This window comes from Burkholderia sp. Bp8984, assembly GCF_003853755.1.
Classification (GTDB): Bacteria; Pseudomonadota; Gammaproteobacteria; order Burkholderiales; family Burkholderiaceae; genus Burkholderia.
The window spans coordinates 168,839-283,312 of the sequence record NZ_QTQN01000003.1 but is presented as its reverse complement, the minus strand read 5'-3'; the positions used below and the strand labels follow the sequence as shown (position 1 = coordinate 283,312).

At 68.6% G+C, this 114,474-nt stretch carries 105 protein-coding genes and 2 pseudogenes (1 of these 107 running past the window's edge); 39 read left to right on the top strand and 68 right to left on the bottom strand.

Annotation, left to right across the window (positions count from 1 at the left end):
* Positions 1-348, top strand: the 3' portion of a protein-coding gene (locus DID98_RS05540) for a (2Fe-2S)-binding protein (protein ID WP_044848690.1). It extends 111 nt beyond the left edge of the window; the window shows 348 of its 459 coding nt (coding positions 112-459); its start codon lies beyond the left edge, outside the window; it ends in the stop codon at positions 346-348.
* A gap of 17 nt (positions 349-365) precedes the next feature.
* Here DID98_RS05540 and DID98_RS05535 read toward each other — a convergent pair whose 3' ends face one another.
* A complete protein-coding gene (locus DID98_RS05535; protein WP_124570412.1) occupies positions 366-2,480 on the bottom strand; it encodes a serine/threonine protein kinase in 2,115 nt (704 codons plus the stop codon).
* A 447-nt stretch (positions 2,481-2,927) separates the two neighbouring features.
* On the opposite strand from DID98_RS05535, the gene DID98_RS05530 reads away from it, so the two are divergent.
* Positions 2,928-3,146, top strand: coding sequence for a hypothetical protein (locus DID98_RS05530; RefSeq protein ID WP_124485927.1), 219 nt, complete (start codon positions 2,928-2,930; stop codon positions 3,144-3,146).
* A gap of 29 nt (positions 3,147-3,175) precedes the next feature.
* On the opposite strand, the gene DID98_RS05525 is transcribed toward DID98_RS05530, so the two are convergent.
* Together DID98_RS05525 and DID98_RS05520 are read right to left on the bottom strand one after the other, a co-directional pair.
* Positions 3,176-3,418: a hypothetical protein gene (locus tag DID98_RS05525; RefSeq protein ID WP_044846567.1), complete on the bottom strand. Its 243-nt coding sequence runs from the start codon at positions 3,416-3,418 to the stop codon at positions 3,176-3,178.
* Between the two features lie 42 nt (positions 3,419-3,460).
* Positions 3,461-3,982 (bottom strand): lecithin retinol acyltransferase family protein, encoded by a 522-nt coding sequence (locus DID98_RS05520; protein WP_124519830.1) that lies wholly within the window; start codon positions 3,980-3,982, stop codon positions 3,461-3,463.
* Between the two features lie 482 nt (positions 3,983-4,464).
* Here DID98_RS05520 and DID98_RS05515 point away from each other — a divergent pair, with 482 nt between their 5' ends.
* A complete protein-coding gene (locus DID98_RS05515) occupies positions 4,465-4,749 on the top strand; it encodes a hypothetical protein (protein ID WP_044846565.1) in 285 nt (94 codons plus the stop codon).
* An 84-nt stretch (positions 4,750-4,833) separates the two neighbouring features.
* Complete coding sequence (locus DID98_RS05510; protein WP_124570411.1) at positions 4,834-5,604, top strand: PP2C family serine/threonine-protein phosphatase; 771 nt, start codon at positions 4,834-4,836, stop codon at positions 5,602-5,604.
* A gap of 15 nt (positions 5,605-5,619) precedes the next feature.
* Here the strand turns inward: DID98_RS05510 and DID98_RS05505 are convergent, their stop codons facing one another.
* From DID98_RS05505 to DID98_RS05470, 8 genes are all read right to left on the bottom strand, one after another.
* Positions 5,620-6,948, bottom strand: a complete 1,329-nt coding sequence (locus DID98_RS05505; RefSeq protein ID WP_124570410.1) for a sigma-54-dependent Fis family transcriptional regulator — start codon at positions 6,946-6,948, stop codon at positions 5,620-5,622.
* Positions 6,945-10,016 (bottom strand): peptidase domain-containing ABC transporter, encoded by a 3,072-nt coding sequence (locus tag DID98_RS05500; protein WP_124570409.1) that lies wholly within the window; start codon positions 10,014-10,016, stop codon positions 6,945-6,947. Before DID98_RS05500 ends, DID98_RS05505 begins: the two co-directional genes overlap by 4 nt.
* A gap of 18 nt (positions 10,017-10,034) precedes the next feature.
* The gene (locus tag DID98_RS05495) at positions 10,035-10,787 is read right to left on the bottom strand and encodes a peptidylprolyl isomerase (RefSeq protein ID WP_044846561.1); all 753 of its coding nucleotides are present in this window, start codon (positions 10,785-10,787) and stop codon (positions 10,035-10,037) included.
* A gap of 101 nt (positions 10,788-10,888) precedes the next feature.
* Positions 10,889-12,298: an HlyD family efflux transporter periplasmic adaptor subunit gene (locus tag DID98_RS05490; protein WP_124485922.1), complete on the bottom strand. Its 1,410-nt coding sequence runs from the start codon at positions 12,296-12,298 to the stop codon at positions 10,889-10,891.
* Entirely contained in the window at positions 12,285-14,144 is a 1,860-nt protein-coding gene (locus tag DID98_RS05485) for an FHA domain-containing protein (protein ID WP_124570408.1), read from the bottom strand. The genes DID98_RS05490 and DID98_RS05485 overlap by 14 nt, the downstream gene beginning before the upstream one ends.
* A 191-nt stretch (positions 14,145-14,335) precedes the next feature.
* A complete protein-coding gene (locus tag DID98_RS05480; protein WP_124570437.1) occupies positions 14,336-15,763 on the bottom strand; it encodes an efflux transporter outer membrane subunit in 1,428 nt (475 codons plus the stop codon).
* A gap of 423 nt (positions 15,764-16,186) precedes the next feature.
* Entirely contained in the window at positions 16,187-16,612 is a 426-nt protein-coding gene (locus DID98_RS05475) for a DUF4399 domain-containing protein (protein WP_124485920.1), read from the bottom strand.
* A 42-nt stretch (positions 16,613-16,654) separates the two neighbouring features.
* Positions 16,655-17,083 carry a DUF4399 domain-containing protein gene (locus DID98_RS05470; protein WP_124485919.1) on the bottom strand — a complete coding sequence of 143 codons (429 nt, stop codon included), beginning with the start codon at positions 17,081-17,083 and terminating at the stop codon, positions 16,655-16,657.
* Between the two features lie 325 nt (positions 17,084-17,408).
* On the opposite strand from DID98_RS05470, the pseudogene DID98_RS36600 reads away from it, so the two are divergent.
* Both DID98_RS36600 and DID98_RS36595 read left to right on the top strand, forming a co-directional pair.
* Positions 17,409-18,107 (top strand): annotated as a pseudogene (locus DID98_RS36600) (caspase domain-containing protein); the annotation flags it as partial.
* Between the two features lie 3 nt (positions 18,108-18,110).
* Positions 18,111-19,370 carry a formylglycine-generating enzyme family protein gene (locus DID98_RS36595; protein WP_409362333.1) on the top strand — a complete coding sequence of 420 codons (1,260 nt, stop codon included), beginning with the start codon at positions 18,111-18,113 and terminating at the stop codon, positions 19,368-19,370.
* A 68-nt stretch (positions 19,371-19,438) separates the two neighbouring features.
* Here the strand turns inward: DID98_RS36595 and DID98_RS05460 are convergent, their stop codons facing one another.
* The 6 genes from DID98_RS05460 to DID98_RS05430 form a co-directional block, all read right to left on the bottom strand.
* Positions 19,439-21,004: a methyl-accepting chemotaxis protein gene (locus DID98_RS05460; protein ID WP_124570407.1), complete on the bottom strand. Its 1,566-nt coding sequence runs from the start codon at positions 21,002-21,004 to the stop codon at positions 19,439-19,441.
* A 421-nt stretch (positions 21,005-21,425) separates the two neighbouring features.
* The gene (locus tag DID98_RS05450) at positions 21,426-21,983 is read right to left on the bottom strand and encodes a GNAT family N-acetyltransferase (RefSeq protein WP_260428045.1); all 558 of its coding nucleotides are present in this window, start codon (positions 21,981-21,983) and stop codon (positions 21,426-21,428) included.
* Positions 21,984-22,048: 65 nt separating this feature from the next.
* On the bottom strand, positions 22,049-22,798 hold the full coding sequence (locus DID98_RS05445) for an amino acid ABC transporter ATP-binding protein (RefSeq protein WP_044846549.1): 750 nt from the start codon (positions 22,796-22,798) through the stop codon (positions 22,049-22,051).
* Entirely contained in the window at positions 22,785-23,435 is a 651-nt protein-coding gene (locus tag DID98_RS05440; protein ID WP_124519822.1) for an amino acid ABC transporter permease, read from the bottom strand. Before DID98_RS05440 ends, DID98_RS05445 begins: the two co-directional genes overlap by 14 nt.
* The gene (locus tag DID98_RS05435; RefSeq protein WP_044846547.1) at positions 23,432-24,118 is read right to left on the bottom strand and encodes an amino acid ABC transporter permease; all 687 of its coding nucleotides are present in this window, start codon (positions 24,116-24,118) and stop codon (positions 23,432-23,434) included. The genes DID98_RS05440 and DID98_RS05435 overlap by 4 nt, the downstream gene beginning before the upstream one ends.
* Positions 24,119-24,207: 89 nt before the next feature.
* Positions 24,208-25,014: a transporter substrate-binding domain-containing protein gene (locus DID98_RS05430; protein WP_124570406.1), complete on the bottom strand. Its 807-nt coding sequence runs from the start codon at positions 25,012-25,014 to the stop codon at positions 24,208-24,210.
* Positions 25,015-25,539: 525 nt separating this feature from the next.
* On the opposite strand from DID98_RS05430, the gene DID98_RS05420 reads away from it, so the two are divergent.
* Entirely contained in the window at positions 25,540-26,493 is a 954-nt protein-coding gene (locus DID98_RS05420; protein WP_124570404.1) for a universal stress protein, read from the top strand.
* 12 nt (positions 26,494-26,505) lie between these two features.
* Here the strand turns inward: DID98_RS05420 and DID98_RS05415 are convergent, their stop codons facing one another.
* Positions 26,506-28,797: a heavy metal translocating P-type ATPase gene (locus DID98_RS05415; protein ID WP_124570403.1), complete on the bottom strand. Its 2,292-nt coding sequence runs from the start codon at positions 28,795-28,797 to the stop codon at positions 26,506-26,508.
* A gap of 234 nt (positions 28,798-29,031) precedes the next feature.
* Between DID98_RS05415 and DID98_RS05410 the strand changes: the two genes are divergently transcribed.
* The gene (locus tag DID98_RS05410) at positions 29,032-29,649 is read left to right on the top strand and encodes a VTT domain-containing protein (RefSeq protein WP_124570402.1); all 618 of its coding nucleotides are present in this window, start codon (positions 29,032-29,034) and stop codon (positions 29,647-29,649) included.
* Positions 29,650-29,701: 52 nt separating this feature from the next.
* On the opposite strand, the gene DID98_RS05405 is transcribed toward DID98_RS05410, so the two are convergent.
* Complete coding sequence (locus DID98_RS05405) at positions 29,702-30,655, bottom strand: cation diffusion facilitator family transporter (protein ID WP_124570401.1); 954 nt, start codon at positions 30,653-30,655, stop codon at positions 29,702-29,704.
* 271 nt (positions 30,656-30,926) lie between these two features.
* Here DID98_RS05405 and DID98_RS05400 point away from each other — a divergent pair, with 271 nt between their 5' ends.
* Entirely contained in the window at positions 30,927-31,313 is a 387-nt protein-coding gene (locus tag DID98_RS05400) for a hypothetical protein (protein ID WP_124519809.1), read from the top strand.
* 117 nt (positions 31,314-31,430) lie between these two features.
* Here the strand turns inward: DID98_RS05400 and DID98_RS05395 are convergent, their stop codons facing one another.
* From DID98_RS05395 to DID98_RS05365, 8 genes are all read right to left on the bottom strand, one after another.
* On the bottom strand, positions 31,431-32,819 hold the full coding sequence (locus DID98_RS05395; protein ID WP_124570400.1) for an ATP-binding protein: 1,389 nt from the start codon (positions 32,817-32,819) through the stop codon (positions 31,431-31,433).
* Positions 32,816-33,481: a response regulator gene (locus tag DID98_RS05390; RefSeq protein WP_124570399.1), complete on the bottom strand. Its 666-nt coding sequence runs from the start codon at positions 33,479-33,481 to the stop codon at positions 32,816-32,818. Before DID98_RS05390 ends, DID98_RS05395 begins: the two co-directional genes overlap by 4 nt.
* A gap of 24 nt (positions 33,482-33,505) precedes the next feature.
* Positions 33,506-34,243: a cytochrome b/b6 domain-containing protein gene (locus DID98_RS05385; protein WP_124570398.1), complete on the bottom strand. Its 738-nt coding sequence runs from the start codon at positions 34,241-34,243 to the stop codon at positions 33,506-33,508.
* Positions 34,209-34,730: a diheme cytochrome c gene (locus tag DID98_RS05380; protein WP_124519805.1), complete on the bottom strand. Its 522-nt coding sequence runs from the start codon at positions 34,728-34,730 to the stop codon at positions 34,209-34,211. Before DID98_RS05380 ends, DID98_RS05385 begins: the two co-directional genes overlap by 35 nt.
* 12 nt (positions 34,731-34,742) lie before the next feature.
* Complete coding sequence (locus DID98_RS05375) at positions 34,743-35,105, bottom strand: DUF1924 domain-containing protein (RefSeq protein WP_260426165.1); 363 nt, start codon at positions 35,103-35,105, stop codon at positions 34,743-34,745.
* Between the two features lie 327 nt (positions 35,106-35,432).
* Entirely contained in the window at positions 35,433-37,811 is a 2,379-nt protein-coding gene (locus tag DID98_RS05370) for an exo-beta-N-acetylmuramidase NamZ domain-containing protein (protein ID WP_124570397.1), read from the bottom strand.
* On the bottom strand, positions 37,808-37,954 hold the full coding sequence (locus DID98_RS35735) for a hypothetical protein (protein ID WP_185640827.1): 147 nt from the start codon (positions 37,952-37,954) through the stop codon (positions 37,808-37,810). The genes DID98_RS05370 and DID98_RS35735 overlap by 4 nt, the downstream gene beginning before the upstream one ends.
* Positions 37,933-38,397 (bottom strand): carboxypeptidase regulatory-like domain-containing protein, encoded by a 465-nt coding sequence (locus DID98_RS05365; protein WP_124570435.1) that lies wholly within the window; start codon positions 38,395-38,397, stop codon positions 37,933-37,935. The genes DID98_RS35735 and DID98_RS05365 overlap by 22 nt, the downstream gene beginning before the upstream one ends.
* 469 nt (positions 38,398-38,866) lie before the next feature.
* On the opposite strand from DID98_RS05365, the gene DID98_RS05360 reads away from it, so the two are divergent.
* A complete protein-coding gene (locus DID98_RS05360) occupies positions 38,867-39,364 on the top strand; it encodes a lecithin retinol acyltransferase family protein (protein WP_124570434.1) in 498 nt (165 codons plus the stop codon).
* A gap of 44 nt (positions 39,365-39,408) precedes the next feature.
* On the opposite strand, the gene DID98_RS05355 is transcribed toward DID98_RS05360, so the two are convergent.
* The 4 genes from DID98_RS05355 to DID98_RS05340 form a co-directional block, all read right to left on the bottom strand.
* The gene (locus DID98_RS05355; RefSeq protein ID WP_124570396.1) at positions 39,409-39,597 is read right to left on the bottom strand and encodes a hypothetical protein; all 189 of its coding nucleotides are present in this window, start codon (positions 39,595-39,597) and stop codon (positions 39,409-39,411) included.
* A gap of 45 nt (positions 39,598-39,642) precedes the next feature.
* Complete coding sequence (locus tag DID98_RS05350) at positions 39,643-40,899, bottom strand: putative glycoside hydrolase (protein WP_124570395.1); 1,257 nt, start codon at positions 40,897-40,899, stop codon at positions 39,643-39,645.
* Entirely contained in the window at positions 40,896-41,696 is an 801-nt protein-coding gene (locus tag DID98_RS05345; protein WP_124570433.1) for a polysaccharide deacetylase family protein, read from the bottom strand. Before DID98_RS05345 ends, DID98_RS05350 begins: the two co-directional genes overlap by 4 nt.
* A gap of 118 nt (positions 41,697-41,814) precedes the next feature.
* A complete protein-coding gene (locus tag DID98_RS05340; RefSeq protein WP_124570394.1) occupies positions 41,815-42,750 on the bottom strand; it encodes a 1-phosphofructokinase family hexose kinase in 936 nt (311 codons plus the stop codon).
* 216 nt (positions 42,751-42,966) lie between these two features.
* Here DID98_RS05340 and DID98_RS05335 point away from each other — a divergent pair, with 216 nt between their 5' ends.
* The gene (locus tag DID98_RS05335) at positions 42,967-44,763 is read left to right on the top strand and encodes an adenosylcobalamin-dependent ribonucleoside-diphosphate reductase (RefSeq protein WP_124570432.1); all 1,797 of its coding nucleotides are present in this window, start codon (positions 42,967-42,969) and stop codon (positions 44,761-44,763) included.
* 68 nt (positions 44,764-44,831) lie between these two features.
* Here DID98_RS05335 and ftsH read toward each other — a convergent pair whose 3' ends face one another.
* The 3 genes from ftsH to DID98_RS05320 are packed head-to-tail and all read right to left on the bottom strand — an operon-like array spanning position 44,832 to position 47,969.
* On the bottom strand, positions 44,832-46,739 hold the full coding sequence (ftsH, locus tag DID98_RS05330; RefSeq protein WP_124570393.1) for an ATP-dependent zinc metalloprotease FtsH: 1,908 nt from the start codon (positions 46,737-46,739) through the stop codon (positions 44,832-44,834).
* Between the two features lie 33 nt (positions 46,740-46,772).
* Positions 46,773-47,282: a BCAM0308 family protein gene (locus tag DID98_RS05325; RefSeq protein ID WP_124570392.1), complete on the bottom strand. Its 510-nt coding sequence runs from the start codon at positions 47,280-47,282 to the stop codon at positions 46,773-46,775.
* A gap of 39 nt (positions 47,283-47,321) precedes the next feature.
* Positions 47,322-47,969, bottom strand: a complete 648-nt coding sequence (locus DID98_RS05320; protein ID WP_124528548.1) for a BON domain-containing protein — start codon at positions 47,967-47,969, stop codon at positions 47,322-47,324.
* 378 nt (positions 47,970-48,347) lie between these two features.
* On the opposite strand from DID98_RS05320, the gene DID98_RS05315 reads away from it, so the two are divergent.
* The 6 genes from DID98_RS05315 to DID98_RS05290 all read left to right on the top strand — a co-directional run bounded on the left by DID98_RS05315 (position 48,348) and on the right by DID98_RS05290 (position 56,760).
* Positions 48,348-49,841, top strand: a complete 1,494-nt coding sequence (locus DID98_RS05315) for an efflux transporter outer membrane subunit (protein WP_124570391.1) — start codon at positions 48,348-48,350, stop codon at positions 49,839-49,841.
* Positions 49,838-50,911 carry an HlyD family secretion protein gene (locus DID98_RS05310; RefSeq protein ID WP_124570390.1) on the top strand — a complete coding sequence of 358 codons (1,074 nt, stop codon included), beginning with the start codon at positions 49,838-49,840 and terminating at the stop codon, positions 50,909-50,911. Before DID98_RS05315 ends, DID98_RS05310 begins: the two co-directional genes overlap by 4 nt.
* Entirely contained in the window at positions 50,908-53,721 is a 2,814-nt protein-coding gene (gene rbbA, locus DID98_RS05305) for a ribosome-associated ATPase/putative transporter RbbA (protein ID WP_124570389.1), read from the top strand. The genes DID98_RS05310 and rbbA overlap by 4 nt, the downstream gene beginning before the upstream one ends.
* 2 nt (positions 53,722-53,723) lie before the next feature.
* Positions 53,724-54,848, top strand: coding sequence for an ABC transporter permease (locus DID98_RS05300; protein ID WP_124570388.1), 1,125 nt, complete (start codon positions 53,724-53,726; stop codon positions 54,846-54,848).
* A gap of 153 nt (positions 54,849-55,001) precedes the next feature.
* Positions 55,002-55,187, top strand: a complete 186-nt coding sequence (locus DID98_RS05295; protein WP_044846572.1) for a DUF2964 family protein — start codon at positions 55,002-55,004, stop codon at positions 55,185-55,187.
* Between the two features lie 169 nt (positions 55,188-55,356).
* A complete protein-coding gene (locus DID98_RS05290) occupies positions 55,357-56,760 on the top strand; it encodes an MBL fold metallo-hydrolase RNA specificity domain-containing protein (protein ID WP_124570387.1) in 1,404 nt (467 codons plus the stop codon).
* 72 nt (positions 56,761-56,832) lie between these two features.
* On the opposite strand, the gene DID98_RS05285 is transcribed toward DID98_RS05290, so the two are convergent.
* The 5 genes from DID98_RS05285 to DID98_RS05265 are packed head-to-tail and all read right to left on the bottom strand — an operon-like array spanning position 56,833 to position 62,002.
* On the bottom strand, positions 56,833-57,873 hold the full coding sequence (locus tag DID98_RS05285; protein ID WP_124519784.1) for a zinc-dependent alcohol dehydrogenase family protein: 1,041 nt from the start codon (positions 57,871-57,873) through the stop codon (positions 56,833-56,835).
* Positions 57,870-58,901 carry a bifunctional enoyl-CoA hydratase/phosphate acetyltransferase gene (locus DID98_RS05280; protein WP_124570431.1) on the bottom strand — a complete coding sequence of 344 codons (1,032 nt, stop codon included), beginning with the start codon at positions 58,899-58,901 and terminating at the stop codon, positions 57,870-57,872. Before DID98_RS05280 ends, DID98_RS05285 begins: the two co-directional genes overlap by 4 nt.
* 8 nt (positions 58,902-58,909) lie before the next feature.
* On the bottom strand, positions 58,910-60,739 hold the full coding sequence (locus DID98_RS05275; protein WP_124570386.1) for an alpha/beta hydrolase: 1,830 nt from the start codon (positions 60,737-60,739) through the stop codon (positions 58,910-58,912).
* Positions 60,736-61,482 carry a beta-ketoacyl-ACP reductase gene (locus tag DID98_RS05270; protein ID WP_124570385.1) on the bottom strand — a complete coding sequence of 249 codons (747 nt, stop codon included), beginning with the start codon at positions 61,480-61,482 and terminating at the stop codon, positions 60,736-60,738. The genes DID98_RS05275 and DID98_RS05270 overlap by 4 nt, the downstream gene beginning before the upstream one ends.
* Entirely contained in the window at positions 61,472-62,002 is a 531-nt protein-coding gene (locus DID98_RS05265) for a hypothetical protein (RefSeq protein WP_124485888.1), read from the bottom strand. The genes DID98_RS05270 and DID98_RS05265 overlap by 11 nt, the downstream gene beginning before the upstream one ends.
* 190 nt (positions 62,003-62,192) lie before the next feature.
* Here DID98_RS05265 and DID98_RS05260 point away from each other — a divergent pair, with 190 nt between their 5' ends.
* From DID98_RS05260 to DID98_RS05245, 4 genes are all read left to right on the top strand, one after another.
* The gene (locus DID98_RS05260; RefSeq protein ID WP_124528566.1) at positions 62,193-63,032 is read left to right on the top strand and encodes a universal stress protein; all 840 of its coding nucleotides are present in this window, start codon (positions 62,193-62,195) and stop codon (positions 63,030-63,032) included.
* An 8-nt stretch (positions 63,033-63,040) separates the two neighbouring features.
* Positions 63,041-64,243, top strand: coding sequence for an acetate/propionate family kinase (locus DID98_RS05255; RefSeq protein WP_124570384.1), 1,203 nt, complete (start codon positions 63,041-63,043; stop codon positions 64,241-64,243).
* 69 nt (positions 64,244-64,312) lie between these two features.
* A complete protein-coding gene (locus tag DID98_RS05250) occupies positions 64,313-64,816 on the top strand; it encodes a universal stress protein (RefSeq protein ID WP_124570383.1) in 504 nt (167 codons plus the stop codon).
* Positions 64,813-65,649: a universal stress protein gene (locus tag DID98_RS05245; RefSeq protein ID WP_124570382.1), complete on the top strand. Its 837-nt coding sequence runs from the start codon at positions 64,813-64,815 to the stop codon at positions 65,647-65,649. Before DID98_RS05250 ends, DID98_RS05245 begins: the two co-directional genes overlap by 4 nt.
* A 52-nt stretch (positions 65,650-65,701) precedes the next feature.
* On the opposite strand, the gene DID98_RS05240 is transcribed toward DID98_RS05245, so the two are convergent.
* The gene (locus tag DID98_RS05240; protein ID WP_124570381.1) at positions 65,702-66,151 is read right to left on the bottom strand and encodes a universal stress protein; all 450 of its coding nucleotides are present in this window, start codon (positions 66,149-66,151) and stop codon (positions 65,702-65,704) included.
* 250 nt (positions 66,152-66,401) lie between these two features.
* Between DID98_RS05240 and DID98_RS05235 the strand changes: the two genes are divergently transcribed.
* The 3 genes from DID98_RS05235 to fnr all read left to right on the top strand — a co-directional run bounded on the left by DID98_RS05235 (position 66,402) and on the right by fnr (position 70,215).
* Positions 66,402-68,372, top strand: a complete 1,971-nt coding sequence (locus tag DID98_RS05235; protein WP_124570380.1) for a PAS domain S-box protein — start codon at positions 66,402-66,404, stop codon at positions 68,370-68,372.
* Positions 68,369-69,016, top strand: coding sequence for a response regulator transcription factor (locus DID98_RS05230; RefSeq protein ID WP_124519775.1), 648 nt, complete (start codon positions 68,369-68,371; stop codon positions 69,014-69,016). Before DID98_RS05235 ends, DID98_RS05230 begins: the two co-directional genes overlap by 4 nt.
* Positions 69,017-69,441: 425 nt before the next feature.
* On the top strand, positions 69,442-70,215 hold the full coding sequence (gene fnr, locus DID98_RS05225; RefSeq protein WP_124570379.1) for a fumarate/nitrate reduction transcriptional regulator Fnr: 774 nt from the start codon (positions 69,442-69,444) through the stop codon (positions 70,213-70,215).
* A gap of 25 nt (positions 70,216-70,240) precedes the next feature.
* Here the strand turns inward: fnr and DID98_RS05220 are convergent, their stop codons facing one another.
* Positions 70,241-71,230 carry a zinc-dependent alcohol dehydrogenase family protein gene (locus tag DID98_RS05220; RefSeq protein ID WP_124570378.1) on the bottom strand — a complete coding sequence of 330 codons (990 nt, stop codon included), beginning with the start codon at positions 71,228-71,230 and terminating at the stop codon, positions 70,241-70,243.
* A gap of 173 nt (positions 71,231-71,403) precedes the next feature.
* Between DID98_RS05220 and DID98_RS05215 the strand changes: the two genes are divergently transcribed.
* The 4 genes from DID98_RS05215 to DID98_RS05200 all read left to right on the top strand — a co-directional run bounded on the left by DID98_RS05215 (position 71,404) and on the right by DID98_RS05200 (position 74,191).
* Entirely contained in the window at positions 71,404-72,411 is a 1,008-nt protein-coding gene (locus tag DID98_RS05215; protein ID WP_124570377.1) for an Acg family FMN-binding oxidoreductase, read from the top strand.
* Between the two features lie 19 nt (positions 72,412-72,430).
* Positions 72,431-72,766 (top strand): c-type cytochrome, encoded by a 336-nt coding sequence (locus DID98_RS05210; protein ID WP_124570376.1) that lies wholly within the window; start codon positions 72,431-72,433, stop codon positions 72,764-72,766.
* Between the two features lie 22 nt (positions 72,767-72,788).
* The gene (locus DID98_RS05205) at positions 72,789-73,808 is read left to right on the top strand and encodes an LOG family protein (protein WP_124570375.1); all 1,020 of its coding nucleotides are present in this window, start codon (positions 72,789-72,791) and stop codon (positions 73,806-73,808) included.
* A 140-nt stretch (positions 73,809-73,948) separates the two neighbouring features.
* Positions 73,949-74,191 carry a hypothetical protein gene (locus DID98_RS05200; protein ID WP_124519769.1) on the top strand — a complete coding sequence of 81 codons (243 nt, stop codon included), beginning with the start codon at positions 73,949-73,951 and terminating at the stop codon, positions 74,189-74,191.
* A gap of 122 nt (positions 74,192-74,313) precedes the next feature.
* Here the strand turns inward: DID98_RS05200 and DID98_RS05195 are convergent, their stop codons facing one another.
* Entirely contained in the window at positions 74,314-74,553 is a 240-nt protein-coding gene (locus DID98_RS05195; protein ID WP_124519768.1) for a hypothetical protein, read from the bottom strand.
* A gap of 48 nt (positions 74,554-74,601) precedes the next feature.
* A complete protein-coding gene (locus DID98_RS05190; protein WP_124570374.1) occupies positions 74,602-75,252 on the bottom strand; it encodes a BON domain-containing protein in 651 nt (216 codons plus the stop codon).
* 230 nt (positions 75,253-75,482) lie between these two features.
* On the opposite strand from DID98_RS05190, the gene DID98_RS05185 reads away from it, so the two are divergent.
* Positions 75,483-76,148, top strand: a complete 666-nt coding sequence (locus DID98_RS05185; protein WP_124528579.1) for a nitroreductase family protein — start codon at positions 75,483-75,485, stop codon at positions 76,146-76,148.
* A 104-nt stretch (positions 76,149-76,252) separates the two neighbouring features.
* Here the strand turns inward: DID98_RS05185 and DID98_RS05180 are convergent, their stop codons facing one another.
* The 4 genes from DID98_RS05180 to DID98_RS05165 form a co-directional block, all read right to left on the bottom strand.
* Complete coding sequence (locus DID98_RS05180; protein ID WP_124519766.1) at positions 76,253-76,687, bottom strand: Hsp20/alpha crystallin family protein; 435 nt, start codon at positions 76,685-76,687, stop codon at positions 76,253-76,255.
* Positions 76,688-76,864: 177 nt separating this feature from the next.
* Positions 76,865-77,140: a DUF1488 domain-containing protein gene (locus DID98_RS05175; RefSeq protein WP_124570373.1), complete on the bottom strand. Its 276-nt coding sequence runs from the start codon at positions 77,138-77,140 to the stop codon at positions 76,865-76,867.
* A gap of 41 nt (positions 77,141-77,181) precedes the next feature.
* Positions 77,182-77,655, bottom strand: a complete 474-nt coding sequence (locus DID98_RS05170; RefSeq protein WP_124519764.1) for a universal stress protein — start codon at positions 77,653-77,655, stop codon at positions 77,182-77,184.
* A gap of 203 nt (positions 77,656-77,858) precedes the next feature.
* Complete coding sequence (locus tag DID98_RS05165) at positions 77,859-78,299, bottom strand: hypothetical protein (protein ID WP_124528583.1); 441 nt, start codon at positions 78,297-78,299, stop codon at positions 77,859-77,861.
* Positions 78,300-78,618: 319 nt separating this feature from the next.
* Here DID98_RS05165 and DID98_RS05160 point away from each other — a divergent pair, with 319 nt between their 5' ends.
* Positions 78,619-80,223, top strand: coding sequence for a bifunctional aminoglycoside phosphotransferase/ATP-binding protein (locus tag DID98_RS05160; protein WP_124570372.1), 1,605 nt, complete (start codon positions 78,619-78,621; stop codon positions 80,221-80,223).
* Positions 80,224-80,285: 62 nt separating this feature from the next.
* Here DID98_RS05160 and DID98_RS05155 read toward each other — a convergent pair whose 3' ends face one another.
* Positions 80,286-80,735, bottom strand: coding sequence for a CBS domain-containing protein (locus tag DID98_RS05155; RefSeq protein WP_124519761.1), 450 nt, complete (start codon positions 80,733-80,735; stop codon positions 80,286-80,288).
* Between the two features lie 289 nt (positions 80,736-81,024).
* Here DID98_RS05155 and DID98_RS05150 point away from each other — a divergent pair.
* Positions 81,025-81,616 (top strand): annotated as a pseudogene (locus DID98_RS05150) (rhomboid family intramembrane serine protease).
* A gap of 31 nt (positions 81,617-81,647) precedes the next feature.
* Here the strand turns inward: DID98_RS05150 and DID98_RS05145 are convergent.
* The 12 genes from DID98_RS05145 to DID98_RS05085 form a co-directional block, all read right to left on the bottom strand.
* Entirely contained in the window at positions 81,648-82,112 is a 465-nt protein-coding gene (locus DID98_RS05145; protein ID WP_124570371.1) for a hypothetical protein, read from the bottom strand.
* A 153-nt stretch (positions 82,113-82,265) separates the two neighbouring features.
* Complete coding sequence (locus tag DID98_RS05140) at positions 82,266-83,525, bottom strand: nitrate/sulfonate/bicarbonate ABC transporter ATP-binding protein (protein ID WP_185640832.1); 1,260 nt, start codon at positions 83,523-83,525, stop codon at positions 82,266-82,268.
* Positions 83,526-83,644: 119 nt separating this feature from the next.
* Positions 83,645-85,378: an ABC transporter permease subunit gene (locus DID98_RS05135; RefSeq protein WP_124570369.1), complete on the bottom strand. Its 1,734-nt coding sequence runs from the start codon at positions 85,376-85,378 to the stop codon at positions 83,645-83,647.
* Positions 85,379-85,576: 198 nt separating this feature from the next.
* A complete protein-coding gene (locus tag DID98_RS05130; protein WP_124519756.1) occupies positions 85,577-86,536 on the bottom strand; it encodes an acetyltransferase in 960 nt (319 codons plus the stop codon).
* Positions 86,533-86,706, bottom strand: a complete 174-nt coding sequence (locus tag DID98_RS36590; protein ID WP_185640826.1) for a hypothetical protein — start codon at positions 86,704-86,706, stop codon at positions 86,533-86,535. The genes DID98_RS05130 and DID98_RS36590 overlap by 4 nt, the downstream gene beginning before the upstream one ends.
* A gap of 66 nt (positions 86,707-86,772) precedes the next feature.
* Positions 86,773-88,149: a nicotinate phosphoribosyltransferase gene (locus DID98_RS05120; protein WP_124570430.1), complete on the bottom strand. Its 1,377-nt coding sequence runs from the start codon at positions 88,147-88,149 to the stop codon at positions 86,773-86,775.
* A gap of 545 nt (positions 88,150-88,694) precedes the next feature.
* On the bottom strand, positions 88,695-88,934 hold the full coding sequence (locus DID98_RS05110) for a hypothetical protein (protein WP_124519755.1): 240 nt from the start codon (positions 88,932-88,934) through the stop codon (positions 88,695-88,697).
* A 164-nt stretch (positions 88,935-89,098) separates the two neighbouring features.
* The gene (locus DID98_RS05105; RefSeq protein ID WP_124519754.1) at positions 89,099-89,548 is read right to left on the bottom strand and encodes a CBS domain-containing protein; all 450 of its coding nucleotides are present in this window, start codon (positions 89,546-89,548) and stop codon (positions 89,099-89,101) included.
* A gap of 61 nt (positions 89,549-89,609) precedes the next feature.
* Positions 89,610-90,260, bottom strand: a complete 651-nt coding sequence (locus tag DID98_RS05100; RefSeq protein WP_124528591.1) for a BON domain-containing protein — start codon at positions 90,258-90,260, stop codon at positions 89,610-89,612.
* Positions 90,261-90,332: 72 nt separating this feature from the next.
* Positions 90,333-90,746, bottom strand: a complete 414-nt coding sequence (locus tag DID98_RS05095; RefSeq protein ID WP_124570368.1) for a hypothetical protein — start codon at positions 90,744-90,746, stop codon at positions 90,333-90,335.
* 168 nt (positions 90,747-90,914) lie between these two features.
* A complete protein-coding gene (locus DID98_RS05090) occupies positions 90,915-93,248 on the bottom strand; it encodes an FAD-dependent oxidoreductase (protein WP_124570367.1) in 2,334 nt (777 codons plus the stop codon).
* Entirely contained in the window at positions 93,245-93,778 is a 534-nt protein-coding gene (locus DID98_RS05085; RefSeq protein WP_124519750.1) for a flavodoxin, read from the bottom strand. Before DID98_RS05085 ends, DID98_RS05090 begins: the two co-directional genes overlap by 4 nt.
* A 145-nt stretch (positions 93,779-93,923) precedes the next feature.
* Here DID98_RS05085 and phaZ point away from each other — a divergent pair, with 145 nt between their 5' ends.
* The gene (gene phaZ, locus DID98_RS05080; RefSeq protein WP_124570429.1) at positions 93,924-95,138 is read left to right on the top strand and encodes a polyhydroxyalkanoate depolymerase; all 1,215 of its coding nucleotides are present in this window, start codon (positions 93,924-93,926) and stop codon (positions 95,136-95,138) included.
* 48 nt (positions 95,139-95,186) lie between these two features.
* On the opposite strand, the gene ppsA is transcribed toward phaZ, so the two are convergent.
* Positions 95,187-97,598 (bottom strand): phosphoenolpyruvate synthase, encoded by a 2,412-nt coding sequence (gene ppsA, locus DID98_RS05075; protein WP_124570366.1) that lies wholly within the window; start codon positions 97,596-97,598, stop codon positions 95,187-95,189.
* A 484-nt stretch (positions 97,599-98,082) separates the two neighbouring features.
* Between ppsA and DID98_RS05070 the strand changes: the two genes are divergently transcribed.
* On the top strand, positions 98,083-100,509 hold the full coding sequence (locus DID98_RS05070; protein ID WP_124570365.1) for a membrane-bound PQQ-dependent dehydrogenase, glucose/quinate/shikimate family: 2,427 nt from the start codon (positions 98,083-98,085) through the stop codon (positions 100,507-100,509).
* 92 nt (positions 100,510-100,601) lie between these two features.
* On the top strand, positions 100,602-101,723 hold the full coding sequence (locus tag DID98_RS05065; RefSeq protein ID WP_124570364.1) for a porin: 1,122 nt from the start codon (positions 100,602-100,604) through the stop codon (positions 101,721-101,723).
* A 53-nt stretch (positions 101,724-101,776) separates the two neighbouring features.
* On the opposite strand, the gene DID98_RS05060 is transcribed toward DID98_RS05065, so the two are convergent.
* On the bottom strand, positions 101,777-102,547 hold the full coding sequence (locus tag DID98_RS05060; RefSeq protein WP_124570363.1) for a class I SAM-dependent methyltransferase: 771 nt from the start codon (positions 102,545-102,547) through the stop codon (positions 101,777-101,779).
* Between the two features lie 303 nt (positions 102,548-102,850).
* Between DID98_RS05060 and DID98_RS05055 the strand changes: the two genes are divergently transcribed.
* Positions 102,851-103,171, top strand: a complete 321-nt coding sequence (locus tag DID98_RS05055) for a hypothetical protein (RefSeq protein ID WP_044846518.1) — start codon at positions 102,851-102,853, stop codon at positions 103,169-103,171.
* A 234-nt stretch (positions 103,172-103,405) separates the two neighbouring features.
* Here DID98_RS05055 and DID98_RS05050 read toward each other — a convergent pair whose 3' ends face one another.
* Together DID98_RS05050 and DID98_RS05045 are read right to left on the bottom strand one after the other, a co-directional pair.
* Positions 103,406-104,404 (bottom strand): ABC transporter substrate-binding protein, encoded by a 999-nt coding sequence (locus DID98_RS05050; protein ID WP_124570362.1) that lies wholly within the window; start codon positions 104,402-104,404, stop codon positions 103,406-103,408.
* A gap of 67 nt (positions 104,405-104,471) precedes the next feature.
* Positions 104,472-104,816, bottom strand: coding sequence for a DUF3088 domain-containing protein (locus DID98_RS05045; RefSeq protein WP_044846516.1), 345 nt, complete (start codon positions 104,814-104,816; stop codon positions 104,472-104,474).
* Positions 104,817-105,294: 478 nt separating this feature from the next.
* On the opposite strand from DID98_RS05045, the gene DID98_RS05040 reads away from it, so the two are divergent.
* From DID98_RS05040 to DID98_RS05025, 4 genes are all read left to right on the top strand, one after another.
* Entirely contained in the window at positions 105,295-106,479 is a 1,185-nt protein-coding gene (locus DID98_RS05040) for a porin (RefSeq protein WP_124570361.1), read from the top strand.
* Positions 106,480-106,605: 126 nt separating this feature from the next.
* On the top strand, positions 106,606-107,874 hold the full coding sequence (gene soxC, locus DID98_RS05035) for a sulfite dehydrogenase (protein ID WP_124570360.1): 1,269 nt from the start codon (positions 106,606-106,608) through the stop codon (positions 107,872-107,874).
* Positions 107,867-108,424 (top strand): c-type cytochrome, encoded by a 558-nt coding sequence (locus DID98_RS05030; protein WP_124570359.1) that lies wholly within the window; start codon positions 107,867-107,869, stop codon positions 108,422-108,424. The genes soxC and DID98_RS05030 overlap by 8 nt, the downstream gene beginning before the upstream one ends.
* A 112-nt stretch (positions 108,425-108,536) precedes the next feature.
* On the top strand, positions 108,537-109,736 hold the full coding sequence (locus DID98_RS05025; protein WP_124519740.1) for an LLM class flavin-dependent oxidoreductase: 1,200 nt from the start codon (positions 108,537-108,539) through the stop codon (positions 109,734-109,736).
* Between the two features lie 2 nt (positions 109,737-109,738).
* Here DID98_RS05025 and DID98_RS05020 read toward each other — a convergent pair whose 3' ends face one another.
* From DID98_RS05020 to DID98_RS05005, 4 genes are all read right to left on the bottom strand, one after another.
* A complete protein-coding gene (locus DID98_RS05020; RefSeq protein WP_124570358.1) occupies positions 109,739-111,103 on the bottom strand; it encodes an LLM class flavin-dependent oxidoreductase in 1,365 nt (454 codons plus the stop codon).
* Positions 111,104-111,142: 39 nt separating this feature from the next.
* Positions 111,143-112,360, bottom strand: coding sequence for an acyl-CoA dehydrogenase family protein (locus tag DID98_RS05015; RefSeq protein WP_124570357.1), 1,218 nt, complete (start codon positions 112,358-112,360; stop codon positions 111,143-111,145).
* Positions 112,361-112,535: 175 nt separating this feature from the next.
* Positions 112,536-113,423: an ABC transporter permease gene (locus DID98_RS05010; RefSeq protein WP_124528619.1), complete on the bottom strand. Its 888-nt coding sequence runs from the start codon at positions 113,421-113,423 to the stop codon at positions 112,536-112,538.
* The gene (locus tag DID98_RS05005; RefSeq protein ID WP_409362332.1) at positions 113,420-114,361 is read right to left on the bottom strand and encodes an ABC transporter ATP-binding protein; all 942 of its coding nucleotides are present in this window, start codon (positions 114,359-114,361) and stop codon (positions 113,420-113,422) included. The genes DID98_RS05010 and DID98_RS05005 overlap by 4 nt, the downstream gene beginning before the upstream one ends.
* Between the last annotated feature and the right edge of the window lie 113 nt (positions 114,362-114,474).

Genomic DNA, 114,474 nt, shown 5'->3' with positions numbered 1-114,474 from the left:
TGCGGTGTCGGCGTCTGCGGTGCGTGCACGGTGCTCCTGAACGATCAGGCCGTGCCCGCCTGCCAGTTGCCGGTCGGTACGCTGAACGGCGCGCGCATCACCACCATCGAAGGGCTGGACGGCGTCGAAGCGCGGGCGCTGAAGAATGCGTGGATTGCCGTCGACGTCGTGCAATGCGGCTATTGCCAGAGCGCGCAGCTGATTGCCGCCACGGCGCTGCTGATGCGCTGCCCTCGCCCCGACGACCACCAGATCGACGAAGCGATGAAGAACATCGCATGCCGGTGCGGCACGTTTCCCCGCATCCGCCGCGCCATTCACCAGGCGGCGCAAGCGCTGGGCCGCTGACCGGCGCATCGGCCCGCTCAGTGGCCGTTGGCATGCGTCGTGATCTGGATGAAATCGGCGGCAATGCGCCCCTCGCCGTATTTGGCCTCGAACAGCTTCAATTGCCGCCCGATTGCCGCGAGATAGGCGGCGCGCGGCTCGGATGAAGGCCGTAATCCGTCGAACAGCGGCGCGGGCGTGACGAGGAGCACGATCATCTCGGTGCCGAACGGCGGCCCGATCACCCACTCGCCCATGCTGCCGATCGTCGCGGCGTAATTCGGCGGCGCCTGGTTGTCGCGTTCGCGGCTGCTTGGCACGAGATGCACGACGCTGCCGTTCAGCACGTAGTAATCGACGTTCACATACGATTCGTAACCGGGTGTCGTGATGTCGATGACCAGCGGGCTGCCTTCCGCGAGATGCGCGTCCGGCGCTCGCGTGCGGAGCGACGCGGCGTGTGACGATGCCTGATTCGATCGCCAGTACGGCGCCAGCGCGCTCACGACCTCGCAATCGCGGGCGTCGACGGGACGCACGTCGAGCTTGGCCGCCTGCCCGCCCGCCAGACCGCCGAGTGCACTGCGCACGCGGCCGATGCCGACACCGGCTTCCGTATAACCGCGCACCTGCAGCACGCGATCCTGCACCGACGCAACCAGCGCCGAACACGGTACGCGCGCCAGCGCAGCCGTCACGGCCGCCAGCGAGATCGCCGGTGCGGGTGCGGGTACCGCTGCCGGCGGCGGCACGCTGGCAGCAGCGGGCACGGCGTTCGCGGCGGCCGCCGGCGCGCTGCCGGCACCGGCGCTCGCCGTCGCGCCATTCCCGCCGCCGGCGGTCGCGTGCGCGACCGTATCCGTTGCAGGGCGCCCGTCACCGCTGCGCGAAAGCGCCTGGTAGCCGTACCAGAGCACGGCGACCGCCGCCGCCGTGCAAGCGCCCACGGCCACCCCCACGCGTACGCCCGATGCCCGGGCGGGCGGCTTGAGCACGCCCATGCCTTCCAGGAACTGGTTGACGCTGGGCGTGCGCGCCGCGCGGTCGAACGACAACGCGGCGCTCAAGGTTCGCCATTGCGTGCGATCGAGACCGGGATGACGCTCGGGCCGCAAGTGGTCGTGACGCGCCTGGGTGGCCGACAGCCGATTGAACGGATGGTGCCCGGTCAGCAATTCGTAGGTGACGCAGGCGAGCGCGTAAACGTCGTCGCGCGGATCCGGCTCGAGATGCTCGAACATCTCCGGGCTCGCATAGGCCGGCGTGATGCCGCCGAGGCTCGCCGGGTCGAACACGGTCACGTCGGGATCCTCGTCGCGCCGCTGGAATGCGCGCGCAATCCCGAAGTCGATCACCTTCACCTCACCGCGGTCGGTCAGGAACACGTTGGCGGGCTTGAAATCGCAGTGAACGAAGCCGCGCTCGTGCGCGTAGGCGAGCGCCTGGCCCATGCCGGCGATGATCGGCAACGCGGCATCGAGCGGCATGCCCTTGAAGTCCGGCGCGCGCAGCACCTTGCTGAGCGGCCGGCCCGACAGATACTCCATCGTGAGGTAGACGAGCGGACCGTCGCGATCGAAGTCGTAGACGGTGACGATGTTGCGATGGGCGAGCGTCTGCGCCTTGCGGGCCTCACGCTGAAGCGCGATCAGCGAGGTCGGCTGGCCGCGAAACTGCACATTGAGCACCTTGATCGCGATATGCGGCTTGCGATCCGACGCCTCCAGCTTGCGCAGGTCGAGCGCCTTGTACACGGTACCCATGCCGCCGACGCCCAGGCACTCCTCCAGCACGAAGCGCCCGTTCAGCGTATCGCCGATGCCTTTCACGCGCTCGCCGTCGACGGACAGTGCGTCGCCCGACGGCCCGGGCGCGATGCCCGGACGCGCGTCCGGCCGAAGCGGGCTCTCCTGGATCCGGGTCGCGTCGCCCGCGGATGCCGTTCTGTCGCGACACCGCTCGAGTCGTTTCAGCACTTCCGCATAGATATCGTCCGACAACGGCTGCGTGGTTTGCGTCTGGTCGAGCACTTCGCGCAACCGCGCGCAATCGACCTGATCGGTCGCCAGCACACGGTCGATCTCCGAGAAGAACGCTTCCTGCGACAGCGTCCCGCTCTGGAATGTCTGAATCAGCTGCGCAAAGCTCATCATTCGTATGCCGTCTACTCAGCTTCAGCTTGCCGACCCGCTTCGGCGTTCCGCGGCGCCGCCAGGGCAAGGACCGTCCACGACGTACCCGTGCAGCGCGACATGTCGTTGATGCACCGGACACCATCGAACCTGCGCACGCTGCCACGTCATCATCAGACGAATTCGGTTGCGCGCCGCACCGGCCGCAGGCCTTCTGACAGGACGTCTAACAAATCATACTAGTCTGCGGTCACGCCCTGTGCAATCGGTGCCGGAACTAGAATTCACGTCGATCGATCGCGAACCGGCTTCAGGTTTTCGCCGTCCACGCGCGCCCGCGCTGCCCGGTCGATTTTCCAGCGCGCGCGGTCGTGCGGCGAACCTATACTGGACAGATTCCCGGTACGTCGGCACATCGCACGATGCTGCATGGCTGCCCCTCTTCCATCCGATTTCGCGGAGTCAACCATGGGCGTGCTCGTCATCAACGATCTTCCCGAAAGCGTCGACCTCGACCGCCAGGCGATGGCCGCCATCAGCGGTGGCGCGCGGGTCCGTGCGCATCAGACGATGCTCGCGCCGCAGCCTTTCCCCTATCTGCACACCGACGCCCGCGGGGCTGCGTTGAAGCATGCACCGGCGGCCGAAACGGTGGCGTCCCCGGCGCGCCCGACCCTGTTGCGCTGACGGCACACCACCCGGCCGCGCATGCACGGTCAGGCCGCCTGCGACATCATCGCGGGCCGCCGATCGGCCGGCGGGAACACGCACCACGAGCCATCGTCGTGACGAAAGAAGAAGATCGCGATCGTGCCGGCCGGATGCACGGCCTCGACGCAGACGAAGCGCCGCCGTTGCGCGGGCAGGCGGCTGAAGCGCACGATGCGCGCCGGCACGCGCGCGCTTGGCGCGAGCCACTTGTCGACCTGCATGCGCAGCGAGGATTCGGTTCCGTTCATTTGAGTCCCCTGATGACGATGTCGAACGCGCCGGGACGTCGCTCATGCGGCGGCGATGGCGGCCGCGGCGCCTCGTCCGCCCGCGCGCCGCGCCGCGAGCAGCGCGCGGCAGACGGACAGCGCGAACCGGACGGCCGTCCGCGGATGCATGACGCAGGTGCGAACCTGCTCGCTGTGGCCCGTCCCTTCCACGCACCACGTGCAGAAGTGCTCGCAGTTGTTCGTGAGCAGGCGATAGCGGTTTTCGCCCAGACGCGAGCGCGCGCGCAGCACTGCGGTGCGTCCCGCATAGGCGGCGTACGGATGCGGCACGACGCGCACCGCGTGACCGGCGGCGAAGCGTTCGAGCGAGACTTCCTCGATCGGGCCGCGATGCAGCGACGTGCACAGCCCCGCGTAGTGGACGACGCGCCCGTCGCCGACGTAGATGCCGTGATGGCTGTAGGCGCCGCGATCGGAAACCAGGTGCGCGCCGAGCGGCAGTGCATCGACGCCGCCGGACAGCGAAGCTGCCTGCGCGCTTGCGTCCGCAATGCTGTTCACTGGTTGAAGGTCGCGTTCCATGACGGGCTCCGTCTGCAGGTTGGCGGCCGCCCGTGTTGCTCATGGGTCAGCCGGTTGCCAACTAACCTGCATCAAGCGTGCCACTCTTCGCGGCGCCCGCCGTGCAAGGCCTGGCGGGAAGCGCCCGGCGAACCGCGCACCGCGCTGTCGCCGCGCGGCCAACCGTTTGCCGGGGATTTTGTTGGTGCGGCAGCACCAGTCGGCGCGCCCGACCGCCGTCTGCATGTGCCGGAGCACGTGTCGGTTTCGCGACCACGTTCGTGGCCCCGACTGTTGGCTCGCGTACAACCATTGCGGGACGAGGCCGCGACGCACTAGGATGCAAGCAACGCGTGTCGATCGCGCCTTGCCTTGCCGCGCGTGGCGCCCGGGCGGATCGACGCCCGCGCCCGGGCCACGCACGCGGGTCGTGTCCCGCATGGCACGAGGTTTGCACGTATCGGGTACCCGGTTCGTCGGCAAGCCCCATTCGGAGACGCATCATGACCACGCTCGCAATTACCGACCTTCACATGCAGCGCGACATCGACCGCAAGACGATGTCGTTCATCCGCGGCGCAGGCGCGCCGTGGGTATTCGGCTGGATCCAGCCCTACACGCCGCCGGCGCCTGCGTTCGGGCCGGTCGTCAACCTCTATCAGACGTACAACACGTTCTACGCGAACCAGGTTCTCAACCAGATCCAGAACATCGACGTCGCGAACTCGGCGCCTGGCGCGAACATCGTGGTCGGGGTCGGCGCGGACGGCAGGAACCGGCTCGTCTAGCGCCGGTTTCAAGCCGGCCGGCAACGCGCGTTCACAAGCCCTGATCGGCATGAACCCGCCCTGAACGAAAAGGAATGGCGCGCCGTGAGCGCAGAACTGCAGTGGACTTCGGCGTCACGCACCGACGTGGGCCGGGTTCGCGAGATCAACGAAGACGATTGCCTCGCGTTGCCGCACCGTGGCCTGTGGGCCGTTGCGGACGGCATGGGCGGACATTCGGCCGGCGACCTCGCGAGCCGGATGATCGTGCAGGCGCTGGATCGGCTGGCCGCCCCGGCCACGCTGGCGGACTTCATCGCGGCGGCGCGTACCGCGCTCGATGCCGTCAACGCGCAATTGCGCGAATCGGCCGCCCGGCGCGGCGTGCGCATGATCGGCAGCACGGTGGCGGTGCTGCTCGCGAGCGGCCGCCAATGCGGCTGGCTGTGGGCCGGCGACAGCCGGATCTACCTGTACCGCGACGCGCGCCTGACGCAGCTCACGCTCGATCACAGCCACGTCGCGGAACTGCAGGCGCAGGGCCACCTGAGCGCACAGCAGGCGCGCCATCACCCGTCGCAGCACGTGATCACGCGCGCGGTCGGCGCCGCCGAGCAGCTGCATCTCGACGAACGACGCATCGACGTATGCGACGGCGACATGTTTCTGCTGTGCAGCGACGGCCTGAGCAACGAGCTCGACGAAGCCGACATCTCGGCCGCCCTCGCCTGCGGCGATTGCGCGCGCGCAACGGACGAGCTCGTCGCCCTCGCGTTGCGCGCGGGCGGCCGGGACAACGTCACCGCGGTCGTGATCCGCGCGTCCGATCCCGATGCGTCGGACCGGACGCTCGCCAATCCTTCCGTGCCACGCTGAACGATCGCGCGACGCCTACGCGTCCTTGTCGGGCGTCACGGGGTCCTGATGACGGAACGCTTTCGAACGGATGCCGTGCTTCTTGAGCAGCATCTGCAGGTGCGACCGGTTCATCTCGCAACGGCGCGCCAGTTCGGCCACGGTGCCGCCGGTCTCCTGCAACCCGCGTTCGAGAAACGCACGCTCCGCCTCGTCGCTTGCCGCACGCTTCGCGTCGCTGAGCGACATCGGCCTGCCCGACGCGCCGTCGTCGGCCGCGCGAACGGCGGCCGACCCGGTTTTCGGCCGGATGTCCTCGGGCAGGTGCTCGATATCCGCGACCTCGCCGGCGAGGCACGACAGACGGTAGACGAGGTTGCGCAGTTCGCGGATGTTGCCCGGATACGCGTACGTCAGCAGGAAGTCGCGCAGCTTCGGCGTCGTCTTGAGTGGCCTGCGCTTCAGTGCCCCTGCCGCCTCGTCGCCGAAGTACGCGAGCAAGAGCGGGATTTCGTCGCGACGCTCGCGCAGCGCGGGCAAGGTCAGATGAATGACGCTCAGGCGATAGAACAGGTCCTCGCGAAAGAGCCCCTGCTCGCTCAATTGCCGCAAGTTCTTGTTGGTGGCCGCGACGATGCGCGTGTCGACGCTGATCGGCTCGTCCGAGCCGACCCGCTGGATCTCGTGCGATTCCAGCACGCGCAGCAGCTTGACCTGGCCCGACAGCGGCAATTCGCCGATTTCGTCGAGGAAGATCGTACCGGTGTGTGCGCTCTCGAACTTGCCCTTGCGATCGTTCGACGCGCCGGTGAACGCGCCGCGCCGGTGCCCGAACAGCTCGGATTCGAGCAGGTTGTCGGGAATCGCGCCGCAGTTCACCGAGATGTAGGGCCGGTCGGCGCGCGCCCCGTTCGCGTGGATGACTTTCGCCATCAGCTCCTTGCCGGTCCCGCTCTCGCCGTCGATCAGCACCGGCAGATCGGTCGGCGCGGCCTTCTCGGCGATTTCGAGCGCGGCGAGCAGCTTCGGGTTGTCGCCGAAAATGCCCTCGAAGATGAAGCTGCGCTCGATCAGCGCCTGCCGCCGTCGTTGCACCGCGGGCGCGGGCGCCTCCGGCGCGTCGGCCGAATCGGCTGCGTCGGGCGCCTGCGGCGCGGCCACGGCGGCCTCGACGAAGCGCTCCTTGCGCGACATCTGCATGACTTCGTCGCGCAGCACGTTCGCCTGATTGAGCAGCTTCTCGATGTCGACACGCTCGAGCTTGGGCGCCCAGCGCAGCATCGAGCGCAGGATCTCGATCTTCTCGAGCAGGCCGGCATACGAGACCGCGGAGTTGCCGAATCCGTGCGGGTCGAAGAGTTTCATGATGCGCCCAGCTGTTTCTGCACGAGCTGGTAATACATGCCCTGAAGGGCGACCAGCTCGTCGTGCGAGCCCTGTTCGACGATCGCGCCTTCGTACAGCACGAGGATCTTGTCGGCCCGCATGATGGTGCTGAGCCGGTGCGCGATGATCACCGCCGTGCGCCCTTGCAGGATTTCGTGCATGTTCGCGAGGATGTTGCTCTCCGACTGCGTGTCGAGCGACGACGTCGCCTCGTCGAACACGAGCAGGCGCGGGTCGTGATACAGCGCGCGCGCGATGCAGAGCCGCTGGATCTGGCCGCCCGACAGGCCCACGCCGCGCTCGCCCACCACCTGCTCGTAGCCGAGCGGCAATTTGCTGATGAAGGCGTGCGCGTCGGCCATCCGGGCGACCTCCTCCATGCGGCGCCAGTCGGGGCTCGTGTCGCCGCAGGCGATGTTCTCGGCAATCGAGCCGGAAAACACCAGGTTGGACTGCATCACATAGCCGATCTGCTGGCGGTAGTACGCCTTGTCGATCGCGCTCATGTCGTATCCGTCGACCACGATCTTGCCGTCCGTGGGCGCATAGAATCCCACCAGCAGCTTCGCCAGCGTGGTCTTCCCCGAACCGCTGCGCCCGACGATGGCCACCATCTCGCCGCGCTTGATCGTGCAGTTGATGTTCTCGAGCACGTAAGGCGTTTCGTTGCCGCCGTAGCGGAAATACACGCCCTCGAAGCCGATGTCGCCCTGCAGGTCGGGCAGCAGCACGCGCGAGGCCAGTCCGGACGGCTGCTGCTCGGGCTCGAGGTCGAGGACGTCGCCGAGCCGTTCCATCGCCACCGCCGCGTCGTTCATCAGGCTCCACATGCCGACGAGCCCCATCAGCGGCGCCAGCACGCTGCCCATGAACGCATTGAAGGCGATCAGTTGCCCGATGCTGAGTTCATGGGCGAGCACGAGGTTCGCACCGACCCACAGGATCACGATGGTGGTCGCCGCATTCAGCAACTGGCTGCCCAGCGCCACCAGGATGTTGAATGCCTGCGCGCGGTACTGGACGTCGAGCGCCTTCGCATACTTGCGCTCCCACTTCAGCCGCACCGACCGCTCGATGCCCATGCCCTTCACGGTCTCGACGCCGCCGAGCGTCTCCATCAGCAGCGACTTCGCATCGGTGGACGCGGCGAACACCTCGCGCGCATAGCCTTTCAGCTTCGGCGTCGCGAGCGCCGTGAGCGCCATGATCGGGATCACGAACGCGATCAGCACCAGCGTCATCTTCACGTTGTAGAGGAACATGATCGTGAAGTAGATGAAGATCATCAGCAGATTGAGCGCGGTGGTCACGGTGGACTCCGTCAGGAACGCCCGGATCGTCTGGTTCTCCTGGAAGCGCGCGAACACGTCCCCGCTCTTGCGGCGCGCGAAGAACGAATACGGCAGCGACATCGTGTGTTTGTAGAACTGCGACATCATCGCGAAGTCGAGACTGCGCACCATGAAGTTGGAGAGATGCGCGCGGATCGTGGTCATCAATTGCGTGAACACGTGCGAAACGACGAGCCCGGCGATCAGCAGATGCAGCAGGCTGACGTTCTGGTGCACGACGACCCCGTCGAGGATGTTCTGGATGATGAGCGGCGGTATGACGCCCAGCATCTGGATCACGAACGTCGCGAGGAACAGGTGCGCGAGGATCTTCCGGTAAGGGCGCAGATAGCCGATGAAGCGCACCCAGGGCGAGCGTGACTCGACCGGCGCCGCGGCCGGCCCGCTCGCGGTAAACAGCAGGCAGGTGCCGCTCCAGCCGCGCTCGAACGCCTCGACGCTCAGCTTCCTGAAGCCGAGCGCCGGATCGGCGATCCGCACCCACGACTTCGACACGCCGTACACGACGACGTAGTGGTAGCCCTCCCAGTGCACGATGAACGGCAGGTCGAACCCGAGCAGCGCCTCGTACGTGCACTGCACGCCGCGCGTCGCGAAGCCGACCGCCTCGCCGGTGCGCGCGAGGCTGTCGAGCGTCGCGCCCTGGGTCGTCACGTTCGCCAGATCGCGCAGCTTGCCGAGCGTCATCGCGACGCCGTAGTGACGGCAGATCATCGCGAGACACGCGGCCCCGCAATCCATTTCCTCCGCCTGCTCGACCAGCACGAAACGCTTGATCATGCGCTCGCCGAACGCGGCGTCGGCGCCGATGTCGATCTGCAGCGGATGGCGGCGCCGTTCGGCGAGCTTCTTCTGCCGCTGCAGTTCCTGGTCGACGTAGCGGATGCGCTCCTCGAGCACCTCGCGCAATTTCGGGTTGCGCTCGAGCATGAAGTGCACGGTCTTTTCCGGAATGACGAGCAGGCGCGTATCGGTGACGGCGGTGACGGTCGCCGCCTGCTCCTGCCGCAGCAGGCACGCGCGCTCGCCGAAGATCTCGCCTGCGCCGAGCGTCGCGAGCGGATAGTCGTTGCCGTCCTCGCGGCACGAGACGCTGACCTCGCCCTGGCGCACGACGTACAGCCGCAGGTCGCCGCCCGGGCCCTGCCGGACGATCTCCTTGCCGGCCGGCACGCGCTTCACGCCGACGCTCGACACGTATTCCTCGAGCTCGGCGCGCGTCAGCTTGCCGCGCAGGTCGAACAGCCGCGTCACGAAACCGCCGGCCGAGCTGATCGCGACATAGCTCGTCACGAACGCCTGCGCGGCCGGGTTGTCGCGCACGATCGGCTCGATCGCGCTGCGCGGAATGCACAGCACCTCGGTCTTCGTCGACGCGCGCACCGACACCTCATGCCAGTACTCGCGCAGCATCGCCATTTCGCCGAACACCTCGCGTTCCTTGCGCACGCCGACGCTGGTTTCCTTGCCGCGCTCGTCGGCGATCAGGCGCACGGACCCGCTGCGCAGCACATACAGGCCCTCGGCGAGGTCGCCGCGATTGCAGACGGTGTCGCCGAACCCATAGGTGCGCATCTGCGCATGGGCGGCCATGCGATCGAGTTCGTCGTGCGAGAAGAGCGACAGCGGCTCCACCGACGCGAGAAACGCCGCGAGCGACGGGGTGCTGGCCGGGGCGGGGGCTTGTGCGTCCATCGATGCGGTTCTCCGTGATCAGCGTGCCTCGATGATGTGTTCCTGCGCGCGCTCGGCGAGCCACTCCTCGCGCAGCAGGCGGCGCACCTCCGACGCGACGTCGGCGTCGAGCGCGGCCGGGTGTTTCGCGGTCACCGAGAAGATCTCGAAGAACGCGCCGTCCGGCGCCGCGAACGGCCCGAGCAGATCGCCCACGTGCGCGTTGAACACCTTGGCCTCGATATCCGTCTTCAGCGAGCCGCGCAGCACCTTGCCGATCACGCCGCCGCGCTCGCTCGTGTCGGCGATCGAATGCTCGCGCGCCATGTCGCCGAAGCAGCTCGGGTCGTCCTCGAGGATCGCCATCATCTCGCGCGCCTTGCCTTCCGAATCGAGCACGATGTGGCTGACCTCGATGCTGTCGAACTTCGGCGAATTGAGCTTGAAGTACGCGTCGACGGCCGCATCGCTGCACACCGTGTCGAGCGTCTTTTCCTGGTACAGCGTATCGGTGATGAATCGCTCGAACTCGTCGAGACTGACGCCGAACACGTCCAGGTAGCGGTTCATGTCCGCGGCGCGGTGCAGCCCGCGCACGCGGCGAAACTGGTCGGCACGCTCCTGGATTTCTTCCGGCGTGACCTGCATGCCCATCTTCCTTGCCGCGATCACCGTCAGCCGGTCGCGAACCTGCTGTTCGACGAGGCCCTCGAACTGCCCGCTGAGCTTCAGCACGCGGATGAAGTCGTCGGTGCCGATCACCTCGTCGTCGATACGCACTATTGCCGTCATCTCGTTCCCCTTGATCCCTGTCAGCGGCGGTTCGCCCTGATGCGCCGCCGGTGCCTCGCCTCACCGCTTGCCTGCGTTCCGCTGCGCCGTGGCGGTGCCCGTCAGCCCGCGATCTGCCTGAACGGGTCCAGCGCGAACCCGATCAGGCGGCGCTCGCGCACCACGATTTCCGCCGTGGCCGTCATGCCGTAGCGCAGCGGGTAGGTCGTGCCGGCAATCGTGTACGCGTTGCGCACGAGCGCCACCCGGCCCTCGTAGACGGGTTCCTTCGTCTGCGCCTGCGGCTTCGTCGCCGGCGAAATGTATTCGAGCGTGCCGTCGATCACGCCGTAGCGCTGATACGGAAACGCATTGAACTTGAGCTTCACGGGCAGGCCCTCGTGAAGGAACGCGCGGTCCTGCTCCGCGATCGCGACCTTCACCACCGGCCGCGCATCCGACGGCGCGATGCTGCCGAGCGGCGTGTTGGCGAGGATCTTGTCGCCGGGCTGCGTCGTGGTCACATCGGTGATCACGCCGGAGACGGGCGCCAGCACGAGCAGGAAATTGTCCTTGTCGATGTTCTCGAAGCGGATCCGCGCGGCGGCATCCGCGGCGAGGCGCGCCGTCTGCACCTGCAGACGCAGCTTCTCTTCGGTGTTCGCGATGTCGCGCACGGTCGCGTCGTACTGGATGCGCAGCCCGGCGAGCGTCTCGCCGCTGCCTTCGAGTTGCGCCTTCGCCTGCGCGAACTCGTGGCTCTGCTGCGCCTCGAGCTGCGTGAGCCGCGCCTGCGCGACGCGGTAGCTGTCCTGGGCCTGCAGGTAGGCGCTGCGCTTCTGTTCCACCTGGCTCTGCGACACGCCGCCGCCGCCCGGCAGCGCGAACAGGCGCGCGTACTTGTCCTGTTCGTCCTTCGCGAGATCGAGTGCGTGGCGGGCGTTGTCGATATTGCTGCGCGCTTCGTCGATCTGCGCGTGCTGCGATTGCGCGAGCTTGCTGGTGCCTTCGGCAATGCGGTTCTGGTGCAGGTGCTCCTCGACCTCGATCTGTTGCTTCAATGCGTCGGCCTTGCGCTCCATCAGCTGCTTCTTGTCCGGAAACTGCTTCCATTCGCGCTCCGCGTCGTCGAGCTTGAGGCGCGCGTCGAGCGCATTGGTCGCCGCCTCGATCGCGCCGCGCGCGTTGATCCGGCCGATCACGTCGTTCTTTTCGACCGGCTGGCCTTCGGCGATGTAGATGTCCACCAGCTCGCCGTCGACGGGCGCGTAGATGCGGCGCACCTCGGACTCCGGCGCGAGCGCGCCCTGCGCCGTCACGATGACGTCGGCGCGGCCGACGAACGACCACAGCAGCGCGCACACGACGAGCCCGACCATCGCGATGATGGTCGCCTGCGTGAGCCGCCACGGCCGCGCCGTCAGGATCGCGATCCCTTCGACGCTGTGATCCTCCAGCGCCTCGCCCAGCGAGCGTGGCGGCTCCGGCGGCGGCGCCTGGCGCGCGCGCTTGAGCAGACTATCGAGCTTCACTGCGCCCTCCCGACGAAGCGAGCCGCTCCAGCGTCGCGACATGGGCGGCGAATTGCGGCGTCGCGAAGCGGAACTGCCTGAGGCGATCCAGTACGGCCGGCCCGTGGCCGGCCCGCGCGTCGCTCTCGAACTGCAGGTACTGCTGCAGGTCGGCCCGCACGGCGTCGAGGCCGCCGAGGCGCGGATAGCGCTGCTCGTCGTCGGCGAGCAGCGCCGGGAGACCGTCGAGGCGGTCGTCGTCGAGCGCCGACGCGATCGCGCGCTGCAGCCGCTCGAGCGCGGCCACGTAGACGGAGTTGTCGCTTTGCAGCCGGCGCAGCTGACTGAGCGCGTCGGCATACAGCACGCCGAACGCGGGAACGTATGACGAAATCCGGTCGAGCAGCCGCTGATGCGTACCCGGGTCGTCGTTCCAGCGGCCGGTCAGGGCCTTGATCGGCGCTTCGTCGCGATAGATGCGGATCGGCGCTTCCGCCCCGCCGCGCCCGGCGACGAACGCCTGCAACTCGCCGATCCACGCGACTTCATCGACGAGCGGGCGCGCGTCGGCGTTGTGGCGCGCCAGCGTGCGCATGTCCTGCACGACGGCACGGGCGCGGTCGAAGGCGCGCACGTTCATCGCGGCGATCCAGTCCGGCACTTTCGACCGGACGAGCGCCTCGGTGCCCAGCGCGAGGAACGCCGGGTCGTCCGGATGGCTCGCCAGATGGCGGTCGGCGAGTTGCGCCGCCTGCGTGGCGTCGCCGCGCGCCAGCAGCGCGCGCATCTCGCGCAGCGGCGCGTCCTGGAAATACAGCGTCGCGACCAGCAGGCCGACCGCCGCGAGCAGTGCGCCGCTCCACCCGCCGAGCCGGCGCAGGTTGACGTGCCCGCTGCCGCCGAACGCCTCGCTCAGCTCCGACAGGAAGACTTCGATCCTGCCGCGCCGGCGGCGCGCGTCATGCGCGGTTTCGGCGGCGCCATGCGCGGCGTGCGGGTTGACCTCGTCGTCCGGCTGAACGGCCGGCACCGTGCAGAAGATGTCGAGAAACGAATGCGCGGTATCGACGAAGGTGGTCCGGTCGGGGTCCGCGGCGGCCGCATGCGCGGCGGCGCCGGGCGACGATGCGGCCGTCACGGTGGAGTCCGGCCCCGGCTCGCGCTGCACCCCGACGCGATAGACGAAATGATCGCCGCCGAACGCGAGCAGCGCGCCGTCGCCGAGCGGCACCGCATGCTCGTCGAGGCGGCGGCCGTCGACGAACGTGCCGTTCGTGCTGCCGAGGTCTTCCACGAAGACCTCGCCGTCCTGCACGTAGATGTGCGCATGACGCCGCGACAGGTAGTTGACCTGATGCGGATACGCGTTCCGGTAGCAGGCGAACGTGTCGTCGGTCTTGCTCACGAGGAACGGGAAGGCGGTAATGATGACCGGTTGCAGGCCGAGATCGCCGCGCTCCGGCGCCAGCGTGACGACGGCCGGCCGCGCCGCCCGATGCGTCGCGCGCGGCACGAACGCGGCGCGGTACGCCAGCGCGCCGGCGAAGCGCAGTTCGTCGCCGTCGCGCAGCAGGTGCGGCTTGTCGCCGACCTCGACACCGTTGACCGCCGTACCGTTCTTGCTGCCGAGATCGGCGACGTAGGCCGCGCTGCCTTCGAAGAAGATGCGCGCATGGCGGCGCGACAGGTCGGCCACCAGTTCGGGCCTGGCGGACGCGAACGGCGTGTTGGTGCGCCCGACGGCGAACAGCGCGTGGTCAATCCGGATCTCGCTCAGCTCCGGATGCGAAACCGGCTTGAGCACGATGTCGAACTGCCGGTCGAGCGCGGCGTGTTTCTCGGCAATCGAAGCGGCGTCTGGAACCATGATTCGGCCAACGATCGACATGCGCCCGCCAATGGAGACGCGGCGCAGGCAACGCGACGCGCTTTCGAACCACCTGAGTGAAGCCGCACCGCCAACGCACGTGGCGGCACGATCGTGAAAAAAGTTTAGGCGACGGATGGCGGTAGTCAATCGGCTGGCGCCGATCGCGCGGCTGCGCAGGGCTGGCGTGTTCATTGCAGCGCGTGGCCGGCCGGCTCGCTGCCTGCATTCGAGATTTCGACCGCGCGCCAGCCGCCGCCGATCGCCTTGTAGAGCGTGACCGTGTCGCTCAGAATCTGCTGATGATTGGCGAGCAGCGCGAGTTCCGCGGATGCCACCGAACGCTCCGATTCGAGCACCTCGAGTTGCGAGACGAGCCCTTCCTTGAGCTGCGCCTCGACCTGCGCTGCGACGGTGCGCAGACGCGCGCTCTGCTGCTGAAGCTGTATGCGCTGCTGCTTGTGCGCGTCGAGATCGACGAGTGCATTTTCCACCTCCTTGAACGCGGTAAACACGGTCTGCCGGTACTGCTGCTCGGCGACCTTGGTCTGCGCCTCGGTCGTCTTGATGTGCGCGCGCACGCCCGGGTCGAACATCGGCAGGTTGATGCTCGGCAGGAAGCTGAACGTGAAGGCCTTGAAGAGATCCGACAGCGCGAACGCCGCGGTGCCGCCACGCCCGGTCAGGCTGATCGACGGCAGCTGCGCCAGCTTCGCCGCGCCCACTTCGTCATACGATTCGAGCACGCGGTACTGCGCGGCGACGACATCCGGCCGGCGCGCCAGCAGTTGCGCGGGCAGCCCCATCGGCACGTCCGGCAGCTTGACGCGCTGCCGGAGATGGCCGGCAGGCATCCTGAATTCGCCGGCCGGCACGCCCAGCAGCGTCGCGAGCGCGTTCTCGGCCGTGTCGCGCGAGCGGTGCAGCTCGATCAGTTCGTTCGCCAGCCCGTTGATCTCCGCGCTCTGCCGCAGCACTTCGGTCTGCGGCGCGATGCCGTTCGCCAGCATCGACTGGTAGATCGCGAGGATCTTCCGGTTCTTGTCGAGCGTGCGCTGTTCCTGCTCGATCTGGTCGTCGAACTGGAGGATCCGGAAATACGTGCTCGACACGTCGGCGACGAGCGTCAGGTAGCCGGCGCGCCAGTCGGCCTCGGTCGCGCGGTATTCGGCCTTCTGCGCCTGCACGCCTTTCTCGACCTTGCCCCAGATGTCGATCTCCCAGTTCACCTGGCTGCCGAGGTTGTAGGACTTCGACAGCGTCTGATGCGTGTTCTTCTCGAAGTCCACGCCCGCGCCGAGATCGGCGCTCGGCAGCGCGCCCGCCTGGACTTCGCCGACCTGCGCGCCGGCCACGCCGATGCGCGCCGCCAGCACCTTGATATCGACGTTGCCCGCGATGGCCTTGTCGATGAGCGCGTCGAGCGTCGGATCGTCGAAGCTCTTCCACCACTCGGCGTTGACCGCGTCCGACGCGGATACCGGCCCGTGCGCATGCGCCCAGGTGGTCTTTGCCGGCATCTCGGGGCGCTGGTAGACGGGCACGTTCAGGTCCATGCAGCCGGACAGCAACGCCGCGCATGCGCCGGCGGAACCGGCGATGCGGGCCAGCGAACGCATCAGGCCGCGGCAGTTGCGCGTGGCAGTCGGCGACAGGCAGGTGTTCACGATCGACTCCTTGGGCGGAACGCGGCGACGATGCGGGATGGGCGGAAGTGTTGGTGTCGATGCTGCAGCGTGGCACGCTCGCGTCTCATCTCGCATGGGGCGTGCCAGCCGCTCGCGGGGGCGGCGGCAATCGCGCCGGCAGGCTTGCCGGCGCGGGTCCGGGTCACGAAGACGGGAATTGGAGCGACGTGCGCGCGGCACCCGGATCAACGGTGCGTGACGGGGCGTCGCAGACAGTTCGGGCTCGGGATGTCGGGTGTGCGCCGACACTTGGCGCATCGGGCGGCCGCGTCGCCGTCCGGCGCCCGCCTGCTCACCTGCTCGCGTGAGCGCGAGCGCGCGTACGTCAGCGATCGCCGATCGGCGTGCGCGACGTCACTTCACGTAGATCGTGATTTTCTTCGAGTAGACGGGGGGATTGTGCGGCACGTGGTTGGCGTCGCCCATCAGGAGCTGCAGCGTGTGCTTGCCCGGCGGAAGCTCCAGCGTGGTCTCGGTCTCGCCCGCGCCGAAATGCAGGTGATTGCGGTCGGACGGAATCGGCTGGTCCATCGGCGGCAGGTCCGTATCGACCAGCAGGTGATGGTGGCCCGTGTTCGGAAACTGCACGTGCGACGGCGCGACACCCATGTCGCGCAAGCCGAACCACACGCGGAACGGACGTCCGGCCGGCATCACCTGGCCATCGTTGGGCCAGCCGATGTAGACGACGGCCTTCGGGGGATGCGTGCCGGTCTCTGCGGTCGCCGCCCCCGTCCATAGCAGCGTCACGGCAACGGCGAAGAGGATGAGCTTGTTCATGGCGGCAATTCCCGGTTCGGGCGGCAGGCGCGGCATGGCGCGCTACTTGACCGTGATCGTGATCTTCTTCGAGTACACCGGCGGATCGTGCGGCACGTGGTCGTGGTCGCCCATCAGCAGCTGCAGCGTGTGCTTGCCGGGTGGCAGCTCGATGCGCGCCTCGGTTTGACCGGCACCGTAATGGAGGTGATTCCGGTCCGACGGTATCGGCTGGTCCAGCGGCGGGAGATCGGTATCGATGAGCAGATGATGGTGGCCCACGTTGGGCCGCTCGATGCCTTTCGGGCAGATGCCCATGTTGCGCAGGCCCATGCGCACCCAGAACTTGCCGCCCGTGATCGTTGCGCCGTCGGACGGCCAGATGATGTAGGCCTCGGCACCGGGCGGCGAAGTCGTACGCCCGGCGGCGAACGCGATCCTCGGCGCCAGGACGGTGGCGGCCAAAGCCAACAAGGTAGCCCTTCTTCGCATCGTGTTGCTCCTCGCGTGGATGGCGGCGCGCGGCGTCGGACAGTGGAGCGTGTCTAACAGCTTAGGACGTAATCGACAGGAAGGCACATAACGATGTTCCAGGGTAACGGGCCGGCCGCGATGCGCGGATACGTATGTCCGTTTTTTGCAAGACCCGCGGGTGGATCCGGTGATCGCCGCCAGGCGCACGTGCTATCTTGAATGTGTCCCGGCCGCGCCCGTGCCTGCCGCAAGCCGGCATTGCGCTCGCCGCGACCGAACACCCGGCAATGGCTGCGCTCCGCCTTCGGCATCGGGTCCGACGGCGCACCCTGGGGGGCTCAACATGTGGCGAATACTCCTGCCCGCATGCCTGTTTGCGTCGATCTCGGTGGCATCGAGCACGTGCTCCGGCGAGGACATGCATGTTTTTCCCGCACCGCCGTCGGCGTCCGCGCGCGCCCCGTCAGCCGAACCGCGGCGCGTCGCGCTCGTGATCGGCAACGGCGCCTATCGCGATCATCCGCTCGCCAATCCCGTCCATGACGCCGATGCAATGAGCGACGCGCTGCGCGCGCTCGGCTTCGACGTCATCACGTTGCGCAATGCGACCCGGCAGCAGATGCTCGACGGGCTTGCCGCGTTCGAACGCCACGGCTCGGCCGGCGGCACCGGGGTGGTCTATTTCGCGGGCCACGGCGCCAGCGTCGGCGGAGCGACATGGCTCGCGCCGGTCGATGCCGACGTCGGCGCGCCGGCCAGCCTGTCGCGAACGGGTATCGACCTGCAAACCGTGTTCGACGCGACGTCGCGGCCGCGCGGCGACCGGATTGATCTGATCATTCTGGATTCCTGTCTGATCGCGCCTCCCGGTGCCGGCCACGTGGCGGCCCCCGAGCCGCCGCCGCATACGCTCGTCGCATACGCGGCAGCGCCGGGCGCAGGAGCGGCCGACGGTACCGCGCATGGTGTCTACACGGCAGCGCTGCTGCAGACGCTCGCGGTGCCGGGACTCGGGATCGCACAGGTCTTCGACCGTGCCGGCGCGATGGTCGAACGCGCCACCGGGCATCGGCAGACGCCGTGGATCGCGTCTTCCCTGTCCGGTGCGGCAGCGACGTTGGCGTTCACCGGGGCGCGTCGCGCTGGAACCGGCGACGCGCATGCCGGCGGCGGCACGGCGCAACGATCCGACGTGCTGGCGGACGTCGGCGTCGTGGCGCTCGATAGCCGCGGCGTGATGCCGAAAGATAGCGCCGAACAGTACGAAATCACGTTCTGGGAGTCGATCAAGGACAGCAAGGAGGCGGGCGACTACGAAGCCTATCTGAAGACCTACCCGAACGGCCGCTTCGCGCAGTTGGCGCAGGCTCGTCTCGCGCGACTGCGCGCGGCCGCGCCCAAGGCGCCAGCGGCGTCCGCGCCCGCGCAGACGGCGAGCGCCGCGCCGGCCCCCGCCGCCGTTTCGGCTCCGGCTCCGGCTCCTGCGCCGGCGCAGCCCGCGCACACGTCCGGCTCGACGCCGAAAGCGCCGCCGCCCGCTGCCGCGGCGGCCCCGCCGGCACCGCCGCAGAAAGGCGGCGCGACGACCGCCAATGAAATCCACGATTGCCCTGCCTGCCCCGCCATGCTGGCGGTCAGTCCGGGGGCTTTCACGATGGGCAGCAATTCAGGCGATCCGTCGGAAAAACCTGCGCATCGCGTGACGCTCGATCACGCCTTTGCGCTGGCGAAGTACGGCGTGACGGTTGCGCAGTGGAACGCGTGCCGCGATGCAGGCGCCTGCCCGCGCCTGCCCAACGACAGCAACACGGCGGCGAACGCGCCGGTGCGCGACCTGAGTTGGGACGATGCGCAACTGTACGTCAAGTGGCTGTCGAAAATCAGCGGCAAGTCTTACCGGCTGCCGACCGAGGCCGAATGGGAATTCGCGGCCCGTGGCGGCACCGCGACGCGCTACTGGTGGGGCAACGAGATGCGCCCGGGCAACGCCAACTGCAAGGACTGCGGTCAGCCGTGGCATGCCGACGCACCGGACAACGTCGGCTCGTTCGCGGCCAATCCGCTCGGCTTCTACGACATGGGTGGCAGCGTATGGGAATGGGTCAGCGATTGCTGGCACAACTCGTACAGGAATGCGCCTGCCGACGGCCGCTCATGGGACGAGCCGAATTGCCAGGTCCGCGTCATCCGCGGCGGCTCGTGGCGGGATGGTGCAGGCTACATGCCCGTTTCGACACGCTTCAAGTACGACAGCAGCGTACGTTATTCGGCAAACGGGTTTCGTGTGGCGCGGGACTTGAAGTAGGCGGATCTCGGTTCGAGAACGGCCGGCCGCCGCGTGCCGGTCATGCAGATCGATTCGGCCGCCCGGGTTCACGAATCGGCGTGCGAGGAACCGATCCGAAACACCGAGACAGTCGCCTCCAGCTGCCCCGCCTGCTCCCTCAGCGACAGCGCGGCCGCCGACGCCTGCTGAACCAGCGCCGCGTTCTGCTGAGTGACCTGATCCATTTGCGTCACCGCCTGATTCACCTGTTCGATGCCCCTGGACTGCTCGTCGGACGCGGCGGCAATCTCGCCCATCAGCACCTGCACCCGTTGCACCGACGTCAGGATCTCCGACATCGTCCCGGTCGCGCGATCGACCTGTCGCGCACCGGTCTCGACGCGTCTCAGCGAATCCGTAATGAGTTCCTTGATCTCCCGCGACGCCGTGGCGCTGCGCTGGGCGAGCGAGCGCACTTCGCCTGCGACGACCGCGAATCCGCGCCCCTGCTCGCCAGCCCGCGCTGCTTCGACCGCCGCATTCAGCGACAGGATGTTGGTCTGGAATGCAATGCCTTCGATGACGGAGATGATTTCGGCGATCTTGCCAGACGCTTCCGACAGGCCGCGCATCGTGTTCACGACTTCCTGCGCCGCCTGATTGCCCTCTTCGGTCAGCTGCGCCGCGCCTTGCACCACCTGATTCGCCTGCTTCGCGTTCTCGGCATTCTGGCGAACCGTCGAAGTCAGTTGTTCCATCGAGGCGGCCGTTTCTTCCAGCGACGCGGCCTGCTCTTCGGTCCGTTGCGACAGGTCCATGTTGCCGGCCGTGATCTCGCGCGCGGCCGTCTCGATCGAGTGCGCGCCGTCCTGCACCACGCGAATCGTCTGCAGCAGCTTGTGTTGCATCGCCTGCAGGCCGGTCATCAGTTGCCCCATCTCGTCGGTCGAATGGACGTCGATCCGCGTCGTCAGGTCGCCGCCGGCAATCGAGCTGAAATGATCGAGTGCGTGCGCGAGCGGCGCACCGATCGCGCGCTGAAGCGACCACCACGTGAGTACGGCTGCGCCGAGCGTGACCAGAATGCCGGCGATCGCGATCCCGACGAACCAGTGGAAACGCGCCTGCGCGGCATCGAACGTCACGCGCGAGGCCGTCATCTGGATCCGGCCGAGCGCGTCCATCGCGTCTGAGACGTCGATGAACAGCGACGGCGGAATGTGCCGCCAGACGTCGGGGATTTTCGCGGGATCGTGCGCGGCAATGGCGCTGAACATCGGTTCGAGGCCGTTCTCGACGAGCGCGTTGAACTTCGTGTTCGCGTCGGCCGCGAGGCGTGCTTCTTCCGGGCCGGAGAGCCGCAGCGCGCGATACGCGTCCCACGCCTTTTTCGACGCGGCGAGCAGTTCGCGGGACGACGCGGTTTCCTGCGGCACGTCGGGGCCGTCCGGATCGAGCGCGATGCGATACAGCCATAGACGGGTTCTCGACAGCGCGACATTCGCTTGCCCCAGCGCCTCCGATGATGCGAGCCGTTCGGAATAAAGCGTCTTCACGTCGTCGTTGCTGATCGCCACGCCAATCACACCGATGATGCCGCCGATGACGAGCAGTACGCCGAGAAAACCCATCGCCAGCGCCAGCCGGGCGCGAATGCTGAAATTCCTGATCATGATGAGGGAAGCGTTGAGCACGAAGCCGTTGCATGCGACGCATGCGTGTCAAGCCGATCGAAGGCGGCACGTGCGAGACCGATGCCTCGATAACGACCTGAGCGGCGCGTGAATTAGTGCGAAATCGACAAGGAACGCTTCCGGAAACGATGCGTTATGCGCAGAATTTCGGCGTGCTAGGTGAATCGCCGCCCGTCCGGCGTGTGCGGCCGCTTCGTCTGCGAACCGTCGTGAATGAAGCCCCCACCGGCCGCCCGCGAAACCCGCCGCATGGCTTCATGCGAAACCGTGCCGTCACGCCATGCGTACTATCTCGTCGCGCGTCACGAGATGACCGAGGCGCCGCTCGTGACCGCGTTCACGGCGTGGCTGCGCGCGCGCGTCGCGTGATGCGCGCACGTGTTTGCGACGAGGCGGGAAGTCAGGAAACGAGACTCGCGAAATCGTCCCACACCATCACGATGTTCCGCGATCGCCAGATCGGCCCCGCATCGACGTACTCGCCGGCCAGCCGGCCGTTCAACGACGCGTAAAAGGCGATCGCGGCGTCGTTTCCCTTGACGACGCTCAACGCCGCGCCCCGGTACCGCATCGTTTGCAGATGCGTTGCGAGCCGGGCGAGCAGCGTGCGGCCGATGCCGCGACGCTTGAACCCGGGATCGACGTACAGGAACTTGATCTCGCCACGGCCGCCGAAGATCGGCTCCGACGGCGCGCCGGCCGCGCCGATGCCGACGATCGTGCCGTCGGTTTCCGCCACGAGCACCAATTGGTCGCCCGCGTTCGACGCCAGCTTTTCCCGCCATGTCCTGCCGCGATGGCGCTCGTCGAGGACGGCGTGCGCCTGCGCCGGCGCGAGATCGCGATAGGTATGCCGCCAGACCTTGACGTGAAAATCGGCGATCGCCTGCGCATCGTCGAGGTGGGCGGTCCTGACGGATATTACGGACATGGAAGACTCTCTCGGCTGGCTTGGCACGCGCAGGCGCGGCGCACGAGCCGGATTGTCGACGATCGGGGCGACCGTGTCAGCACCGTCGCGAATCAGCGCGCAACCGCTTCCGTGTTCCGGACGCTGCCCAGGAACCGCGTCAGCTCCACCGTCTGCGGCCGCTCGAAAATCTCTTCGGCCGTCCCGCTCTCCCACACCCTGCCCTGGTGCATGAACACGATCCGGTCGCTCACCGCACGCGCGAAGTTCATCTCGTGCGTGACCATGATCAGCGTCATGTCCTCGCGCGCAAGCTGCGCGACGACGCCCAGCACCTCGCCGACGAGCTCGGGATCGAGCGCGGACGTGATTTCGTCGCACAGCAGCACGCTCGGCTTCATCGCGAGCGCACGCGCGATCGCGACGCGCTGCTGCTGGCCGCCCGACAGCTGTTCCGGAAACGCGTCGAACTTGTCGCCGAGGCCGACGCGCTCGAGCATCAGTTCCGCGATCGCGCGCGCCTGCTGGCGATGCGACTTTTTCACGACCGACTGCGCGAGCATCACGTTCTGCCCGGCGCTCAGGTGCGGAAACAGGTTGTACTGCTGGAACACCATGCCGACCTTCAGCCGCAGCGCACGCAGGTCCGCATGCCGCGCATCGACGCGTTCGCCATCGATCGAGATCGTGCCCGCGTCGATGCTCTCGAGTCCGTTGAGCGTGCGCAGCAGCGTGCTCTTGCCCGAGCCGCTGCGGCCGATGATCGAGACGACCTGCCCGCGCTCGACGGAGAAATCGATGCCCTTGAGCACATGATGGGTGCCGAAGTTCTTTTCGAGACCACGGGTTTCAACGAGCGGCATGCCATCTCCTTTGCAACGTGCGCGCATAACGGGTAAGCGGATAACAGAGCGCGAAATAGATCAGCGCGACGAGGCCGTACACGACGAACGGCCGGAACGTCGCGTTCGAGATCGCGATGCCGACCTTCGTCAGCTCGGTGAAGCCGATGATCGACACCAGCGCCGTATCCTTCACGGCCTGCACGCCGAAGCCGACCGTCGGTGCGATCGCGATGCGCGCGGCCTGCGGCAGGATCACGTGACGCAACTGCTCGACGTAGCTCATGGCCAGGCTCGCCGACGCCTCCCACTGCCCTTTCGGCACCGCCTCGACGCAGCCGCGCCAGATTTCGGCGAGATACGCGCTGGTGAAGAACGTGAGCCCCGCGGTGGCCGCGATCCACGGCGGCACGTCGAGCCCGACGAGCGGCAGGCCGAAGAACACGATGAACAGTTGCATCAGCAACGGCGTGCCCTGGAATATCTCGATGTACAGCTTCGCGACGCCGCGCAGCAGCGTCGAGCTCGACACGCGCATCACGAGCAGCCCGAGGCCGACGAGGCCGCCCGACAGGAACGACACGATCGACAGCACGATCGTCCAGCGGGCCGCGAGCAGCAGGTTCGCGAGAATCTGCCCGAACGTGAAGTCGATCATCGCGCACCTCGCACACGGCGGGAGAACAGGCGGCGCCCCATCGAGCCCAGCGTGGCACGCAGCAGCAGCGCCATCGCCAGATACGCGAGCGCGATGACGAAGTACGTCTCGAACGCACGGAAGTTGCGCGACTGAATGTAGCCGGCCGCATAGGTCAGGTCGGCCACCGAGATCTGCGATACGACCGCCGAGCCGAGCATCGTGATCACGATCTGGCTCGACAGCGCCGGAAACACCTTGGCGAGCGCCTGCGGCAGCACGACGTGGCGCAGCATCTGCGCGCGCGACATCGCAAGCGCGGACGCCGCCTCCAGATGTCCTTTCGGGACGGCGGCGACGCCCGCGCGCACGATCTCGACCGAATACGCGCCGAGATTGAGCGTCATCGCGAGGATCGCGGCCGTGTATTCGTCGATGTGCACGCCGAGCGCGGGCAAGCCGAAGAAGATGAAGAACAGCTGGACGACGAACGGCGTGTTGCGGATCGCCTCGACGTACGCGCCGATCAGCGGGCGCAGCCGCACGGCCGCGCGCGCGTCGGCGCTGTACGCGGCCGCGCCGAGCACGCCGAGCGCCACGCCGAGCACGGTCGCGACCGCAGTGAGCGCGAGCGTGATCGCCGCGCCGCTCGCGAACACGCCGGCGTATTCGGCGAGCTCGCCGAATTGAAGCTGGTAGCTCATGACGATTGAGTAAAGTCGGGTTCGGACAACGACACCCGCCGCGCCGGCGATGCCGGCCGCGGCGATGTATCAGGCGACACTGCGATTCGTCACAGTCCGGCCGGCAACGGCTGGCCGAGCCACTTCTTCGACATCGCGCCCAGCGTGCCGTCCTGCTTCGCATGGGCGATCGTGTCGTCGATCTTCGCGAGCAGGCGCGGTTCGTTCTTGTTGACGCCGACGAAGCACGGCGAATTCTTGATCACGAACTTGACCTCGGGCCGGCGCGGCGGATTCTTCGCGAGAATCGCCGCCGCGACGATGTTGCCGGCCGCGATCAGTTGCACCTGCCCCGACAGGAACGCCTGGATCGTCGCGTTGTTGTCCTCGAAGCGCTTGATCGTCGCGTTCGGTGCGAGCTGCGACAGCGCGATCTCCTCGAGCGCGCCGCGAGTGGCGCCGACCGTCTTGCCGTTCAGGTCGGCGGGCGCGCTCACCTTCACGTCGGCCGGCCCGAACACGCCCTGGAAATACGGTGCGTACGCGCTCGAGAAGTCGATGACCTTATCGCGCTCCGGCGTCTTGCCGAGCGACGAGATCACCATGTCGACCTTGTTGGTCGTCAGGTACGGAATCCGGTTCGCACTGTTCACGGGCACCAGCTTCAGCTTCACGCCGAGCGACTTGGCGAGGAGTTCGGCCATGTCGATGTCGTAGCCCTGCGGCTGCATGTCCGTGCCGACCGAGCCGAACGGCGGATAGTCTTCGGGCACCGCGACGCGCAGCGCGCCGTTTTTCGCGATGGTGTCGAGCGCGTCGGCATGCGCCGGCGCAGCGGCGAACAGCGCCATCACGGGGGCGGCGATCAGCGCAGCCAGCCAGGTGCGTCGGGGTAACGGTCGAGTCGTCGGGCTCACGGTGAATCTTCCTTGTCTGGTATGTCGTCGGGCAGCGCGCAACCGTTGCGCGGCCGCGGGTACTCCAGCAAAAACCGGGCCACCGCCGTGAAACGCTTGCCTTACCGGCAGTCGACGGAAATTCCGGCGCACCGCATTCCTCATTTTGGTGCATGAGCCGGCAGCGGCGGCAGCGGTTGCCCCCGCAGTGCGCGCCGGCGCACCAAATTACCTAACTGGTTCATTCCGCGAAGCGGGGCCGGTGCATGGGGCGCATGCCGGTTCCTGGGCATTGATCCGGGACGCCACGATCGGCGAATCGCAATCGGCACTGCGTCACGCGGCACGGTCGGGGGGCGCCATAAACCAGACGAATCGCCGCCCGTCGAACGCATCGCCGCCGCGACTGATCGAAGACGTCGACGTGACCGCATCCGGCCCCGGGGACCACGAAGACAAACGCGCTTGACGAAAGTCAAACCCGTGAAGCAGGCACGTGCAAAAAATTGCGTATGCAGGATCGCCGATTGCCACCGGGAGACATTCATGAGCGCCAGCACTTCCCCCTTCCAGACGGCACCCGCGCTCCAGCGGGTGCTGATCGCCATCGACGGTTCCACCGCATCCGATCAGGCGCTGGCGTATGCCAGGGCGTTCGTTCCACCGAATGCATCGGTACGCATCGTCAGCGTTGCGGATAGTCCGCGCACACTCGTCCCGCGCGGGTCGAGATCCGCGGCGTTTCTCGAATCGGCCCGCGACGAATTGCTGCGAGACGCATCCGACGTGCTGTCGCGCGCCCGAAGCGCAATGGCGCGCGACGACATCGCGCTCGACACGGAAGTCGTCGACCTGTCCACGCACGGCGGGGATATCGCGCATGCGCTGGCCGACAGTGCGCAAGCCTGGCAGGCCGAACTCGTGATCGTCGGGGCACGCCAGCATCACGGCCTGCGCGCGTGGATCGAAGGAACGGTTTCCGGCCCGCTCGGCACGCTCGTCGGCTGCCCGCTGCTAATCGTGCCGGAAGGTTTCGGGTCGGTGGCCGAGCGCCTGCCGCGGCGGATGCTGTTCGCCGTCGACGGGAGCCCGATTGCGCTTCACGCATTGCGAACGGGATTGAAATTCTCGTGGCCCGACACCGAATTTCGGGCGATATACGTGCTCGATCGCGCCACGCAGCTGGGTGATTTCGTCCCCGTCGAGACGCTGGAAAAGGCGTTGCTTGGCGAAGGCAATCACGCACTGCAAAAAGCCATGGCCCTGCTCGACGGCATCCCCGCCGGGCGCTCGCAGTCGCAGCTGATCGAAACGGATCGAACGGGCGAAGACGTGCCTCACCTGATCGTGCACGACGCGATCGAATGGAATGCGGACTTGATCGTCATGGGTACGCATGGGCGGCGCGGCGCCACGCGCTGGCTGCTCGGCAGCGTGGCCGGACGCGTTGCGCGCATCACGAAAACGCCGGTCCTGCTCGTGAGTGCGCCGCGTGCATGACGCGCTTCGTCGTCACGCATCCGCTCCGACGGCGTGGAACAGTTCCTCCTCCTGAGCGCAATGCAGGCGTACGATCGCTTCCAGCCCGTACAGCAGGCGTTGTATCGCCTGCACCTGCGTGGCGTTCGCCGCATCGCCCGGCAGGTCCGCGACCATCTGCCGGAGCGATCGAACCATCTTGAAGATCTCCCGGTGCGCGCTGCTCATCGCCGCCAGCGGGTCCTCGCCACCGAGCATCGGCGCGAGGCGCGCGTAGACGTCCCGATCGTCGGCGCGTTCGTGCGGCAGCAGCCGTTCGTCGAGCGAGTCGATCAGGCGGACAAGCTCGCTGGCGATGGCGGCCCCGGACAGGTGCGGCAGGCGATCCGCGAGATCCCTGATCTGGTCCAGCAACGGTGACAATGCCGTGTGCTCGCGCTTGAGTTGCTCGACGTCGACATCCGCGAGCCGGGCGTCCGTCGGCCTCGGGCGAACCAGCAATACGCGCAACGCATTGACGATGACGGCGACGTCGATGACTTCCTGAATCACCGCGCCGGCAATCGGCGGCAGGAATCCGGCCGCCGCAATCGTCATCGCGACGATCGACAGCGACATGCCGGCCACCACGCTCTCGAGCGCGATCCGGCGCGAGCGTCGGGCGATTCGCATCGCATCCACGAGCCGATCGAGCCGATCCACCAGCAGAACCACGTCGGCCGCTTCGGATGACGCGGCCGCGCCCCGCGCGCCCATCGCGATACCGACGTCGGCCGCCGCCAGCGCCGGCGCGTCGTTCACGCCGTCGCCGACCATGATCGTCACGCCTTCCTTGCGCGCGGCCTGGATGGCGGCGAGCTTGTCCGTCGGCGTCTGCTCGGCGCGCACGTCGGTGACGCCCAGCAACTCGCCGACGGCCTGGGCGATGTCGCGCCGGTCGCCGGTCAGCATGACGAGGCGCGCGACGCCTTCGCGTTTCAGCAGCCGCAGCGCCCGCGGCGTTTCCAGCCGCACCTGGTCGGCCATCTGGATCGCGCCGATCATCACACCGTCGATACCGACGAACACGGCAGCCCCGCCCTCGTTGCCGACCCGTTTCAGGAACGCGTCGCTCCACGGGGCGGCCGTCGAGCAGGCGCGGACGTACCCGAACTTGCCGATCGCGACGGCCCGGCCGTCGACCCGGCCCGTCACGCCCTCGCCCGCCGTTTCCACGACGACCGACGGCGGCGACAGCGTGATCCGGCGCTCCCGCGCGGCGACCGTCAGCGCATCCGAAATGACGTGCCCCGAAGCCTGGGCCAACGACGCGGCGAAATGCAGCACATCGTCCGTGCCGACGTCCGCGCCGCATTCGATCGCAACGATGCGGGCGCGCCCTCCCGTCAGCGTCCCGGTCTTGTCGAAGAACAGGATCGTCGCTTGCGCGAGTCGTTCCAGCGCGCCCCCGCCCTTGACCAGGATGCCGCGTTTCGAACAGCGCGACATGCCGGACACGATGGCGACCGGGACGGCGAGGATCAACGGACACGGCGTGGCCACGACGAGCACGGCGAGCGCGCGTGCGACATCCCCGGCCAGCAGCCAGGCGATGCCCGCGACGAGCAGCGAAGCGAGTACGAAGAACGCGGCATAGCGATCCGCGAGACGCACGGACGGGCTGCGCTCGCGCTGCGCGCGTGCGACCAGGCGGACGATACCGGCAAACGTGCTGTCACCCGCCGTCGTGCGGGCCACCATTTCGAACGGCGCGCCGGCGTTGACCACGCCGCTGCAGGCGCTTTCTCCGGAGCGTCGCCGCTGCGTGGACGACTCGCCCGTCAACATGGATTCGTCGAGTTCCGCATCGTCGGTCAAGGTGCCGTCGACCGGCACGAATTCGCCGCTTCGCACGAGCAGCCTGTCACCGGGAACGAGCGTTTCCACGCCAACGGAACGCCACTCACCGTTCTCGAACCGGGTTGCCTGCCGAGGGGCACGGCCGAGCAGCGCGGTCATCTCGCGTTGCGCGCGGTCTTGCGCATACCGCTCCAGCGTCCGCCCGCTGGCCAGCATCAACGCAATGACCGCGGCGGTCAGCGTCTCGTCGAGCGCGATCGCCAGGCCGATCGCCAGCCATGCGAGTACATCGATGCCGGCTTGCCGTCTCGCCACGGCCCTGGCAACGGATACCGTCAACGCGAGCAGGACCGGCAGCGCACCGACCAGCCAGACGACGCGCGCGAACGAAGGCAGGCCGAACGCAACGCACACGCCTCCTGCGGCGAGCGTGACCGCCGCCAGAACCAGCAACACGAGATCGATCGACCAGCGGATTCGCGACATGACGATTGTTCCGATCGCCGCGCATGGCGGCGTTCGCCGCATCCGGTTCGGGTTGCGGTTGCGGACGGCGTGGCACCAGTCTAGGAAACGCCGCGGCTCGACCGTTGACATGGGTCAGCACGACGCGCCTCCCGCGACATGCCGGCGCGGCGCGCGGCTTGACGTGAATCAAGCCGTCAGCCACTTTCCTCAGCAAAATTGAATCGTGAAACCGGATGGCCCGGAGTCGATATCGTGCTGACGCTGGCGGTACTCTTTCTGCTGATTCTGCTGCTGAATCTCATGCCGGCATTCGCCCCGCCCACCTGGATGGCGATGTCGTGGGTCGGCTTCAACCTGCCGGACGGCAATCCGTTCATCTTTGCCGTCGTGGCGGCCGGCGCGGCCACGACCGGCCGCGTGATCCTGGCGACCTTCGCACGATCGCTCGTCCGCTCCCGCTGGATACGCGAATCGGATCGCGAGAATATCGACGTCGCCACACGCTGGCTGCGAAAGCACCGAACGCTCACCGCCGGCGCGTTCTTCTTCTATGCATTGAGCCCGCTTCCGTCGAACTATCTGTTCATCGCGTACGGACTGTCCGGGTTGCCGCTCAGAATCATCGCGGCGGCCTTCTTCATCGGCCGCGCAACCACCTATGCGATCTGGGCGCATCTCGGCCGCTTCGCGTCGACCCGGCTCGACCTGGAATCCGAACTCGAAGGCACTTATCTCGGCGGATACTTCATCGTCACGCAACTGGTGTTGCTCGGCCTCGTATTCGTGTTGATGAAGCTCGACTGGCGCGCGCTCGTCAACGAACGTCGGTTGACGTTCCGGCGCGGCCATCATCCGCGCGGTTCCGATTGACGTTCGCGTATGCGCGAAGCGCGAAACGGCTGCGGCGGCCGGCCGTTGCGTCCTATCGGCCGCGAATTCCGGGCATCACTTCGGCAACGCTTTCCCGCATGCGCGGATCGACGTGCGTCATCACGTTCAGGACGCGGTGATGCCTCATCACGCGCGCACGCGCGTCCACGGCGATGTCGTGCCCTTGCGCAACGCTGAGCTCGGCGTCGATGTCGAGATGCACGTCGACGAGGATCAGATCGCCGGTCTTGCGCGTGCGCAGGTCGTGTACGTCGAGCACGCCCGGCGTCGCGAGCAGCGTCGCGCGGATCGCCCGAACGTCTTCGGCGTCGGCCGCGCGGTCCATCAAGTCGTGCAACGCGTTCCAGCCGAACGTGGCGCCCATTTTCACGATCATCCCGCCGACGATCAGCGCGGCGACGGGATCGAGCAGCGGATAGCCGAACAGGTTGCCGACGATGCCGCAGGCGACCACCAGCGACGATGCGGCATCCGAACGCGCATGCCATGCGTTGGCAACCAGCATGCTCGATTTCACCCGTGTTGCCACGGCAAGCATGTAACGGAACAGGCTTTCCTTCGCGACGAGCGCGATGACCGCCACCCAGAGCGCGGCGACGTGGACGCGCGCGATCGTTTCCGGATGCTCGAGTTTACCGATCGCGGACCACAGCATCCCGCCGCCGACCAGCAGCAGGATCGCCGCAAGCGCGAGCGAAGCGCCGGTTTCGAAGCGCTGATGTCCGTAAGGATGCTGTTCGTCGCCAGGCTTGCGGCTATGGTGACCGGCCAGCAGCACGACGAAATCCGCGATCAGATCGGATAACGAATGAATGCCGTCCGCCACGAGCCCCTGCGATCGGGACAGGATGCCGATCGCCACCTGTCCGGTGCTCAGCGCGAGGTTGACCGCCACGCTCACCCAGGTGCTTCGGGTCGCGGCCGCGGCCATCGCGGGCGTCGCTTCCGCGATGGTTTCAGGAACAACGTCGAGGTTGGTTGGCATCACGATTCAGGTTACGTACCAGGATTGAAGGATCGATCGGATTCGGGAAGTCGCGGGCAACCGGGGCCGCCCACGTGGCACGCCTGCGCCCGACGCGTTGGTACTGCGACGTGGAATGATGCGTTGCACGTCTGACAGACGTCTGACAGCTGCGTGTCTGCGGCATGGATTCGATGGTATTGGCGGTCACTCCGGGGTACTTGATCTGAGGCAAAGGATCGCCCCCCGTTTTGCGTACCGTTGAATCCATGCAAGCGACCTGGAGACCGTCATGTCCAGAGCAAACAGGTTCACAGTTTCGTGCCTGCTCGGCGTGGCGATCGCGATCGCGTCCGGTCTGGCCGATGCCCAGCCACGTCAACCGGCTAGCGATCCCGCCGTCGAGTGGCGCGGCATGATGTACGGCAGCCAGCTGATGACGCCTGCCGAGCGGAACGCATACCGCACCCGCATGCTCGCCGCGAAATCGGATGCCGAGCGCGAGAAAATTCGCGCGCAGCACCACGCCGAGATGCAAAAACGTGCGAAGGCGCGCGGCATCACGCTGCCTGACGCTCCCCCCATGAGGGGCATGCACGGCGGGCAAGGCATGGGCATGGGTATGGGCTACATGCACGGCCAGCCTGGCGGCCCTGCAAGCGGCGCTACCGGCCAGTGATCGTGCGGTTCGGCGTGTTCGGTGACGAACACGCCATTCCGGCCGCGACCGACCGCTCCCGTGACCTCCGGCCGTGCATTGAACGCGTGCAGTCTGATCCGCGACGTGCATGATCGACTAGCGCCCGGCCGCAGCGGCAGCATCGACAGGCGGCCACGAAACGGCCACGCGCAGTCCGCCGAACGCGGGCGATCGATCCACCTGGATGTCGGCCTCGTGCGCCGCTGCGATTCGCCGCAGGATCGACCAGCCGAGGCCGCTCCCGCCCGGCCGGGTTCCCGCCGGCCGAAAGAACCGTTCGCCCAGCCTGCGCAGATCGGCGTCGCCGATGCCCGGGCCGCTGTCCTCAACCCGCAGCACGGTGCGCCGGTCTCGTTGGCCGACGGAAACGGTGATGCACGCCAGCGGCGGGCTGTAGCGAATCGCGTTGTCGACCAGATTGCGCACCATCGCCGCGAGCAAGGCTTCGTTGCCGGCGACGATACATGGCGACGGCGCATCGAACTCCAGCTTCTGCTGCTTCCCGATCGACTGTGGCGCGGCCTCCGCGACCACCGCTTTCGCCAGGGCCGATACATCGACCGGTGCGCGCTCCGCCAGTGCGCCCGCATCGAGACGGGAAAGCAGCAGGAGCTGGTCGACCAGACGCGCCGCGCGGTCGCACCCTTCGAGCACGCCCCGCAACGCGTGCCGGCGCCGCTCGTCATGGCGCTCCGCCAATGCAACCTGCGCCTGCGCCTTGACGGCCGCGATCGGCGTACGCAACTCGTGCGCGGCATCGGCGGTGAATCGGCGCTCCGCGTCCATCACGGCACGAATCCGCTCGAACAGGCCGTTCAGCGCATCCAGCATCGGCCGCATCTCGAGCGGCGTCCGGTCCAGCCGGATCGTGTCGAGCGCCTGCGGATTGCGCTTCGCCAGCGTTCGCCCGAACTCGCGCAGCGGTGCCGTGCCGCGACGAACCGCCCAGCCGATGGCCAGCACCAGCAACGGCAAGGCAGCCGCCATCGGCCAGAATGCGCTGCGCATGACGGCGCCCAGGATCGCCTTGCGTGATTCGATTCGTTCGCCCACGAATACCTGAACGTCGCCGCGCACGCCGTGCACGACGAATACCCGCCATGCATTCCCGTCGATCACGACGGTCCAGAATCCGGAGGCCCGATCGCGCGCGGTCAGCTCGGGCGCCACCATCGGCCGCGACGGCGCGTTTTCGGAATGCAGGCCGAGCCGGCCTTCATGAAACACCTGAAAGGCGACACGGGGGCCGTATGGATGAAGGATCGGCGCGTCGATCGCATGGTCGTCGTCATCCGGCCCGCGCGCCTGTTGCGCGACGAGCAGTGCCGCCGCCTGCGCGAGGTGGCCGTCGAGCAGCCGGTCGATCTCGCGCCGCGCATCGAGCCAGGTCAGCAGCAGCGTCGACAGCCAGACAGCCAGGACCACGGCCGGCACGAGCGTCAGCAGCCGGCCGTGCAGCGAGCGCGCGGGCAGCAAGGCTTTCATGCAGCGTCCCGCATGAGCACGTAGCCCACGCCGCGAACCGTCCGGATCAGCTCGCTGCCGAGCTTCGCACGCAGGCGATGGATGTGCACCTCGACGGCGTTGCTTTCCACCTCCTGCCCCCAGCTGTACAGATACTGCTCGATCTGCTCGCGCGACAGGACCCGGCCTGCATTCAGCATCAGGATGTGCAGCAGGTCGAACTCGCGCGTGGACAGCGCAACGGCCACGCCGGCGCGGCGGGCGGTTCGCGACGCGGGCTCCAGCTCGACGTCCCGCGCATGGAGCCGCTCCGCCGGCCGGCCGTGGGCGCGCCGGACCAGCGCTCTCAGGCGCGCGCCGAGTTCGTACAGGTCGACGGGCTTGACCACGTAGTCGTCGGCGCCCCCGTCGAGCGCCCTGATGCGGTCGGGCACGGCATCGCGCGCGGTCAGGATCAGGATCGGCAACGCTATGCCGTCGCGACGAATGCGCTGCAGGACGTCCATGCCGTCCACGAGCGGCAACCCGAGATCGAGGACCGCCGCGGCATGCGCATGCGCGCGCAGTTCGCGCTGGGCCGCGTCGCCGTCGCGTACCCAGTCGACCCGGAACCCTTGCTGGCGCAATCCGGCACGGATCCCGTCACCGAGCAGGACATCGTCTTCCACGAGCAGGATGCGCACGATCGAGCACTCCGCCTGCGGCCGTCAATCGTCGTCCCGGCCCGCCCCGTGGGCGGGGCGGCCGGTGTCCGTCGCGACGGGCCGGCCGGCTTGCACGGGCTGCGGCGCCGCGTGCCATTGCATCCACCACCAGCCGAGCACCGCCGCCGTCATGACGACGGCAATCCCCCACCCGGCACGCCGGATGCCGTCGATCGGCGCGCCGCGCTTGTAGCCCGTCACCATCGCCCGGGCCAGATTCTCCCGATGCACGACACTGCTGACGAGTACGGCAGCGACGTGCACCGTAACGAGCGCGAGCATCGCGTTCGCCGCGCCTTCATGAAGATCGCCGAACGATGCGCCGCTGCCGGTGTAGGCCGCCCAGCCGGCGACGCCGGTGACGACCGTCATCGCCAGCATGGCGACGATCGCGACCGCGCCGGCCGGATTGTGGCCGACATGGTGTTCCGGCCGGCCTTTCGCCAGGCTCAACGCGTAGCGGAAAACGGCCGCCGGCGAACGGACGAACGACGAGAACCGCGCATGACGCGTGCCGGCCACGCCCCACACGACGCGAAACGCGACGAGCGCCAGCATCGTGTACCCGAACGCGACGTGCATCAGCCGCCACCGCTCGCTCTCTGCGGTCAGCCACGCACCGGCAAAGGAGACGGCCGTCAGCCAGTGGAATACGCGCAGCGGAGCGTCCCAGACCAGTATCCGCGCGGGACGCGAGCGCTCCGGTTCATCGTGTGCCGGGGATGCGGACGAATCGTTCATCGAAATTTCCTTTGTCTGCCTGCGTATGACATGCGGCGCAATTCGACGGCCGCTTAACGGCGGGGCTGCGCCACACGGACGCGGGAACCTCGTCGTGGGTGGCGGCGAACCATGCCGACCGGGTAATCCGGTCTTCCGGCGGACGGCGTGCCGCGGCACCCGTCGCCGCGTGTGCCGTCAGCCAGGTTTCCAGTTGCCCGATGGTCGCCGGGTCCAGCGTCGCATCGGTGCCGAAGTGGCGATCGAGACCGTTCACGATGCGGCGCCACGACTCGGCGGGCAGCGCCCCGGGCGGATAGGCGACATGGCAGGTCGCGCACTCCTGCTGGTACCTGGGCAGCAACGGAGTCGCGACGCTCCGCATCTCGTCTTCCGCCAGTGCCGCGCGCGGCAGCAGCGACGTCATCAGCATCGCGAGCAGGCTTGCCCGCACATGTCGCAGCGGGGCGATCCTGCCTGGAACAGTGGTCGAGTCGACGTGGTTCATGATCGTTCGCCGTCAGGGTTTCAGGCTCATGAGCCAGCTCAGGACATCTGCCTTCTCGGCTGCCGAGCATTCGCGCCCGACGACGTCCTTGCAGTTTCTGCGGAACCATTTTTCGGTCCGCGCCTCGTCCGTGAACCGCGCGGGATTGAACGCGGGCGCGAGCGGCTCGATGGTCTTGCCGGTGACGACGTGCCGGCCCGGGCCGGTCGGCGTGCTTCCGTGACAAGTCGCGCAACTCCAGTCGCGCCCATGCCGGGACGTGAAGAACTGCTGTCCCCGCGATGGCGCGGCGCTCGTGCCGGCCTGCGCCGCATAGCCGTCCAGCAGCCGGGCAGGCGTTTCGGCATGGGCGCAAGCCACGACGGCGAACAGCATCGATACGGCAAGGCGCGGGTGACACAGCGTGCGAACGCAACGGGATATCCGCATCGTGATTCTCCTGGGCGATGCGTTCATGTTCGGGCCGGCTCCTTACCGCATTCTTAAGGTTCGGACGCGCGGCTGCCGGCGTGCCATTGCATCAGCGCGACGACACGTGAAGCGACCATGAATCGACCGTGGAGACATCGTGCACGCGTCCCGTCGCGCTCGCGATCAGGATCCCGCCGCCGGCTCGTTCACGCTTGACCCAAATCAAGCCTGTCGGGAAAGCAGGATGCATCGGACCGGTGAATCGGGCGCCCGTCGGCGCGCGGCACGGACTCAGTACAGTAAGAACGCCGCCCGTTCGCGCGCGAACGCGGCATTTTGCGCATCGACGACACGTTCGATCTCGTCGAGCGAGCGCCCCGCCTCCAGCATGTCCGCCACCTCGCGCGAGCCGATCGATGCACGGATCGCATCGATCCGGAACTGCGCCGGATAACGCCGGTGCAGCGCCAGCGCGAGTGCCAACCCGATCTCGCCCGGCCGCGTCGCGCCGGGCGGCCGTTCGATGCGCACCCCTTCGCACATCCTGCCGCGATACGGCCCCTCCGCCGGCACGAAGCGAACCGGCGAGAACGTCGCGTCCAGCCGCATCGCGCGAAGATCGTCGGCGAGGATGCGCCCGTCGATCCACGGCGCGCCGACCACGCCGAACGGTGTCGCGGTGCCGCGCCCGACACTGACCGCCGCCCCTTCGATGAGCCCCGTCTCCGGGTAGAGCGACAGCGCGGCGCCATCGCGCAGGTTCGGCGATGGCGGCACCTGGCCGAGCCCGGTGTCGCCGAAGCGCATCGCGCGCACGTAATGCGCCATCGGCACCACGGTCAGCGCCGCGCCGACGTGCAGGCGGTCGTTGAACAGCCGCGCGAGCTCGCCAAGCGTCATGCCGGGCTGGAGCGGCAACGGGTAATAACCGGTGAACGTGGCCGGCCCGGCATCGGCCACGGGGCCGCCGAACGCATCGCCGCCCAGCGGGTCCGGGCGGTCGAGCACCAGCACCGGGCGCTGCGCGGCGGCGCCGGCCTCGAGCGCGTAACCGAGTGTGGCCAGATAGGTGAAGAAGCGTACGCCGGCGTCCTGCAGGTCGAGCACCAGCACGTCGACGTCGGCGAGCAGCGCGGGCGCGATCCTGCGCCGGTCGCCGTAGAGGCTGTGAACCACCACACCGGTCGCGGCGTCGACCGTGTCGCCGAACGTCTCGTCGACGTCGGTGCCGAGCCCGTGCTCGGGTGCGAACAGCGCGACGAGCCGCGCGCCCGGCGCCTGTGCGAGCAGGTCGGCCGTGCGCCGGCCGAACCGGTCGAAGCCGCTGCGGTTCGTGACGAGCGCGATGCGCTTGCCCGCGACGGCCGCGAAGCCGTTCGCCGCGAGCACGTCGATGCCGGCCAGTACCGGCCCGCGCGATACCGGCAACCGGGCGGCCTGCGCGACGGCCACCGCCATTGCGGGCACGCGCGTCGCGATCCGCGCCGGCGTCACGGGAGCGGCTTCGCTCGATACGATGCCGAGCACGAGCGAGCGCAACGGCAGCGCCGTGCCGGTTTCGTCGGGATACAGCCGGCTCGTGAGCACGACCGCGAAGCGGCGCGTCACGGGATCGATCCACAGCGCCGTGCCCGTGTAGCCGAGCTGTTGCAGCGCGCCGACCGGCGGCAACCGGTAGCGGTTCGCGACGAGCGGCGGCCCGACCGCCCAGCCGGGCGTGTGCGGGTCGCCTTCGGCGTCGAGCGTGGCCGGTGTCTCGAGCGTGGCGACGCTGCGGCGCGCCAGCACGCGCGCCGGGCCGAGCGCACCGCCGTTCAGCAGCATGCGCGCGAAGCGCGCCAGATCGTCCGCACTCGCGAACAGGCCTGCATTGCCGGCCACGCCGCCCATCGCGGCCGCGACGGGATCGTGCACGCTCCCGCGAAGCAGCCGGCCATCGCGCACGGCGGTGGGCGCCACGCGCGCGAGCAGCGGCGCCGGCGGCCGGAACGCGGTGCTCGCCATCCCGAGCGGCGCGAACACATGTGCGGCGCACCACGCGTCGAGCGGCCGGTGCGACACGCGCTCGACGATCTCGCCGAGTGCCACGTAGTTGACGTCGCTGTAGCGCACGCGGGTGCCGGCCGGCGCGCCGGGTGTCATCACGACGATGTCGGCCAGCACGGCGGCGCGGCTGCGCAGCGCGCGGGACGACGACACGCCGGCCGGCAGCCCCGACACGTGCGCGAGCAACTGGCGGATCGTGATGCCGGCCTTGCCGTGCGCGCCGAACGCGGGCCAGTAGCGCGCAGCCGGCGCGTCGAGGCTCAGCATGCCGCGCTCCGCGAGCTGCATGACCGCAACCGCCGTCGCCACCGGCTTGGTCAGCGACGCGAGATCGAAGACGGTATCGGCCGTCATCGCCTCCACGTGCTCGCCCGCCACACGCAGGCCGCGCGCGACGCGTACCCGCACGCCGTCCGCATCGCCCGTCACGACCACCGCGCCGGCAAGATGGCCGTCGGCGATCTCGGCGGCGACTGCCTCGTCGATCGCGGCGGCCTGCTGCTGCGCGGCGGCCGTGCCGGATTCCGCGCTTGCACCGGCCGGCGCAAGCGCGAACAGCAGCGCGCCGGTCAGCGCGGCAGCGCAGCGGGATCGTCGCGATCGAGCCTGTTCCACTGCATTCATTCCTTCGTGCCGGCCGCATCGGCGGAGTCGAGCCGCGCGCGGAGGACCGCCGCGCCGATGGCGCGAGCGCCGCGCATCGCCGCCTCGCCGGTCCTGATCGAAAGCGCGACTGGCGTGCCGGTTATTGCGGCGATGCGGAACAATCCGCACACAGATGCATAGCGCCTTGCCGTTCGGGGTCGTGCCAGTAGAAGCGCACATCGACGGCGCCGCGCGCCGGTACGACGACGTGCCGGACTTCCTGGACGGCCCTGTCGTGCGCGGACACGGTATATCGCCCCGGCGGCACGCGGGCGAACAGGAACGGCCCGTTCGTGTGCGCGTCGAGAAGCGTCGCCTTGCCGGACGACAGCGTGACGTCGACATCGGAAAGATAATGGCCCCGCTTCGACGCAAACGTGATCCGCAGGTTGTACCGCGGTGCGACGTCGCGAAACGCGGTGACCTCGTCCTGGCCGATTCCGCCGGTGATATACGCGACACCGTTGCGCATGATCGGCTCGGTCGACGTTTCAGCCAGCGCGTTCGTACCGATGTTCAGCAGGCAGGCTGCCAGCAGCAGCATCTTCACGGTTCCGGTCCACATCTTCACTCTCCTGATCGAGCACGCATGGCTGCAATGCCGCCCGTCCGGTCGCGGAACGTGTCGCGTGCGGTGACGTCGCTCGTTCGAGTCGACGACGCTGTCAGCGTCGCGCGGAACGCCGATTTCCCGTTGACTCAAGTCAAGTGCGCGCCTGTCGACGTCGAACGAGGCCGGACGGCCCCCCGCGAGACAGTCATCGCGCGCCATCTGGCCGGGCGCCGCGGCACGCCTGAAAACACGGGGGAGCGGCATCCGGACGGCGCAATCGTCCGTAACGGCTGTCAGCCGATATTGCACGGCCCGTCGGAAATTTCCGACACGGCGGCCCGACGTCGGACAGCAAGCTCAGGCCACGCTGATTGTTCCGCGCGGCGCCGCTGTCAATACTGGAGACGTGACAGGAAGCAACGTGTTTCGCGGCCGGCGCGCGGCTCTTCCGCCCCGCCGCCGCAGGACCGAGGAGCTGGCGATGATTGATCCGACCGCAGTGCACGCCGACGACGCCATGCCGGATGGCGAACCGCCGGTCGGTGCGCACCTCGTGACCCGCCGCCCCGGTTATCTGCATCACGGGATCTACATCGGCGACGGCAACGTGATTCACTACGCGGGATGGTCACGCCATGCGAGCGGCGGTCCGGTCGAGGTCGTCACGCTGGACGGCTTCCGTGCCGGTTTCGGGCTCGCGGTCATCCGCCACGCGCGCACGCTGTACGACGGCACGGAAACCGCGCGCCGCGCGGCATCGCGCCTGGGCGAATGCCGATACCGGCTGCTCACGAACAACTGCGAGCACTTCTGCCTGTGGTGCCTTTTCGGTGTGGCGAGGAGCGAGCAGGTCGCGTCGTGCCTGCGCAACCCGGCACATGGCATCGCGGTCGCCGTCATGCTCGTCGCTTGCGTTCTGGCCGCGCGACTGCATCCGGCGATGACCGGGCGCGAATGCACGGCACGGTGTATGGCGTAGTATCGACGGCAGGGCCGTCGTTCAGTCATTCATCGACTCGACCGTCACCCGCGGCCACGAAAGACGGCATGCGCACGCCCCCACCGTTTCGCCTGCGCGATCGCGATGCGGATCGCGCTGCCCTCGGAACGCCCGTGCCGCAGCAGCGCGTTGGCAATCCCGATCGCTTTGCCGCGAACCGGCGGCGGCAGATTCCGCATCGAAGGCGGATAACGTTCGTCATTCCACGGCATGATCGATTCGCGTCCTGCGCGTTCGCGCCGGTCTGCACGCGCCGCTCAGCGCGGCAACGCGGCAGGATCGTAGCGATTGCGCGGATTCCACAGCATCCAGCCGTCCGTGCCCGCCGCATCGGCCGCGTCGACCTGCGCGCGGATCTCGTCGGCATCGAACGGCCGGCGATCGAACGCATAGTCGCGAAACGCCTGGAGCCACGGCCGAAACCGGACACCGTCCATTCCGGTCCGGCGCTTCGCCTCGGCCAGCGACCGCGACACGATCTCGCCCGGATGCTCGGTCGGCTTGCGGCAACCGGGCAGGCCCCACGTGAAGCCGGACGGATACAGCATCGGCGACACATAGTCGACGACCGGTCCGAGCGCGTCGAGCCGCTGCCCGATCGCGGTGTCGTCCGCATTCCAGCAGACGTACCCGAAGATGTCGGCCGACATGTACAGGTTGTACGGCCGCAGCCGTTCGCGCGCGCCGGTCAGGAATCCGGTGATCGCCGCGACCCGGTTGGCCTCGGTATTGGGCTCGCCGAACCGGAGGCCGTTGGCGTCGGGAAAACGCAGGTAGTCGAACTGGATTTCGTCGAAACCCATGCGAGCAGCCTCTTCGGCGACATCGTAATTGTGTTGCCAGGCCGCGCGCGACGTCGGGTCGATCCAGCGCTGATGCTCGCGGTCCTGCCAGATCTCGCCGGCCGCGTCGCGCACGGCCCACTCGGGATGAGCGCGCGCCAGCGCGTCGTCCTTGAACACGACGATGCGGCCAATCACGTAAAGACCGCGCGCGTGGAACGTCCGCAGCAGGTCCGGCAGATCGGGCGGATGCACGACGGCGCCGGCGGCATGGTTCGCGGCACCCGAGATTTCACGCGCCAGGCTGCGATACGGCGTCACGCCGCTGTCGCCCTTCACGTCGATGACGAGCGCGTTGATTGCCGTCTTGTCCTGGAGGGACAGCGCCGCCTCGCGCAGCGTGCGGTCGGCGACGCCATAGGCGGACAGATAGACCGCCTTCGGACGCACGGGCGTCATCCGGATCGTCTGCGCGCCCCCGGCCGGCGCGAGCGTGACTTCGCTTCGCGCGTAGCCCGGCGCACGCACGCTCAGGCGCGTGCCCGCCGCGTCGATCTCCAGTGAAAACGCGCCGTCGCGATCCGCGGTCCGGTTCACGCCCGACGCATGGCCGATCGCGCCGGCGAGCGGGTGCCCGTTCGTGGCGTCGACGACGGTGATCGTGACGGGCGCCGCCCGGGCAGCGAAGCCGGCGAGCGACACGAGCAGGCAGATGATCAGGCGTTTCATCACGGCTGACTCCCGGCGGTTCTCAGCAATCCGTTCATGCATCGTGTGTCGCAGTCGTCCGTCATCAGAAAGCGCGGCAGTGCCATTGCCGGGTCGGTGACACGAACGGGGCGCGCGTCGAGCGTGAATGCCGCGACGTAGCCTTCGCGTGCGGCCAACTGGTCGGTCTGCGCATCATGGACGCCGAACGGCCAGGCCAGCAGCCTGACCGGCTCACCGGTTTCGGCCTCGAGCCGTTCGCGGGACCGGCCCAGCTGGAACGACACGAAGCGCCGGTAGGCGTCCGGCGTGAGCCGGGCGCGCTCGGTGCGGAAATTCGGATGCCAGTACGTATGGGACTCGATGTCGAACCCGCCGGCCCGCCCGAGCGTGCGCAGCTGGTCCCAGGTCATCGCATAGCCGGCGTTGGAGATGGCGGACGGATAGATGAACAGCGTGACCGGCATCGGATGGGCGGCCAGCAACGGGCGCAGCACGTCGTAGACGGAGCGATGACCGTCATCGACGGTGATCGCGACCGCCCGCGCCGGCACGGCATCGGCCTGGCCGTCGTGCCAGCGCACGACGTCGGCGAGCGGCACGATGCGGTAGCCGTTCGCCTCGATCGCCTGCAGCTGGTGCCGGAAGGTTTCGGTACGCACCGTCATCGAATCCAGGCGCGCGGTGGCGAACCGGTGATAGACCAGGATCAGCACACGCCGCGGGGGCGAATCGACGGTCGCGACGTCGGCGGACGAAACCGGCGACGCGGCCGACAGCAGGAGCAGGCTGGCGATCAAGGCGGTCAGGCGAACGGCCATGGCGGACCTCGTGGAATGGCTGCCCCATTTTTCGCGATGGCGGCGCGCAATCCGCTGAGCCAGATCAACGATCGATCGCGCGTCGACGCGATCGTGCACGCGTCGGGCCGCCCGGACGTCAGCTTGCCTGCGCAACCAGTTCGGCATGGATCCGCTCGACGTCGTCGCGCGTGCAGAGCGCCGTGCCCGGATGCTCGACCGAGGCGGCCGATGCCGCCAGCGCATAGCGGCACGCATCGTCGAACGGCACGCCGCGCGCCAGCGCCCAGACCATGCCGCCAACGAAACTGTCGCCGGCGCCGACCGTGCTGCATACCGCTGCCGGCCTGCCGGGCAGGCGCAGCGCGCGATCGCGCGTGACGACCCAGGCGCCGCGCGCACCGAGCGTCAACGCGACAATGTCGGCCTGCCCGCGCGCCACGAGTTCGCTCGCCTTGCGGCCGGCCGCCGTGTCGTCGAGCGGTTCGCCGGCCAGCGCACTCAGTTCGCCGAGGCTGGGCTTCACGAGATGAACGCCGGCTTCGAGGGCCGCTTGCAGCGCCCGGCCCGCCGCATCGACGACCACCCGGCTTCCTCTTGCCCTGGCCGTGCGCGCGAGCGTCGCATACAGGTCGTCGGGCGCGCCGGGCGGCAGGCTGCCGCTCAGCACGAGATAGCGCGGCGCCGGCTGCATGGCGTCGATGCGGGCCGCGCAGTCGCGCCACTCGGCCTGCGTGACGAGCGGCCCCGGCATCACGAACCGGTATTCGCGCCCGGTCGCGGTCTCGCTCACGCAGACGTTCTCGCGCGTCTCGCCGGCGATCCGGACGCGCACCGCCGGCAGGCGCTCGGCTTCGAGCAGCAGCGTCAACACGTCGCCGGTCGGCCCGCCGGCCAGGTACAGCGCGACGCAGTCGCCCCCGAGCCGGTGAATGGTCCGGGCGACGTTGATTCCGCCGCCGCCGGGGTCGCGCCGTGGCCGTGTACAGCGCAGCTTGTGGGTATCGACGATGTGCTCGACCGAGGTCGAGACATCGACGGCAGGATTCAACGTGACGGTAACGATATCGGTCATGGTGCGTCGCTCGCAGTCGATGGCAGGCGCGCCGGGTGGCCGCGTGGCGATTCCCGGCCACCGCGGCGTGCCGGCCGTGGCTCCACGTTACGTTCGACGCCGGCCGCGGCGTTGACCGCCATCAAGCGGTGCCGCGAAAGCGCCCGGTTGCGTTCGATCAACGACACGTTCGGGCAGGCGCCTACATTGAGTCATTCGTCGTCGCCGAGCCCCGCCATGGACGAGCAGCCGCTTTGCAGCACCGTGTTCGCCGAGCGCTATGCGCAGCCCGGCGACACGTCTCGCGCGGCCGTCTTCCATCGCGTCGCCCGTGCGCTGTCGCTCGCCGAGCCGGCCGAGCGCCGTGCGCAGGCGGAGCGCGTGTTCTACCTGAACCTGCAGCGCGGTGCGATCGGCGCGGGCCGCATTCTCGCGAACGCCGGCGCGGACCACGGCGGAACGATGGTCAACTGCTTCGTCCATCCGCTCGCGATTCCGGCCGACGCCCCCGTGCAGGCCCTCGACACGGCGCTCGCGCATGCGCTCGACGACGCCCGGGTCACGCTGCTGATGGGCGGCGGAATCGGCTACGACTTCTCGCCGGTGCCACCCGCCGACGCGTACGAACGGCGCCTGTCGTCCGGACGCGGCGCGTGCGCGGCGCTCGACCGCTTCGATGCGATGTGCCGGGCGCTGCCGTTCACCGGCCCGCGCCGCGGCGCGCAGATGGGCGTGCTGCGCTGCGATCATCCGGACCTCGTCGCGTTCGTCGCGGCCAAGCGCGGACGCGCGCGCTGGCCGACGTTCAACCTGTCGGTCGGCGTCACGAACGCATTCATGGAGGCGGTCCGGCACGACCTGCCGTGGGCGCTGTTCCACCACGCGCCGCCGGCCTGCCCGTCCGGCGCATCGCCCCGGCTGCCCGACGGACGCTACCTTTACACAACGGTGCCGGCCCGCACGCTCTGGCACGCGATCGTCACTGCCGCGCGCGACAGCGCCGAACCGGGGCTGCTGTTCCTCGACACGATCCGCGCCGCGAATCCGCTGCGCGAGCACGAGCGGATCGACGCGACGAACCCGTGCGGCGAGCAACCGCTGCCGCCCTACGGCAGCTGCGTACTCGGTCCGATCGACCTGTCGCGGTTCGTCCTCCACCCGTTCGGTATCGACGGCGAGCCGCGCTTCGATTTCGCGACGTTCGCCGATGCGGTGCGCATCCAGGTCCGCATGCTCGACAACGTGCTCGATCTGACCGAGTGGCCGCTCGCCGCGCACGAGCACGAGGCGCGCCGCACGCGCCGCATCGGGGTCGGCGTCACCGGGCTGGGCGACGCGCTGACGATGCTGAGGCTGCGCTACGACAGCGCGGAAGCACGCGCGCTTGCACGCAGGATCGCGCTCGCGATGCGCGAGCATGCGTTCGCCGCGTCGGCCGCGCTTGCCGCCGAGCGCGGCGTGTTTCCGGCCTACGACCCGGCCGCCTATCTGAGCGGCCCCGCGTATCGAACGCTGTTGCCGCTGAAGGTGCATCACGCGATCGCGCGGCACGGGCTGCGCAACAGCCACCTGCTGTCGTTCGCGCCGGCCGGCAGCGTGAGCCTCGCGTTATGCGACAACTGTTCGAACGGAATCGAGCCGGCCGTCGGCTGGACGCAGCGCCGCATGGTCCGCACCGCGGACGGGCGGGTGCGGCCGTTTCGTGCGGAGAATCACGCTCACCGGCTGTTTCGCGCACTGCATGGCGACACCGTCAGGCTGCCGGGCTATTTCGTCACGGCGGCGGATATCGCGCCGGCCGATCACGTCGCGATGCTCGCGGCGCTGCAGCCGTGCGTCGACGCCGGCATCTCCAAGACGGTGACGATGCCCGGCCAGTGTTCGCTCGCGGCGGTCGACGCGCTGTTCTTCCAGGCGTGGCGCGAAGGGCTCAAGGGCATCACGATTTTCCGGCCCGATCCGCGGCTCGCGTCGGTCGTGACCGATGACGCGTCGCACGCGCGGCGCGACGGCCCCGTCTGCAGCGGCTGTTGAACGACACGATGAGCGGCGGCGAGCGTCTGGGCAAGCATCCGGGGCGATAGCGGGCGCCGATCGCTCCTTCAGGCGGAGACGCCCGTGGTCGTTTCCGTGTCGGCTTCCGGCGCCCGAGGCGGCTCGCCGTCATCGTCCGGCGGCGTGATGAGTGCCACCAGCATGTCGTGATCGATCGATTCGTGCTGCAGCAAACTGCGCGCGATCCGTTCGAGCGCATCGCGATGCGCGCCGAGCGTTGCCGTGACCCGCGCGTGCGCCTCCGCGAGCAGCGCACGCACCTCTTCGTCGATCAGTTGCGCCGTGTGCTCGCTGCAGTGGCCGTCGCCCGGCGTCCACACGCCCGGCGCCCCGCCCTGGCGTGCGCCATCGTCGAGTGTCGCCAGGCCGATCTTCTCGCTCATCCCGTACTGCATCACCATATGGCGCGCCAGCGCGGTCGCGCGTTCGAGATCGTTCTGCGCGCCGGTCGACACGTCGCCGAACGCGATTTCCTCGGCCACGCGTCCGCCGAGCAGCACGTCGAGCCGGTCGAGCAACTCGCTCCGGCGCAGCACGTAGCGATCCTCCGTCGGCACCTGCTGCGTGTAGCCGAGCGCCGCGATCCCGCGCGGGATGATCGACACCTTCTTCACCGGATCGCAGTGCGCGCGGCTTTGCGCGACGAGCGCATGCCCCGATTCGTGGTACGCGATGGTCCGCTTCTCCTGTTCGTTCATCACGCGGCTCTTGCGCTCCATGCCGGTCATCGCGCGGTCGATGGCTTCGTCGAAATCGGCCATCCCGATCGCGGGCTTGCCCAGTTCCGCCGCATGCAGCGCGGCTTCGTTGACGACGTTCGCGAGATCGGCGCCGACGAAGCCAGGCGTGCGCTGCGCCAGTTCGGCCACGTCGACTTCCGGCGCGAGCTTCACGCGCTTCGTATGCACGGCCAGGATCTGCTTGCGTCCGGTCAGGTCCGGCCGGTCGATCGCGATGTGCCGGTCGAAGCGCCCGGGGCGCAGCAGCGCGGGATCGAGGATCTCCGGCCGGTTGGTCGCGGCCATGATGATGACGCCCGAATTGGCCTGAAAGCCGTCCATTTCGACGAGCAGCTGGTTCAGCGTCTGCTCGCGCTCGTCGTTGCCCGACATCAGGCCGACGCCGCGCGCCTTGCCGAGCGCATCGAGCTCGTCGATGAACACGATGCACGGCGCGCTCTGCTGGGCCTGCTCGAACAGATCGCGCACGCGCGCCGCGCCGACGCCGACGAACATCTCGACGAACGCCGAGCCGCTGATCGTGAAGAACGGCACCGCTGCCTCGCCCGCGACCGCGCGTGCGAGCAGCGTCTTGCCGGTGCCGGGCGCGCCGACGACGAGCACGCCCTTCGGAATCTTGCCGCCGAGCCGCTGGTAGCGTTCGGGGTTGCGCAGGAACGCGACGATCTGCTGCAGCTCGGCCTTCGCCTCGTCGATGCCCGCGATGTCGTCGAACGTGATGCCGGTTTCCTTCTGCATGTAGACGCGGGCGCGGCTTTTGCCCATGCCGCTCAGATCCCGCATCCCGCCCGGCCTTCGCATCATGAAATTCCAGATCAGGACGAAGCCGATCAACGGGAAGATCCAGGTCGCGAGCGTGCCGATCCAGCCCGTATCCGTCGCGCCGCGGTAGCGAATCCCGGCAGTCGTCAGCGCGGCGACCAGCCCTTCGTCGCTCACCCGGTTCGTCGTGAAGCGCCACGGCGCGCCGGCCTCCTTCACGCCGGCCGCATCGGACGCGGGCAGCGCGGCGCCGGCTTGCGGCATGCGCAGCGTGCCCGAGATCGTCGCCGTGCCGATCTCGAGATCGTCGACGAGCCGTGCGTCCACCAGGCGGTGAAAATCGCTGTAGGAAATCGTTGTCGACACCGGCTGGCGCGCGAGCAGTTGAACCGCGACCAGCACGGCGAACGCGACCGGAATCAGCAGCCCGGAGTAGTCGAATGATTTTTTCACGGGGTCGAACCTCTCCGGCAGGCCAGCATCCGCTCACGCAGCGTCGCGCTTCCAGTGCGCACGCAGCACGTCCTCGCCGTCGCGATAGTCGAGCGCGAGATCGCCGTGATGCGCATGCAGCAATGCTTCGCCGAGGCGCCGGACCATGTGCACGCCCGTCGTGCGAACGACGAGCGAATCGGCGGATGTGTCGATGTCCATGATGCGTTCGAGCGCGTGCTCGCTCGTCTCCAGATCGGCCTGATGCCGCAGCAGTTCGAGAATCGTCGAACGGTGCGCGCTCAGGTAGGCACCCTGCAACACCAGTTCGCCCGCCGGCACGTTTTCCCGCATGCGCTTGCAGGCCGGGCATTCGAGCTGGCGCCGGTCGAGCGGGGTCGCGTACCAGGTCCAGCGGCCCGCGTCGCAGACGGCGCCGCAGCCTTCGCAGATGCGGTCGCCCGCGGGCCGCTTCGGTTCGCGATAACTGTCCTTCGTATGCGGCTGCATGCGCTTGTCGCGGCGCAGATAGTTTCGGCCGGGGCCGGTATGCGAACGGTTCATCGCAGCTTCTCCTGGTAGTAGACGGCACGTGCAAGCCGGTCAGGCGACGCTCAGTCGGTCGACGACCTGCCGGACACCCCTCACCGACCCGGCCGCACCGCATGCGGCGCGCCTTTCGGCCAGCGACGCGACCGTGCCCGTCAGCGTGACGATGCCGTCGGTTGCGTCGATCGAGATTCCCGCGGTTTCGCGCTGCGCACGGCGCGCAAGCGCCTCGGCGATCCGGGCGCCGACGTCGGGCACCGTATGGTCGGCACGCACCCGGATGCGGTTGGCCACGCCGACGACGCCGATCATCCGGCTCACCATCGCTTCCGCCGCGCGGCTCTGATACGCATGATCGACTTCGCCGTCGAGCGTCACGCAGCCGTGATCGACCTCGACGCTGATCTTGTGATCACGCAACGCCTCCTGCCAGCCGAGCGCGAACGTGATCGCGATCGCCAGTTCCTGGTCCGCGCACGCGTTCTCCGGCGGGGTGACGTTCAGTTCGAGCACCAGCGCGCGCGCGTCGGCGACGTGCAGTGCCGTCTTCTGCGCCTCGAGCTTCTGCGCCCAGCTGTCGACCGTGCCGCGCAACGTGACGATCCGGTCGTGAACCTCGACGTCGATCCGGCGCGCATCGATCGCCGGATTCCAGAACAACGCCTGCTCGACATCCTGCTTGAGTACTGCATCGGACTTCATGTCGGTCTCCCGTCGGCCCGTGCCGGCCGCATGCCTGCGAGCGAATGCGTGCCGCACCGTGTTCAGCATCGCGCACGGCCGCGCCGGCGGCTTGACGAGGATCAATCAACCGCGGGCTCGCGACGGACGTTGCCGCACCGGGCGTGCCGCCCGTGACAGGCATTGCGCGGCCCGGTCCGGCACGCCGTCGCGAAAGCGTCCGACGCATGCTCCGGCACGCGCGTCAAGCGAGCGGCCCCTCGAAACGCATCCCCGCCCAAGTGACACAGATCAAGGGGAAACCCGGTAATCGTCGGATATAAGTGAATCCGAAGCGGCGACGCCCCGCGGGCGGCGCCATCCCGAATTCCCGCATTTCCGTATTCGACGAGGCATTCCATGCGCGCTGCCGCGCTTCCCGTTCGCTGTCATCCTGCCGTCGTGCGGCGCATGCGTGCCATTGCGCTGGCGGCGGGCATGGGGCTGCTGTCGGGCTGCCTGTCGCTTGCGCCACCGGACGAGCGTCCCGCCGCACCGATTCCCGCGTCCTTTCCGGAGCCGTCCGCCGACGCGACACCCGCCGCGCCCGTGCCCGACTGGCAGGCTTACTTCGTCGACCCGCGCCTGCGCGCACTGATCGGCCAGGCGCTCGCCGACAACCGGGATCTGCGCGCGGCGGTTGCCCGCGTCGAGCAGGCGCACGCGGTGTACGGCATCCGCGGCGCGGATCAATGGCCGACGATCGCTGCGGGCGCGGCCTACGTGCGGTTTCGCACGCCGGGCGGCTTTCTCACTCCGGTGCCCGTCATCGGCCAGGTCTATCAAGTCCAGCTGGCCGAGACGCAATGGGAGATCGATTTCTGGGGCCGCGTGCGCAACCTGAAGGAAGCAGCGCTTCAGCGCTACCTCGCGAGCGACGCAGCCAGGCAGGCGGTGACGCTGAGCGTCGTCACCGGTGTCGCGGACGCGTATCTGACCCTGTGCGAGATCGACGAACGCATCGCGCTGACCCGCGCGACAATCGACACCCGCCGCGAATCGCTGCGGATTTTCCGGCTTCGTCACGCGGCCGGCGCGATCTCGCGCCTCGATCTCACGCAATCGGAAATCCTGCTGCAGCAGGCGGAATCACTCGGCGTGCAGTTGCAGCAGGCCCGCGCGACGGCGGCCGATGCGCTGGCGTTGCTCGTCGGTGCGCCGCCGGCGCTGGGCGCCACGCCGCTCGCGCTCGACGACGGCGCGGTGCTGCCGTCGCTCGCCCCCGGCCTGCCTTCATCACTGCTGACCCGGCGCCCGGACGTGATCGCGGCGGAGCGCGAACTGCAGGCGAGCCGCGCGAACATCGGCGCGGCGCGCGCGGCATTCTTTCCGCGCATCGCATTGACGAGTGCGATCGGTTCGGGAAGCAGCGCGCTGCACGACCTGCTGACGTCGGGGTCCGGCGTGTGGTCGGTGATTCCCAACGTCACGCTGCCGCTCGTCGACGGCGGCCGCAACCGGTCGAATCTCGCACTGGCGCGCGCGCAACGCGAAGAAGCGCTCGCCCGCTACGAGCAGACGCTGCAGCGCGCATTCCGCGACGTGTCGGATGCGCTCGCCGCGCGCCATTGGCTCGCCGACCAGGTCGCCATCGAGCGCGCCACGCTGGCGTCGCAGGCCGAGCGGGCGCGCCTCGCGAAGCTGCGCTACGACAGCGGGGCAACCCGCTTCCTCGAGGTGCTCGATGCGCAGCGGGACCTGATGAACGCCGAGCAGCAGCTGGTCACGACCCGTCGTGCGCTGCTGTCGAGCCGCGTCGCGCTGTACGGCGCGCTCGGCGGCGGCGTGATCGACACCGGCAAGACTGCCGCGGCAACGGCGCCCCTTTCGACCGACTCGGACAACACACCATGAAAACCATCCCGCGCCCTCTTCTGATCGGTATCGGTGCGGCCGTGCTTGCGATCGGCCTCGCGTACTACGGATGGACGCGCTGGCACGACGGCCAGGCGGATGCGGGGCTCGTCAGCGGCAACGGCCGCATCGAGGCGACCGAAATCGACGTCGCGACCAAGCTGCCGGGGCGCGTCACCGCGATGCTCGTCGACGAAGGCGACTTCGTGACGGCCGGCCAGCCGCTCGCACGCATGGACGTCGTCGTCCTGCAGGCGCAGCTCGACGAGGCACGGGCGCGCGAGCAGCAGGCGGTGAACACCGCGGCGAGCATCGACGCGCAGGTCGCGCAGCGCCGCAGCGACAAGGCCGCGGCCGCGGCCGTCGTCGTGCAGCGGGAAAGCGAGCTGGACGCGGCCACGCGGCGGCTCGCGCGGTCCGAAACGCTGTCGCGCGACGGCGCGTCGTCGATGCAGGAACTGGACGACGATCGCGCGCGCGCCGGCAGCCTGCGCGCGACCGTGAATGCCGCGCGGGCCCAGGTGCAAGCCGCTCAGGCCGCGATCGACGCCACGCAGGCCCAGCTCGTCGCGGCGCGCTCGGCCGTGACGGCCGCGCAGGCGACCGTGGCGCGCGTGCGGGCCGACCTCTCGGACAGCGAACTGACCTCGCCGCGCGACGGGCGCGTCCAGTACCGGATTGCCGAGTCGGGCGAAGTCCTGCCGGCGGGCGGCAAGGTGCTCAACGTCGTCGACCTGTCCGACGTGTACATGACGTTCTTCCTGCCCGAAGCGGCCGTCGGCCGGGTCCCGCTCGGCGCCGACGTGCGGATCGTGCTCGATGCGGCACCGGAATACGTGATTCCGGCACGCGTGTCCTATGTGTCGAGCACCGCGCAGTTCACGCCGAAGACGGTCGAAACGGCCACCGAGCGGCAGAAGCTGATGTTCCGGGTGAAGGCACGCATCGATCGCGACCTGTTGCAGCGCCACCTGAAGCTCGTCAAGACCGGCTTGCCGGGCGTGGCGTGGCTGAAGACCGACCCGCACGCGGGCTGGCCGGATCGCCTCGCGATCAGGGTGCCGCAATGAAAGCGGCGCCGCCCGTCGAGACGGATGCCGGGGCGACCGGCGCTGCGCCGGTGTCGGCCGATCCGGGCTGGGTCGCACGGCTGTCCGGCGTCTCGCTGCGCTACGGCGACAAGGCCGCGCTCGACGACGTGACGCTCGATATCCCGGCCGGCCGCATGATCGGGCTGATCGGGCCGGACGGCGTCGGCAAGTCGAGCCTGCTCGCGCTCGTTTCCGGCGCGCGCGCGATCCAGCAGGGCCGCGTATGGACGCTCGACGGCGACCTGTCGTCGCGCCGCCATCGCGCGCGCGTGTGCCGGCGCATCGCCTACATGCCGCAAGGCCTCGGCCGCAACCTGTACGCGACGCTGTCGGTCGAGGAAAACCTGCAGTTCTTCGCGCGCCTGTTCGGCCACGATGCGGCGGAGCGGCGCCGACGGATCGACGCGCTGACGCGCAGCACCGGGCTGCAGCCGTTCCTGGACCGCCCGGCCGGCAAGCTGTCCGGCGGCATGAAGCAGAAGCTCGGCCTGTGCTGCGCGTTGATCCACGATCCCGACCTGCTGATCCTGGACGAGCCGACGACCGGCGTCGATCCGCTGTCGCGCGCGCAGTTCTGGGAGCTGATCGGCCGCATTCGCGCCGCCCGCCCGGCGATGAGCGTGCTGGTCGCCACCGCGTACATGGACGAGGCCCGCCGTTTCGACCGGCTGATCGCGATGGACGCCGGCCGCGTGCTGGCAACCGGCAGCCCCGGCGAGCTGCTCGAGCGCACCGGTTGCGACACGCTGGAAGCCGCGTTCATCGCGCTGCTCCCGGAGGCGCGCCGGCACGGACACCAGCCGGTCGTGATCGCGCCGTTCCAGGCCGATCGGGCGGCCGGCTACGCGATCGAGGCGGACGGGCTGACGATGCGGTTCGGCGATTTCGTCGCGGTCGACCACGTGAGCCTGCAGATCCGCCGCGGCGAAATCTTCGGCTTTCTCGGCTCCAACGGCTGCGGCAAGTCGACGACCATGAAGATGCTCACCGGCCTGCTGCCCGCGTCCCAAGGCACGGCGACGCTGTTCGGCCGACCGGTCGCCGCGAACGACATCGACACGCGCCGGCGCGTCGGCTACATGTCGCAAGGGTTTTCGCTCTACGGCGAACTGACCGTCCGGCAGAACCTCGTGCTGCACGCGCGGCTGTTCGGCGTGCCGGAGGCGGACGTGCCCGCGCGCGTGACCGAAATGGTCGCGCGCTTCGGGCTGGCCGACGCCCTCGACGCGCTGCCCGAGCGCCTGCCGCTCGGCATGCGGCAGCGGCTCTCGCTCGCGGTGGCGATGGTACACAAGCCCGAGCTGCTGATCCTGGACGAACCGACGTCGGGCGTGGATCCGGTCGCGCGGGACGACTTCTGGCGGCTGATGATCGAGCTCGCGCGCAACGATCGCGTCACCATCTTCATTTCGACGCACTTCATGAACGAGGCCGCGCGCTGCGACCGCATCTCGCTGATGCATGCGGGCCGCGTGCTCGCGAGCGCCGCGCCCGAGGAACTGGTGCGCCTGCGCGGCGCCGCCACGCTCGAGGACGCGTTCATCGGCTACCTGAGCGACGCGCAGAAAGCGGATGGCGCGGACGGTGCGCCGGCCGATGCGCCGGCCGACGCCGGCTGGCTCGCCGCGCCGCCCGCGGCGGCCGGCGCCGGTCGTGCGGCGGCATGGTTCAGCCCGGCGCGCGCCGGCAGCTATCTGTGGCGCGAAGTGCTGGAGCTGCGACGCGACCCGTTGCGCGCGACGCTGGCGCTGTTCGGCTCGCTCGTGCTGATGTGCGTGATCAGCATCGGGATCAGTCTCGACGTCGACAACCTGACGTTCGCGGTGCTCGACCGCGATCAGTCGATCCTGAGCCAGGACTATGCGCAGAACCTCACCGGTTCCCGCTACTTCGTGCCGCGCGCGCCGCTCGCCGACGACCGCGACATCGAGCGCCGCATGCGCAACGGCCGGCTGTCGCTCGCGATCGAGATCCCGCCCGGTTTCGCGCGCGACGTCGCGCGCGGCCGCCGCGTGGAGATCGGCGCATGGGTCGACGGCGCGATGCCGATGCGCGCGGAGACGATCCGCGGCTACGTGGCCGGCATGCACGAAAACTGGCTGCGCGACCAGGCGAAGCGCCGGCTCGGCGTGTCGCTCGCGCCGGCCGTCGACATCGCGATCCGCTATCGCTACAACCCGGACGTCAAGAGCCTGCCGGCCATGATTCCCGCGATCATGCCGATGCTGCTGCTGATGCTGCCCGCGATGCTGACGGCGCTCGCCGTCGTGCGGGAACGGGAGCTCGGGTCGATCGTCAACCTGTACGTGACGCCCGTCACGCGGGCCGAATTCCTGCTCGGCAAGCAGGCGCCGTACGTGATGCTGGCCATGCTGAACTTCCTGCTGATGGTCGTGCTGGCCGACCTCGTGTTCGGCGTGCGGATCAAGGGCAGTTTCGCGACGCTGGCGGCCGCGGTGCTGATCTTCAACGTCGTGGCCACCGGCATCGGGCTGTTCGCGTCGACGTTTACCCGCAGCCAGATCGCCGCGATCTTCATGACGATCGTCGGCACGCTGATTCCCGTCGTGCAGTTCTCGGGCCTGCTCACGCCGCTGTCGTCGCTCGAGGGCAGCGGCAAGTGGGTCGGCACCGTCTATCCGGCCACCTACATGCTCGCGATCAGCCGCGGCGTCTACAACAAGGCGCTCGGGCTGGCCGACCTGTCGTCCCAGTTCTGGCCGATGCTCGCGGCCGCGCCGGTCATCCTGGTCATGACCGGCGTGCTGCTGCGCAAGCAGGAGCGCTGACCATGTCGCGCCTGCTCGTCATTTTCCGGCTCGGGGTCAAGGAACTGTGGAGCCTCGCCCGCGACCCGATCCTGCTCGCGCTGATCGTCTACACGTTCAGCGCGTCGATCTACGTCGCGGCCACCGCGCGCCCGGAAACGCTGCACAAGGTGCCGATCGCGATCGTCGACGAGGATGCGTCGCCGCTGTCGGCGCGCATCGCGGCGGCGTTCTTCCCGCCGCAGTTCGCGCCGCCCCCGCTCGTCGACGCCGGCGCGGCCGATCGCGGGCTGGACAACGGCGACTACACGTTCTCGCTCGACATTCCGCCGGACTTCCAGCGCGACGTGCTCGCCGGCCGTCACGCGACGGTCCAGCTCAACGTCGATGCGACCCGCATGACGCAGGCGTTCACCGGCGGCGGTTACGTCCAGCAGATCGTGTCGGGCGAGATCGATGCGTTCGTGCGGCGCCAGCGCGGCACGCCCTTGCCGCCCGTCGATCTCGCGATGCGGATGCGCTTCAACCCGAATCTCGACGAAGTCTGGTTCGGTGCGCTGATGGAACTGATCAACAACGTGACGATGCTGTCGATGATCCTCACCGGCGCCGCGCTGATTCGCGAGCGCGAGCACGGCACGATCGAGCATCTGCTCGTCATGCCGGTGACCGCGGCGGAAATCATGCTCGCGAAGGTCTGGTCGATGGGGCTCGTCGTCGCGGCGGCGGCCGTCGCGTCGCTGACGTTCGTCGTGGGCGGCGCGCTGCACGTGCCGATTCCGGGATCGGTGCCGCTGTTCGTGGCCGGCATGGCGCTGCACCTGTTCGCGACGACGTCGATGGGGATCTTTCTCGCGACGCTCGTGCGCAGCATGCCGCAGTTCGGCATGCTGCTCGTCCTCGTGCTGCTGCCGCTGCAACTGCTGTCGGGCGGCCTGACGCCGCGCGAAAGCATGCCGCCCGTCGTGCAGGACATCATGCTGGCCGCGCCGACCACGCATTTCGTCGAACTCGCGCAGCGGATCCTGTATCGCGGTGCCGGGTTCGATGCGGTGTGGGCCCAGTTCGCGGCGCTGTTCGCGATCGGTTGCGTGCTGTTCCTGCTGTCGCTGACGCGGTTCCGCAAGACGATTGGTCAGATGACTTGAGCGGGGCGTCGATTCCGTGATGCCGGGATTCGTCGGTTGATACAGATCAATCGGGCCGGCGCGCGGCACGCGATCATGGCACATGTCTTGCGCAACCGATGGCATGCGCCGACGGCAACGCCGTCCACGGCGGCCGCTTCCCGGGAGAACGTCATGATGGGCCTGCGATACCGAAACGCGTTCGCGACGCTCTGCGTATTCATCGCGCTCGCGTCGCTGCTGGGCGTCGTGCATGCGATGCTGATCGACGAGCGGGTCGTGCCGTACGCAATCGTTGCGCTGGTGTCGGGCATCGTGGCGTTCGTCGCGCAGCTGGATCCGGCGCCGCCCGGGCGCTAGCGGCACCGCCCGGACGCATTGCATTCGGGGCATCGTAAGCGGCATCTTACGCGTCGCGTTCGAGCCGTTCGTCATCGGAATCCCGCCATTCGTGATTTCGGTCAACCGCCGCGCGCGCGTTCGGGATGTAATCGACTTACTGTTCCGTCGACTCCCGGGGAGGCAACCCATGAAACTGACTTTTCTCGGTGCGACCGAAACCGTGACCGGCTCGAAATATCTGCTCGAGCACGGCGGCCGGCGCGTCCTGGTCGATTGCGGCCTGTTCCAGGGGACCAAGAACCTGCGGCTGCGCAACTGGCGCGCGCTGCCGTTCGCGCCCGACACGCTGGACGCGGTCGTGCTCACGCACGCGCATCTCGATCACACCGGCTATCTCCCGGTACTGGCGCGCGAAGGCTATCGCGGGCCGGTGTACTGCACGGCGGCCACGGCCGAACTCTGCGACATCATGCTGCGCGACAGCGCGCGGCTGCAGGAGGAGGAAGCCGACTTCGCGAACCGGCACGGTTATTCGAAGCATCATCCCGCGCAACCGCTCTACACGCTGGACGACGCGCAGCGCGCGCTGCGCCTGCTGCAACCCGTCGCGTTCGACGAATGCACCGCGCTGGGCGGCAGCCTGTCGTTCCGCCTGCTGCCGGCCGGGCACATCCTCGGCGCGGCGAGCGTCGTGATGCACTGGGACCACAAGGTGCTCGCGTTCTCCGGCGATCTCGGCCGGTATCACGACCCGATCATGCAACCGCCGCGCCCGCCCGCGCATGCCGACTACCTGGTGGTCGAATCGACGTACGGCGACCGGCTGCATCCGGCGTCGGATCCCGAAAACGAGCTGGCCGGGATGTTCGACAAGACCTTCGCGCGCGGCGGGGTCGTCGTGATGCCCTGCTTCACCGTCGGCCGCGCGCAGGAGATCCTGCACTACATCGCGCGGCTGAAGGCGGCCGGCCGCATGGCGCGCGTCCCGGTGTTCCTCGACAGCCCGATGGCGACGGACGTGACCGAGATCTATCGCCACCATATCCTCGAACACCGGCTGACGGCCTCCGAAGCGAATGCGCTCGGCCACGCGGCCACGATGATCCGCTCGGTCGAGCAGTCCAAGGCGATCGCCGAACACCACGGCCCGATGGTCATCATCGCCGGCAGCGGGATGGCGACCGGCGGGCGCGTGCTGCATCACCTGAGCCGCCATGCGCCCGATGCGCGCAACACGATCGCGCTGGTCGGCTACCAGGCCGCCGGCACGCGCGGCGCGGCGCTCGCCGCGCACGAGCCGACGCTGAAGATTCACGGCGAGTACGTGCGCGTGCGCGCGCAGGTCGAGTCGATCACGACGCTGTCGGCCCATGCCGACTACGAAGAGATCCTGAAGTGGCTCGGCACGATGCAGGGCGCGCCCGTGCGGACCTTCGTCACGCACGGCGAACCCGCTGCCGCGGATGCGATGCGCCGGCGCATCTCGGAGCGCCTGCATTGGCCGTGCGAGGTGCCGACTTACGAGCAGTGCGTCGATCTGGACGCGATTGAGTCAAACAACACGCAGGAACCCACCGCGCTGTCGTCCTGACTGCCGGCGCAACGCCGGCCGCGCGTGACGGGCGGCGGAAGCACCCGGTTTCCGCCACGCGCGGCCCGGCATTCAGCCGATTTCGATGATGACCTTCAGCGCGTGGGTCTGCGCGGCGCGCCCGAACGTGTCGTACGCGCTTTCCACGTCGTCGAGCGAGAACCGGTGCGTGATCAGGCGCGCCGGATCGAGGCGCCCGGCGCCTACCGTCTTCAGCAGCATCGGCGTGCTGACCGTGTCGACGAGCCGCGTCGTGATCGAGATGTTGCGATCCCACAGCTTCTCGAGGTGCAGATCGGCCTTGACGCCGTGCACGCCGACGTTCGCGACGACCCCGCCAGGCGCCACGAGCGACGTGCACATCTCGAACGTCGCCGGAATGCCGACCGCTTCGATCGCGCAATCCACGCCGACGCCGTCGGTCAGCTTCATCACTTCCGCGACCGGGTCGCCGCCGTGGCCGTCGATGCAGTCGGTCGCGCCGAAGCGCCGCGCGACCTCGAGCCGGTTGCCGTCCGGGTCGATCATGATGATCCGCGCGGGCGAATAGAACTGCGCGGTCAGCAACGCCGCCAGCCCGATCGGCCCCGCGCCGACGATCGCGACCGAGCAGCCCGGCTGCACCTTGCCGTTCAGCACGCCGCATTCGAATCCGGTCGGCAGGATGTCGGACAGCATCACGAGCGCGTCCTCGTCCGCGCCGGCCGGAATCCGGTACAGGCTGGTCGGCGCATGCGGGATGCGCACGAACTCGGCCTGCGTGCCGTCGATCCGGTTGCCGAGGATCCAGCCGCCGGTCGTGCAATGCGAATACAGTCCGCGGCGGCAGTACTCGCAGCGGCCGCACGACGAGATGCACGAAATCAGCACGTGGTCGCCCGGCTTCAGCGAATCGACCGCCGCGCCGACCTGCTCGACGATGCCCACGCCTTCATGGCCGAGGACGCGGCCCGGTTCGCACGTCGGCACGTCGCCCTTGAGGATGTGCAGATCGGTGCCGCAGATCGTCGTGCGCGTCACGCGGACGATCGCGTCGGTGGGCGACTGCAGTTCCGGTTTGGGCCGCCGTTCGAGCGCCTTGCGCCCGGGGCCGTGGTACACGAGTGCTTTCATCGCAATTCCTCCATCGAAAGGGGGGCCTGTTCAGGCATCGGCGCGGCGTCATGCCGGACCTGTGCCAGCAACACCGCGAGCGCGCAGGACGCGACCCGGACGGCGACGCCGTCGGCGCGGCTCGTCAGCACGATCGGCACGCGCGCGCCTACGACGACGCCCGCGTTCGCGGCGCCGCCCAGGTATTCGAGCTGTTTCGCGAGCATGTTGCCCGCTTCGATATCGGGCACGACAAGGATGTCGGCACGGCCGGCAACCGCCGAGTCGATCCCCTTCTCGCGTGCGGCCCGTTGCGATATCGCGTTGTCGAACGCGAGCGGGCCGTCGACGACCGCCCCCGTGATCTGCCCGCGCTCGGCCATCTTCGCGAGGGCCGCCGCGTCGAGCGTCGAACGCATCGCCGGATTGACGGTCTCGACCGCGCACAGCACCGCGACGCGCGGGCGCGCGACGCCCAGCGCATGCGCGACGTCGATCGCGTTCTGCGTGATGGCCGCCTTCTGCGCGAGATCCGGTGCGATGTTCACCGCGGCGTCGGTCAGGATGAACGGCCGCGGATACGCCGGCGCCTCGATCAGGAAGCAGTGAGACATGCGCTTGTCGGTGCGCAGGCCCGATTCCGCGGCGACGACGGCCCCCATCAGCTCGTCCGTGTGCAGGCTGCCCTTCATCAGCGCGCCGGCGCGGCCCGACGCCGCGAGTGCCACCGCGCGGGCCGCCGCGGCGTGGCTGTGGGGGACGTCCTCGATCGTCCATTTCGCGAGATCGACGCCCGCCTCGCTCGCCACGCGCAACACCTTCGCGCGCGGCGCGACGATCAGCGGTTCGATCGATGCGCCCAGCGGCGACGCGTTGAGCGCGGCAAGCGCGACGAGGCTGGCCGTGTCGCACGGATGCACGACGGCCACCGTCAGCGGCGGCGCATGGCGCGCACGCGCGATCAGGGCGGGCAGTTCGCCGTCCGCGCGCGGCAGCAGGCCGGGCAGGCACGCGCCGGCGGACGGATCCGGATGCAGGTTCAGGTTCAGGTTCATATTCAGGTCTCCAGCACGTAGCTGCCGGGCGCCGCGCCGAAGCCGGCGGCCGGCACGCGTGCGGGCACCTCACCCGACGAATGCGCATGCAGCCAGTCGCGCCAGCACGTCCACCACGATCCGTCGAGCGCGGGCGTTTCGCTCACGAAGTCGCGCCGGTTGCGGTAAGGCGCGCCGGGCTCGCGCGTCGCGCAGCGATAGTGGCGTCCCGGATGGCCGGGTTCGGACACGATCCCGGCATTGTGGCCGCCGGAGGTCAGCACGAACGTCAGCGCGTGGTGCGTGAGCAGATGGAGCTTGTAGACGGAACGCCAGGGCGACACGTGATCGCGCTCGGTCCCGACCACGAACGTCGGCACGTCGATATCCGACAGCGCGACCGGCCGCCCGTCGACGCAGTAGCGGCCGGCCGCGAGATCGTTGTCGAGAAAGAGGCGCGTCAGGTATTCCGTATGCATCCGGTACGGCATGCGCGTGGTGTCCTCGTTCCACGACATCAGGTCGTTCGGCTTCGTGCGCGTGCCGAGCAGGTATTCGCTCATCATGCGCGACCAGATCAGGTCGCGCGCGTTCAGCAGCTGGAACGCGGCGGACATCTGCGCGCCGTCCAGGTAGCCCTGCCGCCACATCAGCGCATCGAGCGCGGACAGTTCGCTCGCGTCGATGAAGAGGCCGAGTTCGCCGGGTTCGCTGAAATCGGTCTGGGCCGCGAGCAACGTGACGGAGCGCAACGCCTCGTGCTGCCGCCCGTCGCGCGCGAGCGCCGCCGCGCCGATCGCCAGCAGCGTACCGCCGAGGCAGTAGCCGACCGCGTGGACCGCTTCGCCGCAGATCGAGCGGGTCGCGTCGAGCGCCGCCATGCACCCGTCGCGCAGATAATCGTCGAGCCCGAGCTCGCGCGCTTCCGCACCCGGATTGCGCCACGACACGGCAAACACCGTGTAGCCGGCATCGACCAGGAAGCGGATCAGCGAATCGTGCGGCTGCAGGTCGAGGATGTAGTACTTCATGATCCACGACGGCACGATCAGGATCGGCTCGCGTGCCACGTCGGCCGTCGTCGGGTCGTATTGCAGCAGCTCGCACAACGCGTTGCGCCAGACGACGCGGCCCGGCGTGATCGCCACGTCGCGCCCCGGCAGATAGGCGCGCGTATCGCGGGCCCGCGTGCCGTGCGTGCGCTCGAGCAGCGCGTGCGCGTCTTCCAGCCAGTGCCGCCAGCCTGCCGCGAGATTCGCGCCGCCGCTGCGCATCGTCGCGTCGAGCACGACCGGGTTGGTCGCGAGGAAATTGCCCGGCGAGCATGCGTCGAGCCACTGTCGCGCGACGAATCCGACCAGTTCCTCGTGATGCCGTTCGACGCCCGGCACGCCGCGCGTCGCGTCGCGCCACCAGCGCTGGATCGACAGGAAGCCGTCGCGGTACGCGCGAAACGGCCATCCGGACCACGCGGGCGCGGCGAAGCGCGCATCGGCCTGCCCGGCGTGCACGGCCAGGCCGCCCGCGCCGGCATCGTCGGCCTCGCCCTCGCCTTCGCCTTCCGGGTTGGCCGCGGGTGCCACGGCAGCCAGCCACGCCTGCGTCGCAAGCTCGTAGCATTTTCCCGGCGACACGGCCAGATGCGCGCCCCAGTCGAGCGTGGCCAGCGCGAGCGACACGGGCGACAGCCCGAACGTCATCGCGGCCACGTTCGCATGCGCGGCGCGGTTCCATTGTTCGGCGGGCGACAGCCGGACCGGCGTGCATCCGGCCGAACGCGACGCCGGTGCGTTCGTAGCCGTTGGCCGCATCGACTCGTGCTCGATCGGCATGCGCATGACGGATGCGTTCATCGCATGTGCATGCCGCCGTTGACATCGAATTCCGCGCCGGTCGCGAAAGCCCCCGCGTCGGAACACAGGAACGCGACGAGTTCGGCGATCTCGTCGGGATTGCCGAGGCGGCCGACCGGGATCTGCGGCAGGATCTTCGCGTCGAGCACTTCCTTCGGCACCGTCTCGAGCATCGCGGTCGCCAGATAGCCGGGGGCCACCGTGTTGACCGTCACGCCGTGGCGCGCGAGCTCGAGCGCCAGCGCCTTCGTGAAGCCGTGGATGCCGGCCTTCGCGGCCGCGTAGTTCGCCTGCCCGTATGCGCCGCGCGAACCGTTCACCGAGCCGATGTTCACGATCCGCCCGAAGCCCGCCTCGATCATGCCCGGCACGAACGGCTTCGTCATGTTGAACATGCCGTCGAGGTTGGTGCGCAGCACCGCGTCCCACATGCTCTTGGTCATCTTCACGAAGGTGGCGTCCTGCGTGACACCGGCGTTGTTGACGAGCACGTCGACGCGCCCGAACTCGGCCAGCACGCGTGCCGCGCAGTGCTGGCACGAATCGTAGTCGGCGACGTCGACCTCGAACGCGTGGAACGTCCGGCCCGCCTCGCGTTCGTGCGTGAGCCACGTCGCGACGTGGTCGTTGCGCTCCGTATGCGACACCGCCACCGTCATGCCCGCATCGTGCAGGCGACGGCTGATCGCGGCGCCGAGGCCCCCCATGCCGCCCGTGACGAACGCGACCCGATCAGCGCACATGGTCGTTCTCCTGCGCGCCGGTCGTGCCGTTCAGGCGGCGCACGGCAACCGGCGCCCCGTCGTTCGCGTCCTCGATCCCGCGCTCCAGCGCCGTCATCCAGTCGGCCCACGGCATGCTGGCTTCGTTGACCACGGCCAGTCGCCCCAGGTCGGGCAGCCAGTCGGTCTGATAACGCGACATCGCGCCCGCGCCGTATTCGCGCAACCAGGTGCGCCATGCGCCGGCGTTCTCGTATTGCGCACGCATGCACAGCTCGGCGGCATCCTGCCAGATCGCGACGCTCGCGATCGCGTAGTCGCGCATCACCTGCCGGGTCGCCTCGCCGAAGGCCGGCCACTCTTTCGTGTCCGCAAGCGCCTGCTGCAGGTGGCGAACCGCGGCGCGGTCCCGCTCGATGCGCCGCCCTGCCAGCGCATGCCATTCATGCTGCCAGTCGCTATTCAGCGCGACCATGCGCAGCGCGAGATCGCAGCCCGCGCGGCAAGCGTCGTTCGGTGTCGTCAAAGCGTACGTACTCATCGGCGTCCCTCGTTCGATCCGGTCAATGGGTTGGCATCGCGCCTCGTGCCGCCTGCCCGGGATCGGCATCGCGACCGCTTCACTGTGCGGGCATCGCGCAGGGGAGCCGTTGATCTGAGTCAAGTACGCGGAAACCCTGCTCCGTAGACTGGATTGCACTGGCGGTTCCCCCGTCGATGGAGCGATTCCGATGAGCTACAAGAGCATAGTCGTGCACCTCGATACGAGCGCCCGCGCGCATTCGCGCCTCGAGTTCGCGCTGCGCCTCGCGCGGCGCTTCGGTGCGCACCTGACCGGCCTGTTCGCGGTCTACACGCCGGAGCCGCATTCGTTCTACGTGATGGCCGGGTCCGCCGATTACTTCCGCGAGCAACGCGCACAGCGCGACGAGCGGCTCGCCGCGCTGGAACGCCTGTTCCACGCCGAGACGGCCCGCGCGAAAGTGCCGGCCGCGTGGGTGCGTGCCGACGACCGCGCGAACCTGGCCGTGCCGCGCGCCGCACGCCTGGCCGACCTCGTGATCGCCGGCCAGAGCGACCCGAACGATCCCGAGACCTACATCGACGACCAGTTTCCGGAGAACCTCGTGTTGTCCGCCGGCCGCCCGGTGCTGCTCGTGCCGTACACGGGCGAATTCCCGTCGATCGGCGAGCGGGTGTTCATCGCGTGGGACGGCAGCCGGGAGGCGGCCCGCGCCGCGCACGACGCGCTGCCCTTTCTCGAACACGCGAAGCGCGCGACGGTCGCCGCCGTGGTCGACGGCGACTCGGAAGCGGCGGCCACGCGCATTCCGGCCGCCGACGCCGCGCTGATGCTGGCGCGCCACGCACGCGACGTGAACGTGCTCGATATCGATGCCGGTGCCGGCCCCGCGGTCGGCGATACCTTGCTGTCGCGCGCGTATGAAACGGGTTCCGACCTCCTCGTGATGGGCGCCTACGGCCATCCGCGCTGGCGCGAGCTGGTGATGGGCGGCGCCACCCGCACGGTGCTGGCGTCGATGACGCTGCCGGTCCTGATGTCGCACTGAGCCGGCCGATGCGTACGCTCGCCCTGCTCGTCGTCAATGCCGGTTCGTCGAGCGTGAAGTTCGCGCTCTTTGCCTGCCCGCCGCACGGCGACCCCGCGCGGCGGCCGCTGCACGAGGGTGAAGCCGTCGCGGCCGGCAACAGCGTGTCGATCCGCTTCGACGCCGAGCCGGACGGTTCGCTGCCGCTCGGCACGGCGGACGATCCCTACCGCGCCGTGCTCGCGCGGATCGCGGCGTGGATCCGCGTGAAGTTGCCGCATGTCGCGCTGGGCGCGATCGCGCATCGCGTCGTGCACGGCGGCGCACGCTACGTGGAGCCGACGCTCGTCGACGACGACGTGCTGGACGAGCTGCGCACGCTGACGCCGCTCGCGCCGCTGCATCAGCCGCACAGCCTCGATGCGATCGACGTGCTGCGCGACGCGTTTCCGGACGTCCCGCAGATCGCCGTGTTCGACACGGCGTTTCATCGCACGCTGCCGCGCGTCGAGCAGCTGCTGCCGTTGCCGCATGCGTGGTTCGACCAGGGTGTGCGCCGCTACGGATTCCACGGGCTGTCGTACGAATACCTGTCCGTCGCGCTCGACGAGTCGTTCGGCGCCCGTGCGCACGGCCGCGTGATCGCCGCCCATCTCGGCAGCGGCGCGAGCCTGTGCGCGCTGCGCGACTGCCGCAGCGTCGCGACGACCATGGGCTTCTCCGCGCTCGACGGATTGATGATGGGCACGCGCAGCGGAACGCTCGATCCCGGTGTCGTCCTGCACCTGCTCGAGGCCGGCAAGCTGTCCGGCGACGAGCTGGGACACATGCTGTATCACGAATCGGGGCTCAAGGGCGTGTCGGGCGCGTCGGGCGACCCGCGCGTGCTGCTCGCGCGCGAGGCGGCCGGGGACGAAGCTGCCCGCGATGCGCTGGCGCTGTACGTCCATCGCATCGTGCGCGAGACCGGCGCGCTGACCGCGCTGCTCGGCGGCCTCGACATGCTGGTGTTCACGGCCGGCATCGGCGAACACTCGGCGGTGTTGCGCGAGCGGATCTGCGCGTCGCTCGGCTGGCTCGGCATCGTGCTCGACGCGCGCGCGAATGCCGATCATGCGCATGTCGTGTCGTGCGCGTCGAGTGCGGTCGCGGTGGTCGTCGAGCCGACCAACGAGGCGTGGGTCGCGGCGCGCGCCGCGGTGCGCGTGCTGCGCGCCAATCGCGACGCTTGATCCAGATCAGCGCGAGCGGCGCATACGCGCCGATGATGGTTCCATCGGCATCCGTTGAAGGGAAACGTCATGTACTCGAACATTCTGGTCGCGCTCGACGGCAGCGATACGTCGTCCCGCGCACTCGACGCCGCGCTGAACCTCGCGGCGGAGACGGGTGCGCGGCTGACCCCGGTCTACGTCGTCGACTTCCTGGTGCCGGCCTACGACACGTACGGATACGATCCGTCGATCCTGATCGATGCATTCCGCGAGGAAGGACTGCGCGTCACGGATGACGCGGCACGCCGCATGAAAGCGCGCGACGTGGCCGGCACGCCGCAGATCTCCAACGTCGCGCCGGCCGGCGAAGACGTTGCGCACCGGATCGTCGGTCTCGCCGGCGAGATCGGCGCCGACCTGGTCGTGATCGGCACGCATGGCCGGCGCGGTTTCCGGCGCATGTTCCTCGGCAGCGTGGCCGAGCGCGTGCTGCGTCAGGCCACGTGCCCGGTCCTGACGATACCGGCGAGCTGCGCCGTGCAGGCGCCCGCCGAAACCACCGCGGCATCAACCGAAAAGGAGCCGTCATGAGCTACAAGACCCTGCTCGTCCATCTCGACGACAGCGAGCGCTGTGCGACGCGCGTCGACCTCGCGCTCCAGCTCGCGCGACGCTGGAACGCCCATCTGATCGGCCTCTACGTGGTCTGCCAGGACCTCCTGGAGCCGCTGCGGCGGCCGGACGAACCGCTGAAGCTGGCCGTCTACGAACGCCTGTGCGAACAGCGGCGCAAGGAGGCCGAGGAGCGATTCCTCGCGGCCGCCGAGCGCGCGGGGCACAATCAAGTCGAGTGGCAGGCGCCGGCCGGCGAGGCGACCGCCGCCGCGGTCCTGCACGCGCGCCATGCCGATCTGCTGGTACTCGGCCAGGAAGACCCCGACGACCGGCTGACCTACGTCGCACGTCATTTCGTCGAGGACGTCGTGATGGGCAGCGGACGCCCGGCGCTCGTCGTGCCCTACGCGGGCGACGTGCGCACGCTCGGCGAGAACGTGCTGATCGGCTGGGACGGCGGGCGCGAAGCCGCACGCGCGATGGCCGACGCGCTGCCGCTGCTCGCCCGCGCGCGCTTCGTCAACGTCGAGACGGTCACCCGCGGGCAACCCGATCCGGACAAGACGCCGGCGGGCGTCGACGTCGCCGCGTATCTCGAACGGCACGGCATTCGTGCGTCGTTCTCGACCACGCCGCGCGAACGGCCGGTGAGCGTGGGCGCGACGCTGCTGAACCGGGCGACCGACCTGCATGCGGATCTGCTGGTGATGGGCCTGTACAGCCATGCGCGCATGCACGAACGCGTGCTGGGCGGCGCGACGCGCACGATCCTCGAAACGATGACGGTGCCGGTCCTGCTGTCTCACTGAGCGAACGAAAACGGGGCAGCCGCGCGCGGCTGCCCTCGTCCCGTCACGACCGTCACAACATGCCGGCACACGCGCCCGGCCCCTCCCGTACGACCAGCACCGGCCGGTCCGCGATACGCACCAGCGATTCGGCGACGCTGCCGAGGAACATGCGCCGGAAACCGCGCCGGCCATGCGTGCCCATCACGATCAGGTCCGCGTCGCATTCGGCGGCGGCACGCGCCAGCACGTCCGATACGTTCTCTCCGCGCACGTCGATCGTGTGCGCGATGCCGCGTACGCCGGACAGCCGGAACGCCGTTTCCGCGTCCGAGACCGCGACCGCGGCCTCGTTCGTGTCCAGCCCGGCCAGGTCGCGCTGGTCGGCCAGCCGCGGCGCATCCGACACCACGCACATGGCGATGACCAGACCGCCCGACTCGCGGGCAAGCGAGATCGCCTCGTCGAGCGCGAGGCGCGCGCCACGGCTGCAGTCGAGTGCCGCAAAGATCCTTTGGTACATGACGCCTCCCAGTTGTCGTCAGGGGTCGACCGGTTCGTGAAGCCAGTCTGATCCTCGCAGGCGACGCTCCGTTGACACGGGTCAAACCCGCGCGACGCCGCCCTCTTGCGCATCGGTCCCGATTGGCGAACGTCGGCAAAACGCGCACAATTCCGTGCGATATCGCAGTTGCGTCCCACTCCGCCTTTCGTGCCCCGCGTCCGGCCCGCCGCCAGCCAGCCGTCGACGAAATCCGTCAGGATGAACGGCAATGACAGTGAATGCGCCTCCCCTCCAGGCCGGACCGGCTTCGCACCGGATTCGGCCCGCCCGATATGCAGCCGCGGCCGCGCTGCTGACGCTGGCGCTTGGCCTGGCTGCAACGTTCGCGGCATCCCGCGTACTGCAGAACGGGGCGCAGCACGCCGCCCAGGCGAGGTTCGCGCAAACCGCGACACTCGCGACGGCCGACCTCCGGCGCAGCCTCCTCGGTGCGGCTGCCGTATTGCGCGGCGCGCGCGGCTTCGCGTCGACCCTGCCCGCGCCGCAATCCGGAGCGGCGTGGCGCCGCTATCTCGCGAGCCTGAATCTGGACGAATTGCAGTCGCCGGTCCGCAGCCTCGGAAGAATCGAGCCGAGCGCGGCGGAAGACGATCAGGCGACGCGGCAGGCGCTGCAGCGCGCGGCGGAAACCGGCAAGGTCGCGCTCGCCGCGAACGCGATCCAGGACGCCACCGATGCCGCCCTCGCGCGGACGGAGCTGACGCTGTACCTGCCGATTTATGCGAACGCTGAAGACCTCGCTTCGTCCGGGACGCGGCACGCCACGGCGACCGGATACGTTTATGCCGCGCTGAATCCGGCTCGTCTCGTCGATTCATCCGTACTCGATCGGCTGCGCGTGGAAATCATGGCCGACAATCCGGCCGCGCCGGTGTATGCGGGCGGCTTCGGCGCCGGCGACTTGTTCCGGCGCACCGATTCCGTCACGTTCGGCGGCACGCCGCTCGCGCTGCGCTACAGCGCGCCGCGCGCCGACACGTCCGGTCCGACGACGGCCGTCCTGCTGGCCGGCACCATGCTCTCGCTAACGTTGGCCGCGCTCGTGCGGCAGGTCGTCGCGAAACGCGCGCCGGCCCCCGCCGGCGACAGCCAACCCACCGAGGCGCGGATGATGGGCATCATCCGGTCGTCGATGGAGGCCGTCATCACCGTCGACGAGAGTCAGACGATCGTGATCTTCAACCCGGCCGCCGAACACGTGTTCGGCGTCAGCGCGATGGAGGCGATCGGCGCGCCGCTGTCCCGCTTCATCCCCGAGCGCTTTCGCGCCGCGCATGCGCGACACGTCGAGCAGTTCGGCGTGACGGGCGTGTCGGAGCGACAGATGGGGCGGCAACGCGTGCTGTTCGGCTTGCGCGCCGACGGCACCGAGTTTCCGATCGAGGCGTCGATCTCGCAGATTCGCGACGGCACCGGCAAGCTGTACACGGTCATGCTGCGCGACGTGACCGAGCGGGTGCGCGCGGAAAATGCGCTCAAGCGCTCGCGCGAGGAACTGCGCGAGCTGTCCGCCAACCTGCAGAACGTGCGGGAGGAAGAGAAAACGCGGATCGCGCGCGAATTGCACGACGACCTCGGCCAGCAACTCACCGCGCTCAAGATGGATCTGTCGGCCGTCGAGCTGGGGCTCGCGGGCATCGTCGCTCCCAATACCGGCGTGCGCGAGCAACTGAACGGCATGCACCGCCTGATCGATTCGACCGTTGCGTCGGTCCGGCGCATCGCGGCCGATCTGCGGCCGGTGATGCTCGACGACCTGGGCCTCGTCCCGGCGATCGAATGGCTTGCAAACGATTTCACGCGCCGCTACAGGATCACGGTCGAGCGGGACATCGCCCCCGTCGATACCGCGTTCACCGGCGCCGGTGCGACGACGCTGTTCCGCATCGTGCAGGAGGCGCTGACCAACGTCGCGCGGCACTCGGACGCGACGAACGTGAAACTGGCATTGAAAGTGGAAGACGGTTATTGCATGCTGCGCATCGCGGACAACGGTCACGGCGCGCCGGAGCCCGCCCGCAACGGGCAGGACCGCCCGTCGTTCGGCCTGATCGGGATCCGCGAGCGCGCGCACATGCTCGACGGGACGGTGACGATCGACAACCGGCCGGGCGCGGGTTTCACGATCACCGTGGCGTTGCCGCTGCACGCCATCCAGCAAGGAGAAGTGCCTTCATGATCAGGGTACTCATTGCCGACGACCACGCGCTCGTCAGGGACGGCCTGCGGCACATCCTGCAGAGCGCGAGCGGTTTCGAGGTCGTCGGCGAAGCGCAGGACAGTGCCTCGACGATCGCGCTCATGCGCGACACGGATGCCAGCGTGCTGGTGCTCGACCTGTCGATGCCCGGCCGCAACGGTGTCGAACTCATCAAGCAGATCAAGGACGAGAAGCCGGGATTGCATATCCTCGTGCTGACGATGCATGCCGAACAGCAGTACGCGGTGCGCGCATTCCGCGCGGGCGCCTCGGGCTACATGACCAAGGAAAGCGCCAGCGCCGAACTGGTCGCCGCGTTGACCAAGATCGCGGCCGGCGGCGTCTACGTCAGCCTGACCATGGCCGAGCAGTTCGCGCAGAGCCTGAACGAGCCGACCGATCTCCTGCCGCACCAGCGCCTGTCCGACCGCGAATTCGACGTGTTCCGGCGCGTCACCACCGGCGAGTCGATTTCCGAAATCGCACAGGCGCTGTGCGTCAGCGTCAAGACCGTCAGCACGTACAAGACGCGGATCCTCGAGAAGATGCAGATGCCGAACGACACGGCACTCGTGCGCTACGCGATGCGCCACAAGCTGTTCGAGGACCCGGACGAACTCTGACGGCGGCATCGGGCGCGGGCGGCGCCCCGCCCGGCTGTCCCGACGGCATCGGTGACGGCGGCCGGGCCCGCGCGGGCCGCGCCCCGCCCTTCATCAGCGTCCCGCACCCGCCCGCGACGCTCGCGACAAGTTGCCGCGCCCCTGTAGGAAACCTCCTACAAGACTTCCATCTCACCTACTGCAACTTCAATTCCGGCTGATTTTCTTGACGTTGCGCAACATCCATACTGCACATCAAGAAAAACGCACAAACGTGCCTCCCGGAGCCCAAGGCAGCATCATCGACGAGACCGGTGTATCGGTCTCCCGGCGCGTCCGGCGGGGCTTTTCCGAGAGGAAGGCGGCAGAGACCAAAGCCGCCGGTACAACGGCCAGCGCGACCCGCCCGACGGCGGCCCGCCGCTGTCCCCGAACTGGAGCCGATCATGCAGAGCAGTGCCCAAGTCACGACGACCATGCCGTTACGCCCGTTCATCCCGCTGCATCCCGTCGAACCGACGGATCAGCCCAAGCGCGCCGCGTCCCGCTGTTCGACGTGCGCATTGCGTACCGTCTGCATGCCGTCCGATCTGACGCCCGACGATTTCGCGCGCGTCGACGCGATGATCTGCACGACGCGCCACGTCAAGCGCGGCGAAACGCTGTTTCGCGCGGGCGATGCGTTCAACAGCATCTACGCAGTGAGAACCGGGTCGTTCAAGACGATCGTGATGCATCGCGACGGCGACGAGCAGATCACCGGCTTCCAGATCGTCGGCGAGTCGCTCGGGCTCGACGGCGTGTACACCGGGCACCACAACGGCGACGCGATCGCGCTCGAGGACAGCACGGTCTGCATCATCCCGTTCGGCCAGCTCGAGCAGATGTGCCGCGAAGTGCGCCCGATGCAGCACCACGTGTACCAGATGATGGGCGGCGAGATCGTGCGCGAATCCTCGCAGATGCTGCTGCTCGGCACGATGAGCGCCGAACAGCGGGTGGCCGCGTTCCTGCTGAATCTGTCCGCGCGCTTCAAGGCACGCGGCTACTCGGCCGCGGAATTCGTGCTGCGGATGACGCGCGACGAGATCGGCGAATATCTCGGCATGAAGCTCGAAACCGTCAGCCGCATGCTGTCGAAGTTCCAGCACAAGGGGCTCGTCGCGGCGCAAGGCAAGCAGATCCGGATCGTCGATTCGGAAGGCCTGCAGCAGATCTGAGCGCGCCGCGGCGCCGTCGAGCAGCTCAACCGCGCATGCCCAGCACGGCGGCGCCCGATACGCGGCCGCCGCGCAGGTCGTCGAGTGCGCGGTTCGCGTCGGTCAGCGCATAGCGCACCGCCTCGACCCGCAGCGGCATCGCGGCCGCGATCCGCATGAATTCGACCGCATCCGCGCGTGTCAGGTTGGCCACCGACGCGATGCGGCGCTCGCCCCACAGCCACGCATACGGAAAGCCCGGGATGTCGCTCATGTGAATGCCGCCGCACACGACGATCCCGCCCTTGTCGAGCGCGCGCAGCGCGGCCGGCACCAGCGCCCCCACCGGCGCGAAGATCAGCGCGGCATCGAGCGGCTCCGGCGGCGCTTCGTCGCTGCCGCCGGCCCACGCCGCACCCAGCGACAGCGCGAGCTGCTGCGCGGCCGTGTCGCCGGGCTTCGTCAGCGCGAACACCTCGCGTCCTTCGCAATGTGCGACCTGCGCGACGAGATGGGCCGCCGCACCGAAGCCGTAGATGCCGATGCGGCGCGCGTCGCCCGCCATGCGCAGGGTGCGATAACCGATCAGGCCCGCGCACAGGAGCGGCGCGGCTTCCAGATCGGAATAGCGTTGCGGCAGATGCACGCAATAGCGATGGTCGGCGAGCGCGCACTCGGCGTAGCCGCCGTCGATCGTATAGCCGGTGAATCCGGGGCTGTCGCACAGATTCTCGCGGCCGGACGTGCAATATGCGCAATGCCCGCACGTCGAGCCCAGCCACGGCACGCCGACCCGGTCGCCGACGGCGAAGCCCGTCGCGCCTTCGCCCAGCCTGCGCACCGTCCCGACGATTTCGTGACCCGGAATCAGCGGCAGCTTCGGGTGCGCGAGCTCGCCGTCGACGACGTGCAGATCGGTCCGGCAGACGCCGCACGCGTGGACGTCGATCAGCAGCTGGCCCGCCGCGGGCGACGGATCCGGCACGCGCGCTTCGCGCAAATGCGGGGTCGTGCCGTCAAACATCATCGCAAGCATGCTCGCCTCCCTGCGCGACCGGTTTCGCGCGCTTCGCCATCCAAGGCTAGTCGCTCCGCCCCGCGTGCGTTCGGCGCGATGACCGGCGCTTGACGTGGGTCAACGGCCGCCGGACGGTTGCTGACACGATGAAGTGGCACGACGCCGCCCGCGCGGCGACCTGGAGATGATCGATGATATCCGTTCCCCCGCTTGCCGCAAGCGCCCATCCCGACCAGCAGCTGAGGGAGCTGCTGGGCTACGCGGTGCTGGCGCCGTCCAGCCACAATTCCCAGCCGTGGCGCTTCCTGGTCAACGGCGCCACGATATCGGTCTGCGCGGACCGCGTGCGCGCGTTGCCGGTGGTCGATCCGTTCGATCGCGAGCTGATCATCAGCTGCGGCGCGGCGTTGCTCAACCTGCGGGTCGCGCTCAATCACGCCGGGCTCGCCCATACGATCGGCACGTTTCCTTCCGAAGTCGATCCCGATCTGCTGGCGCTCGTCCGCGTCTGCGACGACGGCTATTCCGATGCGTCCCTCGGCACGCTGTTCGATGCAATTCCGGAGCGCGTCACGACGCGCGCGCCCTTCGAATCGACGGCCGTGCCGCACGAGATCCAGCAGGCGCTGATTGCTGCCGGCGTCGCGGAAGGCGCCGACGTCGCGTGCGTCGACGCGCTCGCGCACCGTGCGCGCGTGGCCGAACTGGTTGCCGAGCCCGACCGCCAGCAGTTCGCGGACCCGCGCTTCCGGCGCGAGCTGGCGAGCTGGATCGATCCGCGCCGGCACGTCGACGGCATGCCGGCATTCGCGGCCGGCGTGCCGGCGCTGCTGGATTTCGCCGCGCCCGTCGTGACGATGGCGGTACGGACCTTCGATCTCGGCGACGGGCTGGCCGCGCTGCATCACCAGCTCGTCGGCGCGTCGCCGCTGATCGTGTGCATCGCGACCGTGCGCGACGATCGCGACGCGTGGCTCGCCGCCGGGCAGGCGCTCGAGCGGATCCTGCTCGTCGCGACGCGCGCCGGTTATACCGCGTCGTACCTGAACCAGCCGATCGAGACGGCCGGGTTGCGCGCCCACCTGCGCCACATGCTCGGGCTGCGCGGCGAGCCGCAGTTGCTGCTGCGCGTCGGGCGCGGCCCGCATACGCCGCATTCGCCGCGTCGCCCGCTCGACGAAGTGATCTCCTTCTCCTGATCTCGACAAGGAAACGAACATGAGCATCATGCGTTGCGCCGCCCTCTGCGCGATTGCGCTGATAGCCGGCACGGCCGCCGTGCAGACGACCGTGCCCGAGCCGACCGAACTCGTCAACGCGCAGCACTGCATGTTCTGCCATACGACCGACATGACGTTCCTCGGGCCGTCGTTTCACGAGATCGCCGAGCGCTATCGCGGCGATCCGCATGCCGCTGCGCAGCTGGAACGCAAGCTGCGCGTCGGCGGCCGTGTGCATTGGGGCGACACGCCGATGCCGTCCGCCATCGATCGCGGCGGCCCGCTGTCTCGCGACGACGCGCATCGGCTCGTGCAATGGGTGTTGAGCCAGTGACCGTCGCGGGGCGCTTCCGTTCATGTCGACCCTCGTCAAACGCGCGCCCGCCGGCATGACACGCGGCCACGCACGCCGCCGCCCCGCCCCCGCCGCGACGATCGCGAAGATGCGCGGCAAACGGCTACGCGCGAGGCCCGATGCCGTCGTCGGCAAGGACGCCATCCCGCGCCGCGCGCGGCGCGTCGCCCCATCCCCGGACCGCGCCCCGGCCGAAGCAGACGCGACCCTTCTGCGGGGTTCCGGCATGCGCGGCATCCGGCTGCAATTCGATTACTGGAAAGCCGAGGAGCGCCTGCAGAACGAACGGATCGGCCATGCGGTCGTGATCTACGGCAGCACGCGTATCGTCGCGCCGTCGGTCGCGAAGGCGCGGCTGGACGAAGCGAATCGCCTGCTCGCGGAGCGTCCGTACGACCCGAGCCGGCGGCGCGCCGTCACGATCGCCAGCCGGCTCGTCGAATACAGCGTGTATTACCGCGTCGCGCGCGCGTTCGGGCGCATCGTCGCCCATGCCGACCGGTGCACGCGCACCGCGCGGCTCGCGATCGTCACCGGCGGCGGCCCCGGCATCATGGAGGCCGCCAACCGCGGGGCGTACGAGCGCGGCGCGCCGAGCATCGGCTTCAATATCGAGCTGCCGCGTGAACAGGCGCCCAATCCGTACATCACGCGGGCGCTCTGCTTCCGGTTCCACTATTTCGCGATCCGCAAGCTGCACCTGCTCGAGCGCGCGAAAGCGGCCGTCTTCTTCCCCGGCGGCTACGGCACGTTCGACGAGCTGTTCGAAGTGCTGACCCTGCTGCAGACGCGCAAGATCGCGCCGCTGCCGGTCGTCCTCGTCGGCGAGGCGTACTGGCGCCGCGCGGTCGACCTGGCGTTTCTCGCGGACGAAGGGATGATCGACCGCCGCGACCTGGAACTGTTCACGTATTGCGAATCCGCCGAGGCGATCTGGGACGCGATAGGCAGCTGGTATTCGCGGCGTCGCGAACGCGCGCCGGCACGCTGCAACGGGTCTTCGAAGCCACGCGCCGTGTAGGAATCCGCCGACGAGACGGGTGCGATTCCTACCTCGACTTCGGGGCACGCTGATTGAATCGGGGGCGCGCGGCAACGATACTGAAATCACGGATACCGGCCGACCGGCAAGCCGATCGCACAACAACCAGGAGAGCCGTCATGTCACACGCCGACTATCGTTCCGATTCGGGGATGCGGGCCGCCGCATCCGACACGTCCGACGCATCCGGCACGGCCGCGCTCGACACGCTGGCACTCGTCGCGCTCGCCCGGGACGCCGGCATGCTGGTGACACTCGACGGACAGATCGGGCGCGAGCGCTACGAAAGCGTGACGGGATCGATCGCCACACTGGCCCGCTTCGCCCAGGCCCTGCAGCTTTCCGCGCTCAAGGTGGAGTGATACCCGGCGTCGTGGCGTCGCGCCTCGGTATCGGTCGCCGGTGCGACGGCCCCCGTCGCTGCGCGGCTGCGCGCAGCGCGCGACGTGACCGACGCCTTCGTCGACCCGCCCCGCCCACCGGTTCAGACCGTGAAGGTATTCGACTTCTTCATCTCGATCCACGTCATCCCGGCGCGCAGCGCGTCGATCGCGGCTTCGCGCTCGGTCGCATGCGTCCTGCAGTGCGCGAACGTCCGCTCGCACATGCCGTCCGGCGATTCGAGCGTGACGTGGATCCGGCAGCGGAAGCCGCCCGTTTCGGCCGCGACCGTCTCGATCGCGACCGACCAGTCCGTTTCGTGAAGTTCGCCTGAAAGTGTCATCCGGCCGCCCTCCTGGATCGCCGCGGATCGCGCCTGCGCCTGCCTGACTTACTCGACCACCAGGTCGTCGACGACGGCACGCACGCCGCGCGCGGACCACGCGGCACCGCGCACGGCCTTGCGTTCTGAGAACGAGCCGACCTTGCCGGATAGCCGCACGGTGCCGTCGTGCACGTCGATCGCGATATGCTTCGCCTCGCGCTCCGCGTGACGCATGATCGCGCGCTTGATGTTCCCGCCGATGTCGTCCGCACCGACCGTCCCCTGTACCGCGATGTGGTCGGTCACGCCCGTCACGCTGCGCATCTGCGAGATCGCGCGCACGGCCAGATGGCTCTGGTATGCCCAGTCGACCTTGCCGGACAACGTGATCCAGCCGCGCTCGACCTGCACCTTGACCGCGTCGTCATGCAGCCCGACCGTCCAGTGCAGCACCGATCGCACCGCTTTCGCGATGTCCTCGTCGGTGCGCACGTCGTCGTCCGGCAGATGCACGGTCATGTCGACGACGAGCGCCTTGACGCCGGCCACGCGGTTCGCCGCGCGCTCGATCGCCAGCTTCTCCGCGTAGCTCGGCGGGTGCCCGGAAAGCGTCACGATCCGGTCGGCCACCTCGACGCCGATGCGGGTCGAATCGATCGCCGGGTCGGACTCCAGTTCGTCCTGGACATCCTCTTTCAACTGCTTGTCGGTTTTCATCGTCTGCTCTCCTGTGAGCCGCGGCGTGCCTGTCCGCCGCACGTAGCCAGATTTGCACACGTGCGGCGCCCGATCGCTGATGCAGGTCAACGTATGCCGCGCGCCGCACGTCGTGGCCGGCGGGTGCGCCGCTTGACGGAAGTCAAGCCGCTACGGCCCGGCCGTCTTATCGTGAAATCGCCGAGGCGCGACGTTCCAGGCACGCGCAATCACGCTTCAAGGAGACTCGCATGACCGAACAGCAGCTGTTGGCCTATTCGCCGGCGCCCGTGATGCAGCCGGCATCGCCCGAGGGCGAGTCGCCGGCGATCGTCGACCTGCCGCGCCCGATGCTCGACAGCGACGTGCCGCTGATGGCGGCGCTCGCGACCCGAATGAGCTCCCGCGAATTCGCCGCCACACCGCTCCCGCCGATGACGCTCGGCACGATGCTGTGGGCGGCCGACGGCATCAACCGCCCGGCGAGCGGCGGTCGTACGGCACCGTCCGCGCACGCATTCAATGAAATCGACATCTACGTCGCGCTGCCTTACGGCGTCTATCGCTACGATGCGCCCGCGCATCGGCTCGTGCTGAAACACGCGGTCGATGCGCGCAACCTCACGGGCTATCAGGACTTCGTCGGCCGCGCGCCGCTGGATCTCGTCTACGTCGTCCGGACGGCCGCGATACTCGACATGCCGCCGCAGCAGCGCGACGTGTTCTCGGCGATCGCGGCCGGCGCCATCGCACAGAACGTCTCGCTGTACTGCGCGGCGGCCGGCCTCGGAACGGTCGTGCGCGGCTGGATCAATCACCGCACGCTCGCCGACGCGTTGCGGCTGAACGAGGACGAGCTGCCGATCCTCGCGCAGACGGTCGGCTACCGGCCCGGCAGTACGCCATCGCATGCGTGAGGGCAGATTCGGTCGCACCAACGAAGCGGCGCGCGGATCGCTCCGCGCGCCGGATCCACCCGATGGGCGACGCGTGCCTGCATCGCCCGTTGCCCGTCGTCCGATCAGCTGATCGTGAGTTTCTTCTGCCCGACCGGCGCCTTCTTCGGCAGCGTCAGCGACAGCACGCCATCCTGATACGTCGCCGTCGCGCTGGCATCGTCGATGTCGCCCGACAGCGAGAACGAGCGGCTGATCGCACCGCTGTAGCGCTCGCGACGGATCACGCGCTCGCCGTCCTTCTGCTCGTTGTTGCGCTCGACCTTCGCATGGATCGATACGGTATTGCCCGTCACCTGGACGTCGATATCGTCCTTGGCGACGCCGGGCAGCTCCGCGTTGACGGTATACGCCTTGTCGTTTTCGGTGACGTCGATCTTCATCGATGCAAGATCGGGCTGGTCTGCCAGCGCCATGCCGCGCAGCGGCCTGAACAGCCCCTGGAACAGGTCGGATACGGGTTCGATCGAAAACGGATCGTAACGCGTCATGTTGCTCATGGTTCGTACTCCTGATGCGGTGACATACGGCCGGCGCTCTCGTCCCGACAGCAGCGGCCGCAATGAAGATCGGGGGGCGCGACAGCACATGCCGCGCATGGGACGAATGATCTTTCGAAATCCAGCGTACCCTCCCGCCCCGGCACGCGCTTGATGCGCGTCAAGGGCGGCGGCCGATTACGTACAGAAGCGGAAATAGCCGCTGTGAAGCAGGATCGGCCGTCCGCCGATTTCTTCGAGCAGGCAGCGGGCAGCGCGCTCGATGGCGGGACGATGGCGCGCAAAGGCTTCGACGAGATCCTGCTCGCGAGGCGACGCCGCGCGGAAGTGATCTTCCAGCGCGGCCGAGGTGATCGCGCAGCGCACGCGGCGGCCTTCGACGAGTGCCGGAAAGCTCAGCGCGGAATCGAGGTCGCAATACGTCGGATGTTCGGAAGGAAACGATATCTGCATGATGATCACCTGTGCAGCTAGCACACTGGCCGACAGCAACACTAGGCCGCCACAACCGTCGCGGGCGCGGCATCCTCACCGCGCACGAGCAGGACCGGGCAACTCGATGCGCGGAGGAAAGTTTCGGCGACGCTGCCGAGTACCAGCCGCCGGACCCCGCGCCGACCGTGCGTGCCGATCACGGCCAGATCGATCGAATGATCGACGACGTAGCGCTGCAGGCGCGCCGCGACGTCCTCGCCGAAATCGGTCTCGATGATGTCCGTCTCGCCGTTGACTGCCGCGCGCGAGATCGTCCGGTCGGCGTCTCGCAGGATCGCGGCGCCGTGGCTACGGATCTCGTCGAGCAAGGCTTCCGGCTCCATGCGGCCGCCGTAGGCGAACAGCGTGGACTTGTCGACGGCGAACACGGCGAACAGGCGGGCGCCGCACAACCCGGCCATCCTGAGACCTTCTTCGAGCGCCCGATGCGCCGAAGGACTGCCGTCCGTGGCGACCATGATATTCGTGTACATGCGAACCTCGCTGATGAACCGACGCGCCGGCGGCGTTCGGATTCGCTTCCATCATCGGTGCTCGCCGCGAGCAGGCGTTGACCGAGGTCAACGGTTTGGAGCCGTTGCGAAACCGGCACGAGAAGAAACTGGCGGCCGCTGGCCGGCATCCGGCCGACCGGGAGGCGAGGCGCCGCATTGCCGAGGACCGACGGCATCCGCCGCTAGCCCGGCGGGTTTTCGTCCGACCGGAAGCCTTGCTCGATTTCAAGGATCTTCCTGGCGCACACGTCGTATTGCCATCCCGGGCCGCCGTTGCTGTCATACATGCCCTTGCACATCGCCTTGAGCCGGATCACCGAGACACCGCCACCCGATTCCGCGCGCGACGCCCAGAGATAGACTTCTCCGGCCACATACGGTTGCGCCGTCTCGATCCGGTCCGCACTGAATCGCGTGATTCGGGTCGACGAATGATCCTGGACGTAGCGCCGCGTGCGGCTCCACGCCCGGTCGCACTCGGACGGCGTCGAACACTGCAGCGAGGCGGCCTGACGCATTGCAAGCAGTCGTGTTTCCATCGTCCTGAATGTCCCGGTTCGCTCCGCCCCGGCACACGCACCCAGCGCGAGGAGCACACTCATCGCCAATGCCCGTCGTTTCATCGTCAATGCCTCGTCCGGCCATGAATTCCGCATACGGTCACGCACCGCTTTGCGCGGGCGCTGGAACCGACTGTATTGCCGCCCCGGCGAATGCGGTTGACCTGCGTCAAGCGCCCTCTCGCGCGGCTGGCTTGACTGGCATCAACCCGGAAAGCGCCGTGGTCGGTTGCAATAGGGTTCGTCGAGTCGGCAGTTCCCGGCCTGCCAGCCGGATCAGGCGACATCGGGCAGACGAGAGCGTGCGTGCCCGTTTCGAATCCATCCCGCCGGGTGCGGCAACGCGTACGTACGCGCGCCCCGTATAACCGATCCGTTCATCATGTCCCGAGCGCCGCATATTCCATTCGCGCTGAGTCGCGCAAATGCACGACGAAAGTCGAGACAATTCGATCGCGCGTTGAGCCGGCCAAACACCTATCCCCACCCCGCGGGCCGGATCGAGCGGATCGAAACCCATCTGTCCGTCGTTTATCTGGCCGGGCGCTATGCGTACAAGCGCATCAAGCCGGTGCACTTCACCTTCGTCGATCTCACGCGGCCTGCACAGCGGCGCCGCTGCGCGCTCGCGGAGTGCACGCTCAATCGGCCGTCCGCCGGCCCGCTGTACCTGGGTGTCTGGCCGCTCGTCGCGCACGGCCGGCGATGCGCGTTCGCCGCACCGGTGCCGACCGGCGGGCGCCGGCGCCGGCAGCAGACAGTGCCGGGCGAGTACGTGGTGCGCATGCGCCGGTTCGACGCGCAGGCGATGTTGTCGGTTCGCAGCGCATCGCGCGACGACGGTCTGGCGGATGCGGAGGCCCTCGCGGATACGCTGGCCCACCATCATCTGCACGCGCCGCACCGTGCGCCGCGCGGCCATCCCGGCAGCGCGGCGAGCGTCGCGGCCCAATGCCGGCCGTTGCTCGACACGCTCGACGTCACGGTACCGGACGAAGCCGCGCTGCGCGCCTGGTACGAAGCCGAACTGGCCCGCATCGCACCGCGGCTCGCCGATCGGCATGCGCGCGGTTTCGTGCGCGCGTGCCACGGCGACCTGCATCTCGAGAACATCGTGCGCTGGCGGAACCGGATCCTGATGTTCGACTGCGTCGAATTCGACGACGCGCTGCGCTGGATCGACGTGGCGAGCGATCTCGCGTTCGCGCTGATGGATTTCTCCGCCCACGGACGCGAGGATTGCGCCCACCGCCTCCTTTCCGGCTGGCTGGCCCGCACGGGCGACCACGCGGCACTGGGCGTGCTGCCGTGCTACTTCGTCTACCGTGCGCTGGTGCGCGCGCTGACCGCCCGGCTGCGCGGCGACGCGGCGGCACGCGCCCGCTATCTGCGCATTGCGTCGGCGATGGCCGGTGCGCGACGCGATGCGCAACCTGCGCTGCTCCTGTGTCACGGGGTTTCCGGTTCGGGCAAGTCGCTGGCGAGCCGTGCGCTGGCCGAGCGGCTCGGCGCCATCCGCTTGTCCAGCGACGTCGAGCGCAAGCGCCTGGCCGGGGCATCGGCCGGCACCCGCCTGCCCGCCGTTGCCTATTCGGACACGGCGATCGACGAGATCTACGATCGCCTGCTTTCGGAGGCGCGCGTGGTCATCGACAGCGGCTACACGGCAATCGTCGACGCGACGTTCCTGCGCCGGTGCAACCGGACGGCGTTCATCGCGCTCGCCGCACGGCTCGGCGTGCGCGTCGCGATGCTCGATTTCACCGCGAGCCGGGCGACGCTCGCCGCGCGCGTCGCTGCCCGGGCGGCACGCGGACGCGATGCCTCCGATGCCGACACCGCCGTGCTGGCCCGGCAGATCGAGCATGCCGATCCGCTGACCGAAGCCGAAGCAGCGATCGCGATTCGTTTCGACACCGATTGCGATGCCGTCGCGTATGAAAGCGCCGCGTTCTGGGCGCCGTTGCGCGCCGCGCTGCACGCGTAGGCGCGCGGCGCGAATCCCTCGGACAAGCGGCCCGGCCCGCGCCGGGCGCCGGCCCCGCGGCGTCACGCGCGGAAACGCTGCTCCTCGATCTGCTGCAGCTTGCCGACTTCCGCGACGCTGCCGAGCAGCCCCGCGAGATGCCCGACGATATCGTCGAGCGTCACGATGCCGACGAGGCGGCCTGCATCGTCGACGACCGGCAGTCTCCGAATGCCCGACCGGCGCATCTCATCGAGCGCGACGCCGATCTCGTCCGTGTCGGACACGACGACGAGACCCCGCGACATGATCTGGCCGGCCGTCACGTCGCCCGGATCGTCGCCGCGGGCCATCACCTCGATCACCAGGTCGCGGTCGGTGACCAGGCCGATCGGAATGGCTTCGCCATCACGGTACTCGATCACGACGATGTCGCCGACATGCGCGTGCCGCATGCGATCGGCCAGTTCGAACGCACTGCATTCGACCGTGCACGATTCGACCGGTCGGGTACTGATTCTTCCAATGTGCATGATGAAGCTCCCGTTGCCCTTTGCGTGGACGATACGCATGCGCGCCGCCTCGCGGCGACGCATGTTTCCCGAGTTCAGGGTAAGCGCGGCGCCCTGGGCGGGCTTGACGCACGTCAATGTGCCGTACGCCGTCGGGCCGACGAGGCGCGGACGGCGAGGCGGCGGCCATCCATGATCTGCCTCAACGGCCGCGCATGTGCCACCGCTAACGTGACGGTATGTCGTGACGTTCGATGCCGGCCGCACCGCTGGCCGCCAACGCCACCTCCGTCCCGCGGATTCCGTCGCCATGACCTACGCATTGATTCTGGTGAACTTCGCCGTGTTCATCGCCGAGGCGAGCGGCTGGCCGGTGCTCATCGACCTGTTCGCGCTATGGCCGCCCGCCCGATCGGGCGCGCCGGCGACACCGGATTTCCACGTCTGGCAGTTGCTGACCTATAGCGTGCTGCATGCCAGTCTCGCCCATGTCGCGTTCAACATGTTCGGGCTCTACATGTTCGGACGCGATGTCGAACGCGTGCTCGGGCGCGCACGCTTTCTCGCGCTCTATCTGGCGAGCGTGCTGGCCGGCGCGATCGCGCAGCTCGGGGTGATGCGTGCCCTGCCGCCCGCCGACGCACCGACCGTCGGTGCGTCGGCCGGCGTTTTCGGCGCGCTGATCGCCTACGCCGTGCTGTTTCCGAGACGGCGCGTCGTGCTGCTGTTCCCGCCGGTACATGCCCGCCTGGCTCTTCGCGGCCGGCTATGCACTGACCGAATTGCTGTCCGGCCTCAGCGGCGACACGAGCGGCGTCGCGCATTTCGCCCACCTCGGGGGGATGCTCGGCGCGCTCGTGTGCCTCGCCTTCTGGCGAAAACGCGCGGGCATGCGTGCGTGACGCCTGTTCCCGCCGATGGCGGGAGCGAGCCCTAGATGCTGAGATATCCCTGGAACAGCCACGGCGGGCCGGTTCTCTCGCCTGTCGCGCGACCGCTCGCGGCGGGCACGCAGATGCCCGAGAAACCGGGCGACCCGTCCTGCCAGAACGACGGCACGAACGAAAATTCGCCGTTGACCGTCACCACGAAGTCGCGATTGAACTGCGACGGCCCGAAAATCGTCACCTCGCGGAAGAACGACGCGGCCTCGTCGCGCGCCGTGCTGCGCGCGGCAAGCAGCCCCCTGACGTCATAACGCGCCGGCAGCGTGTAGACCTTCCCGCCGCGCTCGACCGCTTCCGCCTCCGTGAAAACGAGTTCCACACCCGGGTACGGCAACCGGTAAGGCTCCCGACAGATCGGGCCGTCCGGCCCGAGCGCGAGCGGCGGATGAGCCCAGAGCGAAAGCGACAGCGGGCTCGTGCGCTGGGCGAAGTATTCCGAAAGCCAGTTCATGGTCAGTCCTCCCGTGAACGGTCATTGACGTCGGGTTGCGGAGCTTGTCTGCCGGATCGACGCGGTCGCGTCGACGGTTCGTCCAGCGTCGCACGCCCCGCCGCGCGACGCTTGATGCCGATCAAGCACGCGCCCGACATGCGGCCCGAGCGGTCAGCGGCCGAACGTGCGGGTATGGTCGTCGTAGTCGAACAGTCCCGCGTAGCGCCCCCAGTCGATCACGACCCTCAGCGCCTGGTCGGCGCTGCGCGGATCGAGATGATCCTCGAGTTCGAGCTCGAAACGCTCGCGCGGCGCGCGGTGCCCCTCGCGTTCGCCCAGCACTTCGTCGATATGCCCGGCGAGCGGCACGAACCGGACGACATGCTCGCGAAACAGACGCCGCCGGGCGTCGTCGTCGCTTTGCGCGAACACGTGACCCGCGGCACTCAGCCGGATGCTCCGGTCGTGCCATTCGGCAAACGCGAGCAGATGGAGCGCGGCCGCCGTCGAATACAGCGCGTCGACCCGGAGCGCGAGCGCCGATGCGATCGTGCCGAGCTCGGCATGCCCCTCGTACGGCGCGGCAGCGAGCGTGTCGACGAATCCGGCGAGATGGTGGCTCGACACGTCGGGCAGCTTCATGGCCAGCGCGCTGCCCGTCGCTTCCCGGCCTGCCGTCGCGTCGGTGATGCGTGCCGTCAGCGTCGCATAGATCTTGCCGGCGATCGCCTGAACGGCCGGATCATGCCGACTGCGCGGACGCGGCAGCGGCACGTTCAGCGTTGCCTCGATGCGCGCCGGACCGGCGCCGAGCACCAGGATGCGATCGCACATGAGCACGGCTTCCTCGATGTTGTGCGTCACCATCAGCACCGACCGGGTCGACAGCTGGTGCGCGTCCCACAGGTCGAGAAAATCCGTGCGCAGCGTTTCCGCGGTCAGCACGTCGAGCGCCGAGAACGGTTCGTCCATCAACATCAGCGCGGGCTCGCTGACGAGCGCGCGGGCGAAACCGACCCGCTGGCGCATGCCGCCCGACAGTTCGCGGGGAAACGCCGATTCGAACCCGTCGAGCCCGATCAGCTCGATCGCGGCGGCCGCGCGTGCGCGCGCGTCCCCCGGCGCGAGGCCCAGCGCGTCGAGGCCGAGCTCGACGTTTTCGATGACGGTCAGCCACGGGTACAGCGCAAAGGTCTGGAACACCACCGCGATGCCGTCGGTCGGACCGGCGAGCGGCGCACCGCGATACGCGACCGTGCCTGACGAGGGCTTGACGAGCCCGCCGGCGATCCTCAGCAGCGTGGACTTGCCCGAGCCGGAGCGGCCCAGCAGCCCCAGGATCTCGCCTTCGTGCAGCGCGAGGTCGATATCGGCCAGCACGTGCAGCGGTTCGCCGGACGGCTTCGTGAACGATTTGCATACGGCCCGCATCTCGAGCACGACCGCCGCCGGGTCCGAAGGCGGCGCAGCCGCGCCGGCGACGTTCCCTTCCGTGTATTCGCTGAGGTTCGGCACACGGGTCTCCCGTGAGTAAAGGATCGGTCGAGGGCTCAATCGAGCCGCGTGCGGCGCTCCGCGAACGCGTACATCGGGCGCCACACGAGCCGATTGGTCGCGATCACGAGCAACGACATCGCGGCCACGCCGAGCGCGATGCGCGGATAGTCGCCGGCGTCGGTCATCCGCGCGATATAGGCGCCGAGTCCGCCGGCATCCAGGCGTGTGCCGCCCCAGCTCACCGCTTCGGCGACGATGCTCGCGTTCCATGCGCCGCCCGACGCGGTAATCGCGCCGGTCACGAAGTACGGCAGGACGCCCGGCAGCATGACGTGACGCCACCAGGTCGGCGGCCGCACGCGGAAGCAGGCGGCCGCTTCGCGCAGGTCGGCCGGGAACGCGCTCGCACCGGCGATCACGTTGAACAGGACGTACCATTGCGCGCCCAATATCATCAGCGGGCACAGCCAGATGTCGGGTTCGAGCCGCAGGCGCACGATCGCGAACACCGCGACCGGAAACAGCAGGTTGGCCGGAAACGCGGCGAGGAACTGCGTGACCGGCTGGATGCGGGCGGCCACGCCCGGGCGGAGGCCGATCGCGATGCCGATCGGCACCCAGATCGCCGACGCGAGGGTGACCAGCACGGTCACGCGGACGAACGTGAGCCCGCCTTCGCTTGCGACGGCGCGCAGGTCCGTCCAGGTCAGCGTCGCGCGTCCGAGCCGGAACAGTTCGTACGCCGCATACGCGCATCCCGCGCCGCACGCCGCGAACCAGAGCACGTCGCCCGTGTGTCGCGGCAGCGCGATCCGGCCGCGCCATGCCGGCATGAACCCGCGCAGCCGCGCGCGCGCCGCCCGACGCAGCACCGCCCGGACCGGGCCGACCGCACGGCCGATCCATCGCGATCGGTGGAACAGGTCGAGCATCCAGCTGCGCGACCCGACCGTGGGCGCGGCATCGCCATAGCGGAACCGTTCCGACCATGCGACCAGCGGCCTGAACAGCAACTGGTCGTACAGGACGATCGCGACGCTCATCGCGACGATCGCCCAGCCCACGGCGGCGAGGTCGCGGCTCGCGATCGCCTGCGCGACGTAGGCGCCGACGCCCGGCAGGTCGACGTGCAGGTTGCCGACCGCGATCGCCTCGGACGCGACCACGAAAAACCAGCCGCCCGACATCGACATCATCGCGTTCCAGACGAGTCCCGGCATCGCGAACGGCACGTCGAGGCGCCAGAAACGCTGCCACGCGGACAGCCGGAAGCTGCGGCTCGCTTCGTCGAGATCGAGCGGCACCGTGCGCAGCGCCTGATAGAAGCTGAACGTCATGTTCCAGGCCTGGCTCGTGAAGATCGCGAAGATCGCCGCGCACTCGGCGCCGAGGATCCGCCCCGGAAACAGCGACAGGAAGAACAGCACCGTAAACGACAGGTAGCCGAGGATCGGCACCGACTGCAGCACGTCGAGCAGCGGGATCAACACGCGCTCGGCGCGACGGCTGCGCGCGGCCGCGGTCGCGTAGACGAACGTGAAGACGATCGACGCGAGCAGTGCCGCGAACATGCGCGCGACCGTGCGCAGCGTGTAGCCCGGCAGCGCCGCGGGCGACAGCGAAATCGCCGGGGGCTGCGCCACCGCCAGCGGGCCGGCCATCTGGTGCGCCGCGATGCCGGCCAGCAACAGGAAACCGACCACGATCAGCGTCGCGACGATGTCCCGCCAGCCCGGCACGGGCAGCGTCCAGCGCCCGCCCCGCAATACCTCAGCATGGTGCTCCACGACGCCTCTCCCGCCGATGATGGCGGTTCATCTTCCCGGGTGGGGCGGCCGGCGGGCTTGACCTGCGTCAACCGCCCTGCATTGCCCGGCGCCACGATCGCAGCGAGTCCTGCCGCGCAACGGCCACCGGTCAGGAGCATCCCGATGACACCCGTTCCGGCCACGCCGTACCACACCGACGAGCGCGCCTGCGTCGGCTCACGCGGCGGGGTATGCGTTCGCGAGCGCCTCGACGAACGCGTCGAGGCGCTCCGGCGCGAGCCGGTTGATGCCGGCCGCCCCTTCCCGGCCGCCGCCCTCCGGAAATGCGCGACAAAGACGATCTGCGCCGTACGGTGCGGCGACCGGCGCGCGAACGCTGACGGTGTACCCACCCGAGGCCGACAACGTCAGCACCGCGTGAGCGCGTGCCGCGTCACCACGCGCGAGCCGATTGGCGAAAACGCCGCGCACGCGACGCGCCCAGCGCGTGTCGGGGAGGATATAGACGTCCGCCCCCGGCAGCGCGATGTTCGCGCGCTGTCGCTCCGCAAGCGCGATATCGCGTCGCCGGTTGGCGTCGAGCCGCCGCGCGAGGGGCGACCTAGCGAACTCGAGCGGGTTCGCATATTGCCGCACCGCCGCATACACGGCCGGCGGCGGCATGAAGAGGTCGTCCGGGCAATCGCCGTAGCCGTTGTAGTTGACGGATTCGCCGAGCACCTGCAGACGGTAGGCATCGGCATCCGTCAGGCCGCAGGCGGCGGCGAGCCTGCCGGCCACGCCGACGAGATTGTCGCCATAGGCACCGACCACCGCCCAGAGTCGCTGCCGGCCCGCCAGGTATCGGTCGACGATGACGCTCGTACAGGTATCCGGCGCCGTGTCGATATGCGTGCGAAGGTGCGGATGAGCGGGCACGGCGGCGGCCATGTGGTGATCGAAATAGTCGATGTCGACCCCGCGCGCCAGCAGCGCGTCGAGTGCCGCGCGGTTCACGTCGAGAGAAATGTCCAGGACGGTGACGATGTCGCCTCGGGCGGCCGGCACGCGCGCGAGCAGCGCGATGTCGCGCTTGGGACCCGTCACGAGCACCGACTCGGCCGGCATCTCGAGCCGCAGTTGCTGAAGCGAACAGATGCCGTCCGCATCACCGTTGAACACGTCAAAGCGCGTCATGATTCGCGCCGCGCGATAACTGCATGAATCGAGGTAGCCATGCCATGGAACGACTCCCTTTCAGCCCGTTTGCCTTCGCCTCGTGTCGCGCCTTCGGCGAACGGATCGCGGCCCGTCTCGGCGTCACGCTCGCCGCGCACGAGGAACGTCCGTTCGAGGACGGCGAACACGAGACGCGCGCACACCTCCTCGCAACAGAAGCGATGGCGCGCGGCCGGCCGGGATGCGTGCATCGTTCATGCCGCTTGCTGCCCCGCGTGCGTGTCCGGCCGGGCATTCTCGTGCGCGACCAGTGCCGCCAGCGCCGGAGAAATCGCCGGCTGCAGCGGCATGACGGGCGCCAGTGCACGCATCGGATCGGGCAGCGTGGACAGTTCGCGCATTGCGTGAATGCGGCTCTCGCCGAGCGTGGGGGCCGCGAGTCGCGCCCCTCCGATCATGACGGGCCGCAACAGCGGCGTTCCGTCGATGCGCTCGCCGTCGAGTCCGAGGCTGTCGGCGGCGATTCGCCCATCCGGGCCGTATTGCCGGAACACCTGCTTGCGGCCGGGCAGCGTGGCCTTGCCCTCCGAACGTTTGCAGCGCGCCCGGCCCGCATACTCGACGAGCTTGTACGCGCAGTCGAGACACGGTGCGTCCGCCGACGTGCTCATCCGCGTGCCGATTCCGAAACCGTCGATCGGCGCGTGCTGCCGGACGAGTTCCCGCAGCCGGATTTCATCGAGATTGCCGCTCGCGAAGATCGTCGCGTCCGTCAGGCCGCCATGGTCGAAAATCGCGCGCACGTTGCGCGCGTGCGCCGCCAGATCGCCGCTGTCGATCCGGACGCCCTTGATGCGCACGTTGTCGAGCGCAAGCCGCCGCGCCAGTTCGACGACCTTGTGCGCCGCGTGCTCCGTATCGTACGTATCGATCAGCAGCACCGCGTTATCCGGCTGCGATCGGGCGAAATGCTCGAACGCGAGCGCTTCGTCGTCGTGCGCCTGGACGTATGAATGCGCCATCGTGCCGTACACGGGAATGTCGTAGCGCAAGCCGGCGAGCAGGGTCGCCGTGCCGGAGAATCCTGCCAGGTAGCTGGCCCGCGCGGACAGCATCGCCGCCTCCGCGCCATGCGCGCGCCGCAGGCCGAAATCGACCAGCAACCTGCCATGCGCGACGAGCGTGGCGCGTGCGGCCTTGCTTGCAACCAGCGTCGCGTAATGGAGCAGGTTCATCACGCGGCTCTCGACGAACTGCGCCTCGCGAAGCGGCGCCGTGATCCGCAGGATCGGTTCGTCGGCGAAAAACACCGTGCCTTCCGGCATCGCGTCGACCGTACCGGTAAAGCGCAAGCCGGCGAGCGACGCGAGGAAATCGGCTCGCAAGCGCCCGGTCGCGGCCAGTCGCTCAAGGCCGGCGGCCGTAAAGCGCAGGCCCTCCAGATAGTCGAGGACGAGCTCCAGTCCCGCCGCCATCAGGAATGCCCGCTGCTCGGGCAGCGCCCGTACGAAGAACTCGAAGCTGGCCATGTCGTTCATTCCGGCATCGAACGCGGCCTGCATCATCGTCAGTTCATACCAATCCGTCAGCAGCGCGTCGTCGATGCCAGCGTCCGGCCAGGATCCGTTCATCATGCGCCCTCCCGCGTCGCTCGCGCGCAATCGTGCAACCGGTACCCGGCCGCTGCGATCTGGAGCAGCGTCGCTTCCGTCATTGCGGCGCGGGTCCCGGACTCGCCGGGACCGCGGTCCACACGCCATTGCACGACGCGACATACGGATAGTATCCGCGCGGGTCCTCGACCGCGCTGTCACCGCGTACGCTCCCTCGGCGCGAAATGGCGAAAGTCCCGCCCGTGGAAATCCTGGCGGGGAACATGGCGTGCATGCTGCGCATGTGCCGGCTGCGTCGGCACGCAACATGCGGCCGCGCACGGCACAAGCACGCGGCTTGCGCGTCTGAGCCTGTTCATGGTCGTCATTCTTCGCGGAGATGCGATCCATCGTATTGAGGCCGTGCCCCGCGGCCTTGACCGGGATCAACGCATGCCCGCGGCCCGGCGGGACGCCGGCGACGCGGCATTCGCAGGCGCCAGGTCATGCCGCGCGCGCAGGGTTCGTGTCGCCGTGCTTGCCGATGCGCATGCGGTGCAGACGACGGTGAGCAACACCGTCCGTCAGTACGTGAACGTGTCCGATTTCTTCATTTCGACCCATGTCATTCCGCTTCGCAGTCCCTCCAGCGCTGCCTCGCGCTCGGTCGCGAATACGCGGTGATGCGGGAAGACATGCTCGCACTTGCAGTCGGGTGAGCGAACCGTCACGTGGACACGGCAGCGGTACCCGCCGGACTCGACGCCAACCGTTTCGATCTCCACAGTCCAGTCCGCTTCGTTCAATTCACCGGAAATCGTCATGATTACCCCCTTTCCTTGCCGTGCGAGCGCAAGCTGCTTCCCTCATCGGTCGCGCCACGCCGCGAGCCGCGATGGCGTTCGCGCGCGCCCGAAGGGCGCATCGCACCGGCATCGAGACCGCCGCTGCGCGATGCGCGGCGCGACGGAAGCCGGAACCGGCCGGATCAGCCACGCTGCTTCTCCTCGAAATACGGCTGGCGGGCCGCCACGAGCCGCAACTCGTCGAGCAGCGCCGCGGCCGCGCGCAGCAGATCGTCGAGCGAGACAATGCCGACCAGTTCGCCGTCTCCGCCGACGACCGGCAATCGACGGACGCCATGCTGGCGCATCCGCTTCGCGAGCAGCCAGATGTCGTCGTCGACGTTCGCGGTCGCGACGGGCGCCGACATGATGTCACCGACGAACAGCGAGCCGGCCTGCGCATCGGGGCTGACGACCGTCAGCACGATGTCGCGATCGGTCACGACACCGACCGGCACGCATCGCCCCTCCTGTTCGCGCACGACGATCAGATCGCCGGCGTGCGCGCCGCGCATCATTTCCGCCGCCTCGACGACGGTTGCTCGTGCCGAACACATGGCAACATCGCGGGTACAGAGCATCGCGGCATTCATGTTCGTTCTCCCGGCCGGGGCGAGGCGGACCATCGATCGATGTCCGCCGCCGCCCGAACCATCATGCAACCGTAAGCTGATCGACCACGTTGCGCACGCCCGGCGCCGACCACGCGGCATGGAAGGCAAGCCGCCGTTCGCCCAGCGAGCCCACCTGGCCCGTCAACGTCACGCAACCGTCCTGGACGGTAATGCCGACGTGTGCGGCCTCTTCCGTTGCATGCCGAATCAAGGCCGCCTGGATCTTGCCCGCGATGTCGGATTGCGTCGGATGCGGCCGGACGTGGATCTCGTTGATGATCCGGGTGACGCCGCGCAGCCGCTCGACGGCCCGCTCCGCCTCCTGCATCTGGTAGCTCCACATCACCTCGCCCGACAGCGTCACGCACCCGTTCTCGACCGTCACGTGCACGGCCTGCTCGCCAAGCCCCGCATCCCACATCAGGAGCGAGCGCGCTGCAATGGCGACGTCCTCGTCCGAGCGATGCTTGCCGTCGTCCGTTTGCACCTCGAGTTCCAGCACGATGCCGCGCACGCCTTCGATACGCTCGACGGCCTTGCGCACCGCGACCTTTTCCAGATAGCTGGCGACGTGCCCAGTCAACGTCACGATGCGTTCGTGCACTTCGACGCCGATGCGCACCGCATCGATCGACGGGTCCCACTCGAGTTCCTGCTCGACGTCCTTCTTCAGCGCGCTGTCGCTTTTCATGGCCATCGACTCCTGTCCGCAATCGATGAAAACAACGGTAATTCCCGCTGCACCGCGTGGAATTGATACAGGTCAGCGCGCGGCGTGGTGAGCGATCGCGACCGATGTCTCCGCTGCGATCGCACGAAACCCGGTCCTTACGTCGACGTTGCGCCCCTGCCAGGCGCGATCGCGCCTGGCGAGTCGCGATACCATCCGGCGCCCGTCGGGCGACAGGCGGGCGGGCGCCTCGGCAAGCGATGCCGCATCCAGTCGAACGAGACCGCGATCGGCGAGGCAGCGCAGGTCGGCGGGGTCGCCCTGCTGGCGCCGCGGCTCGCTGGCGAGCACCATCAGGATCGCGATTTCGTGGGGACTCAGCAGCCAGTCGCCGCCGGCGTCGATCGGGTGATGCTGGCGATGCGCGGCAGCCGACAAGCGCAGCGCCGATGCTTCGGAACGGGAAATGATCTGGCGATTCGACGTGTTCGTAAACAAGGCGGGCATGATGGTGTCCGGATCATGAACGTGAAGACGCTGAAGGCACGGGACATGTCGATCGCGGTCGACATGCGAGAACGTCAATATCCGCTCCTGCCGGGCAAGCGTTCTTGATGCAGGTCATCCGGCAGACGCGAGCGATCGAAACGTTCCCCGCCGTGGAGTGGGAAGCGTTCAAGGCGTTGGTGGCCTCGCTCCACCAGGCCGGCCGGCTGCGCCCCCGAGCGGTTCCGCCGCGTTGGACGCGAGCACTGCGAGCGCCGCGCGGCGGCCGAGTTCGAACAGCGCTGCAATCGATGTATCGGAAAAATCGAAGTCGCGCGCGAAAGTGTCCGTGGCTCCGGCGTGGCCATTCAGCGCGATCCTGAAGACCCGTACGGGCGCACGACTCCCCATGAGTCGGATGTATTCCGGGAGTTGTCGCATGCGGGCCGCCGTTTCGGGATCAAGCTGGCAGGTTATACGTTCGACGAGATCGCGAAAGTCGTTCTCGTTTTCCTCGAACCGCAGGTCGTTACGAACCCGATCGGCATAGACGATCTCGTCGCGCCGCAGCATGACCTCGATCAGGTTCGATGGCAACGGGCGCGACCCTGAAAACAAATCGACAACAAACACGCGCCCTGCTATCCGCCCGCACCGTTCGATCACGAGATCGAGCGGCGAGTTGCTGATGATGCCGCCGTCCCAGTAAGCGCGGCCGTCGATGCGCGTCCACGGCATCGCGGGCGGCAGGCTACCGCTGGCGAGCAGGTGCTCGGGCGTGATGCGATCGACATAGCTGTCGAAGATGCGCCGCTCCCCGCTTTCCACGTCCACGGCTCCAAGCAGCAGGCGCGTCGCGCTGCCCGCCAGGGCGTCGAAATCGACATGGCGGCGCAGTAGCGCGAGCATCGGCTGCGTGTCATAGCAGCTCGTCCACCACGTAGCAAAGCCGGACGGCGGAATCCCGTCAGGCCACCAGTGCGGCCGAAGGAAATTCGGAACGCCGAACAGCGCGATATGCCACGCGAGCAACGCATGTCCCGCATAGGCGGACGACGGCACGCCCACCGGACTCCTGATCGACAGCTCGCGCCAGAATGCGTCGAGTGCTTCGGCCGCATGCCCCGGATGGCTCGCTGCGATCGCGCCGTTGAACGCGCCGATCGACACGGCCGCGATCACGTCCGGACGGACGCCCCGCGACTCGAGCGCGGCGATCGCTCCGCTTTCGAATGCGCCGAGCGCACCGCCACCCTGCAGGATCAAGACCGTTTGCGCGGGGAGTTCGCACAGCCGCGATACGTCGTGCGTCACGGCCTCGACTTGCGCGCCGAGATTGACCCGATGGCGTATCGTCTCCTCGGCGGCGGTCATTTCATCCGCGCGGACACCGATCGAGAACATCGCACGCAGGACATGATGTCTCAGATAGAGCAACGAGTACGGAGCATGCGGGAATCGGCCCTGCTCGACGACTTCGGTCGCATCAGCAGCGTTGCCGAGGAAGTTGTACGGTACGTCGAATACACTTCCGTAGAAAATCGATACATCCCGATAGGGCAAGCGCGCACCGCGCATGTTCCTGGCGGCCAGGCGCCCCTGACGCACCGCGTTGTCCCAGTGCTCGATACGCCTCTGCACGCCGAATACCGGATCGCGAAACCGCGCGACGTCGCCGGCCGCATGGACGTCCGGATCCGACGATTGCAGGCATTCGTCGACAAGCACGCCATCCACTGTCGCGATGCCACTGCCCGCGAGAAACCCGCAGTTTGGCTCGACGCCCACGGCAATCACGACGAGGTCGCATTCGATGACGCTGCCGTCGGTGAGCACGGCCGCCTCGATCGAATGCTCTCCGATGAAGCGCTCCACCGTCGTTCCGGTTCGAACGTCGACGCCGCGCGTCGCACACAACCCGGCAAAGTGATCGGATAGCCGAACGGAATTCAGCTGCGGCAACAGCCGCTCGCAGCGCTCGACGAGCGTGACCTCCAGACCGCGCCCGCGCAGCGTGGCCGCCGCCTCGAAACCCGTGAAGCCTCCGCCCACGACGAGCAGGCGTCGTCGCCGGGCGGCGTTGTCGCGAAGCACGAGCGCGTCGTCGAGGTCGTGAAGGTGACCGATGCCCGCCAGCGTCGCCCCCGGCACCGCCAGACGGCGTGGCGACGCACCGGTCGCGATCAGCAGCTTGCCGTAGTGTATCGCGGTGCCATCCTCCAGCCTGACGACATGCGCGCCGCAGTCGACCGACGCGCCCCTCGCCCCTAGGAGCAGATCGATCCTGCGCATCTCGTAGAACCCCGCCGGGTGTATCGCGATTGCCGCCGGGGTGAGGTTTCCTGCGAGAAATTCCTTTGTCAGCGGCTGTCTCTGATACGGCAGCACGTGTTCGCCGCACAGGATCGCGATGCGCGCGGACGGATCTTCGCGCCGCAACGTATGCGCCGCGGACACGCTGGCAATGCCGCCGCCGACCAGCACATGATCGTAGTCGCGCCTGGCCCCGGACTGCGCCGTCACGTTGCCCGCTCCGCGCGCATGTGCCGTTCGCCGGAGGCAAGCCGGCGGGCGATCGAACGCGCGAAACGGGCGAGCTTCCGAGCGGCCAGGCCGCGACCGATATCGCGCCCCGAAATCGCGCACGTCGCGATCGGCCTTTGCCGCGCCAGCGCCTGCATCTGCCCGAATGCAGTGATGTCGCCGCGCAGGCCCATCGTGCAAAAGAATGCGGTCGCGCGCAGTTCGCTCCCGTGCCGCGCGAGCCAGGTCGAAATCGGCGTCGATGCACGGCCCGCCCAGACCGGCGTACCTAGCACGACCACATCGTATGCGGACGGCGAACAGGCTGTTGGCCGAAGGTCCGCGGCACGATCGCGGATCACGTCCGCGAGCGAACGCAGGAAGCCGACGGCCCCCGTCCGCCGCCGATCGTCGGCTTCCCGCAGCCGTTCGCAATCCGCGCCAAGCTCGGCGGCAAGCCGGTGCGCAACCGCCGCCGTCGTTTCACTGCGCGAGTAGAAGACGACGAGCATGCGTCGAGACGTGTCCATGGCCCACTCCGTGCATCCGTCCGGGATCCATGGACCAGCTTATGCACCGGCGATCGGGGCGACACTGATGCAGGTCAACCCGTCGCGGCACAATCCGGCGACAGTAGGCTTGTCCAACTTTCCCGCGATTTTCCGCCCATCCGCCATGTGGTATGACCTGATCGAACGGCAACGGCAATGGTTGCGAACGTGGGGCGCGGCGGCGCGGTTCACGTGCGGTCTTTGGCCCGATGCCGCGGCGGCGTGCTACGCCGACCTTTTCGAACCCCTGCTCGACCTGCATGCCGAGGCACCACGGTTCGCCATCGATTCGATCGACGTGGACGGCCGTCGCATCGACGTCGACGAAACGATCGTCTCGCACACGCCGTTTTGCACGCTGCGCCGCTTCTCGCACGCCGGTGCACAACGCGTGATCCTGCTCTGCGTGCCGCTGGCCGGCCATGCGGCCGTGATGATGCGCGAGACGGTCGAGACCCTGCTGGCCGACGGCGACGTCTGCATCACCAACTGGACCGATGCGCGCGACGTGCCGTGCGACGCGGGCCGATTCGGCCTCGACGAGTACGTGTCGATGCTCGACCGCTTCGTCGATACCCTGCTTGCGGACGCCCGGCCGGTGCACGTCGTCGCCGTCTGTCAGGCGACGTTTCCGTCGCTCGGTGCCATCGCGCTGCGCGCGCAACGCGACGCCGCGCTGCCGGCGAGCCTGACGTTGATCGGCGGCCCGCTCGATGCCCGCATCAATCCGAGTGCGCTCGGCACCGCGGCCCGGTCGCATTCTCTCGACTGGTGTCGCGCCACGCTGATCGATACGGTGCCGCACGGCTTCGCCGGATACGGGCGGCAGGTATTTCCGGCCTATCTGCAGCGCGCCGAGATCGCGGTCACCTACCCGCAACGCTACATGGCGCTGGTCGATCGCTATCGACGAGCGGTGTCGAGCGACGACGCCGACGCACTCGCAACCGCACGCCGCGCACTGCGCGAGTACCTGACGCTCCTCGACATGCCCGCCGAGTATTTCCTCGATACAGTCGACATCGTGTTCCAGCGGGCTTGCCTGGCAAACCGGATGTGGCACGTTCACGGCCAGCGGGTCGAGCCCGCCGCGCTGCGCTCGATCGTGTTGCTGACCGTCGAAGGCAAGTGCGATGCCGTCACCGGTGCCGGCCAGACCCATGCCGCGCTGGCCATGTGCAGCGGCCTCGCGGCGGATGCCCGGCAACGCGTCGACATCGACGATTGCGACCACTACGGGCTCTTTACCGGCGATCACTGGCACGCCGACGTGCATCCGGTACTGCAAGCGGCGTTCGTCCGGGCCGAACGCGGCTGGCCGCGCTCGTGCGCGGCGTGATGCGCCTTCAACCCGGTGCGGGACCGTCGTGTGCCCATCCGACCCCGTTCATTCCGGCGCCGCACGCTCGCCGGGCGCAGCGCGCTCCGCAGCGGCCACGCGACGCTTGACCGCGATGAAGCTGTCGGGGCTGACGGAAACCGAGTCGATGCCGCACGCCACGAGAAAATCGGCGAACGCCGGATGATCGCTCGGCGCCTGGCCGCACAGGCCGACCTTCGCTCCCGCGTTGCGGGCCGACTCGATCACGCGGGCGATCATCCACTTCACGGCGGCGTTCTGTTCGTCGAACAACCCGGCCAGTTCCGCCGAATCGCGGTCCACGCCAAGCGTCAGTTGGGTCAGATCGTTGCTTCCGATCGAAAAGCCGTCGAAGCGCTGCGCAAACTGGCTCGCGAGGATGACGTTCGACGGGATTTCGCACATCACATAGATCTGCAATCCGTCATCGCCACGCTTCAGGCCGTTGGCGGCCATCACCTCGAGCACGCGGTCCGCCTCGTCGAGCGTCCGGCAGAACGGGATCATCACGACCACGTTCCTGAATCCCATGTCGTTTCGCAGCCGCGCGATGGCCCGGCATTCGAGCGCGAATCCGGCACGATAGCGCGGCGAATAGTAGCGCGACGCACCGCGAAAGCCGAGCATCGGGTTTTCTTCCCGCGGTTCGAACTGCGCGCCGCCGACCAGATGAGCGTACTCATTCGTCTTGAAGTCGCTCATGCGGACGATCACCGGCGCGGGATGACAGACCGCCGCGATACGCGCAAGGCCATGCGCCAGCCGGTCGACGAAATAGTTCGACGGGTCGTCATAGCCCGCCGTCAGGGCAGCGATCGCGCGCTTCGCATGCGCGTCCGTGAGCGCATCGTAGTGGGCCAGCGCCATCGGGTGAACCTTGATATGGTTGCTGATCACGAACTCCATGCGCGCGAGCCCGACGCCGTCGGCAGGCAGTCGCCACCACCTGAACGCCGCGGCCGGATTCGCGAGGTTCAGCATGACCTGCGTACGGGTAGCCGGCAGGTCGGTCAGGTCGATCGCCTCCACGTCGTATTGCGCGATGCCTTCGTACACGAACCCGGCCTCGCCCTCCGCGCACGATACCGTCACTTCCTGCTGATCGTGCAGCATGCGGGTCGCATTGCCGGTGCCGACGATGGCCGGCAATCCCAGTTCGCGGCTCACGATCGCGGCATGCGACGTGCGGCCGCCATGATCGGTGACGATCGCCGCGGCGCGGCGCATCACCGGCACCCAGTCCGGATCCGTCGTGCGCGTCACCAGTACCGCGCCATCGACGAATCGCCCCATGTCGCGCGGACTGTCGATCACACATACGCTGCCGACCGCGATCGCCTCGCCGACACTGACGCCGGTGAGCAGCTTGCGGCCGGCCCGACCAAGTCGATAGGTCTTGATGGCGCTGGCCTCGCGCCGGGACTGCACCGTTTCGGGACGTGCCTGCACGACGAACAGTTCTCCGCTTACGCCGTCCTTTGCCCACTCGATGTCCATCGGCTGGCCATAGTGCGCCTCGATCGCGCAGGCCCAGTTCGCAAGCGCCAGGATGTCGCGGTCCGCCAGCACGAAGGTGGCACGCTCGGCTTTCGAGGTCGGCACGTTGCGGGTCGGTGCATGCTCGTCGCGCGCATAGATCAGCTTGCGTGCCTTGCCGCCGAGCGTCTTGCCGATGACGGGCGTGCACGCCGGATCGCCGAGCAACGGTTTGAACACCTCATATTCGTCGGGATCCACGGTGCCCTGCACGACATTCTCGCCAAGCCCCCACGCCGCGTTGATCAGCACCACCTTGTCGAATCCTGTTTCCGTGTCGAGCGAAAACATCACGCCGGCCGCGCCGAGGTCCGAACGCACCATCCGCTGCACGCCGATCGACAGCGCGACGCGCAAATGATCGAAACCCTTTTCTTCGCGGTAGGCGATCGCCCGGTCGGTAAACAGCGACGCATAGCACCGTCGGCAAGCCGCGAGCAACGCATGCTCGCCGCGCACGTTCAGGTAGGTTTCCTGCTGACCCGCGAAGCTCGCGTCGGGAAGATCCTCGGCGGTCGCGCTCGACCGGACGGCGACATCGACGTCGTCGCTGCCGGCCTCGCGGCACAGTTGCCGATACGCGTCCCGGATCGCGTCGGCGATGTCGTCGGGCCAGTCTCCGTGGAGGATCGCCTGCCGGATCGACGCACCGGCCTCGGCAAGCGACATCTTGCGTGCGCCGAACGCTTCGAGCGTGCTGCCGATGGCCTGCCTCAACCCGTTCGCATCGATGAAGCGCCAGTACGCATCCGCGGTCGAAGCGAACCCGGGTGGCACGCTCACGCCCCGTGCGGACAGGTTGGCGATCAGTTCGCCCAACGACGCATTCTTGCCGCCGACGCGCGCCACGTCGCCGCGTCGCAGATCGTCGAACCAGACGATGTGTGATTTTCCGTGATCCATGACGAGCCCTCCGATGGTCGCGGCCGAGCCGCGAGCGACAGGCGCGGGCCGGCAGTGGCCGGCGCGGTCGGCCGAACACGTTCATCGTGGCTCGGCGCGTCGGCGTCTCCCGTGACCTGCATCAAGAACGGCGCTGCATCGCCCCCAACTTCGCCCGGGGCGGCTTCCCCCCGCTGCGGTTCGTTCACTTGCTGCAAGAAATCGACCGGGTTTCCGTTCGATCGCCCGTCGCACTAATCTGCAACACACTTTCAACCAATCGAACAAGAATCGACGAAAAAATGGGCGAGCAAAATCTCCGGTTCGCCATTAAAATGCACCGCTTGGTTAATTTCTACAGCTAACCAGGCTGCACGATCAGGACCTGCGAAGCCCGCGCATGCATGCCGTGCGGCGCCTTCTCCACGTGTTCGAACGGGGCCACCCACGGCGCCCTCTTCCCGCCTTTCGATGCAGCCCGGCGCAAACGGATAAGAAGACACTCATGTCCAAGCAATCCCCTGCAGAGCCGATTCGTGCTTCCACCCGCATCGGCCTGACCGCCGCGGGCGCGGTCTCGCTGCTCCTCGGCCTTTATTTCGTCATCGGCGGCGGCATGCTCGTCGCCCGTGGCGGGAGCGCGTACTACCTGCTGGCCGGGCTCGCCCTGTGTGCGACCGGCGTCCAGCTCGCCCGGCGCCGCGCCAGTGCGGTCGCGATCTACCTCGTGATGCTGATCGCCACGGCGCTGTGGGCCGTGTGGGAAGTCGGCTTCGCGTTCTGGCCGCTCAACGCGCGGATCTTCATGTTCTCGATGATCGGCATGCTGCTCGCGCCGGCCTGGCCGCTGCTGCGCCGTGCCGAAGGCAAGGCACCCGCACGCGGCATGGCATGGGGCATCGCCGCACTCCTGCTCGCCTGCAACGGCGCATTCGTCTACGGCATGTTCGTGCCGCACGGCACGTTCGGCACCGAGACGCCCGTGCCGGCGGCCGGCAATGCAGGCACCGACGACTGGACGGCCTACGGTCACTCGGACGGCGGCGACCGCTTCACGCGCTACGCGCAGATCGATCGCGACACGGTGAAGCACCTGCAGGTCGCGTGGACGTTCCGCACCGGCGACACGCCGCTCAGCCCGGACGGCGGCGGCTCGGAGGATCAGCAAACCCCGCTGCAGGTCGGCAAGACGCTGTTCCTGTGCTCGCCGCACAACACCGTGATCGCCGTGGATGCGGCGACGGGCACGGAGAAGTGGCGCCATGCGTTCCCGACCAAGACGACGGTCTGGGTGCGCTGCCGCGGCCTCGCGTACTTCGATGCGGACAAGCCGCTCGTGCAGCCGACCGTCGCCGGATCGACGCCGGTCCTGCCGGTCGCCGCGTCCGGGGATCCGGCCGTGTGCCGCCGCCGCATTTTCATGAACACGATCGACGCGAAGCTCGTCGCGCTCGATGCGGACACCGGCAAGCCGTGCGACGGCTTCGGCGATCACGGCATCGTCGACCTGAAGGCCGGCCTCGGTAACGCGAAGAGCCCGTTGTACCAGCTCACGTCCCCGCCGACGGTCGCGGGCACGACGGTGGTCACGGGCGGCCGTGTCGCCGACAACGTGTCGCTCGACATGCCCGGCGGCGTGATCCGCGGCTTCGACGTGATGACCGGCAAGATGAAGTGGGCATTCGATCCGGGCAATCCGGACGATCACGCGCAGCCGGCGCAAGGCAAGACCTTCGTGCGCTCGACGCCGAACGTGTGGGCGCCGATGACCTACGATGCGACGTCGAACACGATCTACATGCCGGTGGGCAACGCGGCGATCGACCTGTGGGGCGTGAAGCGCACCGCGCTCGACGAGAAATACGGCGCGTCCCTCCTCGCGCTCGACGCCACGACGGGCGCGGAAAAGTGGCACTTCCAGACGGTCCACCACGACCTCTGGGACTACGACGTGCCGATGCAGCCGACGCTGATCGAGTTCCCCGCGGAAGGCGGCAAGCGCGTGCCGGCGCTGATCGTCGGCACCAAGATGGGCCAGCTGTTCGTGCTCGACCGCGTGACCGGCAAGCCGCTGACGCAGGTCGTCGAACATCCGGTCAAGACCGCGTCGATTCCGAACGAGCCGTATTCGAAGACCCAGCCGCTGTCCGTCGGCATGCCGCAGATCGGCGCCGACGTGCTCAAGGATTCGGACATGTGGGGCGTCACGCCGATCGACCAGCTGATGTGCCGCGTGATCTTCCGCGGCATGCGCTACGACGGCCTCTTCACCGCGCCGGACACCGATCGCTCGCTCAGCTTCCCGGGTTCGCTCGGCGGCATGAACTGGGGCGGCCTGTCGTACGATCCGAACGCGGACATGATCTACGTGAACGACATGCGCCTGGGCCTCTGGGTCCATCTGGAGCAGGAGAAGAACCGCGGCGGCGCCTCCGACGGCAACGAATCGGTGAACGCGGGCATGGGTGCCGTGCCGCTCGGCGGCACGCCGTACTCGGTGCTGAAGGACCGCTTCCTCTCGCCGATCGGCATCCCGTGCCAGAAGCCGCCGTTCGGCAGCCTCACCGCGGTCGACCTGAAAACCCGCCGCATCGCATGGCAAGTCCCGCTCGGTACCGTGAAGGACACGCGCCTTCACGGCGTGCAGATGAACATGCCGTCACCGATCGGCATGCCCACCATCGGCGGCTCGCTGACGACCGGCGGCGGTCTCGTGTTCTTCGCCGCAACGCAGGACTACTACCTGCGCGCGTTCGACAGCTCGACGGGCAAGGAACTGTGGAAGGCACGGTTGCCGGTGGGGAGCCAGGGCACGCCGATGAGCTATACAATCGGCGGCAAGCAGTACATCGTCATCTCGGCAGGCGGCGCGCGCCAGTCGCCCGATCGGGGCGACTACGTGGTGGCTTACGCCCTGCCCGACAGCAAGTAAGCGCCGGAATCGACCGGATCGCGTGCGGGACGGGGCGGCGAGGGTTGCCGCACCATCCCGCATTCAGCGCGTCACCTCACTGTCTTGACTGCATGCTACCGTTGTCCATGAATCGTTCCTTTCCCGCTTCCCGCATCCGAAATCACGACCTCACGCCGGGACGCCGCCGATCGCGCCGGCCGGCGGCCGTCACACGTTTCGCACTGCGCATCGGTGCGGCCGCAACGGCCATTGCCGCACACGCGTCGGCGGCCCACGCGCAAAGCAGCGTGACGCTGTACGGCACGATCGACACGAGCATCGAGATCACGAACCCCGGCGCGGGTTACGTCGCCCGGATGGATTCCGGCGCGTATCGCGGCTCGCGCATCGGCGTGCGCGGCGCGGAGGATATCGGCAACGGCGTGAAGATCCTGTTCGATCTCGAGAACGGCTTCGGCTCGGCGGACGGCACCCTGGCCGCCGCCAACACGTTGTTCAACCGCCAGGCCTGGATCGGCGTGAGCTCACGCTACGGCACGGTGCGGGTCGGCCGTCAGTATTCGCCGATCTACATCCCGTTCAAGGGGCAGCTCGATGCGTTCGGGGCCGGCACGATCGCGTCGGGGCTGAACAATCTGTCGAAAATCACGCCGTACGAAAGCAATGCGATCACGTATCTGTCCCCCGAGGTGCACGGCTTTTCGACCACGATCATGGCGTCGTTGCGCGACGCGAAGGACGGTGACGGCAACGGGCTGGCAGGCCACATCGAGACGTTCGCCTGGCATGACGGCCCGCTGCGCATTTCGTACGCACACCAGCAAACCCACGGCAGCGGCGCACTGCGCGCCAACCTCGGCGGCGTGTCCTATGCGTTCGGCCCGGTGACGGCCTTCCTGTCGTACTTCAATGGCGACGGCGGAACGCCGCGATATCACGGCGACGGCGTGTCGGCTTCCGCACGCTACGCGGTGAACGCGCGTTTTCGCGCGTCGCTGGGTTATACGTGGCTGCGCGACCGGTCGGGCCGCGACAACGATGCCGACCAGTTCAGCGCGGCGTGTGAATACGATGTGTCGAAGCGGGTGCTGGTCTATGCGAGTGCCGCGTGGCTTCACAACCGCGGCCAGGCCACCTACACGCTGAGAGGCGTGAACGTGACCGGCCTCACGCCTTCGTGGCCGGGTGCGTCGGTGCGCGGTATCCAGTTCGGCGTGATCGATCGCTTCTAGAAGAAGCGCACGTCCGCGGCCGATGTCGCGATCGACGCGACGCGCCCCTTTCACTAAAAGAATTTCGCAAGCCACCCCGGCGCCGCCGCGCGATCGAACACCACGTGCAGCTCCGGGCTGAACGAGCCGAATTCAAGCCCATGCCGCGTCGCCAGCAGCGTCAGCGCCTGGCTCGTATAGAACGAAATATGCCCGTTGCGAGGCACGCAGTACCACCATTGCTCGATCCCGCGCGCCAGGATCTCCGGCGTGATCAGGGACGTCTGGAACAGCAGTGCGCCGGCAGGCGCCCGGTAGCGGATGATGTCGGCGAACAGGCTTCGAGGATCCGGATGATGCTCGAAGACCTCGAACGACAGGATCGAATCGAACTGCCCCTGCGGCGCGTCGGGATGGCTGAATGGATCATACGAAGTCACATCCGCGAAGCCGCGCGCGGACAACTTCTTTTCCAGCAGCCCGAGCCCCGAGCCGAAATCGAGAATGCGGGTCTCGCGCATCGACGGAAAGCTCGTGCAGATCAGGTCGGCGTGCTGCTGCGGACGATGCTCGAGATACTCCGGATCGTGGCGCGCGTAGTCGTCGTTGTACACGTGACGCGCAAAATCGTCGTGCGTCCAGCGGTCGAAGGCCGGCGTACACGTGAATCCGCATTGCCGGCACGCGTAGTAGTAGATCGGCACGCCCACGAACGGATCGACCTTTTTCCCGGCGATCATGTCGGCGCCGCAGCGCGAAAAATCGACCACGCCGCAGATGTCCGCGTCGGCGCCGCACACCTTGCAGGCGATCGTCGCCGGATGGTTGGCCGGAATGTCAATCATGTTGCAGTCCCCTGGTTGGCTTCAGGCGTACGCGCCACCCGCTCGGTCACGTCGCCCCGGCGCCCCGGCGCCGTCTGCCGGAACGGCGTGGCCGACGGCTACCGCGGCGAATCGTCCCGATCCGCGCACGATACCCGGTTTCCGGCGAACATTTGTTAAATAGCTTGAATAGCCGACATCCGGTCGACAATTTGCCTTAACATCCGGCCACACGATCGACCACGGGCTTCAGCAAGGACCGCGGTCACCATTTTCAGCGGCGCGAAAACGGGCGCGGCTTTCATTCGAACGGACGGACCGACCATGTTCCAATCACCAGGAGACTCCTTCGTCGGCGGCTCGCTGCTCGGCCTGTGCGTCGAGGTGCCGCTCGCCGTGCTCGTTTCGCTGATGATGCATGGCGTCGACTGGACCGGGCCGCGCATCGCGATGCTCGTCGCGACGCCGGTGCTGATCGCGTGCACCGTGCTGCTGACCCGCCCGGTGGCATTCAGCACCGTATGGAAGCACAAGCGCTCGCCGTTCGAGCTGGACGACAATGTGCGCGCGTCGATCTACGGCCGGCTGACCGGCATCGCGCTCGGCCTGGTGTTCGGCATCATGGTCGCGACGACGTTCGCCTGAGCGACGTGTCCTGATTCGGTCCGCGCGGGCCGGATTCGCGCCGGGCGCGCCCGCTTCGGCGCCTGCCCGGCCCTGTCGCGGCACGAGCGTCGGGATCCGCCAGCCGCGCAACTGCACGCACGACGACTGGCCGTTCGCCGCGCAGGCGGCCGACCATGCGATCTCACGCCACGGCGGATTCGCCCTTGCCGCGCCCGCGCATCACCTACCGGCGTTTGAAGCGCCGGTCGCGCATCACGCCGACGCCACCAGCGCGTTGAACGACGTATCCCAGAACGGCGCGACGTTCGCCGGCCCATCCAGCACGCCGATTCGCGCGAATACGTCCGCGACTCGTTGATGCTGCGCGATCACGTCAGGCGTGACGGGCAGCAGTGCGTAGTCGTCGCTGCGCTGCGCGAACATCGCCTCGAGATCGGCAACCGGCACGCGCGTTTCGCCGTTCTGCGCGCGCGCATACGCGCCGAAATGCCCGTTCGCCCACGCATACGCGCGCTGGAACCGCAGCAGCAGATCGCCGGTGGCCGCGCGCCGGCGCGGGTCGTCCAGCGTGCGCGGGTTCGCATAGATCGGGAAATTGCCGGACAGATAGCCCTTGCCCGTCTTCAGCACGCGCGCCCCGTAACGGTTGCGCGCGAGCTGGCCGTTGTAGCCGTAGATCGCCCACGCGTCGAGGTCGCCGCGGTCGTACGCGGACAACCCGTCGGCCGGCGACAGGTTGATCGGATGGATGTCGTCGAAACCGAGGCCGGCCTCCGCGAGCTGCCGGTACAGGAAATAGTGCGACGTCGTCGCGCGCACATAGCCGACGCGCTTGCCCTTCAGGTCCGCGATGCCGAGGATCGGCGTGTCCTTGCGCGCGAGCGTGACCTGGTTGTTCAGATCCTCCTGCGTACGCGAGATGAACCGGACGCTGGCCTTCTGGCGTGCGGCGAACACCGCGGGAATCTCGCTGCCCGAGCCGATGTCGAGCGCATCCGCGTTCAGCGCCTCGATGTGCAGCACGCCGTTGTTGAGCTCGCGCCACTCGATCCGGTACGGCGTGTCGCTCAGGCCGGCCGCCTGCAGCAGCGCGCGCCAGCCGCCCTTGTAGGTCGCGACGCGCAGCGTGGTGCCGGCAAGATCGGCGTTGACGCTCGGCGCGGCGAACGCGACCCGCGCGACCACGGGGCCCGCCGCGATCGCGGCGCCGGCGAGCAGCAGGCGGCGGCGTGCCGCCGAAGTTGACGCCATCGGATACTCCTGTCGATTGAACGGTAAAGGGAAAAAGGAAGCCGTCGTGCGCGACGGCCGACGTGCGTCAATGCAGCGAAGGAAAACCGTGGCGCTCGGCCAGCAGATCGAGGATGCGGCGCGGGTCGGTGACGAAGCGCGTCGTGCCGAGCGCTTGAGCGTCGTCCGGCGCCGGTTGCGCGCTACCGAGCACGAGCACCGGCAGGCCTTGATGCGCGTCGTCGAGCACGTCGATCACCGCGTGCCGCGGCCGTTCGAAACCGACCCGGCGCACGTCGAGGCGGCCGGCCCGCTCGGGCGCGCTCGCAAGCAGGCCTTCGATCGCCAGTCCGTGAGGACAGACGAAGTGTCGGCCCGGATACTTCGGATCGGCAAAGCCCGGTTCCAGCAGAAACAACACATCCCGACTCATTTCACACGGCTCCCATATTCGTGGTTCAACCGGGCTGCACGCTGCGTGCGCTGCGCCCGGCGCTGGCCGGCTCGCGGCCGGATGCCCGACTCTACTGCCTTGCATCGCGCGGCCCTACCAACGTTTTGCGGAATCGATATGCAGGTGTGCCTACCGCATCGGCCGCGCGTCTCACAGAGCCGCGTTGCATAAAAACATCGTCGTCCGAACGGATCTCGTCGCGATATCCAACGATTTCATCGATCGATATGCGCACGACCGCGCATGGCCGTCGCGCGATGTTCGCCATCCATGCCGATACGTCCGCTGCAGCACGCGCGCCGGACGCGATCGCGGCGCACGCGTCGAGCGTGCAGCGGCACGCATTGCAATTCGCTCGCGCAGCGAATTGCAAACCACGGATCGAACGTTCGTCGACCGGACCGACGTCAATAGCATCGTGATCCTCGCAGATTCACCCATAAAAAAGAGGTTATTCATGATCAAGAAGTCGGTAGTCCTGGGTTTGGTTTCGATCGGTTCCATCGGCGCGCATGCGCAGAGTTCCGTCACGCTGTACGGCGTCGTCGACGCCGGCTTTGCCTATACGAACAGCCAGGGCGGCGCGAGCAACATCCAGCAGACGAGCGGCAAGCTGAGCGGCAGCCGCTGGGGCCTGAAAGGCAACGAGGATCTCGGCGGCGGCCTGGCGGCCGTGTTCACGCTCGAAAGCGGCTTCCGGCCGAGCGACGGCGGGCTCGGCCAGGGCGGCCGCCTGTTCGGCCGCTCCGCGTACGTGGGCCTGAGCAAGGCCGACCTCGGCACGCTGACGTTCGGCCGCCAGTACGAGCCGATCACCGATCTCGTCGCGCAGTACGCGGGGTCCGGTTTCTGGTCGCCGGCCACCCATGTCGGCGACAACGACAACCTGAACCAGAGCTTCCGGATCAACAACGCGGTGAAGTTCCGCAGCGCGACGATCGCCGGTTTCACCGCCGACGTGCTGTACGCGTTCAGCAACCAGGCCAACGGCGGCGCGGGCACCGGCTTCTCGAACAACAGCGCATGGGGCGTGTCGGCGAACTACGTGAACGGCCCGCTGTCGGCGGGCGCCGGCTACGTGCGGCTCAACCACCCGAACGCGACGTCGAACACGAGCGGCGCGGTGGGCGGCGCGACCACGACGACCGGCAACGACTACAGCGGCGCGTTCTTCTACGGGCTGAACGGCGGCGTGCGCAAGCAGCAGATCGGCGTCGCGGGCGCGAACTACGCGCTCGGCCGCGCGACCCTCGGCTTCGCGTGGAGCCACACGCAGCTCGACTATGTCGACGGCTCGTCGCGCAAGTTCAACAACTACGACGTGAACGGGCGCTACCAGATCACGCCGGCGGCGACGCTGATCGGCGTCTACACGTTCACCGACGGACGCGCGAGCGGCTTGCCGGGCACCGGCGGCCAGACGCTGAAGCCGCGCTGGCACCAGTTCACGCTCGGGTTCGACTATGCGTTGTCGAAGCGCACCGACATTTACCTGTCCGGCATCTACCAGCTGGCCGCGGGCGATGCGAGCACCGCGACGTCCGGTGGCTATCGCCGGATCGCGGCGATCTCGAACATCGGCAGCGCATCGTCGACGAATCGGCAGCTCGCGTTCGTCAGCGGGCTGCGCGTGAAGTTCTGAGCGTTCGCGCAGCCGGCGCGGCGCGATAAGCAAAGCGGGAATCGTTGTTTGCCGCGTCGCGCCCGGTTGCCGAGAATGTCCGTTTTTCCGGATGCTGCCGCGCCCGCGCGCGGCACGGCTTCTCTCATGACCGACTCTCCTTCCCGCCCACGCCGCGCCGGCCGACGCGCGGCGCTGCGCCAGCTCGCCGGCGGCTGGGCCGCCGCGATGCTGCCGGCCGGCGGCGCGCTCGCGGGCCAGCCGCTCGCCCCGCTCGCACCGCTGGACGTGCCGCCGTGGACGCGCACGCCCGGCGCACCGCTGCTGTCGCCACCGTATGGCCTGCCGGGCGCGCACGAACGCGACGTCATCCGTCGCAGCGCGCGCACGCCGGCGCTGCCCGGCTCCGGCTCGTCGATGACGCCGCTCGCCGACCTGTTCGGCGACATCACGCCGAACGGCCTCGTCTACGAGCGCCATCACGCGGGCGTGCCCGAGATCGATGCACAACGCCACCGCGTCGTCGTGCACGGCCTCGTGCGCGAGCCGCGCAGCTTCACGCTCGACGACCTGCTGCGCTTTCCGTCCGAATCGCGGATCCACTTCCTCGAATGCTCGGGCAATACCGGCAGCGAATGGAACGGCCCGAGCGGCCTGCCCGTCCAGTTCACGCACGGGCTGCTGTCGTGCTGCGAATGGACGGGCGTGCGGCTGTCGACGCTGCTCGACGAAACGGGTGTCGATCCGGCCGCGCAGTGGCTGCTCGCCGAAGGCGCGGACGGCGCGGCGATGACGCGCAGCCTGCCGCTCGACCGGATTCTCGAGCGCGCGCTCGTCGTCTATGCGCAGAACGGCGAGCGGCTGCGCCCCGAGAACGGCTACCCGGTGCGGCTGATCGTGCCGGGCTTCGAAGGCAACACGAACATCAAGTGGCTGCGGCGGCTGAAGCTCGTGCGCGCGCCGGAGATGACGCGCGAGGAAACGTCGAAATACACGAGCCTGCTGCCGAACGGCTGCGCCCGCCAGTTCGTGTTCGAGATGGACGCGAAATCGGTGATCACGCGCCCGTCGGCCGGCCACCGGCTCGCATCGCACGGCTACTATCCGATCAGCGGCTATGCGTGGTCGGGGCGCGGCCGGGTGCGCGCGGTCGACGTCTCGACCGACGGCGGCCGCAGCTGGCGCGCCGCGCGGCTCGCGGGCGACGTGCGCGATCGCGCGCTGACGCGCTTCGAAGCCGACTGGGTCTGGAACGGCGAGCCCGCCGACCTGCAAAGCCGCGCGACCGACGAAACGGGCTACGTGCAGCCGACCCGCGACGCGCTCGTCGCCGCACGCGGCGTCAATTCCCAATACCACTACAACGGCATCCAGAACTGGCGCGTCGGCGCGGACGGGGAGGTGCGCAATGCGTAACACGATCGTGCGTCGGCTCGCGTCGTGCGCGGCCGTGTCGGGCGCGCTCGGCGCGCTCGCGTTGTCTGCGCTACCCGCGTTCGGTGCCGGCTTCGGCCTCGGTCAGCCGGTCGACCGCGCGGCGCTCGCCGCATGGGACATCGACGTCGCGCCCGACGGCGGCGGCCTGCCGCCCGGCGCGGGCACGGTCGCGCGCGGCGCGCACGTGTTCGCCGACAAGTGCGCAATGTGCCACGGCGCCGGCGGCCAGGGCGGCGTCGGCGATCCACTCGTCGGCGGCCTCGGCTCGCTGGCCGGCGCGAAGCCGAAAAAAACGGTCGGCAGCTACTGGCCGTATGCGACGACGCTGTTCGACTACATCCGCCGCGCGATGCCGTACAACGCGCCGCAGTCGCTGAGCGCGGACGAAGTCTATGCGGTCACGGCCTACGTGCTGCACCTGAACGGCATCGTGCCGGACGACACGACACTCGACGCGCGCACGCTGCCGCGAGTCAGGATGCCGAACCGCGACGGCTTCGTGCCCGACCCGCGGCCGGGACGACTGTGACGCGACGCGATCCACCGGCCGGCATGACGCAGAACGGCCCGGCAAGACTGCCGGCATCGCGTGCGGGATTTTTTCGTTCGGCGCCAGCGCGCCGCGCAGGGAGGAGCCTACCTTGACCGACACATCCGCCGCCGCTCGGGCCGACGCGCCGCTCGTGGCGTCGCCGTTCGTCGACGTCCGTTCGCCGGCCGATTTCCCCGACAGCCCCGCGTCGCGCGTGCTCGCGCAGCCGCTGATGCTCGGGCTGTTCCTGCCGATCCAGGCCGGCGGCTGGAGCGCCTCGACGCTGCCGCGCTCGACCGACTGGACGTTCGACTACAACGCCGACCTGGTCGCGCGCGCCGAGGCGCTCGGCTTCGATCTCGTGTTCGCGCTGTCGCAGTGGTTGCCGAAAGGCGGCTACGGCGGCGTGTTCGACGGCCAGGCGCTCGACTCGTTCATGACGCTCGCGGCGCTCACCGCGCGCACCGAACGGATCATCCTCGTCGCGACGAGCCACGTGCTCTACGGGCCGTGGCATCCGCTGCATTTCGCGAAGTTCACGGCGACGCTCGATCACATCTCGCGCGGACGCTGGGGCATCAACGTCGTGACCGGCCACCGCGCGATCGAACACGAGATGTTCGGCTGGAACCGGATCGAGCACGACCGTCGTTACGAGATGGCCGCCGAGTTCGTCGACGCGGTCAGCCAGCTGTGGGCCCAGCCGGACAACTTCAGCTATGCGCCCGCGCTGTCGAGCTGGCGGCTCTCCGGCGCGTTCGTCACGCCGAAGCCGCGCTACGGCCGCCCACTGCTGATCAACGCGACCGGCTCCGACGCCGGCATCGATTTCGCGGCCCGCTATTCGGACATCGTGTTCGTCACGAGCCCGGCCGGCCCGGACGTCGATCTCGCGCTGGACGCGCTGCCCGCGCATACGGCCCGCGTGAAGGCGGCCGCCGCCGCGCGCGGCAGGACGATCCGCACGCTGCTCAATCCGCTCGTGATCTGCCGCGAGACGGCGGCCGAGGCGCGCGCGTACCGCGACGCGATCGTCGCGCATGCGGACGAAGGCAGCTTCCACCGCTTCGACAGCGACGCCCATGCGTGGCGCGGCGGCTTCGAACAACGCGCGCAGGCGGCCGCGCGTGCGATCGGCGGCAACATCTCGATCACGGGCTCGCCCGAGGAAGTCGCCGACTACATCTTGCGGCTGCATCGCGCGGGCATCGACGGCATCCAGTTGAGCTTCTACGACTTCAGGCCGGATCTCGACTTCTTCGGCGCACGCGTGCTGCCGCTGCTGCGCGACGCCGGCCTGCGGCGCTGAACTCAGGCCGCCGCCGCGCCGGGCACGGCCGACGCGCGCCGCGCCGCGGGGCGCCGCAATCCGAGATGATCGCGCAGCGTGCTGCCGGCGTAGTCGCTGCGGAACAGCCCGCGACGACGCAATTCGGGCAGCACGAGCGCGATGAAATCGTCGAGGCCGCCGGGCAGGGTCGGCGCCATCACGTTGTAGCCGTCCGCGCCGTAATGCACGAACCGTTCCTCGAGCGCATCGACGATCTGCTCCGGCGTGCCGACGAGCTGCCAGTGACCGCGCGCGCCCGCGATGCGCAGGTACAGCTCGCGGATCGTCAGGTTCTCGCGGCGCGCGAGCTCGAGCGTCAGCGTCTGCCGGCTCTTGCTCGCATTCGTTTCCGGCAGCGGCGGGATCGGGCCGTCGAGCGGATAGGCGGACAGGTCGACGCCGCCGGTCAGGCCCGACACGAGCGCGAGCCCGACCTTCGGGTCGATCAGCGCCTGCAGCGCGTCGAACTTCTCCTTCGCCACGCTCTCGGTGCGACCGACCACCGGAAAGACGCCGGGCATGATCTTCAGCGTGTCGGGGTCGCGGCCGAACGCGGCAAGCTGCCCCTTCACGTCCGCGTAGAACGCGACCGCGTCGTCGAGCGTCTGCTGCGCGGTGAAGATCACCTCGGCCGTGCGCGCGGCCAGCCGCGTGCCGGCCGCCGACGAGCCGGCCTGCACGATCACCGGCTGCCCCTGCGGCGCGCGCGGCACGTTCAGCGGCCCGTCCACCCGGAAGAAGCGGCCGCGATGAGCGAGCACGTGGCGCTTGTCCGGGTCGAAGAAGCGGCCGCTGGCACGGTCGCGCACGAACGCGTCGTCGTCCCAGCTGTCCCACAGTCCGCGCACGACGTCGGCGAATTCCTCCGCGCGCGCATAGCGTTCGCCGTGATCGAAATGCGCATCGCGGTTGAAGTTGCGCGCTTCGTGCGCGCTCGACGACGTGACGAGGTTCCATCCGGCGCGGCCGCCGCTGATGTGGTCGAGCGACGCGAACTTGCGCGCGATGTGGAACGGCTCGTTGAAGCTCGTCGACGCGGTGCCGACGAGGCCGATGCGTTCGGTGACGGCCGCGAGCGCCGACAGCAGCGTCAGCGGCTCGAACTGCGCGACGTAGCTGTGCGCGGTGCGGCTCAGGAATTCGACGTCGTCGCCGCGCGTGCCGACGCCGTCCGCGAGGAACACGAGGTCGAACTTCGCGGCCTCGGCCGCCTGCGCGAGCCGCACGTAATGACGAAAGTCGACACCGGCGTCCGCCTGCGAGCCGGGATGGCGCCACGCGGCGATGTGATGGCCGGTCGGATACAGGAACGCGCCGAGGTGCAGGTGGCCGGTGCGGGTCGTCATCGGGGAGCTCCCGGAAAGTGGGCTGCGGGCGCAGCGGAATCAGAACACGCGTCCTTCGGTCAGGTGCGTGGTCACGCCGTTCAGGTCGTAGTCGCCGATCACCCGCGCCTTGTGCAGCAGCGGGTTGTGGCTGAAGATCGTGCGCAGGTTGCGCCAGTGCCGGTCGAGGTTGTGCACGCGCGCGGTCGCCGACGCGCCGCCCACTTCGAACAGCCGTTCGGCCGCGTACAGCGCGAGCTTGCCGACGATCAGCTGCGTGCGCGCGGTCGCGAGCGCGCTGTCGAGCACGCGTTCGTGCGCGTCCGCCGCGCCGGCCTCGATCGCGTCCGCGGAGCGGTCGAGCGCACGCGCGTTGTCGCGCACGAGCGCGTCGATCGCGTGGCTGTGCGCCGACAGCTCGCCGACGATCTGCTGGATGAAATGATCGTCGCGCGCGCTCGCCGCCGGGCTGTGCAGCACCGGCCGGCCATGCTCGAGCACGTAGCGGCGCGCGTCGGCCGCCACGTTGCGCACGATGCCCGCGCCCGTCGCGACGAGATGAAGCTGCCGCAGCGCGCCGCAATGGCGGCCGACGAGCGTCGAGCCGTCGCGGGCCGCGATTTCGTCCGCGAATACCTGCACGTCGTGCAGCAACAGGCTGCCGCTCGCGGTCATGCGCTGGCCCATGCCGTCCCAGTCGTCGAGCACCTGCACGCCGTCGCGCGCGACCGGGATGATCACGGCGAGCGCGTCGCCCTGCTCGTTCTCCACGTTGATGCGCGCGAAATCGGCAAACGCGGTGCCGGTCGAATAGTATTTGCGGCCCGTCACGCGATGGTGCGCGCCGTCGCGGCGCAGCACGGTCGTGTTCTCGCCCGGCCGCGACGTGCCGCGCTCGGTCGACGCGCCGCCGAAGATCGCGCCGGCCAGCGCGCGCTCGAGCTGCACGTCGTTGAACGGCGTGCACGGCGACAGCCGCAGCGTCTCGGTCAGGTCGTAGTGGATGCGCAGCGCGTGCGCGAGATTCGAATCGGCGGCCGCGAGCGTCGCGATCGTCTCGAACAGGTCGACCAGCGTGCCGCCCAGGCCGCCGCGTTCGACCGGAATCCTCAGTACGCCGAGCGCGGAACGGCGAAAGAGTGCGAAGCCTTCGAACGGCAGTTCGCGACGCGCCTCGCGTTGCGCGGCGTCGCGCCCGATCGCCGTCGCGAGTTCGGGCAGTGCGGCGAGCGCGGCGCGCAACGCGTCGTGCGGTTCGGCACCATGACGGGCATTCATGCAGCGGTTCCTCATCGTCGAAAAGCGACGGCCCGCCGCACGATTGCGCAGGCCGTCGCCGCAGCCCGCAGGCAGCACCGAAAAGTATAGGGACGCATCCGGTGCGCGTGAAAAACCGATTTCAGCTTTGGTTATGCGTGCGCCGGGAATGCGGCGCGCACGCGCATCGATACGGTCAGTGCGGGATGCCCCAGCGGCGCACCGTCACGCGTTCGAGCGTATCGAACACGAGATGCTCGACGAGCAGGCCGATCACGATGACGGCCGCGAGGCCCGCGAACACGCGGTCGGTATACAGCTCGTTGCGGTTCTGGAAGATGTACCAGCCGAGCCCGCCCTGCCCCGCGCTCGCGCCGAACACGAGTTCGGCCGCGATCAGCGTGCGCCACGCGAACGCCCAGCCGACGCGCAGCCCCGACAGGATCGACGGCAGCGCGGCCGGCACGAGAATCAGCGCGATCTGGCGCAGGCCGGTGAGGCCGTAGTTGCGCCCGGCCATCTTCAGCGTGGCCGGCACGCCGGCGAACCCCGTGTACATGCTGAGCGCGAGCGGCCAGAGCACCGCGTGCACGAGCACGAACAGCAGGCTGCCGGTGCCGAGCCCGAACCACAGCAGCGCGATCGGCAGCAACGCGATCGACGGCAGCGGATTGAACATCGACGTGAGCATCGACAGCACGTCGCGGCCGATGCGCGTCGACACCGCGAGCGAAGTCAGCACGAACGCGAGCAATACGCCGAGCGCATAGCCGCGCAGCAGCACCGACATCGAGATGCCCGTCTTCACCAGCAGTTCGCCCGACGCGATGCCCTGCACGAACGCGGCCAGCGTCGCGCCGAAGGTCGGCACGAGCAGGTCGTTCGCGACGATGCGCGCGATGATTTCCCATGCGGCGATCAGCACGAGCGCGATGACGGCGCGGCGAAACCCGCTCGCGCCGACGATGCGGCGCCACAGCGGTGCGGGCGCCGCACGTTCGGCGTCGGGCGGCGTGTCGAGCGGGCGTACGTATTCGGCGCGCACGGGCGGCAGCGGCGGCAGGACCGGATCGATCGTGCTCATGATGCGATGCCCTCCGTGGCCGGTGCGGCCCGCGTTTCGTCCGCTACGTCGGTATCGAACAGCAGATGATGAATGCGCGCGACGCGCTCGCGGAAGTCGCCGCTGCCGACGCTGTCGAGCGAATGATCGTGACTGTTGAGCTCCGCGCGCACGCGGCCCGGATGCGGCGACAGCAGCAGGATCCGGTTGCCGACGACGAGCGCCTCCTCGATCGAATGCGTGACGAACAGCAGCGTGAAGCGGAACTCGTCCCACAGCCGCAGCAGTTCCTCCTGCATCTTGCGGCGCGTGAGCGCGTCGAGCGCGGCGAACGGTTCGTCCATCAGCAGCACGCGCGGCTGCATCGCCAGCGCGCGCGCGATCGCGACGCGCTGCTTCATGCCGCCGGACAGCGTGTGCGGATAGGCATCGGCGAACGCACCGAGGCCGACCTTGTCGAGATAGTGCAGCGCGCGCTCGCGTGCTTCGGCGCGCGACAGCTTCGCGGCCGCGCGCAACGGAAACGCGACGTTCTCGACGACCGTCTTCCACGGCGGCAACTGATCGAATTCCTGGAACACGACGATGCGGTCGGGGCCCGGCCCTTGCACGGGCCGGCCGTCGAGCGCGATCGAGCCCGACACCGGCTCGATGAAACCGGCGATCGCCTTCAGCAACGTGGACTTGCCGCACCCCGACGGGCCGAGCAGCACGAAACGGTCGCTGCCATACACGTCGAAGCTGACCTGATGGGTCGCGCGCACGATCCGCGCGCCGCTCCGGTATTCGAGGCTCACGCGATCGATCGCCAGCAGGCGCTCGCTGTGCGCGCCGGCCGGCGCGGACGCGGATGCCGGCCTGCTCGCCGCGTCGGTGTCGGTGACGGGTTGGGCGGGCGGTACGGCGGCGCCGCGCGCCGCGTACGGCGGCAGCCCGATTCGGGGAGAAGTGGCGTTCACGATCGAAACTCTTGCGGGTAAAGCATCAACATACGGCGGCACCGTGCGCGGCCCAACCAACGATTGCACATATCGAAACCGCGTCGACGCATAAGCGTCGATCGCGGCGCCGC

Bases quoted from the DNA above. Each gene is read 5' to 3' on its own strand.
- DID98_RS05535 (WP_124570412.1), bottom strand. From the start codon at position 2,480: ATGATGAGCTTTGCGCAGCTGATTCAGACATTCCAGAGCGGGACGCTG.
- DID98_RS05530 (WP_124485927.1), top strand. From the start codon at position 2,928: ATGGGCGTGCTCGTCATCAACGATCTTCCCGAAAGCGTCGACCTCGAC.
- DID98_RS05525 (WP_044846567.1), bottom strand. From the start codon at position 3,418: ATGAACGGAACCGAATCCTCGCTGCGCATGCAGGTCGACAAGTGGCTC.
- DID98_RS05520 (WP_124519830.1), bottom strand. From the start codon at position 3,982: ATGGAACGCGACCTTCAACCAGTGAACAGCATTGCGGACGCAAGCGCG.
- DID98_RS05515 (WP_044846565.1), top strand. From the start codon at position 4,465: ATGACCACGCTCGCAATTACCGACCTTCACATGCAGCGCGACATCGAC.
- DID98_RS05505 (WP_124570410.1), bottom strand. From the start codon at position 6,948: ATGAAACTCTTCGACCCGCACGGATTCGGCAACTCCGCGGTCTCGTAT.
- DID98_RS05500 (WP_124570409.1), bottom strand. From the start codon at position 10,016: ATGGACGCACAAGCCCCCGCCCCGGCCAGCACCCCGTCGCTCGCGGCG.
- DID98_RS05495 (WP_044846561.1), bottom strand. From the start codon at position 10,787: ATGACGGCAATAGTGCGTATCGACGACGAGGTGATCGGCACCGACGAC.
- DID98_RS05485 (WP_124570408.1), bottom strand. From the start codon at position 14,144: ATGGTTCCAGACGCCGCTTCGATTGCCGAGAAACACGCCGCGCTCGAC.
- DID98_RS05480 (WP_124570437.1), bottom strand. From the start codon at position 15,763: ATGCGTTCGCTGGCCCGCATCGCCGGTTCCGCCGGCGCATGCGCGGCG.
- DID98_RS05475 (WP_124485920.1), bottom strand. From the start codon at position 16,612: ATGAACAAGCTCATCCTCTTCGCCGTTGCCGTGACGCTGCTATGGACG.
- DID98_RS05470 (WP_124485919.1), bottom strand. From the start codon at position 17,083: ATGCGAAGAAGGGCTACCTTGTTGGCTTTGGCCGCCACCGTCCTGGCG.
- DID98_RS36595 (WP_409362333.1), top strand. From the start codon at position 18,111: ATGGTCGAACGCGCCACCGGGCATCGGCAGACGCCGTGGATCGCGTCT.
- DID98_RS05460 (WP_124570407.1), bottom strand. From the start codon at position 21,004: ATGATCAGGAATTTCAGCATTCGCGCCCGGCTGGCGCTGGCGATGGGT.
- DID98_RS05445 (WP_044846549.1), bottom strand. From the start codon at position 22,798: ATGCCGCTCGTTGAAACCCGTGGTCTCGAAAAGAACTTCGGCACCCAT.
- DID98_RS05440 (WP_124519822.1), bottom strand. From the start codon at position 23,435: ATGATCGACTTCACGTTCGGGCAGATTCTCGCGAACCTGCTGCTCGCG.
- DID98_RS05435 (WP_044846547.1), bottom strand. From the start codon at position 24,118: ATGAGCTACCAGCTTCAATTCGGCGAGCTCGCCGAATACGCCGGCGTG.
- DID98_RS05420 (WP_124570404.1), top strand. From the start codon at position 25,540: ATGAGCGCCAGCACTTCCCCCTTCCAGACGGCACCCGCGCTCCAGCGG.
- DID98_RS05415 (WP_124570403.1), bottom strand. From the start codon at position 28,797: ATGTCGCGAATCCGCTGGTCGATCGATCTCGTGTTGCTGGTTCTGGCG.
- DID98_RS05405 (WP_124570401.1), bottom strand. From the start codon at position 30,655: ATGCCAACCAACCTCGACGTTGTTCCTGAAACCATCGCGGAAGCGACG.
- DID98_RS05400 (WP_124519809.1), top strand. From the start codon at position 30,927: ATGTCCAGAGCAAACAGGTTCACAGTTTCGTGCCTGCTCGGCGTGGCG.
- DID98_RS05395 (WP_124570400.1), bottom strand. From the start codon at position 32,819: ATGAAAGCCTTGCTGCCCGCGCGCTCGCTGCACGGCCGGCTGCTGACG.
- DID98_RS05385 (WP_124570398.1), bottom strand. From the start codon at position 34,243: ATGAACGATTCGTCCGCATCCCCGGCACACGATGAACCGGAGCGCTCG.
- DID98_RS05380 (WP_124519805.1), bottom strand. From the start codon at position 34,730: ATGAACCACGTCGACTCGACCACTGTTCCAGGCAGGATCGCCCCGCTG.
- DID98_RS05375 (WP_260426165.1), bottom strand. From the start codon at position 35,105: ATGCTGTTCGCCGTCGTGGCTTGCGCCCATGCCGAAACGCCTGCCCGG.
- DID98_RS05370 (WP_124570397.1), bottom strand. From the start codon at position 37,811: ATGAATGCAGTGGAACAGGCTCGATCGCGACGATCCCGCTGCGCTGCC.
- DID98_RS05365 (WP_124570435.1), bottom strand. From the start codon at position 38,397: ATGTGGACCGGAACCGTGAAGATGCTGCTGCTGGCAGCCTGCCTGCTG.
- DID98_RS05360 (WP_124570434.1), top strand. From the start codon at position 38,867: ATGATTGATCCGACCGCAGTGCACGCCGACGACGCCATGCCGGATGGC.
- DID98_RS05355 (WP_124570396.1), bottom strand. From the start codon at position 39,597: ATGCCGTGGAATGACGAACGTTATCCGCCTTCGATGCGGAATCTGCCG.
- DID98_RS05345 (WP_124570433.1), bottom strand. From the start codon at position 41,696: ATGGCCGTTCGCCTGACCGCCTTGATCGCCAGCCTGCTCCTGCTGTCG.
- DID98_RS05340 (WP_124570394.1), bottom strand. From the start codon at position 42,750: ATGACCGATATCGTTACCGTCACGTTGAATCCTGCCGTCGATGTCTCG.
- DID98_RS05335 (WP_124570432.1), top strand. From the start codon at position 42,967: ATGGACGAGCAGCCGCTTTGCAGCACCGTGTTCGCCGAGCGCTATGCG.
- DID98_RS05325 (WP_124570392.1), bottom strand. From the start codon at position 47,282: ATGAACCGTTCGCATACCGGCCCCGGCCGAAACTATCTGCGCCGCGAC.
- DID98_RS05320 (WP_124528548.1), bottom strand. From the start codon at position 47,969: ATGAAGTCCGATGCAGTACTCAAGCAGGATGTCGAGCAGGCGTTGTTC.
- DID98_RS05315 (WP_124570391.1), top strand. From the start codon at position 48,348: ATGCGCGCTGCCGCGCTTCCCGTTCGCTGTCATCCTGCCGTCGTGCGG.
- DID98_RS05310 (WP_124570390.1), top strand. From the start codon at position 49,838: ATGAAAACCATCCCGCGCCCTCTTCTGATCGGTATCGGTGCGGCCGTG.
- rbbA (WP_124570389.1), top strand. From the start codon at position 50,908: ATGAAAGCGGCGCCGCCCGTCGAGACGGATGCCGGGGCGACCGGCGCT.
- DID98_RS05300 (WP_124570388.1), top strand. From the start codon at position 53,724: ATGTCGCGCCTGCTCGTCATTTTCCGGCTCGGGGTCAAGGAACTGTGG.
- DID98_RS05295 (WP_044846572.1), top strand. From the start codon at position 55,002: ATGATGGGCCTGCGATACCGAAACGCGTTCGCGACGCTCTGCGTATTC.
- DID98_RS05290 (WP_124570387.1), top strand. From the start codon at position 55,357: ATGAAACTGACTTTTCTCGGTGCGACCGAAACCGTGACCGGCTCGAAA.
- DID98_RS05285 (WP_124519784.1), bottom strand. From the start codon at position 57,873: ATGAAAGCACTCGTGTACCACGGCCCCGGGCGCAAGGCGCTCGAACGG.
- DID98_RS05275 (WP_124570386.1), bottom strand. From the start codon at position 60,739: ATGAACGCATCCGTCATGCGCATGCCGATCGAGCACGAGTCGATGCGG.
- DID98_RS05270 (WP_124570385.1), bottom strand. From the start codon at position 61,482: ATGTGCGCTGATCGGGTCGCGTTCGTCACGGGCGGCATGGGGGGCCTC.
- DID98_RS05265 (WP_124485888.1), bottom strand. From the start codon at position 62,002: ATGAGTACGTACGCTTTGACGACACCGAACGACGCTTGCCGCGCGGGC.
- DID98_RS05260 (WP_124528566.1), top strand. From the start codon at position 62,193: ATGAGCTACAAGAGCATAGTCGTGCACCTCGATACGAGCGCCCGCGCG.
- DID98_RS05255 (WP_124570384.1), top strand. From the start codon at position 63,041: ATGCGTACGCTCGCCCTGCTCGTCGTCAATGCCGGTTCGTCGAGCGTG.
- DID98_RS05250 (WP_124570383.1), top strand. From the start codon at position 64,313: ATGTACTCGAACATTCTGGTCGCGCTCGACGGCAGCGATACGTCGTCC.
- DID98_RS05245 (WP_124570382.1), top strand. From the start codon at position 64,813: ATGAGCTACAAGACCCTGCTCGTCCATCTCGACGACAGCGAGCGCTGT.
- DID98_RS05240 (WP_124570381.1), bottom strand. From the start codon at position 66,151: ATGTACCAAAGGATCTTTGCGGCACTCGACTGCAGCCGTGGCGCGCGC.
- DID98_RS05235 (WP_124570380.1), top strand. From the start codon at position 66,402: ATGACAGTGAATGCGCCTCCCCTCCAGGCCGGACCGGCTTCGCACCGG.
- DID98_RS05230 (WP_124519775.1), top strand. From the start codon at position 68,369: ATGATCAGGGTACTCATTGCCGACGACCACGCGCTCGTCAGGGACGGC.
- fnr (WP_124570379.1), top strand. From the start codon at position 69,442: ATGCAGAGCAGTGCCCAAGTCACGACGACCATGCCGTTACGCCCGTTC.
- DID98_RS05220 (WP_124570378.1), bottom strand. From the start codon at position 71,230: ATGCTTGCGATGATGTTTGACGGCACGACCCCGCATTTGCGCGAAGCG.
- DID98_RS05215 (WP_124570377.1), top strand. From the start codon at position 71,404: ATGATATCCGTTCCCCCGCTTGCCGCAAGCGCCCATCCCGACCAGCAG.
- DID98_RS05210 (WP_124570376.1), top strand. From the start codon at position 72,431: ATGAGCATCATGCGTTGCGCCGCCCTCTGCGCGATTGCGCTGATAGCC.
- DID98_RS05205 (WP_124570375.1), top strand. From the start codon at position 72,789: ATGTCGACCCTCGTCAAACGCGCGCCCGCCGGCATGACACGCGGCCAC.
- DID98_RS05200 (WP_124519769.1), top strand. From the start codon at position 73,949: ATGTCACACGCCGACTATCGTTCCGATTCGGGGATGCGGGCCGCCGCA.
- DID98_RS05195 (WP_124519768.1), bottom strand. From the start codon at position 74,553: ATGACACTTTCAGGCGAACTTCACGAAACGGACTGGTCGGTCGCGATC.
- DID98_RS05190 (WP_124570374.1), bottom strand. From the start codon at position 75,252: ATGAAAACCGACAAGCAGTTGAAAGAGGATGTCCAGGACGAACTGGAG.
- DID98_RS05185 (WP_124528579.1), top strand. From the start codon at position 75,483: ATGACCGAACAGCAGCTGTTGGCCTATTCGCCGGCGCCCGTGATGCAG.
- DID98_RS05180 (WP_124519766.1), bottom strand. From the start codon at position 76,687: ATGAGCAACATGACGCGTTACGATCCGTTTTCGATCGAACCCGTATCC.
- DID98_RS05175 (WP_124570373.1), bottom strand. From the start codon at position 77,140: ATGCAGATATCGTTTCCTTCCGAACATCCGACGTATTGCGACCTCGAT.
- DID98_RS05170 (WP_124519764.1), bottom strand. From the start codon at position 77,655: ATGTACACGAATATCATGGTCGCCACGGACGGCAGTCCTTCGGCGCAT.
- DID98_RS05165 (WP_124528583.1), bottom strand. From the start codon at position 78,299: ATGAAACGACGGGCATTGGCGATGAGTGTGCTCCTCGCGCTGGGTGCG.
- DID98_RS05160 (WP_124570372.1), top strand. From the start codon at position 78,619: ATGTCCCGAGCGCCGCATATTCCATTCGCGCTGAGTCGCGCAAATGCA.
- DID98_RS05155 (WP_124519761.1), bottom strand. From the start codon at position 80,735: ATGCACATTGGAAGAATCAGTACCCGACCGGTCGAATCGTGCACGGTC.
- DID98_RS05145 (WP_124570371.1), bottom strand. From the start codon at position 82,112: ATGAACTGGCTTTCGGAATACTTCGCCCAGCGCACGAGCCCGCTGTCG.
- DID98_RS05140 (WP_185640832.1), bottom strand. From the start codon at position 83,525: ATGCGGGCCGTATGCAAATCGTTCACGAAGCCGTCCGGCGAACCGCTG.
- DID98_RS05130 (WP_124519756.1), bottom strand. From the start codon at position 86,536: ATGACGCGCTTTGACGTGTTCAACGGTGATGCGGACGGCATCTGTTCG.
- DID98_RS05120 (WP_124570430.1), bottom strand. From the start codon at position 88,149: ATGAACGGATCCTGGCCGGACGCTGGCATCGACGACGCGCTGCTGACG.
- DID98_RS05110 (WP_124519755.1), bottom strand. From the start codon at position 88,934: ATGACGATTTCCGGTGAATTGAACGAAGCGGACTGGACTGTGGAGATC.
- DID98_RS05105 (WP_124519754.1), bottom strand. From the start codon at position 89,548: ATGAATGCCGCGATGCTCTGTACCCGCGATGTTGCCATGTGTTCGGCA.
- DID98_RS05100 (WP_124528591.1), bottom strand. From the start codon at position 90,260: ATGAAAAGCGACAGCGCGCTGAAGAAGGACGTCGAGCAGGAACTCGAG.
- DID98_RS05095 (WP_124570368.1), bottom strand. From the start codon at position 90,746: ATGCCCGCCTTGTTTACGAACACGTCGAATCGCCAGATCATTTCCCGT.
- DID98_RS05085 (WP_124519750.1), bottom strand. From the start codon at position 93,778: ATGGACACGTCTCGACGCATGCTCGTCGTCTTCTACTCGCGCAGTGAA.
- phaZ (WP_124570429.1), top strand. From the start codon at position 93,924: ATGTGGTATGACCTGATCGAACGGCAACGGCAATGGTTGCGAACGTGG.
- ppsA (WP_124570366.1), bottom strand. From the start codon at position 97,598: ATGGATCACGGAAAATCACACATCGTCTGGTTCGACGATCTGCGACGC.
- DID98_RS05070 (WP_124570365.1), top strand. From the start codon at position 98,083: ATGTCCAAGCAATCCCCTGCAGAGCCGATTCGTGCTTCCACCCGCATC.
- DID98_RS05065 (WP_124570364.1), top strand. From the start codon at position 100,602: ATGCTACCGTTGTCCATGAATCGTTCCTTTCCCGCTTCCCGCATCCGA.
- DID98_RS05060 (WP_124570363.1), bottom strand. From the start codon at position 102,547: ATGATTGACATTCCGGCCAACCATCCGGCGACGATCGCCTGCAAGGTG.
- DID98_RS05055 (WP_044846518.1), top strand. From the start codon at position 102,851: ATGTTCCAATCACCAGGAGACTCCTTCGTCGGCGGCTCGCTGCTCGGC.
- DID98_RS05050 (WP_124570362.1), bottom strand. From the start codon at position 104,404: ATGGCGTCAACTTCGGCGGCACGCCGCCGCCTGCTGCTCGCCGGCGCC.
- DID98_RS05045 (WP_044846516.1), bottom strand. From the start codon at position 104,816: ATGAGTCGGGATGTGTTGTTTCTGCTGGAACCGGGCTTTGCCGATCCG.
- DID98_RS05040 (WP_124570361.1), top strand. From the start codon at position 105,295: ATGATCAAGAAGTCGGTAGTCCTGGGTTTGGTTTCGATCGGTTCCATC.
- soxC (WP_124570360.1), top strand. From the start codon at position 106,606: ATGACCGACTCTCCTTCCCGCCCACGCCGCGCCGGCCGACGCGCGGCG.
- DID98_RS05030 (WP_124570359.1), top strand. From the start codon at position 107,867: ATGCGTAACACGATCGTGCGTCGGCTCGCGTCGTGCGCGGCCGTGTCG.
- DID98_RS05020 (WP_124570358.1), bottom strand. From the start codon at position 111,103: ATGACGACCCGCACCGGCCACCTGCACCTCGGCGCGTTCCTGTATCCG.
- DID98_RS05015 (WP_124570357.1), bottom strand. From the start codon at position 112,360: ATGAATGCCCGTCATGGTGCCGAACCGCACGACGCGTTGCGCGCCGCG.
- DID98_RS05010 (WP_124528619.1), bottom strand. From the start codon at position 113,423: ATGAGCACGATCGATCCGGTCCTGCCGCCGCTGCCGCCCGTGCGCGCC.